This is a genomic window from Rhodococcus sp. WS1 (assembly GCF_003797745.1).
GTDB lineage: Bacteria > Actinomycetota > Actinomycetes > Mycobacteriales > Mycobacteriaceae > Rhodococcus_F > Rhodococcus_F erythropolis.
Genome location: NZ_RKLZ01000001.1, coordinates 2,073,145 through 2,186,292, shown reverse-complemented (window position 1 = coordinate 2,186,292; position 113,148 = coordinate 2,073,145). Strand labels below are relative to the sequence as shown.

108 protein-coding genes, 2 pseudogenes and 2 riboswitches (2 of these 112 cut by a window edge) are annotated in these 113,148 nt (G+C 62.4%); of the genes and pseudogenes, 45 read left to right on the top strand and 65 right to left on the bottom strand.

What is annotated here, in order from left to right; translation table 11 throughout:
- From EEB12_RS10115 to EEB12_RS10095, 5 genes are all read left to right on the top strand, one after another.
- A protein-coding gene (locus EEB12_RS10115; protein ID WP_410055700.1) for a TetR/AcrR family transcriptional regulator crosses the window boundary here: on the top strand, positions 1-178 show its final stretch. It extends 335 nt beyond the left edge of the window; the window shows 178 of its 513 coding nt (coding positions 336-513); its start codon lies off the left edge, out of view; the stop codon is at positions 176-178.
- Positions 179-194: 16 nt separating this feature from the next.
- A riboswitch (cobalamin riboswitch) is annotated at positions 195-332 on the top strand.
- Positions 333-447: 115 nt separating this feature from the next.
- Positions 448-1,455, top strand: coding sequence for a FecCD family ABC transporter permease (locus EEB12_RS10110; protein ID WP_003945625.1), 1,008 nt, complete (start codon positions 448-450; stop codon positions 1,453-1,455).
- The gene (locus EEB12_RS10105) at positions 1,452-2,270 is read left to right on the top strand and encodes an ABC transporter ATP-binding protein (protein ID WP_141487719.1); all 819 of its coding nucleotides are present in this window, start codon (positions 1,452-1,454) and stop codon (positions 2,268-2,270) included. The genes EEB12_RS10110 and EEB12_RS10105 overlap by 4 nt, the downstream gene beginning before the upstream one ends.
- Positions 2,267-3,328, top strand: a complete 1,062-nt coding sequence (locus EEB12_RS10100; RefSeq protein WP_141487718.1) for an ABC transporter substrate-binding protein — start codon at positions 2,267-2,269, stop codon at positions 3,326-3,328. Before EEB12_RS10105 ends, EEB12_RS10100 begins: the two co-directional genes overlap by 4 nt.
- Positions 3,325-4,026 carry a (2Fe-2S) ferredoxin domain-containing protein gene (locus EEB12_RS10095; protein ID WP_070387174.1) on the top strand — a complete coding sequence of 234 codons (702 nt, stop codon included), beginning with the start codon at positions 3,325-3,327 and terminating at the stop codon, positions 4,024-4,026. Before EEB12_RS10100 ends, EEB12_RS10095 begins: the two co-directional genes overlap by 4 nt.
- Before the next feature lie 1,144 nt (positions 4,027-5,170).
- On the opposite strand, the gene EEB12_RS10090 is transcribed toward EEB12_RS10095, so the two are convergent.
- The 5 genes from EEB12_RS10090 to EEB12_RS10070 form a co-directional block, all read right to left on the bottom strand.
- The gene (locus EEB12_RS10090; RefSeq protein WP_141487717.1) at positions 5,171-6,616 is read right to left on the bottom strand and encodes an aldehyde dehydrogenase; all 1,446 of its coding nucleotides are present in this window, start codon (positions 6,614-6,616) and stop codon (positions 5,171-5,173) included.
- A 4-nt stretch (positions 6,617-6,620) separates the two neighbouring features.
- Positions 6,621-7,790 carry a hypothetical protein gene (locus tag EEB12_RS10085; RefSeq protein WP_133727629.1) on the bottom strand — a complete coding sequence of 390 codons (1,170 nt, stop codon included), beginning with the start codon at positions 7,788-7,790 and terminating at the stop codon, positions 6,621-6,623.
- Between the two features lies 1 nt (position 7,791).
- The gene (locus tag EEB12_RS10080; RefSeq protein WP_029254583.1) at positions 7,792-8,979 is read right to left on the bottom strand and encodes a phosphotransferase family protein; all 1,188 of its coding nucleotides are present in this window, start codon (positions 8,977-8,979) and stop codon (positions 7,792-7,794) included.
- 139 nt (positions 8,980-9,118) lie between these two features.
- Positions 9,119-10,006, bottom strand: coding sequence for an ROK family protein (locus EEB12_RS10075; RefSeq protein WP_141487716.1), 888 nt, complete (start codon positions 10,004-10,006; stop codon positions 9,119-9,121).
- A 4-nt stretch (positions 10,007-10,010) separates the two neighbouring features.
- Positions 10,011-10,781 carry a class I SAM-dependent methyltransferase gene (locus EEB12_RS10070; RefSeq protein WP_003945692.1) on the bottom strand — a complete coding sequence of 257 codons (771 nt, stop codon included), beginning with the start codon at positions 10,779-10,781 and terminating at the stop codon, positions 10,011-10,013.
- A gap of 173 nt (positions 10,782-10,954) precedes the next feature.
- Between EEB12_RS10070 and EEB12_RS10065 the strand changes: the two genes are divergently transcribed.
- Entirely contained in the window at positions 10,955-12,169 is a 1,215-nt protein-coding gene (locus tag EEB12_RS10065) for a glycosyltransferase family 4 protein (protein WP_019747129.1), read from the top strand.
- Here the strand turns inward: EEB12_RS10065 and EEB12_RS10060 are convergent.
- A complete protein-coding gene (locus tag EEB12_RS10060; RefSeq protein WP_141487715.1) occupies positions 12,116-13,855 on the bottom strand; it encodes a hypothetical protein in 1,740 nt (579 codons plus the stop codon). The genes EEB12_RS10065 and EEB12_RS10060 overlap by 54 nt on opposite strands.
- A gap of 33 nt (positions 13,856-13,888) precedes the next feature.
- Here EEB12_RS10060 and EEB12_RS10055 point away from each other — a divergent pair, with 33 nt between their 5' ends.
- Positions 13,889-15,115 (top strand): lipopolysaccharide biosynthesis protein, encoded by a 1,227-nt coding sequence (locus EEB12_RS10055; protein ID WP_031331334.1) that lies wholly within the window; start codon positions 13,889-13,891, stop codon positions 15,113-15,115.
- On the opposite strand, the gene EEB12_RS10050 is transcribed toward EEB12_RS10055, so the two are convergent.
- The gene (locus EEB12_RS10050) at positions 15,096-16,052 is read right to left on the bottom strand and encodes an ABC transporter substrate-binding protein (RefSeq protein WP_029254588.1); all 957 of its coding nucleotides are present in this window, start codon (positions 16,050-16,052) and stop codon (positions 15,096-15,098) included. The two genes, EEB12_RS10055 and EEB12_RS10050, sit on opposite strands and share 20 nt — an antisense overlap.
- Before the next feature lie 169 nt (positions 16,053-16,221).
- A complete protein-coding gene (locus EEB12_RS10045; RefSeq protein WP_019747133.1) occupies positions 16,222-17,355 on the bottom strand; it encodes a DUF3068 domain-containing protein in 1,134 nt (377 codons plus the stop codon).
- 216 nt (positions 17,356-17,571) lie between these two features.
- Here EEB12_RS10045 and EEB12_RS10040 point away from each other — a divergent pair.
- Positions 17,572-18,621 (top strand): annotated as a pseudogene (locus EEB12_RS10040) (acyltransferase family protein); the annotation flags it as partial.
- Positions 18,622-18,644: 23 nt separating this feature from the next.
- Here EEB12_RS10040 and EEB12_RS31040 read toward each other — a convergent pair.
- The 4 genes from EEB12_RS31040 to EEB12_RS10020 all read right to left on the bottom strand — a co-directional run bounded on the left by EEB12_RS31040 (position 18,645) and on the right by EEB12_RS10020 (position 24,927).
- The gene (locus EEB12_RS31040; RefSeq protein WP_141487883.1) at positions 18,645-22,979 is read right to left on the bottom strand and encodes an alpha-(1->3)-arabinofuranosyltransferase; all 4,335 of its coding nucleotides are present in this window, start codon (positions 22,977-22,979) and stop codon (positions 18,645-18,647) included.
- Between the two features lie 43 nt (positions 22,980-23,022).
- Positions 23,023-23,196: a DUF2613 domain-containing protein gene (locus EEB12_RS10030; RefSeq protein WP_003945488.1), complete on the bottom strand. Its 174-nt coding sequence runs from the start codon at positions 23,194-23,196 to the stop codon at positions 23,023-23,025.
- Positions 23,197-23,325: 129 nt separating this feature from the next.
- Positions 23,326-24,414, bottom strand: a complete 1,089-nt coding sequence (locus EEB12_RS10025) for an isochorismate synthase MenF (RefSeq protein ID WP_141487714.1) — start codon at positions 24,412-24,414, stop codon at positions 23,326-23,328.
- 45 nt (positions 24,415-24,459) lie between these two features.
- Positions 24,460-24,927 (bottom strand): universal stress protein, encoded by a 468-nt coding sequence (locus EEB12_RS10020; RefSeq protein ID WP_003945900.1) that lies wholly within the window; start codon positions 24,925-24,927, stop codon positions 24,460-24,462.
- A gap of 101 nt (positions 24,928-25,028) precedes the next feature.
- Between EEB12_RS10020 and EEB12_RS10015 the strand changes: the two genes are divergently transcribed.
- Entirely contained in the window at positions 25,029-26,207 is a 1,179-nt protein-coding gene (locus tag EEB12_RS10015; RefSeq protein WP_019747138.1) for a glycoside hydrolase family 3 N-terminal domain-containing protein, read from the top strand.
- Between the two features lie 72 nt (positions 26,208-26,279).
- Entirely contained in the window at positions 26,280-26,879 is a 600-nt protein-coding gene (locus tag EEB12_RS10010) for a TetR/AcrR family transcriptional regulator (protein WP_003945885.1), read from the top strand.
- 101 nt (positions 26,880-26,980) lie between these two features.
- Here EEB12_RS10010 and EEB12_RS10005 read toward each other — a convergent pair whose 3' ends face one another.
- Together EEB12_RS10005 and EEB12_RS10000 are read right to left on the bottom strand one after the other, a co-directional pair.
- Positions 26,981-27,844 carry a MaoC/PaaZ C-terminal domain-containing protein gene (locus tag EEB12_RS10005; protein ID WP_141487882.1) on the bottom strand — a complete coding sequence of 288 codons (864 nt, stop codon included), beginning with the start codon at positions 27,842-27,844 and terminating at the stop codon, positions 26,981-26,983.
- Positions 27,844-29,190 (bottom strand): 3-oxoacyl-ACP reductase, encoded by a 1,347-nt coding sequence (locus tag EEB12_RS10000; protein WP_003945596.1) that lies wholly within the window; start codon positions 29,188-29,190, stop codon positions 27,844-27,846. The genes EEB12_RS10005 and EEB12_RS10000 overlap by 1 nt, the downstream gene beginning before the upstream one ends.
- Before the next feature lie 130 nt (positions 29,191-29,320).
- On the opposite strand from EEB12_RS10000, the gene EEB12_RS09995 reads away from it, so the two are divergent.
- Both EEB12_RS09995 and EEB12_RS09990 read left to right on the top strand, forming a co-directional pair.
- Positions 29,321-30,676: an acetyl-CoA C-acetyltransferase gene (locus EEB12_RS09995; RefSeq protein WP_019747140.1), complete on the top strand. Its 1,356-nt coding sequence runs from the start codon at positions 29,321-29,323 to the stop codon at positions 30,674-30,676.
- A gap of 294 nt (positions 30,677-30,970) precedes the next feature.
- Entirely contained in the window at positions 30,971-33,298 is a 2,328-nt protein-coding gene (locus EEB12_RS09990) for a VanW family protein (protein WP_141487713.1), read from the top strand.
- A gap of 4 nt (positions 33,299-33,302) precedes the next feature.
- On the opposite strand, the gene EEB12_RS09985 is transcribed toward EEB12_RS09990, so the two are convergent.
- The 3 genes from EEB12_RS09985 to EEB12_RS09975 all read right to left on the bottom strand — a co-directional run bounded on the left by EEB12_RS09985 (position 33,303) and on the right by EEB12_RS09975 (position 35,102).
- Positions 33,303-34,286 carry an LLM class F420-dependent oxidoreductase gene (locus tag EEB12_RS09985; RefSeq protein ID WP_030534635.1) on the bottom strand — a complete coding sequence of 328 codons (984 nt, stop codon included), beginning with the start codon at positions 34,284-34,286 and terminating at the stop codon, positions 33,303-33,305.
- Positions 34,287-34,371: 85 nt separating this feature from the next.
- Positions 34,372-34,860, bottom strand: a complete 489-nt coding sequence (locus EEB12_RS09980; protein ID WP_021343067.1) for a hypothetical protein — start codon at positions 34,858-34,860, stop codon at positions 34,372-34,374.
- Complete coding sequence (locus EEB12_RS09975; protein ID WP_019747144.1) at positions 34,857-35,102, bottom strand: helix-turn-helix transcriptional regulator; 246 nt, start codon at positions 35,100-35,102, stop codon at positions 34,857-34,859. Before EEB12_RS09975 ends, EEB12_RS09980 begins: the two co-directional genes overlap by 4 nt.
- A 65-nt stretch (positions 35,103-35,167) precedes the next feature.
- On the opposite strand from EEB12_RS09975, the gene EEB12_RS09970 reads away from it, so the two are divergent.
- Positions 35,168-35,746, top strand: coding sequence for a nucleotidyltransferase family protein (locus tag EEB12_RS09970; protein WP_141487712.1), 579 nt, complete (start codon positions 35,168-35,170; stop codon positions 35,744-35,746).
- On the opposite strand, the gene EEB12_RS09965 is transcribed toward EEB12_RS09970, so the two are convergent.
- Both EEB12_RS09965 and EEB12_RS09960 read right to left on the bottom strand, forming a co-directional pair.
- Positions 35,743-37,755 carry a YhgE/Pip domain-containing protein gene (locus EEB12_RS09965; RefSeq protein ID WP_021333162.1) on the bottom strand — a complete coding sequence of 671 codons (2,013 nt, stop codon included), beginning with the start codon at positions 37,753-37,755 and terminating at the stop codon, positions 35,743-35,745. The two genes, EEB12_RS09970 and EEB12_RS09965, sit on opposite strands and share 4 nt — an antisense overlap.
- Positions 37,756-37,760: 5 nt before the next feature.
- On the bottom strand, positions 37,761-38,483 hold the full coding sequence (locus EEB12_RS09960) for an ATP-binding cassette domain-containing protein (protein ID WP_019747147.1): 723 nt from the start codon (positions 38,481-38,483) through the stop codon (positions 37,761-37,763).
- A 178-nt stretch (positions 38,484-38,661) separates the two neighbouring features.
- Here EEB12_RS09960 and EEB12_RS09955 point away from each other — a divergent pair, with 178 nt between their 5' ends.
- Entirely contained in the window at positions 38,662-39,294 is a 633-nt protein-coding gene (locus tag EEB12_RS09955) for a hypothetical protein (RefSeq protein WP_230587413.1), read from the top strand.
- An 85-nt stretch (positions 39,295-39,379) separates the two neighbouring features.
- Here EEB12_RS09955 and EEB12_RS09950 read toward each other — a convergent pair whose 3' ends face one another.
- From EEB12_RS09950 to EEB12_RS09935, 4 genes are all read right to left on the bottom strand, one after another.
- Positions 39,380-41,215: an acyl-CoA dehydrogenase gene (locus EEB12_RS09950; protein ID WP_020906438.1), complete on the bottom strand. Its 1,836-nt coding sequence runs from the start codon at positions 41,213-41,215 to the stop codon at positions 39,380-39,382.
- An 89-nt stretch (positions 41,216-41,304) separates the two neighbouring features.
- Positions 41,305-41,937 (bottom strand): class I SAM-dependent methyltransferase, encoded by a 633-nt coding sequence (locus EEB12_RS09945; protein WP_141487711.1) that lies wholly within the window; start codon positions 41,935-41,937, stop codon positions 41,305-41,307.
- A 21-nt stretch (positions 41,938-41,958) separates the two neighbouring features.
- Positions 41,959-44,442 carry an FtsX-like permease family protein gene (locus EEB12_RS09940; protein ID WP_141487710.1) on the bottom strand — a complete coding sequence of 828 codons (2,484 nt, stop codon included), beginning with the start codon at positions 44,440-44,442 and terminating at the stop codon, positions 41,959-41,961.
- On the bottom strand, positions 44,442-45,224 hold the full coding sequence (locus EEB12_RS09935) for an ABC transporter ATP-binding protein (protein WP_019747152.1): 783 nt from the start codon (positions 45,222-45,224) through the stop codon (positions 44,442-44,444). The genes EEB12_RS09940 and EEB12_RS09935 overlap by 1 nt, the downstream gene beginning before the upstream one ends.
- Positions 45,225-45,333: 109 nt before the next feature.
- Between EEB12_RS09935 and EEB12_RS09930 the strand changes: the two genes are divergently transcribed.
- The 4 genes from EEB12_RS09930 (at position 45,334) to murJ (ending at position 50,105) form a co-directional block, all read left to right on the top strand.
- Positions 45,334-46,572 carry a sensor histidine kinase gene (locus EEB12_RS09930; protein ID WP_223257929.1) on the top strand — a complete coding sequence of 413 codons (1,239 nt, stop codon included), beginning with the start codon at positions 45,334-45,336 and terminating at the stop codon, positions 46,570-46,572.
- Positions 46,560-47,201, top strand: coding sequence for a response regulator transcription factor (locus EEB12_RS09925; RefSeq protein ID WP_003945784.1), 642 nt, complete (start codon positions 46,560-46,562; stop codon positions 47,199-47,201). Before EEB12_RS09930 ends, EEB12_RS09925 begins: the two co-directional genes overlap by 13 nt.
- A gap of 161 nt (positions 47,202-47,362) precedes the next feature.
- Positions 47,363-48,391 carry a beta-ketoacyl-ACP synthase III gene (locus tag EEB12_RS09920; RefSeq protein ID WP_003945837.1) on the top strand — a complete coding sequence of 343 codons (1,029 nt, stop codon included), beginning with the start codon at positions 47,363-47,365 and terminating at the stop codon, positions 48,389-48,391.
- A 97-nt stretch (positions 48,392-48,488) separates the two neighbouring features.
- The gene (gene murJ, locus EEB12_RS09915) at positions 48,489-50,105 is read left to right on the top strand and encodes a murein biosynthesis integral membrane protein MurJ (protein ID WP_021343075.1); all 1,617 of its coding nucleotides are present in this window, start codon (positions 48,489-48,491) and stop codon (positions 50,103-50,105) included.
- Here murJ and EEB12_RS09910 read toward each other — a convergent pair.
- From EEB12_RS09910 to EEB12_RS09900, 3 genes are all read right to left on the bottom strand, one after another.
- On the bottom strand, positions 50,091-51,245 hold the full coding sequence (locus EEB12_RS09910) for an alkaline phosphatase family protein (protein WP_141487709.1): 1,155 nt from the start codon (positions 51,243-51,245) through the stop codon (positions 50,091-50,093). The genes murJ and EEB12_RS09910 overlap by 15 nt on opposite strands.
- Before the next feature lie 135 nt (positions 51,246-51,380).
- The gene (locus EEB12_RS09905) at positions 51,381-52,154 is read right to left on the bottom strand and encodes a VOC family protein (protein ID WP_019747156.1); all 774 of its coding nucleotides are present in this window, start codon (positions 52,152-52,154) and stop codon (positions 51,381-51,383) included.
- Between the two features lie 261 nt (positions 52,155-52,415).
- The gene (locus EEB12_RS09900; protein ID WP_141487708.1) at positions 52,416-53,360 is read right to left on the bottom strand and encodes an alpha/beta fold hydrolase; all 945 of its coding nucleotides are present in this window, start codon (positions 53,358-53,360) and stop codon (positions 52,416-52,418) included.
- A gap of 144 nt (positions 53,361-53,504) precedes the next feature.
- On the opposite strand from EEB12_RS09900, the gene EEB12_RS09895 reads away from it, so the two are divergent.
- Positions 53,505-53,717 (top strand): hypothetical protein, encoded by a 213-nt coding sequence (locus EEB12_RS09895; protein ID WP_024487543.1) that lies wholly within the window; start codon positions 53,505-53,507, stop codon positions 53,715-53,717.
- Here the strand turns inward: EEB12_RS09895 and EEB12_RS09890 are convergent.
- Positions 53,699-54,460: an SDR family NAD(P)-dependent oxidoreductase gene (locus tag EEB12_RS09890; RefSeq protein ID WP_020723638.1), complete on the bottom strand. Its 762-nt coding sequence runs from the start codon at positions 54,458-54,460 to the stop codon at positions 53,699-53,701. The genes EEB12_RS09895 and EEB12_RS09890 overlap by 19 nt on opposite strands.
- Before the next feature lie 205 nt (positions 54,461-54,665).
- Between EEB12_RS09890 and EEB12_RS30810 the strand changes: the two genes are divergently transcribed.
- On the top strand, positions 54,666-54,794 hold the full coding sequence (locus EEB12_RS30810; protein ID WP_003945944.1) for a hypothetical protein: 129 nt from the start codon (positions 54,666-54,668) through the stop codon (positions 54,792-54,794).
- Positions 54,795-54,903: 109 nt separating this feature from the next.
- Here the strand turns inward: EEB12_RS30810 and EEB12_RS09885 are convergent, their stop codons facing one another.
- A complete protein-coding gene (locus tag EEB12_RS09885; RefSeq protein ID WP_060938326.1) occupies positions 54,904-55,749 on the bottom strand; it encodes a glycosyltransferase family 92 protein in 846 nt (281 codons plus the stop codon).
- Between the two features lie 107 nt (positions 55,750-55,856).
- Here EEB12_RS09885 and EEB12_RS09880 point away from each other — a divergent pair, with 107 nt between their 5' ends.
- The 3 genes from EEB12_RS09880 (at position 55,857) to EEB12_RS09870 (ending at position 59,665) form a co-directional block, all read left to right on the top strand.
- Positions 55,857-57,092 carry a cytochrome P450 gene (locus EEB12_RS09880; RefSeq protein ID WP_141487707.1) on the top strand — a complete coding sequence of 412 codons (1,236 nt, stop codon included), beginning with the start codon at positions 55,857-55,859 and terminating at the stop codon, positions 57,090-57,092.
- On the top strand, positions 57,089-57,652 hold the full coding sequence (locus EEB12_RS09875) for a TetR/AcrR family transcriptional regulator (RefSeq protein WP_060938324.1): 564 nt from the start codon (positions 57,089-57,091) through the stop codon (positions 57,650-57,652). The genes EEB12_RS09880 and EEB12_RS09875 overlap by 4 nt, the downstream gene beginning before the upstream one ends.
- A gap of 99 nt (positions 57,653-57,751) precedes the next feature.
- Complete coding sequence (locus EEB12_RS09870) at positions 57,752-59,665, top strand: alkyl/aryl-sulfatase (protein ID WP_141487706.1); 1,914 nt, start codon at positions 57,752-57,754, stop codon at positions 59,663-59,665.
- Between the two features lie 36 nt (positions 59,666-59,701).
- On the opposite strand, the gene EEB12_RS09865 is transcribed toward EEB12_RS09870, so the two are convergent.
- Genes EEB12_RS09865 through EEB12_RS09855 form a run of 3 tightly spaced genes read right to left on the bottom strand, consistent with a single transcriptional unit; the run spans position 59,702 to position 62,309 of the window.
- Complete coding sequence (locus EEB12_RS09865) at positions 59,702-60,322, bottom strand: L-threonylcarbamoyladenylate synthase (RefSeq protein WP_029254604.1); 621 nt, start codon at positions 60,320-60,322, stop codon at positions 59,702-59,704.
- 26 nt (positions 60,323-60,348) lie between these two features.
- Positions 60,349-60,774 carry a MerR family transcriptional regulator gene (locus tag EEB12_RS09860; protein ID WP_019747166.1) on the bottom strand — a complete coding sequence of 142 codons (426 nt, stop codon included), beginning with the start codon at positions 60,772-60,774 and terminating at the stop codon, positions 60,349-60,351.
- 35 nt (positions 60,775-60,809) lie between these two features.
- A complete protein-coding gene (locus EEB12_RS09855) occupies positions 60,810-62,309 on the bottom strand; it encodes a SulP family inorganic anion transporter (protein ID WP_181447620.1) in 1,500 nt (499 codons plus the stop codon).
- Positions 62,310-62,606: 297 nt separating this feature from the next.
- On the opposite strand from EEB12_RS09855, the gene EEB12_RS09850 reads away from it, so the two are divergent.
- From EEB12_RS09850 to EEB12_RS30465, 4 genes are all read left to right on the top strand, one after another.
- Positions 62,607-63,821 (top strand): Ig-like domain-containing protein, encoded by a 1,215-nt coding sequence (locus EEB12_RS09850; RefSeq protein ID WP_141487704.1) that lies wholly within the window; start codon positions 62,607-62,609, stop codon positions 63,819-63,821.
- Between the two features lie 55 nt (positions 63,822-63,876).
- Positions 63,877-64,995 (top strand): Ig-like domain-containing protein, encoded by a 1,119-nt coding sequence (locus tag EEB12_RS09845; RefSeq protein ID WP_047889148.1) that lies wholly within the window; start codon positions 63,877-63,879, stop codon positions 64,993-64,995.
- Between the two features lie 288 nt (positions 64,996-65,283).
- Positions 65,284-65,652, top strand: a complete 369-nt coding sequence (locus tag EEB12_RS09840) for a hypothetical protein (protein WP_029537646.1) — start codon at positions 65,284-65,286, stop codon at positions 65,650-65,652.
- Between the two features lie 354 nt (positions 65,653-66,006).
- Positions 66,007-66,177: a hypothetical protein gene (locus EEB12_RS30465; RefSeq protein ID WP_020906453.1), complete on the top strand. Its 171-nt coding sequence runs from the start codon at positions 66,007-66,009 to the stop codon at positions 66,175-66,177.
- A gap of 100 nt (positions 66,178-66,277) precedes the next feature.
- Here EEB12_RS30465 and EEB12_RS09835 read toward each other — a convergent pair.
- From EEB12_RS09835 to EEB12_RS30805, 3 genes and pseudogenes are all read right to left on the bottom strand, one after another.
- Positions 66,278-67,021: pseudogene (locus EEB12_RS09835) on the bottom strand (HNH endonuclease family protein); the annotation flags it as partial.
- Positions 67,022-67,099: 78 nt separating this feature from the next.
- On the bottom strand, positions 67,100-67,555 hold the full coding sequence (locus EEB12_RS09830) for a pyridoxamine 5'-phosphate oxidase family protein (RefSeq protein ID WP_141487703.1): 456 nt from the start codon (positions 67,553-67,555) through the stop codon (positions 67,100-67,102).
- A gap of 22 nt (positions 67,556-67,577) precedes the next feature.
- Positions 67,578-67,946, bottom strand: coding sequence for a hypothetical protein (locus tag EEB12_RS30805; protein WP_020906454.1), 369 nt, complete (start codon positions 67,944-67,946; stop codon positions 67,578-67,580).
- A 704-nt stretch (positions 67,947-68,650) separates the two neighbouring features.
- On the opposite strand from EEB12_RS30805, the gene EEB12_RS09820 reads away from it, so the two are divergent.
- Positions 68,651-69,121: a hypothetical protein gene (locus tag EEB12_RS09820; protein WP_019747175.1), complete on the top strand. Its 471-nt coding sequence runs from the start codon at positions 68,651-68,653 to the stop codon at positions 69,119-69,121.
- Between the two features lie 7 nt (positions 69,122-69,128).
- Here the strand turns inward: EEB12_RS09820 and EEB12_RS09815 are convergent, their stop codons facing one another.
- From EEB12_RS09815 to EEB12_RS09805, 3 genes are all read right to left on the bottom strand, one after another.
- Complete coding sequence (locus EEB12_RS09815; RefSeq protein WP_020968631.1) at positions 69,129-70,052, bottom strand: DUF2797 domain-containing protein; 924 nt, start codon at positions 70,050-70,052, stop codon at positions 69,129-69,131.
- Positions 70,053-70,115: 63 nt separating this feature from the next.
- Complete coding sequence (locus EEB12_RS09810) at positions 70,116-70,772, bottom strand: DUF305 domain-containing protein (RefSeq protein WP_141487702.1); 657 nt, start codon at positions 70,770-70,772, stop codon at positions 70,116-70,118.
- The gene (locus EEB12_RS09805) at positions 70,769-72,334 is read right to left on the bottom strand and encodes an LVIVD repeat-containing protein (RefSeq protein ID WP_021343092.1); all 1,566 of its coding nucleotides are present in this window, start codon (positions 72,332-72,334) and stop codon (positions 70,769-70,771) included. Before EEB12_RS09805 ends, EEB12_RS09810 begins: the two co-directional genes overlap by 4 nt.
- A 178-nt stretch (positions 72,335-72,512) precedes the next feature.
- Between EEB12_RS09805 and EEB12_RS09800 the strand changes: the two genes are divergently transcribed.
- Positions 72,513-73,100: a TetR/AcrR family transcriptional regulator gene (locus EEB12_RS09800; RefSeq protein ID WP_232816787.1), complete on the top strand. Its 588-nt coding sequence runs from the start codon at positions 72,513-72,515 to the stop codon at positions 73,098-73,100.
- A 45-nt stretch (positions 73,101-73,145) separates the two neighbouring features.
- A complete protein-coding gene (locus EEB12_RS09795) occupies positions 73,146-74,282 on the top strand; it encodes a GIY-YIG nuclease family protein (RefSeq protein ID WP_141487701.1) in 1,137 nt (378 codons plus the stop codon).
- 80 nt (positions 74,283-74,362) lie between these two features.
- Here the strand turns inward: EEB12_RS09795 and EEB12_RS09790 are convergent, their stop codons facing one another.
- From EEB12_RS09790 to EEB12_RS09775, 4 genes are all read right to left on the bottom strand, one after another.
- Positions 74,363-75,580: a Dyp-type peroxidase gene (locus EEB12_RS09790; protein ID WP_046378048.1), complete on the bottom strand. Its 1,218-nt coding sequence runs from the start codon at positions 75,578-75,580 to the stop codon at positions 74,363-74,365.
- Complete coding sequence (locus EEB12_RS09785; protein ID WP_019747182.1) at positions 75,573-76,073, bottom strand: copper chaperone PCu(A)C; 501 nt, start codon at positions 76,071-76,073, stop codon at positions 75,573-75,575. Before EEB12_RS09785 ends, EEB12_RS09790 begins: the two co-directional genes overlap by 8 nt.
- A gap of 25 nt (positions 76,074-76,098) precedes the next feature.
- The gene (locus EEB12_RS09780) at positions 76,099-77,529 is read right to left on the bottom strand and encodes a PepSY-associated TM helix domain-containing protein (RefSeq protein WP_141487700.1); all 1,431 of its coding nucleotides are present in this window, start codon (positions 77,527-77,529) and stop codon (positions 76,099-76,101) included.
- Between the two features lie 108 nt (positions 77,530-77,637).
- A complete protein-coding gene (locus EEB12_RS09775; RefSeq protein WP_020906463.1) occupies positions 77,638-78,168 on the bottom strand; it encodes a hypothetical protein in 531 nt (176 codons plus the stop codon).
- Between the two features lie 214 nt (positions 78,169-78,382).
- Between EEB12_RS09775 and EEB12_RS09770 the strand changes: the two genes are divergently transcribed.
- Together EEB12_RS09770 and EEB12_RS09765 are read left to right on the top strand one after the other, a co-directional pair.
- On the top strand, positions 78,383-78,727 hold the full coding sequence (locus EEB12_RS09770; RefSeq protein WP_141487699.1) for a hypothetical protein: 345 nt from the start codon (positions 78,383-78,385) through the stop codon (positions 78,725-78,727).
- 386 nt (positions 78,728-79,113) lie between these two features.
- Complete coding sequence (locus tag EEB12_RS09765) at positions 79,114-80,280, top strand: MinD/ParA family protein (protein ID WP_020906466.1); 1,167 nt, start codon at positions 79,114-79,116, stop codon at positions 80,278-80,280.
- 37 nt (positions 80,281-80,317) lie between these two features.
- On the opposite strand, the gene EEB12_RS09760 is transcribed toward EEB12_RS09765, so the two are convergent.
- The 3 genes from EEB12_RS09760 to EEB12_RS09750 form a co-directional block, all read right to left on the bottom strand.
- Positions 80,318-81,352 carry a hypothetical protein gene (locus EEB12_RS09760; RefSeq protein ID WP_141487698.1) on the bottom strand — a complete coding sequence of 345 codons (1,035 nt, stop codon included), beginning with the start codon at positions 81,350-81,352 and terminating at the stop codon, positions 80,318-80,320.
- A 201-nt stretch (positions 81,353-81,553) separates the two neighbouring features.
- Positions 81,554-82,636, bottom strand: a complete 1,083-nt coding sequence (locus tag EEB12_RS09755) for a M48 family metallopeptidase (RefSeq protein WP_141487697.1) — start codon at positions 82,634-82,636, stop codon at positions 81,554-81,556.
- Positions 82,637-82,713: 77 nt separating this feature from the next.
- Complete coding sequence (locus EEB12_RS09750; protein ID WP_003945456.1) at positions 82,714-82,917, bottom strand: hypothetical protein; 204 nt, start codon at positions 82,915-82,917, stop codon at positions 82,714-82,716.
- A 145-nt stretch (positions 82,918-83,062) separates the two neighbouring features.
- Between EEB12_RS09750 and EEB12_RS30460 the strand changes: the two genes are divergently transcribed.
- Complete coding sequence (locus EEB12_RS30460) at positions 83,063-83,218, top strand: DUF6131 family protein (protein WP_003945912.1); 156 nt, start codon at positions 83,063-83,065, stop codon at positions 83,216-83,218.
- On the opposite strand, the gene EEB12_RS09745 is transcribed toward EEB12_RS30460, so the two are convergent.
- The 3 genes from EEB12_RS09745 to EEB12_RS09735 form a co-directional block, all read right to left on the bottom strand.
- A complete protein-coding gene (locus EEB12_RS09745) occupies positions 83,212-84,384 on the bottom strand; it encodes a glutamate--cysteine ligase (protein WP_080909031.1) in 1,173 nt (390 codons plus the stop codon). The genes EEB12_RS30460 and EEB12_RS09745 overlap by 7 nt on opposite strands.
- Positions 84,385-85,546: 1,162 nt before the next feature.
- A complete protein-coding gene (locus EEB12_RS09740) occupies positions 85,547-86,959 on the bottom strand; it encodes a serine hydrolase (protein WP_141487696.1) in 1,413 nt (470 codons plus the stop codon).
- Between the two features lie 184 nt (positions 86,960-87,143).
- The gene (locus tag EEB12_RS09735) at positions 87,144-88,031 is read right to left on the bottom strand and encodes an SAM-dependent methyltransferase (protein WP_141487695.1); all 888 of its coding nucleotides are present in this window, start codon (positions 88,029-88,031) and stop codon (positions 87,144-87,146) included.
- Positions 88,032-88,313: 282 nt separating this feature from the next.
- On the opposite strand from EEB12_RS09735, the gene EEB12_RS09730 reads away from it, so the two are divergent.
- Positions 88,314-88,652, top strand: coding sequence for a hypothetical protein (locus tag EEB12_RS09730; RefSeq protein WP_141487694.1), 339 nt, complete (start codon positions 88,314-88,316; stop codon positions 88,650-88,652).
- 47 nt (positions 88,653-88,699) lie between these two features.
- Positions 88,700-89,185 carry an RNA polymerase subunit sigma gene (locus tag EEB12_RS09725; protein ID WP_141487693.1) on the top strand — a complete coding sequence of 162 codons (486 nt, stop codon included), beginning with the start codon at positions 88,700-88,702 and terminating at the stop codon, positions 89,183-89,185.
- Between the two features lie 44 nt (positions 89,186-89,229).
- Here EEB12_RS09725 and EEB12_RS09720 read toward each other — a convergent pair whose 3' ends face one another.
- Genes EEB12_RS09720 through EEB12_RS09705 form a run of 4 tightly spaced genes read right to left on the bottom strand, consistent with a single transcriptional unit; the run spans position 89,230 to position 92,402 of the window.
- Positions 89,230-90,000 (bottom strand): glucose 1-dehydrogenase, encoded by a 771-nt coding sequence (locus tag EEB12_RS09720; protein ID WP_003945779.1) that lies wholly within the window; start codon positions 89,998-90,000, stop codon positions 89,230-89,232.
- A gap of 8 nt (positions 90,001-90,008) precedes the next feature.
- Positions 90,009-90,584 (bottom strand): TetR/AcrR family transcriptional regulator, encoded by a 576-nt coding sequence (locus EEB12_RS09715; protein ID WP_141487692.1) that lies wholly within the window; start codon positions 90,582-90,584, stop codon positions 90,009-90,011.
- A gap of 51 nt (positions 90,585-90,635) precedes the next feature.
- Positions 90,636-91,163 (bottom strand): SRPBCC family protein, encoded by a 528-nt coding sequence (locus EEB12_RS09710; RefSeq protein WP_020968645.1) that lies wholly within the window; start codon positions 91,161-91,163, stop codon positions 90,636-90,638.
- A 51-nt stretch (positions 91,164-91,214) separates the two neighbouring features.
- Positions 91,215-92,402, bottom strand: a complete 1,188-nt coding sequence (locus tag EEB12_RS09705; RefSeq protein WP_019747201.1) for a zinc-dependent alcohol dehydrogenase — start codon at positions 92,400-92,402, stop codon at positions 91,215-91,217.
- Between the two features lie 185 nt (positions 92,403-92,587).
- Here EEB12_RS09705 and EEB12_RS30455 point away from each other — a divergent pair, with 185 nt between their 5' ends.
- Positions 92,588-92,734: a hypothetical protein gene (locus tag EEB12_RS30455; RefSeq protein WP_019747202.1), complete on the top strand. Its 147-nt coding sequence runs from the start codon at positions 92,588-92,590 to the stop codon at positions 92,732-92,734.
- 150 nt (positions 92,735-92,884) lie between these two features.
- Here the strand turns inward: EEB12_RS30455 and EEB12_RS09700 are convergent, their stop codons facing one another.
- Positions 92,885-93,523, bottom strand: a complete 639-nt coding sequence (locus EEB12_RS09700; protein WP_019747203.1) for a PAS and ANTAR domain-containing protein — start codon at positions 93,521-93,523, stop codon at positions 92,885-92,887.
- A gap of 168 nt (positions 93,524-93,691) precedes the next feature.
- A complete protein-coding gene (locus tag EEB12_RS09695) occupies positions 93,692-94,567 on the bottom strand; it encodes a haloalkane dehalogenase (protein ID WP_047889160.1) in 876 nt (291 codons plus the stop codon).
- Between the two features lie 62 nt (positions 94,568-94,629).
- Between EEB12_RS09695 and EEB12_RS09690 the strand changes: the two genes are divergently transcribed.
- Entirely contained in the window at positions 94,630-95,088 is a 459-nt protein-coding gene (locus tag EEB12_RS09690; protein WP_020906474.1) for a MarR family winged helix-turn-helix transcriptional regulator, read from the top strand.
- 12 nt (positions 95,089-95,100) lie between these two features.
- On the opposite strand, the gene EEB12_RS09685 is transcribed toward EEB12_RS09690, so the two are convergent.
- Complete coding sequence (locus EEB12_RS09685; protein WP_069147093.1) at positions 95,101-95,973, bottom strand: hypothetical protein; 873 nt, start codon at positions 95,971-95,973, stop codon at positions 95,101-95,103.
- Between the two features lie 369 nt (positions 95,974-96,342).
- Here EEB12_RS09685 and EEB12_RS09680 point away from each other — a divergent pair, with 369 nt between their 5' ends.
- Entirely contained in the window at positions 96,343-97,719 is a 1,377-nt protein-coding gene (locus EEB12_RS09680) for a WS/DGAT/MGAT family O-acyltransferase (protein WP_020906476.1), read from the top strand.
- Positions 97,720-97,737: 18 nt separating this feature from the next.
- Here EEB12_RS09680 and EEB12_RS09675 read toward each other — a convergent pair whose 3' ends face one another.
- The 3 genes from EEB12_RS09675 to EEB12_RS09665 are packed head-to-tail and all read right to left on the bottom strand — an operon-like array spanning position 97,738 to position 99,933.
- Positions 97,738-98,058, bottom strand: coding sequence for a PPOX class F420-dependent oxidoreductase (locus EEB12_RS09675; RefSeq protein WP_258537470.1), 321 nt, complete (start codon positions 98,056-98,058; stop codon positions 97,738-97,740).
- A gap of 18 nt (positions 98,059-98,076) precedes the next feature.
- Positions 98,077-98,943, bottom strand: coding sequence for a hypothetical protein (locus EEB12_RS09670; protein ID WP_019747212.1), 867 nt, complete (start codon positions 98,941-98,943; stop codon positions 98,077-98,079).
- 12 nt (positions 98,944-98,955) lie between these two features.
- On the bottom strand, positions 98,956-99,933 hold the full coding sequence (locus EEB12_RS09665; protein ID WP_046379794.1) for an HAD family hydrolase: 978 nt from the start codon (positions 99,931-99,933) through the stop codon (positions 98,956-98,958).
- Positions 99,934-100,110: 177 nt separating this feature from the next.
- Here EEB12_RS09665 and EEB12_RS09660 point away from each other — a divergent pair, with 177 nt between their 5' ends.
- Positions 100,111-102,471 carry an arylsulfatase gene (locus EEB12_RS09660; protein ID WP_141487691.1) on the top strand — a complete coding sequence of 787 codons (2,361 nt, stop codon included), beginning with the start codon at positions 100,111-100,113 and terminating at the stop codon, positions 102,469-102,471.
- A gap of 15 nt (positions 102,472-102,486) precedes the next feature.
- On the opposite strand, the gene EEB12_RS09655 is transcribed toward EEB12_RS09660, so the two are convergent.
- The 6 genes from EEB12_RS09655 to EEB12_RS09635 all read right to left on the bottom strand — a co-directional run bounded on the left by EEB12_RS09655 (position 102,487) and on the right by EEB12_RS09635 (position 107,196).
- Positions 102,487-103,260 carry an ABC transporter ATP-binding protein gene (locus EEB12_RS09655; protein WP_019747215.1) on the bottom strand — a complete coding sequence of 258 codons (774 nt, stop codon included), beginning with the start codon at positions 103,258-103,260 and terminating at the stop codon, positions 102,487-102,489.
- The gene (locus EEB12_RS09650) at positions 103,257-104,297 is read right to left on the bottom strand and encodes a FecCD family ABC transporter permease (RefSeq protein WP_020906481.1); all 1,041 of its coding nucleotides are present in this window, start codon (positions 104,295-104,297) and stop codon (positions 103,257-103,259) included. The genes EEB12_RS09655 and EEB12_RS09650 overlap by 4 nt, the downstream gene beginning before the upstream one ends.
- Complete coding sequence (locus EEB12_RS09645) at positions 104,294-105,046, bottom strand: class I SAM-dependent methyltransferase (protein WP_029254629.1); 753 nt, start codon at positions 105,044-105,046, stop codon at positions 104,294-104,296. The genes EEB12_RS09650 and EEB12_RS09645 overlap by 4 nt, the downstream gene beginning before the upstream one ends.
- A complete protein-coding gene (locus EEB12_RS09640) occupies positions 105,047-106,060 on the bottom strand; it encodes an ABC transporter substrate-binding protein (RefSeq protein ID WP_141487690.1) in 1,014 nt (337 codons plus the stop codon).
- Between the two features lie 57 nt (positions 106,061-106,117).
- A riboswitch (cobalamin riboswitch) is annotated at positions 106,118-106,299 on the bottom strand.
- Positions 106,300-106,339: 40 nt separating this feature from the next.
- Positions 106,340-106,633 carry a siderophore-interacting protein gene (locus EEB12_RS30800; protein ID WP_258537469.1) on the bottom strand — a complete coding sequence of 98 codons (294 nt, stop codon included), beginning with the start codon at positions 106,631-106,633 and terminating at the stop codon, positions 106,340-106,342.
- On the bottom strand, positions 106,630-107,196 hold the full coding sequence (locus tag EEB12_RS09635; protein WP_258537468.1) for a siderophore-interacting protein: 567 nt from the start codon (positions 107,194-107,196) through the stop codon (positions 106,630-106,632). Before EEB12_RS09635 ends, EEB12_RS30800 begins: the two co-directional genes overlap by 4 nt.
- 482 nt (positions 107,197-107,678) lie before the next feature.
- Between EEB12_RS09635 and EEB12_RS09630 the strand changes: the two genes are divergently transcribed.
- Positions 107,679-108,470 (top strand): SDR family NAD(P)-dependent oxidoreductase, encoded by a 792-nt coding sequence (locus tag EEB12_RS09630; RefSeq protein ID WP_029254632.1) that lies wholly within the window; start codon positions 107,679-107,681, stop codon positions 108,468-108,470.
- A 52-nt stretch (positions 108,471-108,522) separates the two neighbouring features.
- Here the strand turns inward: EEB12_RS09630 and EEB12_RS09625 are convergent, their stop codons facing one another.
- On the bottom strand, positions 108,523-109,863 hold the full coding sequence (locus EEB12_RS09625; RefSeq protein WP_141487689.1) for a DUF1254 domain-containing protein: 1,341 nt from the start codon (positions 109,861-109,863) through the stop codon (positions 108,523-108,525).
- 99 nt (positions 109,864-109,962) lie between these two features.
- On the opposite strand from EEB12_RS09625, the gene EEB12_RS09620 reads away from it, so the two are divergent.
- From EEB12_RS09620 to EEB12_RS09610, 4 genes are all read left to right on the top strand, one after another.
- Entirely contained in the window at positions 109,963-110,364 is a 402-nt protein-coding gene (locus EEB12_RS09620) for a nuclear transport factor 2 family protein (protein WP_141487688.1), read from the top strand.
- Between the two features lie 164 nt (positions 110,365-110,528).
- Entirely contained in the window at positions 110,529-110,684 is a 156-nt protein-coding gene (locus EEB12_RS30450; RefSeq protein WP_003945564.1) for a DUF6131 family protein, read from the top strand.
- A 136-nt stretch (positions 110,685-110,820) separates the two neighbouring features.
- Positions 110,821-111,297, top strand: coding sequence for a hypothetical protein (locus tag EEB12_RS09615; RefSeq protein WP_019747223.1), 477 nt, complete (start codon positions 110,821-110,823; stop codon positions 111,295-111,297).
- Between the two features lie 64 nt (positions 111,298-111,361).
- A complete protein-coding gene (locus EEB12_RS09610; RefSeq protein WP_141487687.1) occupies positions 111,362-112,519 on the top strand; it encodes an AI-2E family transporter in 1,158 nt (385 codons plus the stop codon).
- Positions 112,520-112,526: 7 nt separating this feature from the next.
- Here EEB12_RS09610 and EEB12_RS09605 read toward each other — a convergent pair whose 3' ends face one another.
- On the bottom strand, positions 112,527-112,742 hold the full coding sequence (locus tag EEB12_RS09605; protein WP_019747225.1) for a hypothetical protein: 216 nt from the start codon (positions 112,740-112,742) through the stop codon (positions 112,527-112,529).
- Positions 112,743-112,929: 187 nt separating this feature from the next.
- On the opposite strand from EEB12_RS09605, the gene EEB12_RS09600 reads away from it, so the two are divergent.
- Positions 112,930-113,148, top strand: the 5' portion of a protein-coding gene (locus EEB12_RS09600; RefSeq protein WP_007734706.1) for a DUF4235 domain-containing protein. 51 nt of this gene lie beyond the right edge of the window; 219 of the gene's 270 nt are visible here — the first part of the coding sequence; it begins with the start codon at positions 112,930-112,932; its stop codon lies beyond the right edge, outside the window.

Below are 113,148 nucleotides of genomic sequence, written 5' to 3'. Positions count from 1 at the left end.
CTTGCAGAGCCGCGGTTTCAGTGCGGACGATGCGTTGTTAACGTCGCGGCTGACTGTGACTGCCGTGGACAGCCAGGTGCATCGGGTTGTGCTGGAATCGGATTCACCCGAAGAACTTCGAGTGCGAACGGAAGCCGTCGTGCGGCAGGCGAGATCGATGATCGCGTCGGAATCCTGATCCGGTGTGCAGAATGGTGACCACAGTCCGTTATGGTTCTGACGTCATCATCGAGGTAATGGGAAGTCGGTGCAATTCCGGCGCGGTCCCGCCACTGTGAGGTCGTCCATGCGTCGACCGTAGCCAGATACCACCCTCGTTGACGTTGTGTCATGCCACGAGGATGGATCGGTCACACCATGAATGCTGTTGGCGGAGCTCTGTCTCCACCTACCCACCTGCCTTCGCCGAAGGCTGGTGCGCCTCGCGGACGGCTCAGTCCGGGTATCGTGCTGCCCGCTCTGCTGGTCGTCACCGTGCTCTCTGCTGTGTGCGCGTTGGCATTCGGATCCGAGATGCTCCCCGTGTCCACTGTGGTGGACGTGGTGCACTCGCGCTTCGGAGGCCCACCCGTCACGCGTTCCGAACTTGCGATCGTGTGGGGGATCAGAGCACCGCGGGTACTGCTCGGTCTGGCCGTCGGCGCTGGTCTTGCCGTCGCCGGCGCGGTGGTGCAAACCCTCGTCCGTAACGCTCTTGCCGATCCCCACCTGCTGGGAGTGTCGTCCGGCGCGAGTGTCGGTGCCACCGCCGTCATCACCACCGGACTGTTCGCCGGCGCGGGAGTGTGGGCGCTCAGTTTCGGCGCGATGATCGGGGCGTTGGGAGCTGCGATTCTCGTCTTCACCATCGCGACGCTGCAAGGCGGTATCACTCCACTGCGATTGGTTCTGACCGGCACCGTTACCGCATCCGCCCTGTCGGCGATCGCGAGTTTTCTGGTGCTGCGTACCAATGATTCCCAGGCCGCGCAGTCCGTATTGTTCTGGCTCCTGGGAAGTTTGGCCGGGGCATCCTGGGACAAGTTGTGGGCGCCGGTCATCGTTGTGTTCCTGCTGACGGCAGCGGTGTTCGCCCTGCACGGTTGGCTGGATGCGCTGGCGGCCGGACCGGACGTCGCGGCTTCGCTCGGTATTCCCATCCGAACCCTGCGAAACGTGCTGTTCGGCGTGCTGGCAGCGTTGGTCGGCACGATGGTTGCAGTGTCCGGCGCGATTGCCTTCGTAGGCTTGGTCATACCGCACGTCACACGCATGCTCGTCGGAGCCAGACATCGAGTGGTGTTGCCGGCGGCAGCGCTGATCGGCGCGTCGTTCCTGGTGTGGGTCGACGTCGTGGCGCGGACCTCGTTGCGGCCGACCGAGATCCCGCTGAGCGTGGTGACCGGGGTGATCGGTGCCCCGCTGTTTCTCCTGCTTCTCGGCCGTCGGCGCTACCGATTCGGTGGCAGTTCGTGAGCGCCCGCGCCCTGGCGGTGACCGCGTCCGGAGTCGTTGTCCGCATCGACCGCCGAACCGTCGTCAAGGGCGTCGACATCGCGGCGGACGCCGGTGCAGTAGTCGGCGTCGTCGGTCCGAACGGATCGGGCAAGTCGACTTTGTTGCGTGCGCTTGCCGGTCTCGGACCGATCGTGGACGGTGACGTACGCGTCGGCGGCGAGTCCGTGCACGCGATGTCCGCGCGTTCGCGGGCCAAAGCCATTTCTTTTGTGGCGCAGGAAGAGCAGAGTCCCGCCGATTTGTTGGTTCACGAGTACGTGACTCTGGGGCGCACGCCACATACAAAGCCCTGGAGTGTCGGCGGAAAGCACGAGAATGCCGTCGTTGATCGTGCTCTGGGCGAGGTCGGAATGATCGAGCACCGATTCTCTTCGATGGACACGCTTTCCGGCGGCGAGCGTCGGCGGGTATTTCTCGCCCGAGGTCTCGCGCAGGACGCCGGCGTGCTCATCCTCGACGAGCCGACCAATCATCTCGACATCCGGCATCAACTCGAACTGCTCGATCTGGTCCGGTCGTTGGACCGGACGGTGATCATGGCACTGCACGACCTCGATTTGGCTGCGGCAGTGTGCGATCGGGTGCTCGTGCTCGCGGATGGAGTTGCCAGGGCGTTCGGACATCCATCCGACGTACTCACCACCTCGGTGGTGGCAACTGTCTTCGGCGTCGAGACTTTCGAGCTCGTGAACCCCGCGACAGGCCGTTCACACCTCGTATTCGAATCACGAAATTCTCAACTACAACAATCATTTTCGGAGAGTGCACTTTGATACATGTCAAGACTCGAGCGTCGTTCGGTGCGGTTGTAGCCGCGACAGCGTTGTTGACAGTTGCCGGCTGCTCGGCAACTGCACCGGTGGACGAAGCTGCAGACAAGACTTCGGTGACAGTGGAGAACTGCGGGACCGAAAGCACTTTCCAGCTTCCGATCGGGAACGTCGTTGCGACAAGCAATGCGGCCAATATCGGCACCATTCTCCGAGTCGGCGGTTTGGATCGTCTCGCGGCCGTCGTGTTGAACACGAACAACGACGCGATCATGGAGTCGATGTTCGGCCCTGGAATTGCGGACGTCCCACACCTGGACGGAACGATCACGATGGAGACGATTCTGGGTAAGCAGGCGGACCTGGTGGTCGGCTCCTACAGTGGCTTGTTCAAGGGAGCCTCCGGTGTGACGCCGGAATCGCTGCAGAGCAACAACATCGATGCATATGTGATCTCCGATAGTTGTAGGCAGAGTGCCGCAGCGGATTCCGCGCTCGGCACGATGGGTCCGTGGGATGCCCTTCGTGCGGACGTGACCAATTACGGAAAGCTGTTCGGAACCGAGGACACTGCCGCCGAGGCATTGACCGAATTGGATTCACGTTTGGCACGTCTGGAGTCCGCGCCAGATGCCGCCGACAAGCCGAAGGTTTTGATCTACGACAGCGGTGAAGAAGATCTGTACACCAGCGGAGGCAACGGAGCCCCCAACGGAATCATCGACGTCGCCGGGGGAACCAACGTGTTCGCCGACGTCGACAACACCTGGTTCAAAGCGAGCTGGGAGACCGTCGCGAAGTCAGAACCCGATGTCATCGTGATCATGGACTACAAGAAGAGCGCTGACGAAGTACAGGGCAAGATCGACGCGATCAAGAGCCGAGAAGGCCTACGCGATCTCGACGCCGTCAAGCAGAACCGCTTCGTCGTACTCCCGCTCGCGATGTTCACCAGCGGATTCCCCAACGTCTACGGCGCGGAAGAGCTGCGCGCGAAGATCGAAGAGTTCGGACTTGCTCCGTCGAGCGGGATCGACTGGACAACCGCGCCGTCGGCATGAGTGTCGACAGTGGTTCGCATCGGGTGATCGTCGTACTGCGACCGACCGTCAGCGGCCTCGACGAGTCGGCCGCGCGACGGATGTTCGACGCTGTTCGGGCCGGCACCGACGCCGACGTTCGTGTTGCGTACCTCGATGTCGCGTCGCCGAGCCTTCACGAGGAACTCGATCGAGCGCATACCGATGACGTGGGCAAGGTCGTGTTGATTCCAGTTGCGGTGCCGAGGGATCGGTACCTGCTCACGTGGACCAGCAAGGCTGTTGCGAACTGGCGCGAAACCCGGATCGGTGCCGAACTGGAAGTCTCGCTCCACGAATCGGAAACGCTCGAAGGTGCTGTGGCCGCGCAGGTGATCGATGAACTCGGCGCGGCCGGAAAGCCGATCACTGCCAGTCCGGCGTCGTATCGCAGTCCGGCTTGGTCGGTGATCGAGCAGCACGATACACATCTGTTGGTGTGCAAGGGGCCCCGCTGCATGGCGTACGGAGCAGGGCCTCTCCACCGGGCCATGAGTGCGGCGGCCAAAGGCACTTCGGCAAAGGTGACGGGAACCGGTTGTCTGAGCCCGTGCAACCTGGGCCCGTTGGTGATCGCGAACCCCGGTGGCACCTGGTTCGGTCATGTGGACGCCGGTGATGCCGAGGCCTTGGTGTCCGGTCGCGAGGATCGATTGGCGGATAACGTTCTGGACCGGTAGATACCGGGTCGGTGAAAGCAAAGAACCCGCTGGGCGCGAAGTGCGCTCAGCGGGTTCTGTCCATCAGTGAGACGGTCAATTCGATTCAATTGGTCGAATATTTCTTGCGGACCCGGTCAGCCTGAATTGATTTCTCTTGAATGCAACCAGGACCCTGTGGCGATTGTCCGTCAATCAGACGACTGCCATGAGTATCGAGATTGGGTAGAAATATTCAGACCAATGCGAATTCGAGGAGTGAACCATGGGATACGACAATAGGTGCCGGGATTGCCAGCACGGCAAATGTTCGGTCTGCAACGGGGAGGGGAAGGTGTGGGGAACCTTTGGAAATTGCACGAGGTGCCACGGGCAAGGCGGTAGCCCATGCGCGCAGCACCGATGAGTCAATGCTGCTCAGGCTAGCGCAGTAGGTTCGGTGAACGTCGATGTCAACGCTATGAGAGTTGGCTGCCGAGTGCCTGAATCCGGCGAAAAATATTCGTTATCAATCGGTCGAGAGGATATTCAATGGACATGGTAGTAGTCGGATTCATTGCATTCATCTCCTATGCTGTAATCGGTCGGGCAATAGGGACGTCTTACTGGAGAAGGAAACACGGAGTGTATCGCTCCTTTTTCTCGACAGAGGCGATATTTACAGGAATGTTCGGATTTCTAGCAGTTGGTCTCACGTGGCCCGTTTCCATATTCATCCCTGCAGTTCGAGCGCCCGAGCTTTGCACGCACGGCAGTCATATCCTGGAACGGGATTCTGCGCGTCGCGAGTATGAGCAGATGGAGGATGCGCTTCGTCGGGAGCGTGGACTGGCCTGAATGGTGCCTCGATTACGTTTGAAGCCCGCCGATTGACCAATCGGCGGGCTTCAAACATTCATGTCTCAGGAACCGAAGGGAAGGGTTCCCGGCGGGATCTGGTATCCACTGCTGCCGACGGAGGCGCTGCCCCAGAGTGCGAGGAAAGCGTTGATGGCGTTGGTGAGCATATGAATGTCCTTTGTGAGATGACTGATTCGTTTTCGACGGTACCGGGTGGATCTGTGGATTCGCTGGGAGTTGGCACCCATTTCATGGGGCTGGCACCCGTTCCGGCAGGTCGGAACGGGTGCCAACTGTCAGCAAAGGGTGCCAACTCCCGGGTGGGTCAGCCCACGTAGCCGGGCGGCATGAGTACGGACTTGGTCTCGCAGAAGGCTTCGAGGCCCTCAGGTCCGTTCTCGCGCCCGATACCGGAGTTCTTGTAACCACCGAACGGTGATCCGGGATCGAAGGCGTACCAGTTGATCGCGTAGGTACCAGTGCGGATCTGCGCGGCAACTTCGAGTCCGTGATCGATGTCGGTGGTCCACACCGATCCGGCGAGGCCGTAATCCGAATCGTTGGCGATCTTGATGGCCTCGTCCTCGGAGTCGTACGGGATCACCGAGAGGACGGGTCCGAAGATCTCCTCGCGTGCGATGGTCATCGAGTTGTCCACGTCGGCGAAGATCGTCGGCTCGACGTACCAGCCCTTGTCCAGGCCGGCGGGACGTCCACCACCGAGTACGACGCGCGCGCCTTCTTCCTTGCCCTTGGCGATATAGCCCTCGACGCGCTCGCGCTGCTTCTCGGAGATCAGCGGGCCGAGTTGTGCTGCGGGATCGGACGGATCGCCGACGGTCATGAAGCCTGCCGCGGTCTTCATTCCCTCGATGACCTCGTCGTAACGCGAACGGGGAGCGAGGATTCGGGTCTGAGCGACACAGGCCTGGCCGGTGTTCATCAGGCCGGACATGACGAGCATCGGCATTCCGGCGGCGATGTCGGCGTCCTCGAGGATGATCGCGGCGGACTTGCCACCCAGTTCGAGGGAGCAGCGCTTGAGGTTCTGCGCGGCGATGGCACCGATCTTGCGGCCGACGGCACTGGATCCGGTGAACGTGATCTTGTCGATGCCCGCATGAGAGACCAGGTATTCGCCGGTCTCGGCTCCGCCGGGGAGCACGGAGATGACGCCTTCGGGAACGCCTGCCTCGGTGAAGATCTCGGCGATCACGTGGACGGAGAGAGGGGATTCGGGTGCGGGCTTGAGCAGTACGGTGCAGCCGGCGAGCAGCGCGGGGGCCAGCTTGTTGATCGCCAGGAACAGCGGGACGTTCCAGGCCAGCACGGCGGCGACGACGCCGACGGGCTCACGGGTCACCTTGGTCTGCCCGAACGCACCGGTGCGCTTCTCTTCCCACGCGAACTTGTCGGCCAGCTCGGCGTAGTAGCCCAGCGTCGCCATCGATGGGGTCTGCTGCATCATGCCGACCATGGCGGGCGGCTGGCCCATCTCGTTGGAGATGAGCTGGTTGATTTCCGCGCTGCGCTCTTCGATCAGCTTGGCGGCCTTGGCGAGGATCGCGCCGCGCTCGGCGGGGGTGGTGCGTGACCACAGTCCCTCGAACGCCGCGCGGGCTGCGGACACAGCCGCGTCGATGTCTGCCGGTGCTGCGATGGGACAGCTGCCGACGCGCTCCTCCGTTGCGGGAGAGAACACTTCGAGTACCTGGTCGGTGGCCGGGGCCACCCATGCTCCACCGATGTAGAGCTTGTCGTAGTCAGTCATCAATTCATTCCTCGGTGTTGTCGGTCGCCGCGAGGGCATACGCGTCGTCTGCCTGTGCGGTGTCGGTGAAACTGGTGAATCCGTATTTCTCGTGCGGTCCGATGGCGGCTACCTCGAAAAGACCGGTGCCGGTGTTGGTGTTCGTGCCTTCGGTGAGCGTGAAGGACGCGAGGTTGTCGACGGGGGAGAACATGCGTTGGAACGGTTCGATCTCGTGGACCTTGTGGCGGAGCCCTTGTACGACGAGTTCGCCCTGCCACATTCCGTGACGCCAGTCCTGTTCGAGCCCGTAGCCGGTGCCGATTCCGATGTAGTTGGCCAGCAGCAGTTCGCAGGCGACGGTGAGGACTTCACCGCCTGGCCGGTGGAAGGTGATGGTCGCTCCGGTGACGTCGCGGGTGTCGGGGCAGAACGTCAGTTCGTGTTCGGGTCGGCCGAGCCATTCGTTGTCCCTGGCTTCGTCCGGCCACACTCGCATGGCTTCTTCGACGATGCGCCTGCCCTGCTCGTCTTCCTGCATGATCACCGAGATCGTGAACTCGTCGAACTGCATGACCGCGTAGATCCAGAAGAAGTTCTGGATTCCGTCGACGGCGCGTCTGCCTTGCGGTTCGGCTTCACCGACCGGACGCACACCCCACGAGCGGTCGCGGTTACCTCGCCACGTCTTCGGGTCGATCGCGAAGTCCTCCCCGTCGACGGTGAGCGATCCGGTCCACGTGCCGGTCTGCAGGAAGCGTGAGGTGTCGAACGTGACTCGTTCGAGTTGACGGCGAAAGTGCTTGGGCTCGAGCGCCGCGGGGATGGTGGCATCGAAGGTGATGTCGAAGGAGAGATCGTATTCGCTGCCCGGTTCGAGTACGACGCGGAGCTTCTGCAGTCCCTCGAGCACTTCGACGCGCAAAGGTCCGACGGTGGTGTCGGTACGGTCGGCACCCAGCGCCTTCGACATGCGAGCAACGATGTGGTCGTCACCGCGGCGAAGGACAGCGAATGCGTCCATGACGCCGAGGTTGGGGTACTGGCCGAGTCCGACGATGAGGAACACGTCGGGGGATTCGGTGGGGTAGCAATTGAAGTAGTAGCGGTCGTAGAAGTTTCGATCCGAGGTGGCTACGTGACGGATCGGTTCGGCGATCTGGTGAACGGGATAGTCGTCCATCGGTGAGAGCATGTCAGGCCAACCTCTCCCAGTAGGTGCCGTCGAGCATCGCGGCGAGCGAAGCGCGGTGCATGATCATGTCGTCGGGGTCTTCGGGTCGCTGCGACTGGCCGAAAGCTATGGCGCGGGCCTGGATTCGCCACATGATGACCGCCTGACGCAGTGCGGCATAGGTAACGTAGAACTCCAGATCGTGTGGGGTGTGGCCGGTGATCTCGGCGTAGGTGTGCGCGAGATCCGGCAGTCGAAGGAAGTCGGGAAGGCCGGGTAGGTTCGCCAACCCGGCGATGTCCTCGAAGAACCTGTGCAGGAATGCCATCCAGCCCAGATCCATCTCTCGCGGGCCGAGAGTTGCCATTTCCCAGTCGAGTACGGCTACCGGCGCGAAGTCCTGGTACATGACGTTGCCGATGCGCGAGTCGCCCCAACAGAGCACCGCCGGAGAATCGTCCGCGGGATTGTTCTCCTCGATCCAGTCGAGGGCACGTTCGATGAGCGGTGATCTGATGCCGTCGGAGACCACCCACTCGTAGTACGCGCGCTGCTCGGCGATGTGCGCCGTGAATGCGTCTCGTGCAGTCGTTCCCGAATTCGGGAGTCGGAGGAAGTCGAAACGCTCGCACGGCTTGTCGATGGCGTGCAATTGAGCCAGGACGTCGACCGAGCTGCGCTGGAGGGTTTTTCGCTGCTCGGGGGACGCTTCGGTGACCCACGATCCGAAGTTGTACGGCATGACGTCTGGCGGCACGTCGCCGGAGATTCGTTCCATCACGAAGAACGGCGCACCCAACGCGTCCGGGTCGGATTCCGACCAGTACACCGCGGGTACGGGCACCGCCGAGTGCTCGCGCACCTGAGCCATGGTGCGGAACTGGGATTCGAGGTCGTAGGTCGGAAACACCGGCATGGTCGATTCCGTCGGTGCCACCCGAGCGACCAAGGGATGATGATCGCCGTCCCAGGTGGCGTCGAAGAGGATGGTTTCGCTGGACATGCCGTTGGCTGCGGGCAAGGTGACGTCGGCGACGGTCACAGTGGATCCGCTCGGCACCTTGCCGGCCATCCACCGTTCCAGGCGCTCACGGAGGTCTTCGGTGTCGCGGAGGGAATCGCTCGGTCGGGCGACCTGGGCGTGATGCTCGGTTTCATCGGTCGAAGAAGCAGTCGAGGCAACGTCAGATGAGGAAGCGTCTGGGCTCACGGTCACCTCCTTCCCGTAGGCGTCACGTGCAATGCCCGTAACGGTGTGAGTCAGAACACTAAAACACGTTACAGAAATTGGGAACAGGTGGCACCCGTTTAGTGGGACTCCCTGCGGATTTATCGGGGAAGAACGCGTGTCAGATAACGGCGGTGAGCGCGAGCAAACCCGCACCGGTCAGAGTTCCGGCGCCACCCAGCTCGGCGGGAACGATCCGGAGCCCGGCGATGAACGACAAACGGGCATGTCGGGCAGCCGCGTCGAGCATCGGTTCCCACAGCGGTGCACCCGACTGGGCGAAACCGCCGCCGATCACCGCGAGGTCCACGTCCAGGAGGGCAGCCGCCGAGGCGATGGCACCACCGAGCGCCGTCCCTGCGCGGTGAAGCGCGTCCACGGCGATCGCGTCGCCGCTGCGTGCACCCTCGGCTAGTTCACGGCCGGTGTTTCCCGACCAGCCCTGGCTACGAGCCCATCGCACCGCGGACGGTCCACTGGCCACCGTCTCGAGGCAGCCGACGCCCCCGCAGCTGCACGGTTCGGAAGATCCTGGAGCGACGAGGTGGCCGATGTGACCGGCGTTCCCCGTGCGACCCCGAGCAATCTCACCGCCGAGGACGATTCCTCCGCCGATTCCCGTCGAGACGACCAGGCTCAGGAGGTTCGGGGTTCCGCGTCCGGCGCCGTGGTGGAACTCCGCCAATGCCGCTGCGGCTCCGTCCATGGCGAGGGCGGTTCCGGCATCGGGAAAGACGCTGCGGACGCCCGCTACCAGCTCGAATCCCTGTGCCCACTCGGTGACGTTGATGGGAGCTACGACGCCGGCGACGGTGTCCACCGGCCCGGCGCACGCGATGCCCACACCGTCGACGTCGCGGCCGTCTGCGACTCGTTCGAGCAGCGCCGCACACTCTCTCCACGGGTCGGTCTGCGGCGTCGGCACACTGTCGAACACGGGAACGCGGCCGTCCTCGGACACGACGCCGGCCGCCATCTTGGTGCCACCGATGTCGAGTGCGAGGCGCATGTCGCTATCGCTTCTCGAGAACCACGACGAGGTTGCTCACCAGGAACTCCCGAAGACCGGGGACTCGGACCATCCACCACGCCCACGACGGGTGGTAGCGCGGGATCGCGGCGAGCAACGTGCCCTGGCTGGTTCCACGGGCCCAGCGTAGGCCGTCGGTGGCGCCGACTTTGAACAACGACACCCCGAATCTGTTCTTCGGTTCGCGTCCGGTCTTGCGGAGGTACCGCTTGGCTGCGTACTCGCCTCCCAGCGCGTGCCACGGTCCGGTTTCGTGGCCGCCGAACGGACCCCACCACAGGGTGTACGAGAGAACCATCAAGCCGCCGGGCTTGGTCACGCGCAGCATTTCCTCGGCCATCAGCCAGGGCTCGCTGACGTGTTCGGCCACGTTGGAGGAGAAGCAGATGTCCACGGACGAGTCCAGGAACGGCAGTGCCAAACCGGATCCACGCACCGCGCCGCCCACGGTCAGACCCGCGGCGTGCATCTCCGACGGATCGGGTTCGACGGGAATGTAGCGGGCACCTGCGGCTTGAAAGACCTCCGCGAAATAGCCCGGACCACCGCCGACGTCGAGGACAGTGAGACCGTCGAGGGATCGTCCGGTGTGACCTTCGTGCAGGTCCGAGATCAACTCGACGGAGTCGCGCGCAAGCGCGCCGTAGAAGATGTCGGGCGCGGACTGCTCGTGGCGGAAGTCGCTGAGCAGGCCGAACGAGCGTTTCAGGGTTGCCCGTCGGCCGAAAATGCGGGTCACTGCGGGCTTGGTCACGGGTAGCAACTTTAGCCACTGGGTCGCACGGTCCACGAACACCGTCAGGAGCGCGGCAATACGGACGCTCGAACAGTTAGGGTGTTCGGCAGGGTTACCGGCCGGTCAGGCGGGGCATCCCGCAGGATCGCCCGAACCGGGGTGGCCACCGACCAACTCAGGGAGTAACGCACGTGCGCGAGGTTCTGTTGCTCTGCTGGCGCGATACCGGGCATCCCCAGGGCGGTGGAAGCGAGCGTTACCTCGAGCAGGTCGGATCCCAGTTGGCCGAGCGCGGTATCAAGGTGACGCTGCGGACGGCGTCGTACCCCGGGGCGCCCGCGTCGGAGGTTCGAGACGGCATCACGATCAGCCGGGCCGGTGGACGTTTCAGCGTGTACCCCCGCGCTCTGGCCGCCATTGCCGCCGGACGTCTGGGTTTCGGATCGCTCAAGGGCATTCGCCCCGACGCGGTGATCGACACCCAGAACGGCATCCCCTTCTTCTCGAAGACCGTGGCGGGTGCGCCGGTCACGCTTCTGGTCCATCACTGCCATCGTGAACAATGGCCGGTGGCAGGCAAGCTCGTCGGCCGGATCGGCTGGTGGGTCGAATCGCGATTGTCACCGCGCACCCATCGACGTAGTCAGTATCTGACGGTGTCGCTTCCTTCGGCCGAAGAATTGGTGGACCTCGGTGTCGAGCGCGAACGAATTGCCGTGGTGCGCAACGGTGCCGATCGGCTCCCCGTCGGCGTCGACGCGGGTGGATCGATCACCAGGGCCGAGCGTCCCACCATCTCGGTTCTCTCACGGCTGGTGCCGCACAAGCAGATCGAGGACGCACTCGAGGCCGTCGCAGCCCTGCGTCCGACGCTTCCGGACATCCATCTCGACGTCATCGGTGGTGGTTGGTGGGAGCAGAACCTGCGAGATCGCGCCGCCGAGTTGGGAATCGGTGACGCCGTCTCGTTCTACGGTCACGTCGACGAGGCTCGTAAACATGAACTCCTTGCGCAGTCGTGGATTCACCTCATGCCTTCGCGGAAGGAAGGGTGGGGCCTGGCGGTCATCGAGGCTGCGCAGCACGGTGTTCCGACGATCGGTTACCGCAGTTCCAAGGGCTTGACCGATTCGATCGTCGACGGAGTGACCGGGCTGTTGGTCGGCGGTGAGCACGCCGGCGACGGCGACATCGCTGATCTGACGCAGGCGGCAGGCACCCTGCTCCGCGACCACGAACTCCGCACGGTGCTCGGTGAGAAAGCTCGGGTGTGGTCGGGCGAGTTCTCCTGGGAGCAGACCGGCACCGGAGTGCTCGAGGTGCTGACCGCGCACAAGGACGGTCGGTGGGTCTCAGGACTGGCCGCGCCTCGCGAGTCGAATTCGGTTCTGGTTCAGTCCGACTGAGATCAGCGCGATCACGCCCATCAGTATCCAGGCGAGATGCGCAGCGATGACGGCAGTTCGGGCACCGGTCGACGCTTCCTGCGCGGCAACATCTCCCGGTACCCGGTAGAGCTCGAGATCGTTGTCGGCAAAGACCTGTTCCAACCCGTCGAGTGTCGCTGCCGCCTTGCCGAGCTGGCCTGGTGTCTCACGCTCGATCAGTACCCATCCGACTCCGAGATCGGCCAACTGCGTAGGACTCCCGCCGGCAAGCAGCACATCCTCGACCTGGGTGGCCCGGGTTCCTTCACCGCCGACAGCACCACCGGCAACCACCAGTTGGCCGGTCTGCAGCACGTCGAGGGGTAGGAAGCGTGGTGCTGGATCGAGTACCGGCGCATCACCGCTGTAGGGGAAGGCGCGGAACATCCCGGCGGGAAGCACTGCAACGTCACCGGTTTCGTCTCGTAGTTGCTCGGCCACCACGGTCCAGGACCCGGGATAGTGCACGGGCTTCAACGCGCCGCCGACACCCCACACCAGATCCGGTAGCGCCACGATCGTCACCACGACGGCGGCGATCGAGAATGTCGGGCGGGGAAGGGAGAACCGATTGCCCGCCCACATCACCGCGGCGGCGGCAGCGAGTGCGTAGAACGGTACGGCCAGCGCGACCCACTTCTGGGCGTCACGCAGTAGACCGGCGCCGGTGAACACCTCGACCGACCATCGGCCGACGTCGAGCCCCCACGGGGTAGCGCCCAGGGTCGGAGCGAGCACCGCGAACAGGGCCAGCGCGCCGAGTCCACTGACAACGGGGTTACGGCGTCGGCGCCATAGAGCGGGCACACCGGCAAACACCACGACAAGCAGAAGAACTGTTCCGACCAACGCGAAGAGTGTTGTGCGCGTGGACGGTACCGCTGCCGAGTTCCAGATACCGCCGAGCCCGGCGAGGCTGCCGAGCGTCGCGAGTCCGGGTTCTGCTCGGGCGGCAAAGGCGGCGACTCCCGCTGGATCGGAACCGTCGCCTGCTGCTCCGGATACGAAGGTGGCGACCAACCACGGCGAGGCGGCGACGAGGAACAGCCCGATAGCGCCGCAGACACGCCGCATGGCCGAGGTTCGGCCTCCGGGGGTGGCTACCACCACCAGCGCGGCCGTCAGAGCGAGCAGAGCGCCGGTAGGTGTCAGGCCCGCGAATGCCAGTGACGCGGCCAACGCCCACCAGAACCCGGGCGTGGCTCGGCGAACTCCGATTCCGGCACACACGATCCACGGCAGTGCGGCATAACCGGTCAGCAGGCTCCAATGTCCTTGTAACAGGCGCTCGGCCACGTAGGGGTTCCAGAGCATCACCGTCGACGCGACCAGTTGTGGACCGAGACCGGCCGTCGGCAGCAGGACGGCGACCATGCGCGCCGCACCCCAACCGGCGAGCCAGAGCGCCACGAGCAGGATGAACTTGACCACCAGTCCGCCGTCGATCACGGTGCTCAACGCTGCGATCAGCGCGTCCTGGGGAACGGCGCGGGCCGCGGCGTCGGTGAGTCCGAGGGCGGAGTCGGTCAGGTACGAGCGCGGCGTGCTGACGGCGTCGCGCAGCAGGAGGTAGCCGGGGCCGAGCAGCGGTCCGAGGATCAACAGTGCCAGCGCCAGGCTGTACGCCGCAGGCAGGTAACGGCGGTATCCGGCTTGCACTGTCATGACGCGCACGATACGTGGTGCATCATTACTGCCATGCCTCGCCAACCACTCGATCGCGCCGCCGCGGCCGGGGTCGGCATGGTTTTGGTGGGATCGATGACGGCCAATGTCGCGTCGTACCTGTTGGCATGGTTGGCCAGCCGATGGTTGGGTCCGGTCGGCTACGGCGAGTTCGCGAGTCTGCTTGCCGCCCAGTTGGTACTTGCGGTTCCGGCTTTGGCGTTGCAGACGGTGGTCGCCCGCGAGGCGGTGCGTGGCAAGAGCACAGATGCGTTGCGGTCGTTGGGGTATCGATGCACCGCGATCGTCGCCGTCCTCGCGGTTGCGCTCGCTCCGGCGATGGCGTGGCTGCTCGACACCGGAATCGTGGCGTCGTTCTCGGCATTGGTGACCGCGCCCATGTTGGTTCTACTGGCAACGGAGCAGGGGTTGTTGCAGGGTCACGGTCGATTCGGCACTCTCAGCGCCGTGCTGGCCGGAGCCGGGGTGATGAAAGTCCTTCCGGCAGTGATCGTTCTGGCTTTCGGTGGCGGGGCAGGCGCGGCATTGGTCGCGGGCGCGGCCGGAACTGCGTTGCTGGTGGCGATAGTTCGAGTGGTCGACCGAACCGTCTCGGTGAGCGAGGACCGTGCGGTGCGTATCGGCGTCGTCTCCGTGCTCGCGGCGTCGCAGGTTCAGCTCGCGCTGATCGCGTTGTCTTCGCTGGACCTGCTGATCGTCCGCGTCGTCCTCAGCGAGTACGACGCCGGTGTCTACGCACTCGGAGCCGTCGCGACGAAGGTGGCGTTCTGGCTGCCACAGGCAGTGGGCGTAGTGCTGTACCCGAAGATGGCGAATCCGGCGCACTCGGCGCAAGCGGTTCGCTCGGCGTTGGCGGTGCTCGTCGGTATCGGCGCCGTGTTGGTTCTGGGGGCGGCGGTTGCCGGCCCGCTGGTGCCGATGCTCGTGGGCGACGCGTACGCCGCCGTGGCTCCGATGCTGTGGGCCTTCGCCCTGCACGGTGCAGCGCTGGCGGTACTCCAGGGTGCTTTGCTGTCCGCAATCGCGTCAGAACGCACGCGAGTGGCCCTTCTGGCGTGGGCAGGACTGGTTGTGGAGGCGACGGTCATGCTGGTGTGGGCGAAGACGCCGGGAGAGTTGATCGGCGTCGCCGTGGTGGTGGCGTCGACGACGGCCTTGGCGGTGTCCGTCGCCGCAGTGCGAAGTGCCGACCGCGCCCGGCCGGCACCTCACAGCGACGTCAGTTCTCCAGACGCGTGAACAAATCGTCGAAGTAGTCGAGCGTACGCATCGCGGTGTAGACGGATCCGTAGTTGATGTTCCCGCCCGTGTAGACGACGTTGTCGCCTTGTACTGCGCGGATACGGTTCCACATCGCGCGGTCGTCGGTGACGGGATCCACGCCGGGCGCGGTGGTGACGATCATTCCGTCGGCCGAGTCGAGGGAAGTCACCAGATTTTCGGTGGAGATCTCCTTCTGTCCCTCGACCGGCCACTGGAGCTGGACGCCGAGGTCTTCGGCCACCTGCGTGGAGATGCCCTTTCGGTTGACGCCGTTGACCTTCTGATTCACGTAGTTCAGCAGCACGATCTGCTTGCTCGCCAAACTCCGGGCGTGGCGTTCCTTCAATCCGGCTGCCTTGTCCTCGTACGCTCCGATGACCTGACGGACTTCGGGGTTCTCGGTGCGATCCAGCCAACTCGCCAACTGATCGATGTTCTCGCGCCACGGACGGGTGAAGTCCATCGGAAGCACAGGAGCCGTCTGGCTCAACTGCTGCAGCGGCCACATGTCGGAGGCCTCACCGATGTCGGTGCAGATGATCAGGTCCGGTTCCAGCGCGAGAATTGCCTCGACGTTGACCGGTGCCTCGAACACCTGCGCCGTGGGATCGGCTGGAACCCACGGCTCGGCGGCGTCGAAGCTGTACGCGATGACCGGCAGGCCCATCGCAACGGCTGGTTCGAGGTCGAGTCGGGAGTCGATGGCGACGACGCGCTTCGGTGTCACCGGAATGTCGTAGGTTCCGAGCGAGGTCGTGACCGTGCGCATCCCGGACGCATCGCCCTCGGTACCGGCGGACCTTGCGCAACCGGCGGCGAACAGCCCGGAGAATGCAGCACTGCCGACAACAAATCTCCGACGTGTCAGATCGCTGACACAGATGTGCGAACCCAGAACTGTTGATGCGGGCATGTGGCTCCTCGTGTTCGGCGTGGTCTGGACTTCCAGAAAACGCTAAGCCCGCGACCACCCGGAGGGAACGACCCGTTGCGCCAATCCGTACGCCGATCCGGCAACAAAGTCCCGAAATGCAGCAGAGCGCCCCTTCCGTGTGGAAGGGGCGCTCTGCTTACTGCCTGAATCAGTCCTTGCGCAGATCCGGACGCGGGATCACCTGAGTGTCGTCCGAGGTCCAGTCGTGCTCACCCGGAGCCGGCTCGGGCGAACCCTGGCCGCTGGGATTTTGGTTCGTTCCGCCGTGTGCAGCGCGGGCCGGAGTTCCGCCCTTGCCGCCGCGAAGGCCGAGGAAGATACCGGCGATCAGCGCGATGACTCCGAGGACACCTGCCACGATCGGGACGGTGCGGCCGAACAGCGAGAGCTTGTCCATGCCGTCACGCGCCTGCTGGACCTGGTACTCGATGGTCGCCTCATCGAAGGGCAGCGTGACCTTGAGAACCTCGACGTCGACGGCATCCTTGTTGCGGCCGTAGTACTGGTGCAACTGCTCCTGGCCCTTGACGACGACACCGGTCTTGGGCTCGACCCACAGGTCACGGACGTTGGTGTACCAACGCGTCATCGTGATCGGGGTTGCGCCGCCGGGAACGCCCCAGGTGTCAGCGGGAAGGCTCAGCTTGTTGGTGGGGGAGTTGACGACCTTCGACAGGTCGACGGGATCGATCGTCTGCTGGAAGTGGTACACCTTCAGACCGTTGATCTCGGTCTCTTCGACGAAGTCGATGTCCTTCGTGGCGCGAGCGTTCAGGTCGAAGTAGGGGTAGCTCTTCTGTTCCGTGTTGAACGGGAACTTGTACTGCAGACCGTCGCGGGAAACTTCTTCGGCGGGCTGGTCGCTGGACGTCTGGACGGTTCCGACCGGATCGTTGGTCGGCATCGAGCTGACGCGATCGAGCGTGACGCGGTCCAGGGTTGCGGTCAGCAGTCCGGTATCGCCCTGCTTGTCGGTACGACGGACCGTCTGGCCGGCTTCGACGGTGATGATGTCGGCGTCGGACGGGTCCTGCGTGGTGACGTAGCGCTGAGCGACGATCGGCACGTTGGTGTCGACCTGTGCCTTTCCGCCGAGGAGGGCCGCCGAGTTGAGGACGCTACCGGTGCCTGTGGCGACGGTGGTCACCTCGAGGTCGAGTGGCGTCTTCTCCAGCTTGCCTACCGTGTAGGTAGGAATGAGGATGGCGATGGCCAAAAGGAAGGCACCGAGGCCCACCAGAATGCAAGGAAGTATCCGGCTCGGCCCTGAGCGTTCCGCCATGCTGTGACTCCTAACCCGTTAAGTCTTTCGAGGTTCCCCAACCGGCACAATATGAGCTGCGCAGATCGCATGGGGCCCCCGATGGACACCATGTGTGGCAGAACACTAACAGTCCACCGGCCCGGTTTGTCGCATGAGGGCATGAATTGGCCAGGCATTTTGTTGTGAGTCCCTGGTGGTTTCCCTCAATCGGCCTGGGGTGCACACTTATCCGTGATGATCAGTTCCACGAATTCCTCTCAGACGGTCCCGCCACAGGCTCGGGGCTTCGTTCCGGCTTTGGACGGTATGCGTGGATTGGCCGCGCTCGGCGTCCTCGTCACCCATGTCGCGTTCCAGACCGGTGAAGCGCAGTCCGGTGCGATCGGGCGCGCGTTCGGTCGACTCGATCTCGCCGTAGCGGTGTTCTTTGCCTTGTCCGGATTTCTCCTGTGGCGCCCCCACGCGGCAAAGGCTCGCGGAATCGGGCAGCCGCAGTCGACCGTCCGGTACTGGATCTCCCGCGCGACGCGCATTCTGCCGGCGTACTGGGTGGCAGTGGTCCTGATCCTGCTGTTCCTGCCCGGTGCCGGCGGGGGCTACCAAGTGTGGTTGGCGAATCTCGGGTTGGCGCAGGTCTTCGTGCCGTTGACACTCACCGAGGGCCTCACGCAGATGTGGAGCCTGTCGGTCGAGGTGGCGTTCTATGTTCTGCTGCCGCTTTTCGCGTATCTGATGGTCCGACTACGAGGAAACTCGGTCCGGTTCCGGCTGCCGCTTCTGCTCGGGGTGTCGGTCTTGGCCTTGACGTGGGCATTCATTCCGATTCCGACGCCGGACGCTATCCACCACGACAACTGGTTGCCGGGCTACCTGCCGTGGTTCGGCGCCGGCATGGTGCTGGCCGAGCTGGCAGTGGGCCCGTCGACATGGGTGCATCGCCTCGCGCACCGTCGGGTACTCCTGACCCTGATTGCCTTTATCGCCTTCGTTCTCTCGTGCACTGATCTGGCCGGGCCCGAAGGTCTGGTGCGGCCTGAGCCGTGGCAGTACGCGATCAAGATTGCACTCGGTGCGATCATCAGCTTCTCGCTGATCGCGCCACTGGTTCTGCGCGATCAATCGCAGCATCGGTTCCTGGCCAGTCCTTTGGCGCTGGCAATCGGACGCTGGTCCTACGGCCTGTTCATCTGGCACCTGGCCGTACTGAACGCTGTGTTCCCCGTATTCGGCATAGTTCCGTTCTCGGGCAGCTTCTTCTACGTCCTGGCCCTCACGGTCGTCCTGAGCGTCGCTGTGGCCTCGGCCGGTTACGCCTTGGTGGAGGAACCGGCGCGCGTCGCGGTCACGCGGTGGGAGAAGCGCCGCCACATCGGTGAACCGGCGAAGGGCAACGCGGCCAACCCGGTCACGACCAAGGCCACCAACATCGAGAACTGAATCGCGAACGAGTCGCCCACATAGCCGCCCGGCGCCCGCCACGGTCCGGTCGAGAGCAGCGTGATGCCGATCATCGCGGCCACGCCGGCGGTGCCGACGAGAATGCGTGCGGTCCGAGCCGGGCCGAAGATTCGCAGCGCGGCAAGTCCGAGGATCGAGCACACAACTGCGATCGCCGCTCCCACTCCGCCGCCGATGACGGTGGCCGCCGCGAGCATGCCCACCCATCCTGCCGCGACGCTGCGCCACGGTCGGGGTGGTGTGAGGGGCTTGGGCTCTCGGCGCGTGGGGACAAGAGCCGCGAACAACAGCGGGATCAGCAACACGAGCCCGCCGAAGATGCCGAGGCGGTACCAACGGTCGCTGGGGAAGTCGATGGTGACGGTTCCCGCGGTGCCTGCCGGCACGATCCAGCCCTGCTGCCAACCGTTCACGACCACCGGCGTCAGCTCGGAACCGTCCGGCCCCGTGGCGATCCAACCGACGCTGGTGCTCTCGGGATTGACGATCAGCTGATCGGCGGACGAGCTCGTGACGGTGAGTTCGCGGTGATTCGCCGTCCACGCGGTCGATTCGAGCGGTGTATTCCGTTGCGCGGCTGAAGGACCGACCGCCGTCAGATCGAGATTGTCGACCGAGAACGCGGGGCCTGGTTCGACGACCACTTCAGGCTGTCCCGCCGGCAAAGTCGCCGAAGCGTCCAAACCGCACACACGTGCCTCGACGGGTGCGCCGGTCCGAAGTTGCGTCGCCGTCGCCGTGATCGAGGTGGGGAATTGCTGTCCGGCAACCGAAATGGTCGGGCCGTCGCCACAGGTGACGGTGACGGTGCGGTTGTCGAATGATTCTGCGCCCTGCACTCCGGAACCGGCGATCGGGGTTCCGTCGGCACCGACGACGCCGACCTCGGCGAGGCCGGTGGGCTGCGCCTGGGCGAAGCCGAGCGCCGTCTGATCGAGGACCGGTTCCCAATCGGTGATGCTCAGGACGATCTTGTCGGTGACGAAGGGGGCGAGGGTAACTCGACTGGTTCGAGGCGTGTCGTCCGAGGGTTCGGGCAGCTCTCGCACCTGCGGCCCGTTGCCGAGATTCACCGCGACACTGGTCGGCAGCGACGGCAGAGTGCCAAGTCCCCGGGTGATGTCCAGGCCGGTGACCAGGGTGGGCTCGGGAAGATTGAGAGTCAGCGTCGGTTTCGGGCCGCCCGGTTCTGTGGTGCTCTGCGGCGCCGACCACGTGGTGCGTGCGTCGCCGTCGGTGGCAGCGAAGGCAGATCCGCGTGTGTCGCCGATGTCGCTCGAACCCGAAGCCGTGATTCGGCCGGGGACGGAAAGCAGGTCTTCGAGAGCGTTGCCCTGACGCGCTCGGACAGTCAGTGTCGGTGCAACGACTGTGTTTTCGGCCACCGTGAGCGTGCGCTGGAAGCGGCTCGGCTCTTCCGGTATCGCCATGAATGCATTGCTGCACCGCACGCGGTCCGTCGAGTCGGCGCAGGCGTTGCGGCCGGGGAACTCCTGGCTCAGGTTCCACGCGTTCACAGATGTGCCCGTCGGCGTGCTCGGCAGGACTGTGTCGAAACGGATCGGTACGGTCTTCGGCGCGCTGCGATCGGAGAAGTCTTCGACGGAGAGTTCGCTGATGCCGAACTGTGTTCCAGGAGATCCGTTTTCGGTGTGAGTCGCTGTGACGCGTACCCACGGCGTGTTGCCGCCCGGGATCGAGACGGTGATGGGCTCACCGGGACGCTCCACCTTCACCGCCGTGCTGCCGTTCGGTGTCGAGACCTCGAGCCATTTGACGGGAGCTCCGATTGCCGCGGCACTGGTGGTCAGATGAAGCAACCCACTGGAAATCGGTGTGTCGAAGTCGATCTGCAACCACTGGCCCAGTGCGCGCTCGATGCCGTTGCTGAACCAGCCGGTGGCCGGATCGCCGTCGACCGTCGACGCGGGACTGCTCGACGGTGAAGTGCCGCCCAGCTGGGTGGCGTCGGAGGCGGCGCTGGAAACGGTGATCGAAGCTCCGCTCCAACGGCCTTCCACGAGAGGCGTGTTCGCAACCGGGTAGTCGGGCACCAGATTGTAGGTACGACGAGCGTCGTCAGGGGTGCGAAGGGCGGAACTGTGGTTGTCGACCTGACCGAAATCGGTTTCTCGATCGCGCGGTGTGTCGGTGACGGTGACAGAATCGACGGGCAGTCCCGCAGCTTCGGCGTCGGCGGCGAGAATCATCGGCCCGGTCCCCGGAACCAGCCCGCTTTCGTGAAGTCGTACAGACGATTCCGGCCCACCTTGTACACGCGGAACCTGGTTCAGGTCGACGGAGTACGGGCCACTGACCGCCGGGGTGCCGTCGGGCGGGGTGACCTCGAAGATTTCGATGGCCGGGTAACCGGGACGCAGATCGCTGTCCGCGACCAGCCCTTCGATCTGTTCGGGGCTGTCGTCTTCACCGAAGTGGGCGACTCGCTCGATCCCCGGCGAGCCTTCGACCGCCTGGTGCACGAGTATCGGCCTGGCCGATCGCGACGTTTCGCCGTCGAGGTCGTTGCGCATCACCAGGTAGTGGATGCCCTGCCCAAGCAAGGTCTGCGCGAGGCCGTCCGACGGCCGTCCGTCGGCGATGAGACGTTGCACCGAATCGAGCGCTCGGATGGCGCCGGGAGGGGTCAGCGGGACCGAGTCACGCACCGCCCACGGCGTACTCGCCAAAGCCTGAAGCGGTTCGTCACGCGTCAGACCCCAGACCTGGCTGCCGAAGGGCGCTCCCGGGACGACCAGGGCACGTTCGGCTTCCGATCCGGGGGAGGTGTTGTCCTCGAGCCACTGCGCTGCTTCGTTCCAGTACGAGGGAACGTCCGGATAAGCACCGCGGGGAGCGAGCTTTCCCGTCCAGGCCAAGGCAGTCGAGAGGGTGAGGGCAACGAGGATCAGGCTGGTCAGTGCGACCATCGGTTCGCGCTCGGGATGGGCGAACGCGCGGCGCCATCGGGCGAGTGGAACCGATCCCGGTAGTGGCACTTTGGCCAGCAGGTGTGCGAGTCCGAGCACCAGCGGCAGACGGACCAACGGCTCGAGCTTGTGGACGTTGCGCAGCGGAGCGCCCGCCGAGTCGAGGAACAGGCGTACCGACTCCGACACCGGTGAGCTGAGTTCACCAACGTATCCCGCGGCCAGGCCGGTGATACCGACGAACAGGATGAGCGTCAGCCGGCCGCGAGCAGGCATGGACCGCATGCAGAGCCCGGCGAGGCCGGCGGCGGCAACCAGACCGGTGGCGACAACTGCTGCGGGCTGGGTGACCAGGACGGCGCCGGCAATGCGTTCGGGGGAGACGAACGGGGTCCAACTGTCCGTGCCGCGAAGTATCTCGGCCAGCGACGCCCATTGCGTGGTGACACCGGCGGACTCGATGTAGTCGAGGAACGGTGGGCTGATCTTGCCGAGCAGAAGCAGCGGCACGATCCACCAGAGCGTGCCGAGAGCGACGAACAGCGCCCACCACGCGGTGAACGTCAGCCATGTTCGGTTGGGTTTGTGCGAGAGCCACCAGATGATCGCGACCAGGCAGGCCGCGGCGGTGGCGACGGCATTGATCGAACCCATGAGCGCGACGGCAAGCGCGGATTGTGCGGCTAACCGCCTCAACCCCCGTGAGTGGTTAGGGAGTCCAGGGACTCCTTTTCCACGCACAGGGCCGAAGGCCAAAATCACCGGCAACAACACCCACGGCGCCAACATCATCGGCAGGGTTTCCGAGGAAATCGAACCGAGCGTGGTCAGCACGCGGGGAGAAAGAACAAAGGCAACCGCTGCGATGACGCGCGAACTACGGCTGCCGATACCGAGAGCCTCGGCAACTCGGATGATGCCCCAGAATCCTGCGATCAGAAGCAGCGCCCACCAGATGCGCTGGGTGATCCACGGCGGAACGTTCGCCAACTCGCCGAGCGCGAAGAACGGCCCGTGCGGAAAGAAATATCCGTAGGCCTGGTTCTGAACCTGGCCGAGCGGGGCCTGACTACTCCACTGATGCGACGCGCGTTCGAGAAAACCGAACGGATTCTGCGTCAGGTCGTACTTGGTGTCAGCGGTGATCAGACCCGGCGATTGCAGAAAAGTGAGAAGAAACGCTACGACGGAGGCGCCGAACAGCCACCGCTTCGACAGGGGCTCTGCCGACGGGGCGGTGTCTACCGAAGACACCGCTGCGTCGGCGGAAGAACGGGAACTCGCGAGGCCTGCGCTCTCAGCGGCTGCCGTACTCAACCTGGTTCAGCACGGAAGAATCTGCGTTTCCGCTGCGGTCGATCTCGGGACGAGTGTTGTCCGACGCGGCGGCCGTGACACCGAAGATGACGCCGGCACCCAGAACGGCACCGATGACAGCGCTGGCCACACCGGGGACAAGGAACTTCGTCATCGCGGATCTCCCAATTGGTCGTTAGTCGGTCGTTCGCGGTCGGACGGACTTACCGGCCCGTACGAACTGCTCGGGTCAAGGTATCACCCGCACTCGAGAATCCGGACGATTACCCTCGTGACGTGCTGGTCAGTCGAGGGTTTCGGCACCGAGCGCGGTCAACAGAGTGCGCAGTTTCGTAGATGTCTCGTCGAGTTCGTCCTGCGGATCCGATTCGGCGACAATTCCACCACCCGCGCTGGCCCAGGCGTTGCGGCCGTCTGCACTGATCTCGGCGCAGCGGATGGCAACCACCCAATCGCCGTCACCGGCCTCGTCGCACCATCCCACGGCGCCGCCGTAGAAACGCCGAGGCTCCTCGGTCTCGCGGATGACTTTCAGTGCCGCGTCGGTGGGTGTTCCGCACAGCGCGGGCGTCGGATGCAGCGCGATGGCGAGGTCGAGCGCAGTGGTGTCGTTTCGCAGCGTGCCGCGGATCGGGCTGGCCAAGTGCCAGACCTCGTGAGTATTGGTCAGTTCGGGAGTTGCCGGTACCGACAGATCACTGCACATCGGTTGCAGGACCTCGCGGATCCACGCCGTCACGAAGGCGTGCTCGGCCAGATTCTTCGTCGAATGCAGAAGGCTTTCGCCTGCCTCGCGGTCTTGATCGGCGTGGGCGGATCGCTTGGTGGTGCCGGCCAACGGGCGACATGTCACGACGCGCCCGCGTCGACTGACCAATACTTCGGGCGTCGCGCCGACCAGGCTGTGGCCCTCGAATTCGGCTCCCGCAGCAGAGAGGTCGACGGCAAAGGTGTTGGCGACGGGATTGAGCGCCGCCATGCGTGCGGCGAGCGCGGTCGGGGAGATCGGGGTCTGCGTCCGAAGTTCCACAGTGCGAGCCGCGACAACCTTGTCGATCTCGCCGCTGCGGAGGCGTCCGATCAACTTTTCCACCCGACGAAGATGCTCCGACGACGACGGGATCTCCCGGTCAACCCGGGTCGTGGGCAGGGCCTGGGGATCGCGCGGTTGCCACGGCCGCGACTTGATCGTCGCCTCGGCAGGTTCGTACAACGCCGTTGCGGCAGCCGGGTCGAAGGGGAGCGCTCCGACGATCAGCTTTGTCGTACCTGCCGACAGAGCGTGGGTGGCCGCGTCGGAGCTGTCGAAGCTGCGTCGTACGCCGCGGGTGACCACGCTGTGATCGGGGCGCGAGAGAACAAAACCGTCCATGGTGGCTTCGACACTAGTCGGCCACGGATCAGGAATGCGCGAAGGTCACTTCCCTGGAGGGACGATCAACACCGGCCGATGACTGTGACGCAGAACATGATCCGCGACGCTGCTCTGCAGTAGCGACCGCAAACCCGTAGTGCCACGGGTGCCGGTCACGATGATGTCGACGTCCAATTCGTCTGCGGTTTCGCAGATTGCAGACCAGATCGCGGATCGGCACTCGGCGCTTCTGCCTTCGACGGTCAGGCCTGCGGCCTCGGCCAGTGCGACGCCCTCGGCGAGGGTGACTTTGGCGTCGGTGTACGCGATGTCCTCGACGTCGTCGTCGGGAACCCACTCCGGTTGCATCACCCCGGACAGGCCGGACATGCGAGCGGCCTGGCGAACCATCGGCTCCCAGGCAGTGACGAGAACAGCACGATTGGCGGAGAGGAAACGCCCCGCATAGTCGACTGCACGCTTGGCGTTGTCGGAACCGTCGTACGCGATGAGCATCAGACCTTGTGGCATCACGACCTCCTCGTCAGCGGGGGAATCGGTTCTCTTCCAGGCTACCGTCCCGATGTGCCCGTGAGGGAGTGTATGGGTACCGGGTCCGTTACGGTCGAGGTATGCGGATCAAGTTTCTGAAGGCTGCGACGACCATTGCTTTATGCGGAGGGTTGGTTGCGGGATGCTCGGGCGAGAACGGGACCGCCGATCCGGTTTCGAGCGCCCCGACCAGCACCACCTCCGAGATCACGTCGACGCCTGCGGCATCCAGCTCCGCGCCCGTCGCCGCGTCGTGCGGTAGTGACCTTCTGGCTTCACTGTCCCTGCGTCAGAAACTTGCCCAGCTGCTCAACGTCGGCGTCACCGGGACCGACGACGCGTTGTCGATAGTGCAGAACGAGGAGATCGGCGGCATCTTCGTCGGAAGTTGGACCGATCAGTCGATGCTCACCAATCGCGAAGTGCCGCAGGTTGCTTCGGCGTCGAAGTTGCCGTTGATGGTGACGATCGACGAAGAAGGTGGACGAGTTTCCCGCGTCGCGGACATCCTCGGGCCCGATCCGTCGGCCAGGGAAACAGCGCAGACCATGACAGTGGAACAGACGTACCAGATGGCGCTCGAGCGTGGACGTGGGTTGAAGGATCTCGGGATCACCGTCAACTACGCCCCCGACGTCGACGTCAGCAGCCAACCCGACGACTCCGTGATCGGGGACCGCTCGTACTCCGACGACCCCCAGACCGTGGTTGCCTACGCCGGTGCGTACGCGCAGGGTATGCGCGATGCCGGAATCTTCCCGGTGATCAAGCACTTTCCCGGACATGGCAGCGCGTCGGGTGACTCGCACCGGGGTGAGGTGACAACGCCGCCCTTGCAGGATCTGATCGCGTCGGACCTGATTCCCTTCCGGGAGCTGTCGGGAACCGGAGTCGGCGTCATGATGGGTCACCTCGAGGTTCCCGGTCTGACCGAGCCCGGTACCCCTGCCAGCATCAGCCCCGCAGCCGTTGCGTTGCTTCGCGACGGAGTGGGTTACGGCGCAGCGCCGTTCACCGGCCCGGTATTCACCGACGACCTCAGCGGAATGCAGGCGATCACCGACCGATACGATATTGCCGACGCGGTTCAGGCTGCGCTGGTGGCTGGAGTCGATCAGGCATTGTGGCTGACAACCGACGACGTTCCGCGGGTGCTCGACCATCTCGAGCAGGCCGTCGCGTCCGGTGAGCTTCCGCAGGCGCGGGTCGATCAGGCCGTGGTCACAGTTGCCACTGCCAAAGGTGCCGTGACCTGCTGAGTCGAAGTCAGGATTCGACGCACAATCTTACCGTAGAGTAAGATCGACATTTACCCTGTGGTTGGAGGAAGCATGGCCGGCGGTACCAAGCGACTGCCACGCGCAGTGCGTGAGCAGCAGATGCTCGACGCGGCTGTGGACGTGTTCTCCGACAGGGGGTTTCACGAAACTTCGATGGACACCATCGCAGCCAAAGCCGAGATCTCGAAGCCGATGCTGTACCTGTACTACGGCTCGAAGGAAGAGCTGTTCGCGGCGTGCATTCATCGTGAAGGGCTCCGCTTCCTCGAAGCGCTCGCCCCGGCCGGCGCGCCGAACCTGACTCCGCGTGAACAATTGCGCGCCGCTCTCGAGGGCTTCCTCGGGTTCGTGGGCGCAAACCGCAAGTCGTGGATGGTGCTCTACCGTCAGGCCGTCGGGCAGCAGGCTTTTGCGGGAACCGTGCAGTCCAGCCGCGATCGGTTGATCGAGTTGACTGCTCATCTGCTCGAGTCCAGCACCAAGGATCCTGATGCCGCGCACGACTACGGGATCATCGCCATCGCGCTCGTCGGCGCCGGTGAGGCGGTAGCCGACCGGGTCGCGGGTGGGGAAATCGAAGTGGATGCCGCAGCGGATCTACTCGAATCCCTCGCGTGGCGCGGTCTGTCGGGCAAGAAGAAGTCCGAATAGCCCCCCAAACCAATCTGAGCGAACGTACCTTTCAGCGCATCCAAGGCGCTGAAAGGTACGTTCGCTCAATTGGGGTGGGTCGAAACCCGACAAAACTCAGGTCAGCGCAGCGTCGCAGTGACGTGCGGGTAACCCTTCTTCGGGTGACGCAGCGACAGATCCCAGCCGTCGTTGGTGCGGTCGGCGTAGGCATTCAGCGTCGCCGGTAGCAGAATCGGCTTGCCGAAACGCACGCTGTAGGTGACCTTGTCCGCGACGGATCCCTCGACGGTCCGCAGAACTGCCGCGGCACTCCACATTCCGTGAGCAATGGTCTTCGGGAAACCGAAAGCCTTGGCGCCCAGAGACGAGACGTGAATCGGATTGCGGTCGCCGGAGACGGCGGCGTACTTGCTGATCGCGGTCTGGTCGACGCGGATGGTGCTCATCGGCATCGGCGGGACCTCGTCGACCTTGGGCTCCGGACCTGGCTGGCCGGACAGGGAGGTCTTCTGCTGGTTCAGGAAGCTCGAGGTCTGTCGCCAGACCAGTTCCCGTCCCACCCGAATTTCGGTGATCACGTCGATCAGCAGGCCCTTGCGGTGCTCACGCAGGTTCTCGGCATGCACCGAGAGGTCAAGCGGTTCGCTGACGGAGATGGGCCGCAGCGATTCGATGACGTTCTCGGCGTGAACGGAGCCGACGGCGGCGAAGGGGAAGTCCTTCGACACCATCAGCTTCATCACGGTCGGGAAGGCCAAGGTGAAGGGATACGTGATCGGCAGAGTGTCGCCGAATCGCAGTCCGGTCACGCGGCAGTACGCCGCCAGATTGTCGGTGTCGACCTTCAGTCCGGTGAGGGTGAAGGTCTGCTGTGGCACCGAGCGCGAGTTGGACTTGTTCCACGGCAACAATCCCAGTACCGCCCGGGAGTAGATGTCGATGGTCTTCGGCTGCTCGGTGAGCGCGACGGTCTTTGTTGCCATCATGCGCCCAGGAGGCTCTGGCCGCAGACGCGAACGACCTGTCCCGTAACGGCATTGGAGGCCGGGCTGGCGAAGTATGCGACGGTCTCGGCGACGTCGACGGTCTCGCCGCCCTGCAGGAGCGAGCTCATGCGGCGGCCGGCTTCGCGGGTGGCGAAGGGGATGGCTGCGGTCATGGCGGTCTCGATGAAGCCCGGTGCGACGGCGTTGATGGTGATGTTCTTCTTCGCCAGGACGGGAGCTTCGGCGTGTACGAGGCCGATGACGCCGGCCTTGGAGGTGCCGTAGTTGGTCTGGCCGCGGTTGCCCGCGATGCCGGCGATGGAGGAGACGTCGACGACGCGGCCGCCTTCCTTGAGGGCGCCCTTCTCGACGAGGTGCTCGGTGATCTTCTGCGGTGCAAGAAGATTGACGTTCATGACCATGTTCCAGCGGCCCTCGTCCATGTTGGCGAGGGTCTTGTCGCGGGTGATGCCGGCGTTGTGGACGATGATGTCGGCTCCGCCGTGACGCTCGAGGAGGTGAGCTGCGAGGACCTCGGCTGCGTCGGCCGCCGTGACATCGAGGGCGAGGGACGTGCCGCCGACCTTGTTCGCGGTCTCGGACAGTGCTTCGCCGGCGGCCGGGATGTCAGCGCAGACCACGTGTGCGCCGTCGCGGGCCAGGACCTCGGCGATGGTGGCACCGATGCCGCGGGCTGCGCCGGTGACGACGGCAACCTTGCCTTCGAGCGGCTTGTCCCAGCTTGCGGGCGCGACGGAATCTTCAGCACCGACGACGATGACCTGGCCGTCGACGAAGGCGGACTTCGCCGAAAGGAGAAAGCGCAGAGTCGATTCCACGCCGGACAGTCCGGTGGACGCCTTGGGGGAGACGTAGACCAGCTGAGCGGTGGAGCCGCGCTTGATCTCCTTGCCGACGCTGCGGGTGAAGCCTTCGAGCGCGCGCTGCGCGACATGCTCGTCGACGCTCGACGTTTCTTCCGGCGTCGTGCCGAGAACGACGACGCGAGCCGACGGTGCGAGGTTGCGGATCACGGGCTGGAAGAACTCGAACAGCTGCTCGAGCTCGCTGACCTGAGTGATTCCGGTGGCGTCGAACACGAGTCCGCCGAAGCTGCTGTCGTGTGCCTGAGCCGCGGGGTAGTCGGAGAGCAGTACGCGAAGTGGTTCTGCGAGCCGACCCTTGCCGCCGATGAGGACAGGTCCGGCGAGTGCGGGTTCCCCTGCTTTGTAGCGACGCAGGTTCTCGGGCCTGGGCAGGCCGGCCTTCGACGCGATGAATGCGCCGGGGGCGGACGAGAGGAACTGTGAATAGAGGTCGGGAGCTCCCTTGCTGGCTGCCACGGTCCTACCTTCTGTTGTGTTTCGGGTTGTCTCTCACCGGGCAATCGGAAGAATGCGGCGATAGACAAGTAACTTACTACTGAGTAAGAATAGTCTTCAACAGGTAATCGCACCATCCTTGGAGACGCAAGTGACAAGCAAAGCCCGTTCAAACGCAAAGCCCGCCGCACCGCGCACCGCACCGGCCGCAGCCGCTGCGAAGTCCGCAGGTCAGCGCCGTCCGGTTGCGATCGTCGGCGGAAATCGCATTCCGTTCGCACGCTCGGACAAGGCGTACGCACAGGCGTCCAACCAGGACATGTTCACCGCGACGCTCGACGGTCTGGTGAGCCGATTCAATCTGCAGGGCGAGAAGCTCGGCATGGTCGTCGGCGGTGCGGTGCTCAAGCACAGCCGTGATTTCAATCTCATTCGCGAGTCCGTTCTCGGCAGCGCGCTGAGCCCGTACACGTCGGCGTACGACCTTCAGCAGGCGTGTGGCACGGGACTGCAGTCGATCATCGCCGTCGGCGACGCCATTTCGGCCGGCCGCATCGATTCCGGCATCGGCGGCGGCACGGACACCACGTCCGACGCCCCGATCGGCGTCAACGATCAGGCGCGCGAGTTCCTGCTCTCCCTCAATCGCGCGAAGTCCACGGGCGACCGCATCAAGCTGCTCGGCAACGTCCGTGCGGGCATGCTCGGCCTCGAAATTCCGCGCAACGGCGAGCCTCGCACCGGCAAGTCGATGGGTGACCACGCTGCGATCACCGCCAAGGAATTCGGCATCAAGCGCGAGGATCAGGACGAACTTGCCGCTGCCAGCCACAAGAACATGGCAGCTGCCTACGACCGCGGCTTCTTCGACGACCTCGTCACCCCGTTCCTCGGCCTGACCCGCGACGACAACCTCCGTCCCGGTTCGACCGTCGAGAAGCTGTCGACGCTCAAGCCCGTCTTCGGTACCAAGCTCGGCGACGCGACGATGACGGCAGGCAACTCGACGCCGCTCACCGACGGCGCTTCTGCAGTGCTCCTCTCCACCGACGAGTGGGCAGCCGAGCGCAACCTTCCGGTTCTGGCGCACCTCGTCGATTCCGAAACCGCTGCCGTCGACTACGTCCACGGCAAAGACGGGTTGCTCATGGCTCCCACGTACGCGATTCCGCGTTTGCTGGCCCGCAACGGTCTGACCTTGCAGGACTTCGATTACTACGAGATCCACGAAGCCTTCGCTTCGGTGGTTCTGGCAACCCTGCAGGCCTTCGAGTCCGACGAGTACTGCAAGGAACGCCTCGGCCTCGACGGCGCGTTGGGATCGATCGACCGAAGCAAGCTCAATGTCAACGGATCGTCCTTGGCTGCAGGTCACCCGTTCGCGGCAACCGGCGGACGTATTGTGGCTTCCCTCGCAAAGATGCTCGCGGAGAAGGGTTCGGGCCGCGGCCTGATCTCGATCTGTGCGGCCGGCGGCCAGGGTGTCACGGCGATCATCGAGCGGTAACCGCTCCACAATCTCCCCACGTGCGTGAAAACTGCGCTCACCTGCAGTGATCGTCGCGAGGGGATGCGTAATCGGGGATCCGGCCACGAGGGGTGGCCGGATCCCCGAACTCTTTGCAAACTTTTTCGCGCAGGCGTGTAACGCTGCAGAATAGCTACCGATATTCATGACAGCCCCGTGTTGCTGCCTGACCCCCGACCTGGCAGCAGCGCGGGGCTCTCGTATGTCCGGATATCCTGTATTGAGTTGTCGGTGAGCGCCGCAGCGACGGTTGATGCAGCGAGGAGCCAACAGGTGAGTGACGAAGAGGGTCCGTCCGTCGAGAAGACGAACAGCGAGGACTCGTCCCTCCCGGAACAGGAACTCGAGTCGGTCGGGGAACCTCAGGCGGTCGAGGAACCTCAGGCGGTCGAAGAGACCGAGTCGGTCGAGGAACCCAAGACCCCTGAGGACACCGAGGCAGTTGTCGAGGCTGAATCAGTAGGACCTGAACCAGCCGAAGCACCAAGGCCAGTCGACGAAGACGCAATCGATTCCACAGAAGCGACAGTCGACGAAGCAGTAATCGAGCCGACCGACGTCGAGACAACATTCGACGAGCCGACAATCGACGAGCCGACAATCGTCGAGCCCACAATCGACGAACCGGCCATCGACGAATCGGCAAACGAGGTCACCACCGTCATCCCCGTCGTCCCAGCGGAGGATGCGCCGCCGACGGAAGTAGTCGACTCGGCTCCGGCGACAGAAACCATCGACGAGCAGACAGAGCAGTTCGAGCCCCCGGCAGTGGTGGTTCCCCCGAAGCCGCCGCGTCCCGAGTTCGTGCAGCAGTACGACACCCAGCAATTCGAACCCATCCAGCAGCAGTACGAGCCTGTTGTCCGCGAACCAGAGGCAGTTGCACCACCAGCACCGCAACAACAGCCAGAAGCGCCCGCTCCGGAGTCTTCCCGTAAGTGGGTCAAACCGGCGATAGCAGTCGGCGCCATCTTTGCGGTCGCAGTGATTGCCTACGGAGTGGACATCTTCACGTCGTCGGGGAAGACACCACGCGGCACCCAGGTCGCCGGGGTGGACATCGGTGATCTCACGCCTGCCGACGCAGAGGCCACGCTGCGCGCCGAACTCGGCCCAAGGCTCGTCGAACCGGTAGCGGTACATGCCGGCGGCGTCGATTCCGAGATCGTTCCCGCATCTGCGGGTGTGGACGTCGACTGGTCGGCGACGCTCTCGGGCGTGAACGCTCAGCCGATCAACCCGATCACCCGCATCACGTCGTTCTTCGGCTCCCGCGAGGTGCCCGTGGTATCGACGGTCGACCAGGGTGCGTTGGATGCCTCGATGTCGCAACTTGCGGCGAACAGCGATCGTGCGCCCGTCGAAGGCGCAGTCGTGTTCGAGAGTGGGAAGGCGACGGGTGTTTCACCTGCCGCCGGCCAGGCTCTCGAAACGCAGCAGGCGGGCGCAACGTTCGCCGCGGAGTGGTCTGACGGTGGCGTCGTCGATCTTCCGGTCGACGAGGTGCCGGTGACGGTCACTCAGGCCGGTGTCGATCGCGCACTGCAGGAGATTGCCATTCCGGCTGCCTCGGGTGATGTCGTGGTCAACGGCCGTGACGGCAAGGTTGCGACGCTCGGCGTCGACCAGATCGGTGAGGTTCTGACCTTCACACCTGACGGCTCGGGTGGGCTGACTCCGCAGTACAACACGGATGCTGCGATCAAGATTCTGACTCCGCAGTTGGTATCGACTGAAGTACAACCCAAGGACGCGTCGTTCACCTTCGCCGGTGGTAAGCCGTCGGTTGTGCCGGGTGTTGTCGGTGATCTGATCAACTGGCCGGACACGGTCAAGGAACTTCCGGTTCTGCTGGGCAGCACGGCTTCTCGGGCAACGCCCGCCGTGTACGGACCGGTCCCGCCGGCGTTGACCACCGAAGCCGCGGATGCCCTCGGCATCAACGAGGTGATCGGCGAATTCACCACCGGTGGTTTCGAATACGCGTCTGGTGTGAATATCGGCCTGGCCGCATCGGAGATCGACGGGGCCGTGATCAAGCCAGGGGATACGTTCTCGCTCAACGAGTACACGGGTCCGCGCGGTGCGGCTCAGGGATACGTCGAGTCGGGGATCATCAACAATGGTCGCCCGGACAAGGCTGTCGGCGGCGGTATCAGCCAGCTCGCGACGACGCTCTACAACGCGACGTATTTCGCAGGCATGGACGACGTCGCGCACACCGAGCACAGTTACTACATCTCGCGGTATCCCGAAGCGCGTGAGGCGACCATCTTCGATGGTGCGATCGACTTGCAGTTCCGTAATCCGGCGAAGACCGGCGTGATGATCGAGACGATTGCGACGTCGTCGAACATCACCGTTCGGATCTGGGGAACCAAAACCGTCGATGTCGCTTCGACGACCGGCCCGCGTACGTCGCCGACGTCGCCGAACACCGTGACGTTGCCGGAGGGGCCTGGTTGTGTGGCTTCGAGCGGTGCGCCCGGATTCACGGTCAGCGACACCCGCGTCATCACCGACCACGCGAGTGGCGCCGAGATTTCCTCGAACACCCGGACCGTCAAGTACGACCCGGTGCCGATCGTGAAGTGCGAGTAGGGAACTACTTGCCGACGAGTGGGCCGAGGGTGCGGCCCGCGAGGTCGACGATGCCTGGCTCTTCGCCGTTGGTGATCAGGTTGATCACGACGCCGTCGATGCCGTGGTCGAGGATGCGCGTCTGAACCTGCTCGGCGACGTCGTCCGGGCTGCCGACGAAATGGCGTTCGGTGGCCTTGGCGACCACGTCTTGCGGCGCCGTGGTGATGTCGAGGCCACGCTCCGCGAGAAATGTTCGCTGATGCGCGCGAGCCTTGTCGCCGTCCTCGTCGATCATCATGAACGTGAGGAAGCTGGTCTCGAGGGTTGCGGGATCGCGACCGGCTTCGTCGCAGCGTGCCGCAAGTGCTTCCATCTTGCGCGGCAGTTCCGAGGGGTCGCAGATGATGTTGAGGTGATCCGCGAAGCGAGCGGCGAGGCCGAACGTCTTCTTCTCACCGCCACCGCCGAGCAGGATCGGTAGGTCGTCGCGGACTCGAGGCTCGTTGATGGCGTCCTTGACGTGGTACCACTTGCCGTCGAAGGTGGGGCGCTCACCGCGGAGCATCGGCGCGATGATCTGCAGTGCTTCGTCGAGCTTCTGGAAGCGCTCGGTGAACGTTCCGAACTCGTATCCGAACGAATTGTGTTCGAGCTCGAACCAACCGGCGCCGATGCCCAGGATGGCCCGACCGCCGCTCACCACGTCGAGGGTGGTGACGGTCTTGGCGAGCATGGGCGGATTGCGGTAGGTGTTTCCCGTGACCAGTGCAGACAACTGGATGGTCTCGGTGGCCGTCGCCAGCGCGGAGAGCGCCGAGTAGGCCTCGAGCATCGGGGCGTCCGGCGCTCCGATTCCGGGGAGTTGGTAGAAGTGATCCATCACGAATGCAGTGTCGAAGCCTGCGGCTTCGGCTTCGCGGGCCTGCGCTATGACGGTGGGGAAGAGGTCCTTGACCGGACCGCCGTAGCTGAAGTTGGGCATCTGGTATCCGAGGCGAGTGCTCACCGTTTCGACGTTACTCGCGATCGGTTGACCTGGCACGATTTTACCAACTCTATGGATTCCGTTGTGCTGGGCAGACTTCCGGAATTCAGAGAAGTTCTTCGGCCGCTTCGCGTCGCTTGGCGCGCTGCTGGTGGCGCTTTACGCCCAGGACGGCGGCTGTGACGCCGACGAGTGCACCGACTCCAGCGCCGGCCCAAGTCGAGATTCCGTCGCCCGGTCGAGCTACGAGTTGGGCGACGACGCCGATCAATGCGATCAGATAGACGGACCCAGCCATGAGTACTCGGGGCGGCAGACCCTTCATGCTTGTGTAGGCGTCGACGTCGTGAGCCTGCGCATACCGCAGTACCACCATCGAGCAGATAAACCATCCGATGATCAGTCCCACTGAAATCCATGCGCCGGTTCGTCCGGCAACCCACGGCAAAATTGCCGCTGCGATCAACGTGATCCAATAGGCGAATTGGAATCCCACCGCCGAGGCTTCGTTCCAGACGTCGCGCTGACGCTCGTCCTTGTAGAAGTCGTCGTCCAGATCTCCGACGAACCGCATTGCCTTCATCATGGTGCTCATGCCGTCTCCTCTGGAATTTCTGCGGTGAGTGCCGATTCGGGTAAGGGAAAGAGCGCTTCGACGGTGGTCCCCAGTGCCAGTGCCAGGCGGAGTGCCAGGTAGACACTCGGTGCGTAGTCGCCGCGTTCGACGGAGACGATGCTCTGTCTGCTCACCTGACCTGCCGTGGCCAGTTGCGCCTGGGTGAGGCCGGCGAGGCGTCGGTGCTCCCGCACGTTGTTGTCGCCGGCCTTTCCAGTCATAGGAAAAGTAAAGAATACTTGTCACATGATGTCAAGTTTACTTGTCATATGAGAGGCTGAAGAGCATGCGTGAACGATTTCTCGAGATCGCCCTGGCCAATCCAGTGGTCGCAACGATCGTGGATCGGGCGCCGAAGCTGGGATTGTCGGAGTGGTACCTGACGGCGGGTGGGCTCTTCCAAACCGTCTGGAATCACATCGACGGCCGTGACCTCGGCGCCGGAATCAAGGACTACGACCTCTTCTATTTCGACGCCGGCGATCTGAGCTACGACGCGGAGGACCGTGTGATTCGTTCGGCGGCAGAACTGTTCGCCGATGTGGATGCCGATGTCGAAGTACGCAACGAAGCCCGCGTGCACCTGTGGTACGAGCAGCATTTCGGGATTCCCGGCGTTCCGTTCACCAGTTGCCGCGACGCTATCGACCACTTCGCTTCCACAACTTGCTGTTTCGGGATCACCAAGGCCGCGGGCGGCACTGTGGACGTGTATGCCCCGCATGGATACGACGATCTTTTCGACATGATCGTCCGCCCCAACCCGGTGCTGGCGCCGAGAGAGGTTTACGAGGCCAAGGCGGCACGGTGGCGCAGGGAATGGCCTGCGCTGACCGTGGAGCCTTGGCCGGAGACCCTGACCTAGACTTCGATCGGCGGATGCAGCCTGTCCATGGTCCATTGCCGATTTCGGCGTGCAGCAAGTGAACTGGCCCCGAGTGAGGCGACGAGAAGGCCGCCGAGGACGGCGATCGAGACCCACAGTCTCGAGTCGATACCGCCGACGGTGAGTTGTCGTAGCCCGTTCACCGCGTAGGTCATCGGGTCGAAGGGGTGGATGATCTGGAACGGTTTCGCGGTGGTTTCGACGGGATAGATGCCGCCGGCCGAAACCAGTTGCAGCATCAGGAACGCCAGGGTGATGACGCGTCCGACGGATACTCCGAAGATGGCGTTGAATGCCTGGATCAACGCCATATACGTGGCAGTGATGAGCATCAGGAATCCGACGGTGCCGAGGGCGTGTGTGGGATGCAGGCCGACGGCGAAGTGCACGACCAGGTACATCACGATCACCTGGCAGATGCCGATGAGCAATGCCGGCCAGTACGAGGCGAGGACCACTCGCAGCGCGCCGAGTCCGTTTGCGATGGGCCGGTTCTGGAGCGGCTTGAGCAGCATCCAGGTGATGATGCCGCCCACGAACAGCGCGAGGGGCAGGAAGAACGGAGCAAAACCGGTACCGAAGGTACTTGCCCGGTTTTCGTAGGTCTCCTGTAGTTCGACCGGGCTGGAGAGGGTTTGAGCGGTTGCGGTTCGCTGCTGATCGGTCCAACTGGGAACCTGACCGGCGCCCTCGGTGAGTTTGGTCGCGAGTTCGGCAGACCCGGCACGGAGTTGCTCGGTGCCGTCGGCGAGTTTGGCTGCACCATCGGAGAGTTGGACGCTGCCGTCGGTGAGTTGAACCAGTCCACTGCTGAGGGTTTGAGCGCCGTCGTTGACTTGCTGACCGCCGTCACGCAGCTGCACCAGGCCGTTGCGGAGTTCACCGCCGCCGTTGGCCGCGGCATTCAGCCCGGCTCGGAAGGTGCTCGACGGATCGTCGAGTTGGTAAGCGAGTTGTTGTGCACCGCTCTTGAGTTCGCCTAGTTGGCCCATGGTCGCTTCACCGAAACCCTGAGTGCGCAGCATGTCCTGGGCAGGCGCGAGGGCATTGGCGATCTGTTGGCTGACAGGATCCGGGTTCAGCCGAAGGCTGGCCACTGCCTGCCCGACCAGCTGTGCGACGTCTGCTTGTGTGTTCCCGAGGACGCTCAGTTGGTCGACGACCTGAGTGACGCCACCGCTGAGTTGGCTTGCGCCGTCGCCCAGTTGGACGGCTCCGAGATCGAGTTGCCCCAAACCGTCGGTCAGTGCGAGGACACCGTCCGTGGCGGTGTTGATTCCGGTCGAGAGTTGCGCTGTACCGCCGGCAAGAGTGGCTGCACCGTCACGTGCGGTAACCATGTTGTCTGCCAGAGTTTTCGAGCCCGACGCCAATTCGCCGGCTCCGGCGTTGGCAGTGTTCACTCCGGCCGAGAGCTGGAGTGCTCCGTCGGCGGCCTGCTTCAAACCTGCACCCGCGTCGGTCAATCCGACCAGGACCGTCTCGACGGACTGCGCGCCGATCTTGTCGCTGACTTGACTGAGAACCTGCTGGGCGGCATTTTGGCCGATGATGGTGCCGAGGTAGTTGTTGACGTCGTTGAAGGTGAACTGCAACTGAGCTTTGTGGGGGTCCTTGGACGTCGGGGAGGCAACGGCCTCGCTGAAATTCTCGGGCAGAGTGAGAGAGAAGTAGTACGTCCCGTCCGAGACTCCCTGTTCGGCTTCCTGCTGTGAGACCAGGTGGAGATCGAGCTCACCGGAATCGAGAAGTGCTTGGCTTACTTCGTCGCCAGCCTTGAGCTCTTGACCCTGCACCATTGCACCGCGGTCGGTGTTGACCAGTGCGACGGGGACCTTGTTGACCTCACCGAACGGATTCCAGAAGGCCCACAGGTACATTGCGCCGTACAGCAGTGGCATCAAGATGATGGTGACGAGTGCGATCCTGGGCATCGCGCCGCGGGAGAACCGCTTGAGTTCGGTTCCGAGAGACATTCCAGCGAGCATCGCGGTTACCTCGCCCCTTCTTGGTCGGGATTGGTGACTTCTTGGAGCAGGGCGACGGCATCGATGGGTGATCCGTCGGGCAGCGGGTTGACGGTCGACGCGATGATGGTCTGGTAGCTCCCCATCTCGACGAGTCGCTCGACGAGGTACGCGCGTTCGGAGTCGCGCCGCACCTGTTCGAGATCGTCGACGACGAGCAGGGCCGGCTTCTTCGTGTTCGCGACGGCGATACGCAGCAGGGTCGCCTCGAGTTCCCCGAGATCGCTGACGTACCGGCCGAGCGCAGGTAACGGATGATCGCCGAAGACGGGAGCGCACACCGCTTCGAGTTCGCGGTCTCCGGCACGTCCGATGAGCTTGTACCAGGGCGCATCCCAGCGAATTTGTTCGGTGATCAGATCTCGGACGGTGACGGACTCGGCAAGCTCGTCGATGTCCTCGAACCCGGCGACCCCGGCGATCTCGAAGATCTCTCGGGGACGCGTTCGACCGAAGACGGACAGTGATCCGGAACTGGCTTTCATTCGTCCGCTGAGTGTCAGAAGTAAGGACGTACGTCCTGAACCGGCGGAGCCTTCGAGGATGGTCACACCGCCCGCACGAATCTCGAGATTGACGGGTCCGAACACCGGCCCCCATGGGCCGTCGAGCGCCAAGTCCGTGGCGGTCAATGCCAGTTCAGGGGCGTAATCGAGTTGTGCGTGCTCTGGTGCGACCACGATGATCACCTGTCTGTTGATCTACTCGGCCTCGAAAGAACCGAGTGCTGGTTCAGTGGACGTTCGTGCTCACCCAATCACATCGGTAGCGGGCGAGCTGTCCCATGAATGGGATGTGTCGGACACGTCCGGCAACTTGGAGACCGAACGGTATGTATTCTGTTGGAAACGGAACGGGGGAGTCGAGGTGCCGGTTCGTAGACGCGGTATGTGCGCGGTACTGGTCATGGCCACCCTGTCGGTTGTCTCCTGTGCCGGCGAGCGCGAGTCGCCCCCGTTCGTGTCGAGCGAAAGGCTTTTCGAGTTCACCGGTCGCAATGTCGGACCCTTGACGGTTCCGCCCTTACCCTCCGATCGGCACGAGTCCGAAGCAGCGCCATACGGTGCCATCACCCTGTCCGGTGGGTGGAGCGGCGCAGCCAGTGTCTCGCTGCCTGGATCCGTCACGTGTTTCGAGCACAACTGGGCGGATTCGCTGCCCGCCGGTCACCGTCAGTGGGCCTACGAGGTGCACACCAGTTCCTTCTACGAGTACGACGGCGGCGGCGAATATCCGGGACGTGATTTCCAGTTGCAGGTCTACGTGAACGAGAAACCCGAACCAGGTCAGCACGGGTCCGCGATCATGAAGTTCTCGGATCAGAGTGGACAGTTCGTGTCCTTCGGCGGCGGCGACGACAAGTCCGTCGAAATAGTCAGTTCTCCCGACCGCAGGCGCGTGGCGCTTTCCCTGGCGGGTACGGCGGCACGACCGGGCGAGCAACCGACGACGTCCGTACTGTCCGCACAGATCAGTTGCCCGACCGTCGAGCGCAGATGACCACAGATTGCATTGACTGCCGAGCATGAAAATGCCGGTCCCGAAACATTCTCGGGACCGGCACTTTTCATGAATCAGGAACGAATCAGAATGCTGCTTCGTCGATCTCCATGATGTCGTTCTCGGTGTTCGCGATGATCTCGCGTGAAGCGGTGAGCTCGGGCAGGACGTTCTTGGTGAAGAAGGACGCGATGGCGACCTTGCCCTCGTAGAAGCCCTTGTCCTTGTCGGAAGCGCCGTTGTCGAGTGCTGCGAGAGCGATCTCGGACTGGCGGAGGAGCTGCCAGCCGATGAGCAGGTCGCCGACGGACATCAGGAAGCGGACGGAGCCGAGGCCGACCTTGTACAGCTCGGTGGGCTGCTCCTGAGCTCCCATGAGGAAGCCGGTGAGCGTGGCAGCCATGGCCTGGACGTCTTCGAGTGCGGTGGCGAGCAGTGCGCGCTCCGCCTTCAGGCGACCGTTGCCGGCTTCGCTGTCGATGAAGGTCTTGATCTGTCCGGCAACGTGAGCGAGCGCGACGCCGCGGTCACGAGCGATCTTGCGGAAGAAGAAGTCCTGAGCCTGGATGGCCGTGGTGCCTTCGTACAGCGAGTCGATCTTGGAGTCGCGGATGTACTGCTCGATCGGGTAGTCCTGCAGGAAGCCGGAGCCACCGAGGGTCTGCAGGCTGTCCGTCAGGTACTGGTACGCACGCTCGGAGCCGACGCCCTTGACGATCGGGAGCAGCAGGTCGTTGACGCGGAACGCGGTGTCCTTGTCTGCGCCCGAGACGAGCTGGGCGACAACCTCGTCCTGGTGTGCTGCGGTGTAGAGGTACACCGCGCGCAGGCCTTCGGCGTATGCCTTCTGCATTGCCAGGCTGCGACGCACGTCGGGGTGGTGCGTGATGGTCACGCGCGGTGCTGCCTTGTTGGTCATCTGGGTCAGGTCAGCACCCTGAACGCGCTGCTTGGCGTAATCGAGAGCGTTGAGGTAACCGGTGGAGAGGGTGGCGATTGCCTTGGTGCCGACCATCATTCGAGCGTGCTCGATGACGTCGAACATCTGGGCGATGCCGTTGTGGACCTCGCCGACCAGCCAGCCCTGTGCGGGGATGCCGTGGCCACCGAAGGTGACCTCACATGTGGCGGAGACCTTCAGGCCCATCTTGTGTTCGACGTTGGTGACGAAGACGCCGTTACGCTCGCCGAACTCTTCGGTCTCGAAGTTGAAGTGTGTCTTCGGGACGAAGAACAGGCTCAGGCCCTTGGTGCCGGGTCCGGCGCCTTCGGGGCGAGCGAGAACGAGGTGGAAGATGTTCTCGAACAGGTCGTCCGAGTCGGCCGAGGTGATGAAGCGCTTGACGCCCTCGATGTGCCAGGAGCCGTCGTCCTGCTTGATCGCCTTGGTGCGTCCGGCACCGACGTCGGAGCCGGCGTCGGGCTCGGTGAGGACCATCGTGGCGCCCCATCCGCGTTCGACGATGGTGGCTGCCCACTTCTTCTGCTCTTCGGTGCCGTTGTTGAACAGCACGTCCGCGAAGGCGGGTCCGGCCTGGTACATGTGCGCTGCAGGCTGTGCGCCCAGGATCAGCTCACCGATGGCCCACACGACGGAGCGGGGAACCGGCACGCCGCCGACCTCTTCGCTCAGTCCCATGCGGTACCACTCGGCATCCCACAGAGCCTTGAACGACTTCTTGAAGGATTCCGGAAGTGCAACGGTGTGCGTCTCGGGATCGAAGACAGGGGGGTTGCGGTCCGCGTCGGCGAAAGATTCGCCAAGCGGTCCCTCGGCCAGGCGTGCGACCTCTGCCAGCATGTTGCGGACAGTGTCGGCATCCAGGTCGCCCCAAGCGCCTTCGCTCAGTGGCTTCTCCAGTCCGAGAACCTCGAAGAGGTTGAACTCCAGGTCCCGAACGTTGCTCTTGTAATGGCCCATGTCTTCTGCTTCTCCCAGTGAGGTGGTGCGGTCCAGCACTCCTAGTACCGCCCGAAGTTTATTACTCGTCGGTAACTTAATACATGTTACTAGCCGTTCTTTGCATTGCCAACACCGGATTTGCGTCCGATGACAAGCGCGTCGACCGCGATTCCCGTTTCGGTGTGTCTGTGCGGATTTCCGGCGATCTCGAACTCGAGCCTTCCTTCGAACTCCTGCATCAATTCTTCTGGTGTGTAAAGGATTTCGGGATCTTTCGGTCCGCCGACGCCGTAGTCGATGTTGCTTCGGTCGTGACCCAAAATCATGAGGATTCCATCAGGTTTCAGAGAATTTATGGCACGGTTCACAACCAGGGTGCGTTGTGGTGCGGGCAGATGAAGGTAAAGAAGCAGGGCCAAGTCGTATCCCTGCCCGTTCCTTGAGGCGAAATCCGCGACGGTGACGTCGCCGCATCGGTAGTCGAGCCGGTCGAGAACCGATCGGGGTGAGCGGGCCGCGATCGTGCGGGCTTTCTCGATCGCGACGGCCGAGTAGTCGATGCCGGTGACCTCCCAACCGCGGGTCGCGAGCCACAACGCGTTACGGCCCTCGCCGCACGCCAGGTCGAGTGCCTGGCCGTGGGGGAGGGCCGTCGCGTATTCCACCAGCAGTTCGTTGGGAGGAGCGCCCCAGACGAGCTCGGTTTCTTCGTACTTCTTGTCCCAGGCCGCCGCATCCATAGATGACGACGGTAGTGCCACTCAGTGGTTACGCACTCCGTCCATCGGGTTCTTGCGTAGGGCGGCGCGCGTCGGGATCGCGATGGAGACAAATCCCAGAACAGCGGTCACCGCGACGATGGAACCGTAGATCGCCGGTGAAATCGCCGGGATCGGCTGCCCGGACACCGCTACGGCGATACCCATCAGAGGCGGCAGGGCGATCAGCGATCCGACCACGACGGCGATTCCCACCACCATCAACGACTCGATGCGCATCATCGCTCGGACCTGCCTCGTCCGCGAGCCCACCAGTTGAAGGAGCGCGAACTCGCGGGAACGCTCGGCAGTGGCGGCGACCAGGGTGTTCACGACGGCGACTGCGAGATAGCCGAGCAGGACGAGGACGGCGAGGATGCTGACCCAGGACTGCATACGACGCTGATCTTCGCCCGCGGCCCCGAACTGGTCCTGGTTCATCGCGGCGATCGAGGGGAACGAGCGCAACGACTGCTGGACTTCGGCCGACCGTCCGGGTTCGGCAGCAACCAGAACGGTGTCGATCAGAGCGTCGGTGGAGTGCTGACGCAAAGTCTCGATCGGCATGGTCACGTCCCCGAATCCGAGGCCGCGACCATATTTTGCGACGACCATCGGATGCACCAGTGTGCCGTCCCCTAGATAGAGGTCGACGCGCTGACCTACCTTGGCTCCGAGTGTGAAGGCGCCGTCTTCGCTCACGGCAACGGTATCGCCGGTTAGAGCGCTCAGGTCGCCCTCGGTCACCGCGAGATCGAGGGTCGCGTCGGCGCCGGCGGCGTCGATGCCCTGGGCAGCGATCGCGCTGTCGGCTGAGCCGCCTTCCTCACCGCTGGGTACCGGCAGGACTTGACTGCGGACCACCGGGTTTGCCGCACTCACTCCGGGCACCGATGCGATCGAGTCGAGGAGCGAGGGAGCGATACCGGCCGGCGCGCCGACGATCAGGTCGGCGGTGACGCCCTTGATCGACTGGTTGGTCGCCTCGGCGGCGACGGTGCTCTGGCTGAAGAACTGCACCGAGCCCAGTGCGATTGCGAGAGCCAAGGGAACAACCGCCGACGAGAGCCGTCTCGAATTGGATTCGGCGTTGGCGGCAGCGAGAACTTTGGACGCCGACCCACTACGGCGCAGTGGACCGCCGATCACCTTGATGATGCCGCGCACCAACAAGGGGCCGAGTAGCGCGACCGAGAAGATCAACAACAGTGCACTCGAACCGGCTCCAGCGGCTGCCACGCTGCCGGGCAGGAAAGCGGGGAGGATGCACGCGCTGAGACCGGCGGCACCGAAGATCAGCCCGGTGACGATGCGTCCGCGGCTCAGTTTCGCCGGGCCGCTTTCGGATTCGCGAAGCGCTTCGACGGGGTCGAGCTTCGCCGGTCGTCGTGCCGCGATCGCCGCTGCCGCGCGGGCAGTGAGTACGCAGATCAGGAAAGCCGCGATCGCCGGAAGCGGGCTGTACGCCAACGCGAAATCGGTGGGCATGACCCCGGCGTCGGCAAACTGTGCACCCAGGAATCGGGCGAGCAGGTATCCGGGCACCGCGCCGAGAGCCGCCGCAGCCGCCGCGACGAGCAGCACTTCACGTCCGATCATGACGTGGACTTGTCGCGTGGTGGCCCCGATTGCCCGCAACAGAGCGAACTCTCGGCGTCTTGCGTTGATCGAGAGCGACAGCGTGCTGGAAACGACGAACATACTGACCATCAACGCGAGACCGGCAAACGACGCGCAGAGCACGATCAACTGGGTCCGCGCAGCACCGGCGTCGAGGAATTCGATGCCTCCGCGCGCAGTGCCGGTCGAGACCTCCGCGCCGGTTCCGGCGAGTGCATCGCGGGCGAGAGCGGCAGCATCCACGCCTGCGGGAGTGATCAATCCGACTGCGGTGACAGCGTTCTGGTGCGGCCACAACCGTTCGGCCTCTGCGTCGTCGAGGAAGACGAGTGCCGGACGGTCGGGTGACGGCACCGAAGCCGAATCAGCTGTGCCGACGACGGTGTACTCGTCGGCTATCGCGCCGTGAGCCAGCGTGATTTGCTCGCCGAGAGCGGCGCCCGTGGTCGAGACCACCTCGTCTCGGCTCTGCGGAGCGCGACCTTCGGTGAGCGAGTACGGCGCCAATTGTGCTGTGTTCCAAGGATGTGCGTCGAGTACGACGCCCTCGGCGGTGCTGACGGGGACGGAGATGTCGGGAACCACGGTGACATCGAGTGCGTCGAGCTTGCGGACCGTATCGCTGTCGAGGAGAACTCGCTCGGCAAAAGGCTGATCGGCGTCTTCCTTGACCTCGAGCGCCTGTGGTGCACTCACGACGGCGTCGGCACCGGCGTAGAGATGTGGTGAGACGCCGCCTCGCACTCCCGATTCCAGCAGCACACCCAGACCGCAGGTGAGGAGCGCTGCGCAGAATACGGAGACGAACACGGCGACGAAACCGGAGCGATGCGCTTTCAGGTGCGCAAAGGTGTGCGCTTTCATCATCACCAGTCCCCGAGGTGTGTCATGCGCTCGGCGATCTGCTGCGGCGTCGGGCGGTCGATGTGCCCGACAAGTTTCCCGTCGGCGAGGAACAGCACACGATCGGCGTACGACGCGGCCACCGGGTCGTGCGTGACCATGACGATGGTCTGATCGAACTCGGCGGCTGTCCGGCGCAACAACTCCAGAACCTGCTTGGCGCTGCGGGAGTCGAGGGCGCCGGTCGGCTCGTCGGCAAAGAGTGCGTCGGGGTGAGTGACGAGGGCGCGCGCGATGGCGACGCGTTGCTGCTGACCGCCGGACAGTTCGGAGGGTTTGCGCTTGCGGTGCGATCCGAGTCCGACGGATTCGAGGACGAAGGTCAGGTACTGCTTGTCGGCTCGTCGTCCGGCGAGGAGTAGGGGGAGCGTGACGTTCTGCTCGACGTCGAGAGCGCCGAGCAGGTTGTAGGCCTGGAAGACGAAACCGATGTGATCGCGACGGAAGATGCTGCGGGCCTTCGGCTTCAGCTGTGAGATCTCGGTGTCGCCCAGCCACACCGATCCGCTGCTCGGTCGATCGAGCCCTGCGGCGCAGTGCAGGAAAGTGCTCTTGCCCGATCCGGACGGGCCCATCACGGCGGTGAAGGTGCTGCGCGGCAAGGTGAGGCTGATGTTGTCGAGGGCGGTCACGGCGCCGCGGCCGTTGCCGTAGATCTTGCTGACGCCTTCGAGTCGCACGGCGGATGTTCGGGCGGCCGTGGCACCAGGGGCCGGCGGGGCGAGGACCGAGTGTCGATTCTTCATGGGATGAACGCTATGGAGATTCGGCATTCGTCGACATCCAGCAGGGTCCCGAATCAATGGTGTAGCCAGCTGTAGTGGATCGCGGCATCAGGTGCGGCATGCTGGGGCAGTGAAGAAGAGAACCAGGGCTGCGGTGTACGTGCTCGTCGAGGGTGCGGCAGCCGTGGTCTCCCTGTTCTTGCTGATGGTCGGTCTCATTCTGCTGTCGCTCTCGATTCTGATCGTCGGATGGTTGCTGTTGCCGTCGTACGTGCGGGTGCTCCGGTGGTGGGCGGGTCTGGCCCGCAAGAGAACGGCTGCGTACACCGGACGCCCTGTTCTGCAGCGATACCCACCGATGCCAAGCAATCCGACCTTCGGGGATTGGCGCCGGTTCCTCACCGATCAGTCGACCAGGCGCGACGCGGCCTGGCTGTCGATTCATGGTCTGGGGGCTTTCGTCGCGGCGATGCTGACCATTGCTCTGCCACTCGGTGCACTCAATTCGATTGCCGTCCCGCTGTACTGGCAGCAGATGCCCGCCGGTGAACCCGTCAACAATCCGTACCCCGTGACGTCGTGGTTGGGCGCTGCCGGAATGCCGTTGATCGGCATCCTGTACCTCCTGATCGCGTGGTGGTTGGTCCCCGCGATGGCGAAGTGGATCAGCTGGTCGACCACGACTTTGCTTGCGCCGGACACGCGTTCGGACCTCTCGAAGCGCGTCACCGCCCTGACGGCCAGCCGCGCTGCGGCGCTCGACGCACATTCGGCCGAACTCAAGCGCATCGAGCGGGATCTGCACGACGGCGCGCAGAACCGTCTGGTCGCGGTGGTGATGATGTTGGGGATGGCCGAGCGGTCGTTGCAGAACAATCCGGACCAGGCTCTGCCACAACTGCATCGGGCCCAGGATGCGGCCACCGAGGCGTTGAGCGAACTCCGGACGTTGGTGCACGACATCTACCCGCCGATCCTCGACGAGTTGGGTCTGGAGGGCGCGATCTCCGCGCTCGCCGGGCGCTCCGCCGTGCCCTGCGTACTCGAGATCGACGAACTCCGCCGTGCCCCGGCTGCCGTCGAGGCTGCTGCGTACTTCGTCGTCGCCGAGGCCTTGACCAACGTCGCAAAACACAGCGGAGCGCGCAGTGTCACCGTCACGGCACGGACGGAGGCGTCGGACGACTCGTTGGGTGAGACGATGCTCATCGACGTGATCGACGATGGTCAGGGCGGCGCGAACGAACGCCCGGGCGGCGGCGTGGCGGGTATCCGACGCCGGGTCGAGGCTTTCGAAGGAACCGCAGTATTGGAGAGCCCGGAGGGTGGACCGACAACGATGAGGGTGGAACTACCATGCGGATTCTGATTGCCGAGGACGACGCTCTCCTGCGAGAGGGGCTGGCACTGCTGCTCCGCGGAGAGGGCTTCGAGGTGTCTGCCGTCTCCGACGCCGCACAGTTCCTCACGGTGTTCGAGGAGACCGCCCCCGACGCCGCGGTGCTCGACGTCCGGATGCCTCCTACTTTCACCAACGAGGGGCTTCGAGCGGCGATCGAGGTGCGCAAGCTTCGCCCGGGCTTTCCCGTCCTGGTCCTTTCCGCGTACGTCGAGGATCGCTACGCCGGTGAATTGTTGGCAGGAGGCGCCGGCGGGGTCGGGTACCTGCTCAAGGAACGGGTCGGCAAGGTAGCCGAGTTCGTCGACGCATTGAACCGGGTCGTCGACGGCGGAACCGTGATGGATCCCGAGGTCGTATCCCAACTGATGAGCCGTCGACGCGCCGACGATCCGATCAGATCACTGACCCCACGCGAGTCCGAGGTTCTCGGACTGATGGCGGAGGGGCTGGGAAATCAGGAAATCGCCAGGAAACTGGTCGTCAGCGACACTGCTGTGAGCAAGCACATAGGAAATATCTTCGCAAAACTCGGCCTGTCGGCTTCCGAAAGCGGGCATCGTCGTGTTTTGGCAGTTCTAGCTCATTTACGCGCCTGATCGTGGATCTGGACTACATACCTGACCGAAGCGTAATGTGAGCCAGCCTCATGTTGTTGCCGTGATCGAACGGTGACCTGAGAGGCAGGGGCTTATGTCCTGTACGTAACGTGTGATGTCGAATGCGCGTCATCACCAGAAACCAACGAGGAGATCGATCAATGGGTAAGCCGATTGCCAGTGTGGCCGGAGGTCGGCAGTCCGTCCTTCTCGGGCTCGGCGTTCACCGCCCGGAGCGAGTCGTGACCAACGACGAGATCTGCGAGCTGATCGATTCCACCGACGAGTGGATCCAGACGCGATCGGGTATCAAGTCGCGCCGGTTCTCCGGCGAAGGTGAAGGCATCCTCGCGATGTCGATCAGCGCGGCCCGTAAAGCACTGGACGTCAGCGGCATTGCCCCTGAGCAGATCGGCGCCGTGATCATCGCGACGTCGACGTGGGACCTGCAGACTCCTCAGGCTGCGTCCATCGTCGCCCACGAGCTCGGCATCAAGGGTCCGGCTGCATTCGACGTCGCGGCAGGCTGCGCCGGTTTCTGTACCGCCCTTGCAGTGGCCAGCGACCTCGTTCGCGGCGGCACGGTTGATCACGTACTCGTGGTCGGCGTCGAGTTGATGAGCGAGGCCACCGAGCCCACCGATCGCAGCGTTCGCTTCATCTTCGGTGACGGCGCAGGCGCAGTTGTCGTCGGCCCGAGCGATACCGTCGGAATCGGCCCGGTCGAGTGGGGTTCGGACGGCAGCCAGTCCGACGCCATCGTTCAGGAGCCGAGCTGGCTCGACTACACCAAGAACCCGACCGGACCTCGTCCGTGGATCAAGATGGCCGGTACCGCGGTGTTCCGCTGGGCTGCCTTCGAGATGGGCAAGGTCGCCACCCGCACCCTGGAGAAGTCGGGGCTGGGTATCGAGGACATCGACGCTTTTGTGCCGCACCAGGCAAACCAGCGCATCAACGAGGTCATCGCTCGCAGCATGAAGCTGCCCGAGGGCTTCCCCGTCTCCAACGACATCGCCGAGACGGGCAACACGTCCGCGGCCTCGATCCCGCTCGCCATGGAGCAGATGCTGCGCGACGGCCAGTGCAAGCCGGGCGACAAGGCATTGCTTCTCGCCTTCGGTGCGGGTCTGTCCTTCGCCGGCCAGGTTGTCGTCATGCCGCCGTTGGCTGGAGCGGAATCAGCCTGATCTTCTCTCGTGACGAGCGCCTCGAACCCCACGGTTCGGGGCGCTCTTCCGTTTCCGTCCAGACCGTCGTACCTCTGCGATGTGGCACTCTGGCGAGATGGTCGAGAGTATGGGGGAGTCCGAACGTACGGGTGTGACGGGCGGCAGCTTGGCGAAGATGGGCGGGCAAGTGGCGCTCGCCAGCACGGTCAGTCGGATCACCGGCTTCGTCCGCACCCTTGCCCTTGCCGCGGTCCTCGGCATCGCCCTGGTCAGTGATGCGTACAACGCGGCCAACAGCTTCCCGAACATGGTCTATCAGCTCCTCCTCGGCGGAATTCTCGCCAGCGTTCTGCTTCCGTATCTGACACGGCAGCGAAGTCGTGGGCGGACGCTCGAACGAGAGCAGACGCAGCGCGTTCTCACCGTCGGAGCGCTTGCTCTTGCGCTCGTGACGGTAGTGGCGGTGGTGTGCGCGCCGCCTCTGGTCTCGGCTGTGATCGATGATCCGGCTCAACGAGAGTTGACGACGCTCTTCGCGTACTTGCTTCTGCCGGAGATCTTCTTCTACGGCGTCACGGCGATGATGACGGCAGTACTCAGTGTTCGATCAGTGTTCGGCGCGCCGGCCTGGGCGCCGGTGATCAACAACGTCGTCCTTCTGGTGACGGTCGCGGTCTTCCTGTGCATCCCGGGGCCGGTTACTCTGACTCCCGAGTCGATGACCACCGCGCAGGTTCTGGTGATCGGTATCGGCACTCTGCTCGGGATCGTGGCGCAAACCGCCGTCGTTGCTCGAGCGCTGCACCGCAACGGGTTTCGGTGGCGCCTTCGCGTGCGGGTCGTACCGCACACCTGGCGCCCGGTGCGCGTCGGGGCGCCGTTGCTCGGTTGGGTACTTGTGTACGTCGTTGCCGGTCAGATCGGTGTGTGGGTGACGATGAAGGTCACTCTCTCCCGTCACGTCTACTCGATGTACACGCACGCGGATCTGCTGTTTCAAGTGGCGTACGGCATTCTCGGTGTGTCGTTGTTGACGGTGCTGATGCCGCGGATCGCCAGGTCGGTTGCTGCGGGTGACGACGTCGGCGTCGTATCCGATCTCGGCCGGGGAGCCCGGTATTCAGTGGTGGCGCTGATTCCGGTCACGGTGGCGCTCATGGTCTTCGGCCCCTCGTTGACCACCCTGATCTTCTTCGGCCGGGTCGACGGCAGCAGTGCCCGGTTGATCGGGACGGCCGTTGCGGTCAGTGCATTCGGGCTGGTGCCCTTTGCGATGGTCATGCTTCAGCTTCGAGTGTTCTACGCCGACAACAACACCCGAACTCCCGCGGTGATCGCGCTGGTGATGGTGGTAGCCAAGACGGCGCTCGTTCTTCTTGCGTCTCTGTCGGCGAGTGACGAAACGCTGGTCCTGGCCGTCTGTGCGGCGGGCTCGTTCTCCTACGTGTGCGGAGCGGCGCTCGGCCACATCCTGCTTCGAAAGCGATACGGGCTGTTGGGATTCCGTCGCGTGCAGGCTACCGTCGGAAGGATTTCGGCGGCGGCAATTCTGGCAGGTGGTTGTGCGCTCGCTTTGGTGGTGGCGGTTCAGAACCGAGTTCCCGAGCCCAGGCTTGCTGCTGTTATTTCATTGTCGGCGGGTGCGGCCGTCGGAGCAGTCGTCCTGTTGGGCGCATGCAAGGTCGTCGGTGTTCCCGAGATTCGCCGGGCTCGGGCCCTACTGTTGTCCTGAGGACAAGAGCGGTACCAGCAGTTCGTCCGGAGTGAGGGCGCCGTGCTGTCCACGGAGGCCGGACAGTCCCGATTCGACAGATCGACGTACGACGGCCACGTCCCCGGACGCAATGGCGATGACATCACCGATCCGGCCGTGATACTCGGAATGCACTGCAGGCCCGAACAATCCTGCGACTATGCCCTCGGGTCTCGTCCCGATCCACATGCGGTCACCCAGTTCGGCGCGCCAGCGGTCCGCAACATCTTGTGCAGCGCCTTCTCGGGTGTGGATGTGACGACATCTAGGTTCACCGGCAAGAGCGAGTACATCTTTGGACAGAATCGGAGTGTTGTCGAAGTCGATCTTGTTCTCGTCCAACACGTCGACCATTCCGTGGTCTGCCGTCACCAGCAATCTCACGTCCGGACCGAGAGCGGCGGCGAGTTGCTCGACCAGTCGATCGACAAGCATCAGTTGGAAAATCCACGGCTCGGACTCGGGGCCGTAGACGTGGCCGAGTGCATCGATCTCGCTGATGTAGCAGTACGTGAACGTACGGTCGGCAGATTTCGACGCGGCCACGGTGCGAGCGAGGAGGTCTCCGTATGCCTGGATTCCGGCGAATTGGGCGCCGCGCATTCCCGCCCGGGTGAGGCCGCTGCCGTCGAATTTGGACGGAACGACGGTAGTGACGGTGATGCCGGCGGCCGCGGCACGATCGAAGGTCGTGGCCTGCGGCTGCAGGGTCTCCGGGACGATGGAGTCGGTCTGAGATTCCTTCTTGCCCGCGCTGTGCCAACCCAGCCAGTTGAACACCGAATCGGCTTCTTCGACGTAAGACTGGTAACCGGTGATTCCGTGCGCCCCCGAGGGCAGCCCGGTCCCCAACGAGACGATGCTGGTGGCCGTCGTCGTGGGGAATCCTGCCCGTATGGGCGTTCCGATCAGTGAGTTCAGGAATGGTGCGTGTTCGGCGTTGCGGGCGAGCAAGTTCGCGCCCATCCCGTCTACCAGCAGAATTACAGTCTTCTGGCTGGGCTGTAGATCGAGTCGGTTCGCTTCGCCGCTCACTCCGAGAGAAGCGAGTACCGACGGCGCAAGCGTCGACAGAGTCGGCTGCGAGTACACATCGAGGAGAGGGGCGGGGGCGGGCATCCCATGAGATTAGGCGTTGGACGCAGAAAACTGCATACCTTCTGGGCGAGTGTTCAAATCCGTGCGGTCAAATCGGGACTTTCCAGATGATCAGCGCGCAGAGACCGCGGGCCGGTGCGGCCTCTGCGCGGAGATTCACTCCATGATCGTGGAGATCTGGAACTTGGCGCCGAGTGGATCGGCCACCGACGCGAGACGGCCGAAGGGCGTGTCCTCGGGATCGCGCAAGACGCTGCCGCCGAATTCGACGACCTTGGCGACGGCCGCGTCGGTGTCGTCCGCCCCGAAGTACACCTGCCAGAACGACGGCACCTCTGCAGGGAGGAACGAGCTGGCATCCATCAAACCGGCGACGACGGTGTCGCCCTGCTTGGCCTGTGAGTACCGGAACTCGTCGCTGTCGCCGATGGACTCGTAAGTCCAGCCGAACACGTCGGTGTAGAACGGCAGGACCGCGGCGTAGTTCTTGGACAAAGTCTCGTGCCACACCGGCGCTCCGGCCTCGCCGACCAGACCGAAGCCGTGGTGCTGATCTGCCTGCCAGATACCGACGACTGCACCGGCAGGATCGCCCACGATCGCCATGCTGCCCTGGGGACCGACCTGCATCGACGGCATCATGATCATTCCGCCCGCGGCTTCGGCCTTGGACGCCGACGTTGCCGCATCAGTCGAGGAGATGTAGGTGGTCCAGACGTTGCCGTACGGGTTTCCCTCCTGCTGAGGTCCGAGCCCGGCGATGGGCTGCCCGTCTTTGCTGAAGATCGCGTAGCCGCCGTACTGCGGGTCGTCGTTTGTGTCAGTCTGCCAACCGAACACGTTGGTGTAGAAGGATTTGGCGACCTCGGTATCGGAGCTGGTGAGGTCGATCCAACAGGGTGTTCCGTCGAGCGCTGTGCGTGCGGGCATCTGAAACTCTCCTTTACCGAAACGGATACACAAGTACGGGTCGCGCAAATGCTTGGCCGAGGAAGGCGCGAATCTCACGCTACGCGCGTACCCCGACACATTCCCAGGGCTCGAGAGCTTTGGAGTATTTGACCGTTCGCGCTTACCGGTGGGCCGGACCTGCCGACGTAGTCGATCGCCGAATCGTCCTTGATACGCCGAAGTTGATGGGGCACTTGCTCGATCGGCGAGGCCGTTCCGCGGGTGTAGTGCCGGTACGTGTCAGCTCGTGATCAGCCCCGTGCGATCGAGCCATGCGAGCGCGTGACGTGAAAACTCGTCCGGAATCTCCAACTGAGGGGTGTGACCGGTGTCGCCGAGAATGATGGTGGTCCAGTGTGGATGTGCGGCGGCGGCTGCCCGGGCGGCCTCGACCGGGACAAGCCGATCGCGATCGCCATGTATCAGGAGCGTCGGAGTCGTGATCTCTCGCAGTGTCTTTCGATAAGAGGCCGGACGGGCGAGGGTCATCAACAGTGACCGTGCTGCCTGCAGGAACTCGGCATCCTGAGTGGGTTCGTTGCGACGAATCGCCGTCAAGGCAGCGCCCGCGTCGAGGACGGCGGGGTCTGCTCGCGTCGGATCGGCAAAACACAATCTGGTCATCTGAGCGGCCAACTGCCGGTCTGACATCTTTCGGCGTCCGAAGCCGAGAACCTGCTCACCGACGTACGGCATCGAGTAGAGCGCGAATTGGGCGGCTACGGTCAGGTCGGGAAGTTGGACGGGGAGGGGGAGCGCCGGATCCACCAGGACCAGGCCGGCGACTGATTCGGGACTGGCATGGGTCGACATTGCCGAGACCATTCCGCCCATGGAATTGCCGAACAGGACGGCAGGTTCACCAACTACTGTCTCGAGAAAGCGATTCAGGAGTGCTGCGTTGGCGTCGACGCCGGTGTGTCGCCCACGGGCAGAGGTGAGTCCGAATCCGGCGAGGTCAAGTGCGTACACGCGCGTGCGCTCCGCCAGCGTCGGTGCCACCCGCACCCAGTTCAGGTGCGAGCCGCCCAGACCGTGAACGAGCACGATGGGCGGCGCTCCGCTGGGACCGCCGAAGTCGATCCAGTGAACATCACCGCCGAGGTCGGTGATGTTGCTTGTCCCGCCCCACGGGTGTGTGAGGGTGCTTCCGTCGGCGGGTTCGGCCGAAACAGCGGATTCCATACCTGACAGGATGCACCGAGGCGCGGTTCCAGTCACGCTCTCGCCCCGGTTCGGTATCCGAAACTGTGTCCTCGATCACGGATTATCGGGAAGCTCGGGAAACGGGCAAAACGGAATTTGACTGGTGTCAAGCACTTTTCGCGGTTGTCGCCGCTTTCCGACAGCCGTGGCGCGCGTCCGGCGGAGGTCGGTTCGGGCATACTGAAAACCATGTGGTGGATGGTCGGGCTCATTGTTCTGGCCGCGCTGGTTTTGGCATCCGTTCTGGTCGGTTTCGTTTTCCGCCGCCCGATCGCCGAAGCCAAGTCGGCGGTGCTTGCCTTCGACGACGCCAGCTCTCAGCCCCAGCGCGACTGACCACCGTCGAGCGGAATTGTTGCTCCAGTCAGATACGCGGCATCCGGGCCGACCAGGAAAGCCACCGCGGTGCCGATGTCCGTTTCGCAGTCCCCGATCCTCCGTAGCGGAATCCCGGCAACAAAAGCGGCAGCCTCTTCCGGACGCGCATCTGCCCAACGCTGTAGCCCGGGCGAGGATGCATGAGGAGCAACCGCGTTGACTCGGATCCCGTCGACGCCCCATTCGCACGCTGCTGCGCGACTGAGGGCTCGGACGGATTCCTTCACGGCCGCGTATCCGCCGTAGCCGGCGGCGTCCCAACGGACGGCCACGGAACTGACCATGTTGATGATCGCCCCGCCGCCGCGCTCCTTCATGAACGGGTAGCAGGCTTGCATTGTTCGCAGCGTCGCGACGGGACCGGAAGTCAATCCGTCGGCAAGGCGCTCCGGAGTGAGGTCGAGGACGTTGCCGAGCGGGTTGAGGCTGGCGTTGTTGATCAGGATGTCGACGCCGCCGAACAGTTCCACGGTTCGCGCCACGGCAGCGGTGATGGAACCCGCGTCGGCGATATCCACGAGCACCGGTTCGGCACGGCCTCCGCGTTCGGTGATCTCGTTACATGTGACGACGAGTTTCGACTCAGTGCGGCCCGCCACCGCGACGGAAGCACCTTCCTTGGCAAGCGCAAACGCAACACCCTGGCCGACGCCTTGCCCTGCGCCAGTGATCAGGGCCACTTTTCCATCCAACTTGCCCACTGCTGTTCTCCTGCTCGTCATTTAGCGGTTGTCGAATAGTTGTCCGCTCCGTGCAATATTTGTCTCGGCGTCCTGCTGGGCGAGATGTGATCTACATCCCACTTAGTGGTACGACTTTTAAAATCGGGCGTCTTACAGATAATGTGAGCGCCGTTACACACCTGGCGCGAGGCACGCGCACACATTCCATGATGAGGAGATAGACATGGGTTCCACAGCAGACGACCTCAAGGCTTGGGAAGCAATCGGCAAGGGCATCGGCGGAGTTGCCGGTCTCTTCGCTGGTGTTATCGCAATCATTTCTGCAGTCACCGCTGCACAGTCGCTTTCCTGATCCGTTTTTCGGATAGGTAGCACTCCGGCCCGCGACCTGAAGGCATTGCCTTCGTGGACGCGGGCCGGAGGTTTATCTGTACCTGAATACCTGTGTCTTGCAGGCACATTCAATTCTGTGATACGTCAATTGCCGCCGGAACATCCACACCTTCTTCGTGGACTTGGGGTCCGAAGTTCGGCAGCGGAGTGAAGTCGAGTGCCGCCTCCGAACCGCGGTAATGGCGGAAGTAGAAGAGGGATCGGTCGGGCCGCACCAGGCTGTCCGGTTCGCTTGTCTTCCATCCCCAGTGGACGTCCGCTCGCAGAATCTCCGACAGCCTCACGATGTTCTTGCAGCCGTGGCTCTGTAGCCCAAGGCATTTCAATTCCTCGACGTCTCGCAGTTGCCCGTCGCGCGTCCACCTGGATTCGTAAACCAGAGCATCGAGAACGACGCGGTGCGAACCCGCTTGAGTAACTCCGGCAAGTAGAACCTCCCAGTCCAATCCTGGTGCGTGCTCGAGGTATTCGTCGGCGTCGACGAATGCTGCCCATGCGACGGTGTCGCGGTATCGACTCACGTAATCGACGTACGCCTCTACCTGACCGTGCACGATCCGACCGTCCGCGTCGCGCGGTTGCCAGTCGACGATCGTCACCGGAAGGTCGTGCAGTTCTTTGCGGAATGCGACCTGAACTTCACTGTCCGACATCGATCGGGTGAAGGCGCCGTAAGAGTTGCCTCTCTTGTCCTCGCTGCGGCCGTGCCAACGGTTGAGGCTGAATGCGCTTGTCTTGCGGGTGGACCCGACGGAACCGGTGTTGTCGTAGAGAACAACCTCCCAGCCTTGCTCGATGTGGTGCAGGCACCAGTCTCTGATGAAGGGGAGATGTTCGCGGGGGAGCAGGACCGCAACCACGGCGCGGCGTCCGGTGTCAGAGCTGTTCGGGTGGTTCTTCGGATCCGTGATCACCCGACACACGATAGTGCTCTGCGTGGAAGCGGGTTACTCGATATTGATCGCAGAAATATTGGTCGTCAAACATTGACACATCTATCAATTTGTCTCATAGTCGAGTCATGACAACATCTGTGTCACATTCGCCACGGTTTGTTCCTTCCACCGGGGAGTCCTGGCGTTCGCCCTGGGCCATGTACGACGCATTGCGAGAGAACGACCCGGTGCACAACGTGGTGCCGGAAGCCTCGCCGCAGGACGACTACTGGGTGCTCACCCGTCACGAAGACGTCTACAACGCCGCTCGTGATTACGAGACGTACTCGTCGGCAAAGGGATTGACCACCGTCGATGGTGAGCTCGAGCAGATCGGGATGCAGGACAATCCGCCGTTCGTGATGCAGGACCCGCCCGTGCAGTCGGAGTTCCGGCGCATGGTGTCGAAGGGATTCACTCCGCGTCAGGTATCGGCGGTCGAGCCGATGGTCCGCGAATTCGTCGTCGAGCGTATCGAAGCGTTGAAAGCGCGTGGCAGTGGCGATATCGTCGTCGAGCTCTTCAAACCGTTGCCGTCGATGGTTGTCGCACACTATCTGGGTGTGCCGGAATCGGACCGTGACCAGTTCGACGGCTGGACCGAAGCCATTGTCGCTGCCAATTCGGCAGGTGGTGTGGCCGCGGCAGCGACGACGGCACAGGCCGCCACCGGTGAGCTGATGATGTACTTCGCGTCGCTGATCGACCGCCGCAAGGTCGAACCGGGTGACGACACGATTTCGCACCTACTCGCCGCTGGACTCGGTGAAGACGGCGACATGTCCGGCCTGCTGTCGATTCTGGGCTTCGCCTTCACCATGGTGGCCGGTGGAAACGACACCACGACAGGAATGCTGGGTGGTTCGGTGGCGATGCTGACCGAACGCCTCGACCAGCGTCAGATCCTGCTGGACGATCCCGCATTGATCACCGACGCGGTCGACGAGTTGCTTCGACTCACCTCGCCGGTCCAAGGACTGGCACGCACCACGACGCGAGATGTGGCCTTGGGTGGCAAAGTGATTCCGGCAGGACGTAAGGTTCTGCTGATGTACGGTGCGGCCAATCGTGATCCCGAAAAGTACGGACCCGACGCGGCGGAGTTGGACGTCTTGCGTCGACCGCAGAAGATTCTCACCTTCAGTCATGGCGCCCACCACTGTCTGGGGGCGTCGGCAGCTCGGATGCAGGCTCGAGTTGCGTTGGAAGAGTTACTCTCCCGGATTCCAGATTTCCATATCGACATCGACGCGATGCAATACGCGCCGGGCAACTACGTGCGCCGTCCACTCACAGCGCCGATGTCGGTGACCCGGCCGTGAGCAACGACTGGCTCGGTGAGGGGCGCGCCTTGGCGGCAGCCGAGAAGATCCTCGACAGTGCGGCGCAACTGTTCGTCGAGAAAGGTGTCAACGCCGTCGGTATGGCGGAGATAGCCTCTGCTGCAGGATGTTCCCGGGCCACCCTGTATCGGTACTTCGAGAATCGGCAGGCCCTTCACATTGCATTCGTTCACCGCGAAGCGCGCAGGCTGGGAACTGCGATCGCGGAATCGGTAGCGACCATCGATGATCCGAGCGAGCGTCTCGAAACGGCGATGCTCACCGCAGTCTCCGCGGTGCGCAGCACTCCGACGTTGGCTGCATGGTTCACTCCGGGTGATGCGAGTCTTGCAGGTGAACTTGCCAATTCATCCGACGTCATCAACGGACTGGGCGTCGCGATGCTCGGTGAAAACGGAGCAGGCACAGCGTCACGAGCCCGCTGGATCGTGCGAGTGATCCTCTCGCTGCTCATGGTGCCGGGTGCGGACGAGAACGACGAGCGGACGTTGGTGCGTGAGTTCGTTGCTGCGCTGTTGAACGCTGGACGAACCACGTGATCATCCCTTCCGGGTGATGCGCGAGGACTACGTGGCGATCGAGGATGAACCGGTATCCAGACACAGGACACCGCGAGTTCCCGAGGAGCGTAAGAGAAGATGACTACACCATCCGAACTCGACCCCAAGCCCGCTACCGAAGCGACTCGCCTTGCGAACGCCCAGGTCCTCCGTGATCTTCCGTTCGATGACACATTCGACTTCGAACTGATTTCTCGCGGTCTGGTGGCGCCGCTCATCGACGGCGGGTTGGTCAAGGGTGACAAAGGACAGTTCATCTTCTCCTACGACGCCTATGGGTTCGCCGACGGCGAAGCGCCGGACACCGTCAACCCGAGTCTCTGGCGCCAAGCCACTTTGATGGGAAAGGGCGGCGGGCTCTTCAAGCTTGCCGATCGCCTCTACCAGGTGATCGGCCAGGACTTGTCGAACACGACGATCATCGAGGGCGATACCGGGTTGATCATCGGTGACACCCTGATGTCCGCGGAAACAGCCGCTCTTGCGCTGGAGTTGTACTACCAGCACCGCCCCAAGGTCCCGGTCAAGGCGATCATCTTCACACACTCCCACGGCGATCACTTCGGCGGAGTCAAAGGATTTGTCACCGACGAAGAGATCGAGTCCGGTGCCGTAAAAGTCTATGCACCAGACAGTTTCACGGAGGAGGCGATCTCCGAGAACGTGCTCGCCGGAACGGCGATGACGCGTCGCGGAATGTACATGTACGGATCATTCCTGCGTCCAGGCCCGCAGGGGCAGGTTTCCGGTGGTCTCGGACTGTCCACGTCGCACGGCACGTCGACGTTCGCGGTGCCGACCGACGTCATCACCGAACCGGTACACGAAGAAGTCATCGACGGTGTGCGCGTGACGTTCATGCTCGCGCCGGGCACCGAAGCGCCGTCCGAAATGTTGTTCTATCTACCCGATTTCAAGGCGTTCGGGTCAGCGGAGGACGTCACGCACACGATGCACAACCTGTACACGTTGCGCGGCGCCAAAACTCGCGACGCCAAGGCCTGGTCGCACTACGTTCGTCTGGCGATGGAACTTTTCCCCGACGTCGAAATCATTTTTGCGCAGCATCATTGGCCCACGTGGGGCAACGACAAGATCTTGAAGCTGATGTCGGATCAGGCAGACCTGTACAAGTATCTGCACGATCAGACGTTGCGTCTTGCCAACAAGGGACTGACACCGGTGGAGATTGCCGACCAGATCGAGGTACCCGACGCCATCGGAAAGCAGTGGTACAACCGCGGGTACTACGGCTCGCTCAGTCACAACGTCAAAGCGATCTACACCTTCTATCTCGGTTGGTTCGACGGCGTTCCCGCTCACCTCAATCCTCATCCGCCGGTGGAGAACGGCAAGCGCTACGTCGAAGCCGTCGGCGGACCCGATGCGCTTCTGACCAAGGGCAAGCAGGCGTTCGACGACGGCGACTATCGCTGGGCAGCGGAGCTGGTGAACCATCTGGTGTTCGCCGATCCGAGTAACCAGAAAGCGCGAGAGTTGTTGGCGGACACGTACGAACAACTCGGCTACCAAGCCGAGAACGGTACGTGGCGCAACTTCTACCTGGTCGGAGCGATGGAATTGCGGCATCCGCTGGCACCGATGCCGTCCAACAACCCCACCGGCCCGGCCGTTGTCGCCGTGATGCCTCTCGAGCAGATGCTGGACTTCTGGGCAGTTCGCCTCGACGGTCCCAAAGCTGCCGACGTCGACCTGTCGTTGCGATTCGTGTTGTCGGACACTGCGGACAACGTCCTGGTCACAGTGCGCAACGGCGTGCTGAATTACGACACGGACAAGGCAGATGCTTCGGCGGCGCTGACTCTGACCTTGACCCGTGCCGTGTTCAACGAGGTGTATCTGGGAACGACTTCGCTCACCGAATCCATCAAGGCCGGAACGGCAAAAGCTGTGGGAGATCAGTCTGAACTGGAGACGTTCATCTCGCTGCTGGAGGACTTCGATCTGTGGTTCGACATCGTGACGCCGTGACACGTTGCCATCCGTGATGTGGCACGGGCGGGGGGATCATTCGAAACGGGAAGGATCTCCCGCGCCGATGCGCACGATCTCGGGGGCACCGGACGAATAGTCGACCACCGTGGTGGGCTCGGTTCCGCAGTCACCCGAGTCGATGACGGCGTCGAGTTGGTGGTCGAGTTCTTCCTTGATCTGCCAGCCGTCCGTCATCGGCTCCTCGGCGCCGGGCAGGAGAAGGGTGCTGGAGAGGATCGGTTCACCCAACTCTTGCAAGAGCGCCCGCACTACCGGGTGGCTGGGGATACGCACTCCGACGGTCTTCTTCTTGGCGTGTGCCAGTCGACGCGGAACTTCCTTCGTGGCGGGAAGGATGAACGTGTACTGCCCAGGCGTAGCGGCTTTCACCGCGCGGAACGCCGAGTTGGTGACGTGGACGAAGTGCCCGAGCTGCGCGAAGTCGGCACAGACCAGCGTGAAGTGGTGATCCGACCGCAGGTGACGGATCTCGCGGATCCGATCGGTGCCCGAGTGATTGTCCATTCGGGCACCCAGGGCGTAGCAGGAGTCGGTGGGGTAGGCGATGACCGCGTCGTTGCGCAGCATTTCGACGATCTGGCTGATCGCGCGCGGCTGCGGGTTTTCCGGGTGAACGTCGAAATATCGGGCCATCAACCCAGCTTAGTTCAGCTTGCAGATCACGAATGCCGTTCACCGTTCAGACTGTGGTCGGCGAGCAATCCCGTCAGCTCTTCGGCGTAGGCGAGTTGCTTACGTAAGTGTGTGCAGCTTTCTTCCGCCCGGGTATGGCAGGCGGTGACGAATTCGGTTGCGGCGGTTCGTGTTGACGCGTCCGAAGCTTCGTCGCCGAGCACTGCCAGGGAATTGAGGAGTTGTTTCATTTCTTCGAGACTGAATCCGAGCGGCTTCATTCGTCGGATTACCAGTAGCCGTTGGACGTCCGCCTCGGTGTACAAGCGGAATCCTCCGGCGGTCCGCTCCGATGGAGTGACCAGACCGACCTCGTCGTAATGACGGATCGTCTTGATCGACAGTTCGGTGCGTTCGGCAACCTGCCCGATCTGCATGTTCTGTCCCTGGACCGCATGTTCCGGCTCAGACATCACTCCTACTTTCGTCGCGCTGGGCTTCCATACTCTCAGTGACCGTCACCCAGGCGTCCGGACAGGCGCAGATGGCGCTCGGCCGATGCGTCGTCGAGCCCCACGATCTCGACATTCTTGCCTCTGGCCGCGTACTTGGTGGTGATCGCGTCCAGTGTCGCCACGGTCGACGCATCCCAGACATGCGACTCGGACAGATCGATGACAATGTTCTTCGGGTCGTCGGCATAGTCGAACTGGTAGATCAGATCGTTGCTGGATGCGAAGAACAGCTCGCCTCGAACCGCATAGACACGGATGTCCTCGTCCGGATGAGCGACGTCGATCACTTCGGTGAGATGCGCGACGCGGCGGGCGAAGATGACCATCGCGGTGATCACTCCGACGATCACGCCGTAGGCAAGATTGTGGGTCGCGACGGTGACCGCCACGGTGACCAGCATGACCACTGTCTCGCCGATCGGCATGCGGCGCAGGGTCTTCGGATTGATGCTGTGCCAGTCGAAAGTGCCGACCGAGACCATGATCATGACGGCTACCAATGCGGCCATGGGAATCAACGCCACGACATCGCCGAGGCCGACCACGAGTATCAGCAAGAACACGCCCGCCAGGAAGGTCGAGATTCGAGTGCGAGCGCCGGAGACCTTGACGTTGATCATGGTCTGGCCGATCATCGCGCACCCTCCCATGCCTCCGAAGAAGCCGGTGACGATGTTCGCGACGCCTTGGCCCCACCCTTCTCGGGTCTTGTTCGAGTGAGTATCCGTGACGTCGTCGACGAGCTTGGCCGTCATCAACGATTCGAGGAGGCCGACGAGCGCCATGGCCAATGCATACGGAGCAATGATCGACAGTGTGTGCATGTCCAGAGGGACGTCGGGGAACAGTAGCGTCGGCAGGCTCGACGGAAGCTCGCCCTCGTCGCCGACATTGGGGACGTTGAACGCGAAAACGACTGTGGCGGTGGTCAGTAGCACGATCGCCACCAGTGGAGCCGGGACCGCGCTGGTCAGTTTCGGCAGGAATACGAGTATCAGGAGGGCGACGGCCAGAAGTGGGTAGACGAGCCACGGAACATCGATCAGGTGGGGGAGTTGGGCAATGAAGATCAAGATGGCCAGTGCATTGACGAATCCCACCATGACGCTGCGCGGGATGAAGCGCATCAGCTTGGCGACGCCGAGGAGGCTCAACACGATCTGGAGCAGGCCGGCCAGAAGGACTGTCGCAATCAGGTAGTCGATTCCGTACTCGCGCGTCAGTGGAGCGACGACCAGTGCGACGGCGCCGGTAGCTGCGGAGATCATTGCGGGTCGTCCGCCGACGACGGCGATGGTCACTGCCATCGTGAACGACGCGAACAGTCCTACCCGCGGATCGACGCCGGCGATGATCGAGAACGAGATCGCCTCGGGAATCAGTGCCAACGCCACGACCAGTCCGGCCAAAACTTCCGTTTTGAGACGGCGAGGTGACCGGAGCGCGGCCCGAACCGAATTGTCGTTGGTGGATGAAGCGATGGTTACTGCCATGAGATTCCGTCCTGACGAGGTTCTCATACTCTACCCTCCCGTAAGGGTAGAGTATGAACGGAGTTCTCACTACGGCGCGAATTCCTGTCGAATTATGTTTCCCCGCAGTGAATCTCGAACCGCGAGATTGATCGAGAGAGGCAAGGCTCGCGGTGGCGGTCAGATGTGACGACCAGTAACCCTTACCAATTATTTACCTACTGTGTGGTTTTTGTTTATTGAAAACGGGTCAACTCGGGCGTTGGCTCCGTTACAGTTCGGCGGCAAACGTCAATCAGGTTGTTCCGAGAGGACATCATGTCAAAACGCCTACTGAATGCTGCGCTCCTTACCGGTCTCCTTGCCGGTGGAACCGCTGTGGCCGTGATTCCGGCGACCGCGGCGCCCGTTGCAGAAACCACGTCGACAACGTTTCAGGTCACGTGCCGCGCAGTTCCGAGTGCGTTCTCCGGTCCTTCGTCAGACGGAAAGCCTGCTACGGTGCGAGTTTCGGCTCCTTCGGTCGTGGCGCCAGGTCAAGTCTTCGACATCGAGGTGGATCCGGGTAGCGTCCAGATCCCGAACGATGTGAGCGGCGCAAGTGTCAAGAAGATTTCGCGTCTGAAGATCGATCTGCCGATTCCGACCAACGCGGAGTTCGTTTCGGCGACGGTCACCGATCCGGGCAATGTTGTTGCCGGGAAACCTGCTTCGGTGATTCGTGTCAACGAAGACGGCACTCCCGCAGCGGACGGTCCGATACTCCGGTTGTCCGGCGCAAACGAAGCGATCGGCAACAGTCCGTCATCGTCGTCGGGTGCGCACGGCGGGCTTGCGATCAACGCCCAGTCCGGAGCCGAGACCAACATCGTCTTTCCGAAGATCAGAATCACCGTAAAGGCCGGGCCGTCCGGCGCAGTCGAGACCAATGTCCGGACTTCGGGTGCTGCAGGTACTTTCGGCGGGCCGGAGTCATTTTTGACCTTCCTCCCTCAGGTAAGTCACTGGCTCGCGGGAACCATCTGGGCGCCCACATCCTGTTCTCCTCGCGACGGTGAGACGGGTCCCCTCAACGCCGGTGCCGGCGCATTGGCCTCCACGAAAATCGACGGAGACCTCGGACCTGTTGATCCCGAGCCTGGAGCAGACATCGTGACGACGCTCGAAGGGCCGACGACAGCCGCTACCGGCACCAAAGTGTCTTTTGCTTCTCACGTCGATCCGGAAAACGCAACGGGAACAGTACAGTTCATGGTCGACGGCAAGCCCGTCGGTGACCCGCGGCCGGTGGTTCGCGGTATTGCCCGCCTGGATCTGACCTTCGGTAAGGCGGGTACCAAGTCCGTGACCGCAGTCTTCACAGCTACCGACGACGAGGCGAAGTACACGTCGGCGGCACACATGCTCACGGTGACCGGGGATTCAACAGGCCCGGTCGATCCCGACCCGACCGATCCGGGCACTCCGGGTGGTCTCGGCAGCCTCGAGTCCGTTCTGCCGCAGCTGCCCACGGGTTCGCTCGGTGGCAAGTGATCACGGTCCTAATTCACCGAACACTCGATGACCGAGTCTTTTTGAAAGGCAACATATGAACTCCCGTTCTCTGGCTGTTTGCGCAGTCGTACCAGCTGTTGCGGCCGGACTCCTCGCTGTGTCCGCTCCGGCAGCAGCGGCTTCCGATACCGTGACTCGAACAGTTTCCTTCGAACACAAGTGCCGGGTCGACGGCGCCACCGATTGGGATTCGTCGTTCTCCGACAACCTGGAGGTCACGGCGCCCACGTCCGTGCGTCCCGGCGAACAGTTCACAGTGAAACTGCATCCGGGCACCATGCGTAGTTCGGATTCGGACACCGGTCGTATCAAGTACGACATCGCACTACCGCAAGGGGCAACCCTGGTTTCGTACTCCCTCGTCGGTGATTCGTCGTCCAACTTGACCGGCGAGACTGCGGTGCTGCTCCGGGTGGGCGCAGACGGAAACGCGAACCCGGCGGGTGAGTACCTGCGAATTACCGGTACCGGCAACAAGACAGTCAACGACGGTCCGAGCGCGAACGACAACAAGCCAAAGGAAGGGCTGCAAGTCAAGGCCAACACGGACTTTCGTTTACCGGCAGTCGAATTGAAACTCGAAGCTCGGTCCGACGAGGGAAATGCGACGACGCACCTGCGCGCCGGGGCGACGAGCCCGAGTATCAAGATCAAAGACACGAGCATGAGTTTCGGTGAGTCCCGGTGGGTCAATGCCGCTGGGTATTGTGTTGCTTCGGGCGAGGGACGCAGCGCCCTCTCGACTACCGAGGTATTCGCGACCAACCAGACCGAGACGACGGTCGCTGTCGCACTGGAGGCACTGACGGGCGAAGACGTCAAGATTGCGGCGAGTATCGACCCGAACCCGGGTGAGGGCACGGTCGAGTTCTTCGACGGCGATACGAAGATCGGTAGCGCCACAGTCGATTCCAATGGCCATGCAGAACTGGTCTGGCCGTTCCGCGACCAGGGCGAGCATCGCATCACCGCAAAGTTCTTGGGTACCAAGAAGTTCAGTTCTTCGGAATCTGCGGACAAGACCGTGACCGTCACCGTGCCCGGCGTCATCGTCGTCGAGCCGGTGGATCCGACGGAACCGGAAACTCCTGGTGGAACCGGAAGCCTCGGGGACATCTTCTCGAAGCTGCCGACGGGCTCACTCGGAGGCTGAGTCACCCAAACGGCAGGGGAGCGTCGACGTTTCGGCTCGAATACGGTTGTGTGATCGAATACTGGAATGACAGGTTCGAATCATGCCGAGAGCCGCAACGCCGGCGTTCCCTATTTTTCTCAATGGGAGTCTCCGTCACGGAAATCGGGCCAGAACCACAAAAGGTAGCTCACCAAAACTCGTGCCCTTTTACTACCGTTAGTTGAAGAACTGCGCGAACCGCGGGTTCTTACATCAACAAGCCTTCGAACTCGCCGCTGCGGTTCAGGTATGAACAAGGTAGGGAAAATGCGCAAGGTTAGTTTGCTCGCGTCCGCTGCAGCAGTAGCTGTCGGTGTGGCAATGATCGGGACGTCTGCGGCCTCAGCAGCGCCGGGAACGATTCCCGGTCATGGGCTGTTCGACGTGCCGTGGGAGGTGTTGCCGGGAACCTACACGACGTCTGGGCCCGTATCAGCTGATATGCCGTGCATATACGGTCGGGCAAAAGTCGACGGCGACGGTGAATTGAATGTCCTCGAGTTCGAAAGCACCCTCGAACCGGCGACAGTCACCATTCTCTTGACGGATTCTCGCTTCACCACCGCGTATTGCGCTGATTGGAAGAGAGTGTCGTCAGTCGGATCGTTGGATCTCGGATCGCTTTTCGGGTCCTAGACGTCTCCACTCTATGTCGAGATGGACCTCTGGAGGTGACCACGGCCCTCTGCCATCTCGATTGAACGCTCGGCTCGCGGATGCGCTCGTTCGTCTCGAGTTTTCGACCACTCGTCGCATGAGTCCATGACCAGGGACTTTAGCCCTCAGTAATTACCTACCAATCGGTATATTCTGCGAAGGTACGGACTTCGTGAACCGATGTGAGTTGGCTCCGGGGGACGTGCCGGCCTCGCAGGACCGCCCGCAAAGTCAGCCCGGTGAGGCCACCAGAGTTCGCGCATTTCGACAGATTGCCGCTGGGTCCGTCCGCTACGAGGGGAGCGGACGGACCTGACAGCACGAGAGAGTGCCATGCCTGAACGTGGTCAAAGCAGAGTGGACGCGGGGATCATTGCCGTCGTCGCAGTCATAACCGGTGTGTTCGTCGCACTGACCGGCCACGGTCTGGTTGCAGCGCTGGCCACCGTGTTGGGCCTCGCGCTCGGGATGGCGATTGTGCGGTATCTGATCAAAGGTCGCTGATCAGAGTCCTCTGATCAAAGGTCGCTGATCAGAGTCCTCTGATCAAATGTCGCTGATCAGAGCCCTCTGATCAAATGTCGCTGATCACCGCAAGAGTTCAGCAGGTCGCGAGAATGTCTGCGATGGTGTCGTGTTCGGCTTGGGTAACCCACAAACCGTATGCCGCTTTCACTTCCACTTGAGCAGTCACGTACTGGCAGCGGTATGCCTTGTTGGGCGGCAGCCACGACGCCGCGTCGGAATCCGACTTCTTCTGGTTGGTGGGCCCGTCGACAGCGCGTAGGTTTCGAGGGTCGTTGGCGAGATTGGTTCGCGTTTGCGTGTCGAGCTGCTGCGCGCCCTTCTGCCAGGCGTCCGAGAGTGCGACAACATGGTCGATCTGGACTGCAGAAGACGTGTCCTGGCCGCGGGTGAAGGCGATGGTCTTGTTCGTGTACGGGTCACGGAGCGTACCGGTTTGGACCGAGCAGCTTTTGGAGCCGTCTTTGAATGTCAGGTCGGTGAGGTCACGCCGCAGGATGTCGTTTCGGGTATCGCAGCCGTTGTGGCCGAACTCGACGGTGACGTCGTCGGTCCAGGCGGTACCGAACAGTGCACGGTCGTATCCGGTCTTGGGTGCGCGTCCCTTGATGGGGATCTGTGCCAGCAGTTCAATTGCGGCGGACGAGGGAGCCGAAGTTCCGGCCGTAACCGTCGTCGTGACGCCGGATCCGATTCCCGAACCGAGAGAAGATGTTTCGGGTGCGTCGGCGTTGGAACTGGCGCAACCTCCCAGCACGATCACGGCAGCAATGCCGATGGTGACGCCGGTGATGCCGCGCCTGTGATGTGCCGTGCGTGCCATGTGTGAGAGTCCATTTCTGCGAGAGATGAACTACAAGTATGTCATTCACGACATTTCGGGCTGAACCGGCACTGTCTGTCAGTCCGGTCGAAGTAGCCATCGCGTCACCGGAACCGACACGAGAACTCGCGGACCTTCACGAGTTTCGTCTGCGGCATCCCAGCCGTCGTACTTCTCGCCGAAAAGTTTCAGGAGATAGCCGAACTCGCCGACGTTGTGATGAATTGTCCCGAACCCCTGTGCGACCCACGGGTCGTGAGAGGATCCGTCGACTGCCAACGAGACCCGCGGATCGTCCAGCAGGTTCCGGACCTTCCGATTCTGCTCGGCGCTCGGTATCCAGAATGTGTTCTGACGCAGTAAGAACCAGACCGGAGTCGTGTGCGGCGAGCCGTCGCTTCGAAGGGTGGTCAACCACACGCAAGGAGTATCCGCGATAGTCACTGTCTCAGTATCGGTGCCGGCGCGACGTTCACCAATCGACGATGCGGAACGAACAATGCCCGGTCCTCGCCGTTGGCGAGGACCGGGCATTGTCGGGAAGGGAGTGGAAGCGTCAGATCTCGATCTTGGGTGTCTGTTCGCCCAGCTTGTGGCGGGCCAGTGCCAGGTTCGCACGCGCGCGGTCCAAAACCAGGTACACGAACAGCGTTGACAGTCCGGGCGTCTCGAGGACGCGAATGAGGTGGTACTGGTTACTCAGGGTGATCAGAATGTCTTCGAGGGTGTCGGTAATTCCCAAGTTACTCATCGTGCGGAGCTTTGCTCGCACAACCTCGGAGTTGCCGGCGCCGGCGTACTCGAGGCTGAATGACGGGTTGCCGCTCATACCGAGAACCATCCCGCTGTCGGCGTCGACTACGGCTGCACCGCTGGCACCGTCGATGCGCATCAGTTCGCCGAGGATCTTGTCGATGTTGCTCATTGCTTCTCCTTGGTAGGGCAGAGTCGCGCGGGGCGACTCCAGGTGATGCTTCGGTGATGAAGTCATCGGTACATTTCGAGGTGGAATCGTTGGTTGCGGTGTCGGGAGTGGGCTGGGCGGCAACTGTTCAGCTTGTGAGATTTGTGGGCTCGTTCCGTTCGGTGCAGATGAGCGGCCATTCGACGACTCGAATTCGTCGATGCGGTCTGCGGGCAGCCAGCCGTCCCCGGGGGGTGCGCTGAGCGGCCATCTCGTATCCGTCTCGAAGTCCGGCACCGGCGTCTGAAGTTGCGGATACACCGGCGCGGTAAGCGGCCGCTTGTACGGAACCGGCTGACCGCCCGCGTCGGAGACGTTCGCGAACCAGGCGGCATACCCGGGGTCGCTGCGATCGAGGTTTTGCCCGCGATCGTCGTCTTCCTCCCGGGAGCCTCGTCGACGAAAAAGTCCCACTCGTTCCAGCCCCTTAAAGACGAACTATTTCCGATCAGAGCGTTCCGGATGAACGCGGCAGACCGGACAATCCCACCCATAGTTACTTTGCAGTTAAGTCACCGTAGCATGGGTTCGCAGACGGGGCATATGGTCCAATCCTGTAGGCGGGCCGACGAGGCAGTCGGATTCGACAGGCTGCCCGGACGATTCTCGCCGGTCGACGATGCCGGTCCGTTCGAGCGCCAGACGCCCTCTGGCATCCTTGAAGGATGAAGAAAACGATCACCGGGTTCATCGGTGCCTGCTCGCTGGTGGCGCTGGTTGCCTGCGGTTCTGACGGAGACAAGCCGACCGAGGTCGGAACACTCACTTCCTCCGTTTCGGCGACCACCACTGCGTCACCGACGACGTCATCCGAGGCTCCGGCGACATCGTCGGAATCGACTACCGAGGCACCGTCGGTCGACGCGAGCGTCCCGGCTGAGGTCCCGTCGGACCCGAATGTGAGTTCGGCACTGCCACGGACCTACGCGCAGGCGTGCTCCGATGTTCTCCGGTACCTCGACGCATACCAGCCGGCAATTGACGAGTCGGGCGAGGAAATGGGCATGACGCGTGAATCATTGGCAAACGACATGCTGACCTCCATCCAGGCTTATCCCGAATGGTCGAGCTTGTCTGCCGACGAGCAGGCTGAGGTCACTCGCGGATTCGCCGCAGCGACCGCGGGAAGTTGCTGACCTACTTTCAGAACAACGATTCCTGAATCGCCACGCCAGGGGACTCGAACTCGCCGACGGTGATGGTTCGACCGACCAGTCCGGACACATCCGCGACGAAGCGTGGCGATTCAGGATCGGGGTCGATCCGCAGCGAGGCGATCGAACCGGCAAGGCCCTCCAAGTACAAGGAATGTTCCCCGGACTCGAAAGTGTGCGGATACGCGATCAACGGTGCCGCATCGAAGACAACGTCGGCGCACGCCGGCGCCGTCCATTCTTCGGGAGCCTCCAGGATCTCGATTCCGTCGATGTCCGATCCGATGTCATTCAGCTCGTCTTTGATCGACGATACGAAGTGGTGCAACGACTTTCGCAGTTTCTCGCGATCCAAGGGTCCTGTCAGCGCTTCGATCTTTCGAGACGTACGTATGGCCTGGCTCAAGTGGAAGTGCTCCGAAACTCGGGCTTCGAGGGAACGAATGCTGTAACCGTCCGTCGACCGCGCTACGAACAATGCGCAGACCGCACCCTGTTCGGCGACTCGCGGATGCTTGCGGAACTCGGCCGCCGTCCCCACCTTCATCTGACCGCCGGCGAAGATGTCGATGTAGAGCCATTGTGGTTGCGTGAGATAGGTGCGCACGTTCGGATGAATGTGCGCGCCGCTGACATGTGCCTGATGAACGGTGGTGAATCCCTCACGATTTCGGCACCGATCGCACTGGCGCCCGGTAACGACCGTGGCCCCGCGGTCACACGGCGAGTGTCCTCGACCTTCTGCGGTGAGATCTCGCCAGCCGAGGCAGCGGCGGCCCTTCTTCTCGTCGACGGAGAATCGCAGAACCGAGTCGTGAGTGTAGAAGGTCGTAGCGGAAGTGGTGTCGTCGACGCATCGGATCCGCGGTGCTGTCGGGTTCGACCATTCGATTCCGCGAACGAGCAGGGTCATTGAAGTGTCGATTCCTTCTGTAGTTCACAGGTCGACACCCATGCTAGTCAGTGCAGATGCGGTTCAGTGCAGTGGTTGCGCCCCACGTTGTCCGAGCATCAGTGTCATCAGCCCGGATTCCTGACTCTGGGAATTGATCATGTCGCGGGCCGACTGTTTCACCGGTTCGCGCTCGAGCAGAGCATCGGCGGCCTGCGCCATAGCGATCCCGCCACGGTGGTGGCGTTCCATCAGTTGAAGGAACACAACCTCGGCGTCGAACCCGCGAGCGCTACTCAGTTTCTCGAGTTCTTCGGTCGTAGCCATACCCGGCATGGAGGCGGCCTCGGTGTCCAGCGTTGCCGGGTGATGATGAGAGTCGCCAGCGCCGCTCGGTGACGCCTCCATCCACGCCATCGGCGTTCTACTGTTCGGCGGGACACCGGCCAACCTCAGCCAACCGAGCGTGACACCGATTTCCGTTCTCTGAACATCGTCGATCTGCTGGGCCAGTCTCGTAACCGCCGGGTCCACATCGGGACTCAGACGCGCGAGAATGAAGAGGGCCTGTTGATGGTGGGCCGCCATGTCATGCACGAATCCGATTTCGGTTTCGCTCAGAACAGCTGTCTGCGTGTGGTTCTCGGGTGCGAACAGCGGACGTAATGCTGCGCCGAGTACGAGCAGCATCAGTGCCGCAGCCACGAGTGCGACGGCTTTGACCGATCGCGGCGCCGTCATGATCCCACGGTCGTCTTCTGGTCAGCGGGTGGTGTGTAGACACCGTTTTCGAGTTGCATGGCAACAAAGCCGTTGTCGGCGCACGTCGCCCACAACGTGGTACCGCGCCATTCGGGTGGGGAGAAGCACCAATCGGTCGAGATGTCGCCGAGAGCGAGCATGCCCGATCGCGAACTCAGCGCTTGGCCGGGGTCGAACTGGCCCTGCGCGATCGACTGCGCGATTGCCGGCGTGCTGAGAATGGGTACCCCGATGAGCGAGGCGAGAGCGTGCGGCGAGTTGGCGAGTTCGACATTGTCGCCGGTCCGAGCGGGTGGGTTGAAGTACGCAATTTCGTGGACGTCGAAGGGATCTCGAACATCGAAGACCCGAATCCCGCTCGAGATCCATCCGCATGCCAGCGCCGTCGGGTCGACCGGGCGATCGGCCGAACAGTAGTGAGATTCGTACGCGAACAGCGATCCGCCGGCAGCAGACGCCAGCGCAGCATCTTGATTCTCCGGCAGATTGATCTCGAGCTTCACCGAATTGACGACCGCCGGTTCGTCGTCATTGGAGACGTCGATCAATTTCACTCCGCCGGAACCACCTTCGTCGACGGTGAACAGGTACGGCGAACCGTCGTAGGTGACCGGAATGCTGTGTTGGGTGGCCCAACCGTCGGTCCACGAGAGCTGGGACAGTTGGCGCACCCGAGGATTCGGGACGCGGCGCTGAACCTCACTGATGTCGAGAACATGTATTCCGCCGAGATTATTCGACAAGTACATGCGATTTCCGTCTGGAGTGATTCCGAAGCCGTGGGTCGACAACCCGATGAGGTCCTGCCAGACGACACGCGGGTTGGCGGGATCGGTGAGATCGACGGCGCTCACCACGCCGGGAGCGGTGCCGGAAGACCAGTAGGTGTTCCCGTCCGGTGAAAATCCACCCTCGTGATTGGTGATGGGCAGCAGCATCCCCAGATCGGTTCCTGGTCCGGGGTTGAGCAGTTTCGGGTGCGCGCAATCGGAGATGTCGTAGACCGACATCAGGCCGACGCCGGTCAAGAGCGGAACGCCCGTGCCCACCAGCAGCTTTCGCGCGGTGTTGACCTTGAGACTCTCCCACGTTCCGGCCAGCATCGCAGGTTCGGTCAGCGTGGCGGTGAGAGCAGGATTGGCAGGATCCGACACGTCGAGAACTTGCACGCCCTGCGCGGGGCCCAGGAGGTTCCCGGGGAAGAAGCTGCCGACGTACGAGCAGTGTTCGAAGTTGGTGGACGTGATCCCGCCGCCGCGACCCGAGTAACCGCCGATCTGAGACATGTTGCAGCTGTACCCGTCTCGGCTGCGTCCGCTGTTTCGGTCCTCGGCCGGAACATCGCCCTGCAACCCGGTCTCGGGCATCGAGCCCGGGCCGCATTCGGCGCGGCTTGCAGCGTTGGAAGCGACACCCGGGTTCTCGTGGATCGAGCCCGGGGCAGTGGCGGGCTCAGCAGAAGCGACGCACACCGGAAGGACGGTGATCAAGGTGACGAGCGCGATGGCAGATCTGGTTCTGATGGTCGTGAACGATTTCATCGAGTCCAACTCCCGGTGCGGGATTGCCTTTCGTATCTCACGGGCAGACGTACCTCAAGGACAGGCAGCACGGAGGGCAGGCGCGTGTTCGAGCGCTCACGACGATCGGGTCGGGGTGTGAACCGGTGTCGGGCCGCAACCAACCGGACAATGCTGTCCGGTTGGTATCGTAGTGTGCGTGACATCGTCTGGCCGCGTCAATAGCGGATCTCTCAACAGAGGGCCGAGAGATGCGGCGCGCAATCGTGCTGCACTCATTGCAGCAGCTCGCGAGGTGTTCGCCACCCAGGGATTTGCTGCTCCGCTCAGCCTGATCGCCCGCACGGCCGGCGTCGGCCAGGGCAGCCTCTACCGGCACTTTCCCACTCGTGAAAGTCTCGCACTCGCGGTGTTCGACGAGAACATCGTCGAGCTGCACGATCTGGCGGCTGATCCGGATTCGACTCTCGACGATCTTTTTCGTTTGTTGGTCGACCAGATCACTACCTCCATCGTGTTCGTGGAGGTCATCAAGCCGGTCTCCTTCGGCGACTCGCGACTGAATTCGGCTGGCGCCCGTTTGACCGATCTCCTCGAAGGGCGCCTCGACGAGGCGCGTCGAACTGGGAAGATACGAGAGTCCGTGACTGCTGAGGACGTGATCCTGGCGATCGCCATGTTCGCCGCGATCATGGAACGGACTGCCGAGAGCTCGCGGAAAGAAGTCGCGCACTCGGCCTGGAACCTTCTTGTGCAGGGACTGGCCGGGCCGGCAGCGGCGGGCTGAGTCGCGTTCGCCTCGCGTCTCGAGGTGATCGCCTAGGCTCGTGGCATGGCTATTGTCTGGACAGTTCCTCGCGCTATCGGCTCCACCCTGCTCGTTGCTCCGTTGATCAAGGAGTTCCTTGTCGAGGGTGACGGCACCCTCGATGCAAAACTGACTGCGGTCGGTACGGTCTCTGCATCTCTCGAGAAGCAAGTCGGCCGCACGTTCACCTCGATCAGCGCTGCTTCGGCGGCAATCTTTTCCGGTGCTGCCGGTTCCACCAGCGTGCCCGACGCACTCCGTCTGGCCGTGATGCGCACTCTGTCCACCGAGGTCGTCGTCAGGAAGCCGGCTCCGCAGCCGTTCACCGAAAAGGTTGGGAAGAGATTGGGGCAGTACGTCTTTGCCCTGCGTGACCCGCGCAACGATCAGGTGTTCCATGTCGGGCACGGCACGGGAAATCAAGTGTTCGCGCCGGTATTCGAAGCGCTCGGTGAACTTGCGAATCTCGAAGGAGCGGACGGCCCAGCCGAGTCGAATGCTGCTGTGACAGCAGCCAAGATCGCCCGCATCCGTGAAATCTACGACGCGGGTTCGGCGGTGGAGCACTTCGTTCTTCTCCGCTCGGTCGCTGCCGCCACGGATTCGGCCGCCACTACCGACGAGGTCGTCCGCGGCATCGTGGAAGCCTTGCGAATCACCGACGCGGGCGAGGGCCTGACCAACCTCGCGGGCGATACATCGGACAAGGAAGCCCGTGCGACCCGCGTCGAGGAACTCGCGTTGCGCTACTCGGCCGATCCCGCGCCGGAACTCCCGACGCCGAGCATCGTCCTCCACGTGCCGGCCTCCGCTCGTCCGGGAGCAACGCCGGAAGAGATCTACGAACTCGCGCGCGCCGAGTGGTCTGCCGGTGCAGCTGTTCGTGCCGAGATCGGAATCCCCGTTCTGGTGTTTGCCGACAGCATCATTCGTGGTGCATTCCGCGCTCAGTCATGGGAGGTGTCCACTCGCAATGCCGACGGAAGCCAACTGTGGCGGTTCAACGGAACCGTCGACGACGAGCTCGCTACCAAGTACGTCGGAACCGAGGTGACCCCGCACAACGTCGGCCTGAAGAAGTGGCCCGTCAGCGGTTGGGTCACGAGGTTGACTACCGCTCGTCCGGGGGCGGTTTTGCCGGGACCTCGTAAGTCCAAGTAACGCAACAACTTCAGGTAGAAGACATTGTGGGGGCGGGATCCGAACGGATCCCGCCCCCACAATGTCGTTACCCGGGGTTGTCAGCCGAGCAATCCGCTTCCCACATAGTCGTTCTCGGTGCATCCCGGCGGAATGAGATACACCGCAGAACCGATCGGCGTCGTCCACTCGTTGAGTGCGTCGAAGTCACTCAATCGCTGTTGGACCGGTAGATATTGCTCGGCGATGTCCCGTTGGAATGCTGCGAAGATCAATCCCGAGTTCGAGGTCTGCCCGCCCTCGGGTGCGTCGTCGTAGTTGTATGCCCGACGGAAGAACTGCTCCTTCTCATGCGTCTGGTGGGCTCGCGCGATGTGTGATCCTGGCGGGATCACCGGAATGCCGAACTTGTCCGTGAGTGTGAAATCCGCTTCGTCGAATTCGTTGGTTCCGTTGAGCGGAGCGCCATTGGACAACGTGCGCCCCATGGTGAGTTCACGCCCCGAGCGATCGAGTTCGTCCCAGGTATCCATTTCCATGCGAATGCGTCTTAGTACCAACGAGGTTCCGCCCGCCAGCCACGGTTGACCGGCGCCGTCGTGCCAGATCAGTGAATCGAAATCCACTGTTCCCGGAGCCGGATTGACCGTCCCGTCCACTTGGCCCATGAGATTGCGCATCGTGGTTCCCTCGGGCGTGGTGCCGCGAGCGTTGCGGAATCCCTTTTGTGTCCACCGGATTGTCGTCAGTGATCGGACGTTCTTGGTCAGAACTCGCACAGCATGAGCAATGGTCACCGGATCGTCGCCGCAGATCTGCAGCAACAGGTCCGATCCGCCCCATCGATCGTCAAGTCGGTCGATCTCGTAGCTCGGCAACGGCTCGAACCAGTCCGGTTGACGTGCTTGCAATCCCAGCTTGGTGAACAGGCCAGGGCCGTAGCCGACGGTCACCGTCAAGCGGGCCGGATCCACGGCCAGTTCCCGTTCGGTATCGGCCAACGCCGGGTTACCGGCGGTCAGCCGTGACGCATCCTCGGACCACATCTTCATGATCCCGACCACGATTGCTCGATCGGCTCCAGGCAAGAGGTCGAACCCGATGAACGTGCCGTGCGCTTGCGGAGTGGTGGCGATCCCAGCTTGGTGGACGCCGTAGAACGGTTCCACCAGCTTGCCTGCTTGCTGCTCGTGTTCGCTGCGCTCGACCACTGTGGTTGCGCCCCAGGTTATTCCCGCGACGCCGAGCGCGGCGGCACCTCCTCCGAGAAGGCGCCGCCGGCTGAGTGCTCGGCTGGGCGGGTTCGTGTTCTCAGCCACCGTGATTCGGGTCGTAGTTCTCCTGATTACCGGAGAAGTCGCGAATCTGGGCTGTGAACGTGGTGCTGGAACCGTCGTCGTAGATCAATGTGAGGTCGGTTTCGGCGCCAGGGAGCAGCGGCGCGGACAGGTCCATGAACATCAGGTGGTCACCGCCCGGGGTGAGGCTGGCTGACCCGTTGGCAGGGACCAGGAACCCACCGTCCTTGGGGCGCATCGTCATCGTGCCGCCGTCCCCGGTCACGACCTCGTGCAGTTCCAGTCGCGATGACGCGGGACTGGTTGCCGAGACCACCCGTACGTCCTTGTCGCTGGAGTTGACGAGTTCGGCGAACGCCGCACTCATTCCCTCGGGTGCTGCCTTGACCCATTGATCCTGAACTGTGATGGATTGTGCGGCTTCGGTTTCCTTGTCGGAGTTTGAAGAACAGCCGGTCAAGGCGAGAGCTGCGGTCAGTGCAACAGCTGCGAATATCTTTGTTCGAACAGTCATGTGTGTCTCCGTGATTCGTGAGGTGTCAGGTGGTGGTGCGGCGTTTGAACGCCGCAATGCAAACGTCGATCAGCAGGAATGCGAGAAGACTGATGCCGAGTAGCGGAACAAACCAGCCCACCAGTGCGGTTACCGCAACCAGCGCAACAATGCTGAGCGGGGAGAGGTTGCGAATTCCGCCGCGGGCAGGGGCCCGGCCGACTGCCCAGTCAGAGCCACGGGTGGGGCGTCGGCGCCACCACATGATGTAGCCACGAATGACCACGCTGACCAACGCGAGTGCCAGTGCGGTGAGTGCGATCTGGTTGGCAAGGCCGAACATCAGGCCCATGTGGAGCTGGATTCCCCAAGCCGAAAGTTTGGCTGCGAGTGGCCAATCCGAGAACCACAACTCGTCGGTGACCTTCTGCGTCGCTCCGTCGATTGCGATGGTGTTGTTGCTGTACACCCAGGGCTGACGCGTCTGGGCGACGGTGAAGGCTGTCTCGGCGTTGGCGGGTATCGATACTTCGACCGGACCGGTGATCCCGTTGTACCTGGCGATACCGAGGACGGTGTCGACACGTCCGACGTTGGTGTCTGTCAGCGTGCCGGCGGCGGCGGGGGCCATGTCGTGACCCTCGTGCCCGCCCGTTGCCGGTGGTGGAGCGTCGCCGAGAGTTTTCACGACCGAGGGCGTCGTCCAACTCAATGCGGTTCTCAGATTGCTGACGTTCTCTCCGGCGTACGTCGACCACGTGAGTCCGGTCGCCGAGAGAAACACCAACGCAACTGCTATCCAGATGCCGACGACACCGTGCCAGTTCAGGGTCCGGCTTCGTCCGGTGGACGCTCGGTCGATCGTAAGTAGACGAGCGTTCCGAGCGGTGCGGTATCGACGGAACCACAGGTAGACGCCACCGAGTGCGACCACCCACATCCACGACGCGGCCAATTCGCTGTAGAGGCGGCCAGGTTCACCGAGATGAAGGTGGCGATGCAGCTGAGAGATCCAGGTGCGCAGTGGCAACGAACCACTGCTTCCGTAGACCGCCAGCTCGCCGACCGGCTGTGCAAGCACCGGATCGACGAAGACTGCGAGCCTCTCCGATTCGCCCAACGACGGATCGGTGAACAGGACCCGCGTGGTTTCTCCGGCCGCAGGGGACGGACGTACTGCCGAGACGGTCAGGTCAGGGCGGTACTGCTGGGCGGAACGGATCTGGTCGTTCAGCGACGCGATTTGTCCGGTGGTGTCGGTCTGGAGGTAGTCGCTGTAGACGAATTTCTCGATGGTGGGCGCCATCGCGTAGAGACCACCGCTCAGGGCGGCGATGAGGATGAACGGCCCGATGAGGATTCCGGCATAGAAGTGCAGGCGCAGAATCAGCGGCCTGGCGCCGCCGACCTGCTTCTTCGGGGGAGAGCTGTCGTTAGAAGCGCGTGTCTGTGCGCGCTCCAATTCGGGTGCGGACATGCGTGTACTCGATCCCGCCGTGCGCCTTTGTTAACCGCCCGCGGTTAATAAAGGCGCACAGCAAAGTGGCGCACGTATTCACGTGCGTGAGAGGAAAGGGAAGGTGAGTTACACGAATGCCGGTGGGCCGCGAGTGCCCAAGCCTGAGGTGAGAAGTTGACGCAGAACAACTTTGGCGCGGTATCGAGTGCGCGCAGTGAACGGCGAGGGTTCAGGTGCCCACGGGCGCAATAGGACGGCGACGATTGCCGCCACCGTCGATGCCGCCACGACGTACCCGTGTTCTGCGCCGCGGATCAGAACTGCGCACACTCCGACGGCAGCGATGTGCGCTGCGAGCATCGGAAGCGACAGGAGTAGGCCGTGTTGATGATCCGAAGCGATGGTCAATGTCGCGTGACCGATGGCCTGACCCGCAGCGAGCATAAGGGCGAGCAAGAGGGCAGGGGATCGGCGAGTGTCGATGGACGTGACCACCGCGCCGACGCTCGCGCACGCGAGGATCAACAACACCACCGCGCTCTCGGACGGGGCCATGCCGCCGCCACCGAGTGCGTGGGCTGCGACGGAAACCGCGCCGGAGGTACCGCCCACGAAAGCGCCGCGCAGCTGCGCGACATCTTTCGGACCCGGCGTCATACGCGAAAGGATACAGGCAGCTACTACGAGGGCTAGTAGTCGAGCCCGGCCGAGTCGGTTTGACGCCGTCGACGGCAGTCAGGTCGCGCCACTCACATTCTTGCAATCCCTGTATACGAATGGTGCACGGTCATCGTTCAACGCTGTCGGTCATCATCCGTACTCGTATCCGGCGCTGCCTACAGATGAACATGATTGGAACTCGTGGTCTCAGATGAGTGTCGAGTCGTTCGCGGGCGGCGGGATCGTTCGGCCGAGCCTTCGCGGAATCATGACTGCCAACGGAGATTCTGCAAAAAAGATTTGGATTACCGAGTTCGGGGCGCCTACAAGTGGGACTCCGGACAGCGTCAGCGAAGCGCGTCAACTCGAGATCTATCAGGCAGCGATGGCAGACAAGCAATCCAAGCCTTGGTTGGGGCCGCTCATCTTTTACCGTCTCAACGACTACGCACCTTACGGAGCGACGACGGATCGAGAGTCGTATTTCGGCGCAGTGAGGTCGGACGGCACCGTCAAGCCGAGTGCTGCATACGTGAAGAGTGTGCTCTGCCCGTGATGACGGTCGAATGGTACGAGTGATCGGTAGGGCTGGGAGGCACTTCGTTCGAGAGTGCGGAATTCTGCAGCAGCTGAACACTTGTCCATGAAGGGAGGGTGATCACCCAGGTGATCACCCTCCCTTTTTTCGTTTGTTACCAAGGGATTTGCCCTGACATTGCGGAAGGCTGTTTTCAGCGGCAGATGAAGATATCTGTGCCGCATATCGTTACGACGTTCGTATTTGCTGAGACCGGCACAGGCGTGGGGACCAAAGTCATCGAAGTGCGGGTGTAACGGTCTGTTGTGCCGTGACGGTATTGAGCAGAGAACGGCAAGCCCGCCAGAGTGATAGCGTCCGAGAGGCTATGTCCGAAATGATTCCGAACTCGACCTAGGAAAACGGTGCGCAGCGATAACAACGGTTCGAATAACGGAGTCCTGGGGAACAACTCCGGAACGACTCAGGGCGACGGCCTTTTCGACGCGTCCGACGACGGTTACGCAACGTCGATTCGAACCGTCACCTTCACGCCGCAATTCGACGAACCCGCGGCAAAACCGTTGCCCAGTCAGCGGATGCGCCAGCAACGTCGTGAAGAGCCGACCGATTTTCGAACCTCGACGCCCAGAGCTATGACGTCCGTCGACGATCTGGACATCATCAAGCGGGCGAAGCGTCCACCCGAACGCGGTTTGGGCAGTGTGTTGTTCAAACTCACCGGGGGTCGGATCAACACCGGGCAGTCGGCCGCCGAACTCGAACATCAAGCTCTGGTGCGCCGTGCCAACCGAACAGTGCGCGGCGTGTACAAGATTGCTTTCATCTCACTCAAGGGTGGTGTGGGAAAAACCACGGCGGCCAAGACCGTCGGTTCGACGTTCGCGTCGATCCGTGGGGATCGAATCGTAGCCATCGACGCCAATCCCGACCTGGGGACTCTGGCTGATCGTGAACGACGTGAACATCACCTGACCGTTCGTGATCTGTTGGCCGACGGTGACATTCGTACGTACAGCGATGTTCGCTACTACACGTCGCAAGGCGACAGCCGACTCGAAATCCTTGCGAGTGAGGCAGATCCGGAAACTTCGGAGTCTTTCAACGAGCAGGACTATCTCGATACTCTGCGAATTCTCGAGGTGCATTACAACATCGTCATCACCGACTGTGGCACCGGAATCATGCACTCGGCCATGTACGGAATTCTCGACGAAGCAGACGCTTTGGTTGTCGTCAGCCCGACGGCGCAGGACGGTGCCCGTAGTGCTGCAGCAACGCTCAGTTGGCTGACCAAGCACGGATACGCAGATCTGGTGAGCAGGTCGGTCGTGGCGATCAATGCGACGCGCCCGGGTTCGTCTTCGCTCGACCTCGACCAACTCGAGGACGTTTTCGCTCAGCGTGGAGTGCGAGCGGTCAAGACGTTGCCATATGACGATCACCTCGGTGAGGGTGGTCCGATCGACTTGAAATTGTTGAACAAGCGCACTGCACGGGCATATCTGGAACTCGTCGCAGCGATTGCCGATGGTTTCCCGGACTCGGTGGGCAAGCACGCTTCTCGCTGAACGTGCTCGCCCCCGAATCTGGTCATCGGGCCGGTGTTCAGGGGTGCCGAAGTATCGCGCCGTATCCGTCGGCGAGAACGAGGCGTTCGTCGATCTGTACCAGCTCGGTGCCGGTCCCGATTGCGATGTAGGGGAGTACGCGATCGGCGGGCCCGATCAGCTTTCCACTGGTGACTTCCTTGTCGTCGGGATCGGTGAGCAGCAGTGTCTCGACCTTGCCCTGCTCGAGGGCGTCGAGGACGCGTGCGGTCCCGTCGATGGAGAGGCCGGAGTCCCGGCCCTGCTCTGCGACGTAGCGTTCGGTTTCCGCATCCATTCTGCGTAGTCGCTGCGTGTCGATCAGTTCACGAATCGACTTCGACACCTCGGCGGGTGTCGAACCGACTGAACGCGAACCCTTTTCGACGTCCACCACTCGTAGCGTCGACGGTAGGAGCTGTGCAAAAGCTTTGCGGGACTGTATTTCTCCGATTACGACCACCAGTGCGACCTTGTGTTCGCGGGCGAGCGCCGCCGCGCGCTCCACGGCCTGTGTTAGGTTCTTTCGGATGTTCTCCTCCACGAGGCTTTGGCTGTCGGTGTACCGCTCCTGGCCGCCCACGTGTGCCTTGTGGACCGGGAAGCCGTCGCCGTCTACCGTTTCGCCGTACACGTCACGCCCGCGAGCATCGCGCACGCACAGGTCCGCGCCGGTGTGGTCGACCTTTGCGATGAGGAACGGTTCGGTGTCGTATCCGTGTGCGATCAGTGGAATCAAGTAGGGCAGTTCGCCCAAGGTCGCGATGGTGGAGCCGGCAGGTTCGAGCAGAATATCGTCGATCAGCACTGCCTCGGATGTGGCGACGATCGCGCGTCCGGCGCGACCTGAGATGCCGTGATGGTTGTCCTTCACCTCGTCCAGTCGCGCGATCAGCGATTCCGATGCTCCCTGTTTCGTGAGTTGATTGCGCATCGAGCGCCATTCGAGTTCGAAGCGCTCGCGTGCATCTTCCCGGTTGCGGACGTCTTCGAAGTACACGGAGGCAAACGGGCCGTCACTCGAACCGACCTTCTTCAGCCGCCCAGCATGCATGTCGGCTCCCTTCTGTAGTGGTCCTATGCCGCGTACCCGACAACTGGTGATTCGACACGACCGCTTTCAGTTCGCACGTTTGTTCGACTGCTGGTACTGTCTGTGAACGTGAGGGTGGTGCAGAGGGAAGCCTGCATCACCTTCACGCCAAGAACCCGGGACCTGCCGCCGACTGCCTTCGGTGGCAGGTCCCGATTCTGCTTAATCGGCGTCGTCAGTGCCCTTCGACCTGTCGGAACTCTTGCGCCAGTGAGTGAATCGTTCCTTGATGTCCGTCGCTACGTCGCCGACGCCGTTCCCGACGGCGCCCACGGCACCGCCCAATCCGCTACCGATGTCGCGCACCATCCGGACCAAGGGGTCTTCCGACTCGTCGAAGTTCTGCTTGTAGGTCTTGGCTGCATTCTTGAACTCGTCGCTGATCTTCGCTCCGTCGTCATCTCCGCGGCGGGGGTAGTTTCCGCGCAGAATCGCGGCGTAGTCTCCGCTGTCCACCCACTTTTTGAGTTCGGCGGCGCGAAGCACCGAGAACGGGTGAGAGAGCAGTTCGATGTTGAGGAGCTTGAGTACACCGTCGCGGAGGTCGCCGCTGGCGTCGTACTCGGCGGCCTGGGCAAGAAACGCGTCGATGTTGATTTCACTGACTCGGGATCCGCCGGCCAATTTCATCTGCACGCGAATCGCTGTGTGTACGTCCTGGCCGCACAGTAGTCCTGCACGATCGCCGGACAGTTCGGACTTGCGTTGCCATTCCATCAGGGCGGCGATGATCGCGCGCAGTGCCCATCCGCCGACCGGCAGCCATCCGATGGTTCCGGCCAGTCGCATCAAATGCATCAAGATGGTGCGATACACGGCATGGCCGGACAGTGCGTGGCCTAGTTCGTGGCCGATGATGAACCGTTGCTCCTCGTAGTTCATCACGTCCAGCAGACCAGTAGTGACCACCATGAACGGCTTGTCCATGCCGATGGTGAAGGCGTTGACCATCGGGGTCTGGAGTACGAACAGCTCTGGTGTCTCGTCGGCCTGCAGGATCTCGACGCAGTCACGGCGCAGATCGTTCAGGTCACTGAACTGGCGTTCGTCGACTCGCACTGACGTGGCGAGGTACATGAGGCGGTGCTGACGTTCTTGGAGCAGTCCGGACAGCGTCCGCAGAACAGTGTCGAACCCCCGAAGCGTCCGGAGCGTCACCAATGCGGCCCGATCGGCTGGGTGTTCCCACGCACGCGAGCTGATGTCCGGGAACTCGATTCGGGTGCGATCTGGTGCAGTGGTCATGGTGGCCCCTCACTTCGATGTGTGTCGACTCACCTCCAGGGTAACGACTAGTCGGTTTAGCGCGGATGTCCGGCAGCTCACTCGGTGGGCTGGGGGAGCGTGCAATCGGTGACTTTGGGGTTGACGCCGAAGTAGTTCAGCGGGCCGGCGATGACCGTGAGTGCGATGGTCCCGACGCCGGCGCAGTTGGTCGGCGAACTGCTGTAGTAGCCGCGTTGGCCGGCCGCGACGGCCCCGACTATCAGCCAGATCAGAACGATCAGAGTCACAATTCTCATCATGGCGGGCTCGATTCTTCAAATATTATGGTGCCCAGCGAAATACCCGGTCAGAGTGGGTATGAAACGCTCAGCCGACGGGTATCCCTGATGTGTGCGGCTCGAGGCGGGCGTATCCGCCCGAGTGAACGCACTGAAGGAGCTTGTGATGATCATCCTCGGCGTAATCCTGCTGATTATCGGTTTCGTGGTGAACATTCCGATCCTCTGGACGATCGGTGTCGTCTTGTTGGTGATCGGAATCATCCTGTACGCGCTGGGCGCGGCCGGGCACGCTATCGGTGGTCGGAGGCATTACTACTGATCAGGGGTCGACCCGTCATGCGTATCCGTGCCAGTCGGGACGGTGCGCTCAACCGCACGTGCGATCAGTTTCCGCAGGCAGACCTGGCGAAGCGTTCGCTGTTGCCAGTCGCTGCCGCCGCCGGTCACGCATTTGTCGCGCAGTGCTGATTCCACGCTCGTGTACTCGCCTGTCTCGTCGAGGGAGTCACGGACATGGATCAGGAGTCGGTGCAACTGTTCCGCGGCCGAAATTCTTTGTGTGGTAACCGGATCGATCGACGCGCCCAGGACGCCCTCCTTCGCGGACACCCAGGTTGCGAGGCGGAGGTTCTCGAGGGAAGTGCGCGGAGCGACGACTCCTCGTTCGACGGCGCGCAGTGCAGTGGCGACCAGCGCGCGCACAAGTGCTGCAAGCAATACGGTGTCGTCGACCGTCGGCTGAACGTCGCAGACCCGGATCTCGACGGTCGGTAGGTGGCAGGAAGGCCGGATATCCCAGTAGGCCATCCGCTTGTCGAGCATCACGCCGCAATCCACCATCTTCGCGACCGCGGTGTCGAAGTCCCCGGCGGTCTCGAAGTACGGCGGCGGCCCGGCGACGGGCCACCGGGACCATTGGATCGCCCGCCAACTCGCGAAGTCGGTGTCGACTCCTTGGTGGATACGGGAGTTGGCGCTCAGTGCCAGCAGGGCAGGCAACCAGATGCGCACGTGATTGCAGACCTGCACGGCCTCGACTTGATCAGCGACGCCCACATGGATGTGGCAACCGCAGATACTTTGTTCGGCGGCGAGGGCGCCGAAGTGTTCGCCCATCTGGCGGTAGCGAGGGGAGTCGCTAATCTCGAAACGTGAAGGCCCCGAAAGCGGTGCGCCGACGGCCAACAGCCTGCAGCCGTTCAACTCGGCCGCTTTCGCCGCGAGCCGACGCATGTCGATCAAGTGGGTTCGGAGTTCGTCGATGCTCTGGCACACGGGAGAGTTGGTCTCGACTTGGCAGCGGGACAACTCGAGCTGAAGATCCAAACCGAGTGTCGACGCGGTTTCCGCAACCGCGGCATTGTCGGTGGACGGCAGCCAGGATGTCGGGTCGACGAGGATGAATTCTTCTTCGACGCCGACGGTCGGGGTCGTCGATTCATAGCGGCCAGCGGTGGATCCGGTCGAGCAGGTGGCGGCGCCCATGCTCGCGTCTACCCGGTCGGTCGAAGGCGGAAACCGACCCGAGGAAGCCCCGTTCTCGTCGGGAGAACGGGGCCTGTGGTCGGTCTTGCCAACATCTCGGAAGCGTCAACGAGCCCTTGCACACCGTATGAATCTGGGGACTGGCGTGCCTGGGAAAACGTACTGTGTCGGGCTCGACAAGACGAGACCTCCAGGCATGTTTCACCCCCGATTTCACCCTCGTGCGAGGGTGCCTGCGCGCCCTTCGTCGAGGCGCGGATCGTGACCTGGCGGCCTGCGGCGGTGCAGTCGCGGTTTATCCGTGGGGCCGCCTTTATCGGGAAGATTGCGAGAAATGCGAACCCATCTAAACTAACGTCCAGCATTCGGATGTGAAGTTCTGGCGAAGTGTGGGGACTCGGTGAGTCAACAGACATTTGATCAGTTAATCGCGTGCACAGTATCCACTGAAGATATGAAATTTTCGAACTGGTATTGCGTTTCATCTGCGAGAATATCCAGTGGTCATGGGTGAAAGTCAGAAGGCGGGAGAATGCGCCTGGGATTGTGTTGCTAATGGTTCGTTATCGCCGCCGAATGTCCACCATGTATGTGGATGGCGCTTCTTGGAACCGGGAAAAACTGCGTCTCATCCGTGTCGAAGCTTCCTCTGCCTTGTGGTCTTGGATTGGAAGTTTCACTAGGAGGATCTTTCGTAATCGACGCGTCCGGAAATTTTTCTCAAGATTTACCCACTTGCGAATTGGGGAATTTAGTGGGTTGTGGAAAGTGGAAATATTGCGGGTGGGAGCTGTTATTTGCGGTGATTTGCTCATATCTTGCTGAGTGAGGTATTTACAACCGAAGTGCCGCGTGGTCGAGAAATAATGCTTTTCATGCTTTACATTGGAAATTGCAAGATGCACGTTTCATCCTCCAGTGTTAAACGAAAGGACGAACGCAATGGGTAGCTTGGAAGATTTCGACATCGCGACACTTCTTCAGAAGGTCATCGCATTCTTCGACGGATTCTCGTCGGACGAGACCGAGCCCCCCACGGGCTAAGACTTGGCGAAGCCGCTGTGCATCCGGATGACACTGGAAGCACAGCGGCTTCTCTGTATCCGGACCTCATCTGTCAACCCAGTCGGAGACTGTCGCGAAATCTCAACCTTCTATCGTTCTAGCTGGTCGCATCCTTCTGGATCAGGAGCATCGCGTCGTCGACCGGATCGAAGTACAGAGCCGGATCGGCAACCAGCGCAGCGTCGTCACCGTGAGTTTGCATGGTGACGACCCAGGCGCGATCGTCGTGTTCCACGTAGTAGGCACCCGCAAGGACCCCGATGGAGCTGCCGCCCTTGAATCCGCCGTAGGTGAACCATTTCGCGGAATCGTCACCGAGCGCCGGATCTTCGGCCAGTATGTCTCGAACCGGTGCACCGCTCTCGGTCTTCGCCATCTCTTGCAACGAAACCAACGCGGCACGCAGGTCGGCGGGCGAGGCGAACCAGTCGATGTCGAAAGGCCATGCGGGGGTGGTGAATGCTGACGCCGGGATGTCCACCAGGCGGCCAGGTAGTGCCGCCAGTATTGCTCGACGCTCGTCCGGGGTTCCGTCGCGCCAGGCGATACGTTGTGCGCCATCGTTGCCCCAGCCGAGTTGGAACAGTGCGCGGGTCGGCTTCAGTGGAATGTTGAGCGAAGGATCCGCCATGCCCATCGGGGCGAACTCGGCCTCGACCTGCTCGCGCCCGACAGCAGCGATCAGAATGTCGGTGGCGGTGTTGTCGCTGATCGAGATCATCTTGCCGGCGGTCTCTCGGACCGTGACTTCGGTTCCCGACGGCAGGTCCTGCATTGTCCCGCCGGGCATCGACTTGAGGTCGTCGGTGATGGTGAGCTTCTGATCCCACGAGAGTGTCCCGTTCTGGACAGCCGTCGCGACCGCGCCGAGAACGTACAGCTTGATCGTTGACCCTGTGGGCTGTGGTGAGGTGTCGCCGACACCGAAGACTTCGGCGTTCTTTCCGCCGGTGACCTCGGTGACGGTCAAGTTCGTCGGCGCGGGAAGTGCTTTGACAGCTGCCTCGAGCTCTTGCCACGATGCGGCAGGCACATGATCGTCTTTGGTCGGTGTTATCGCCATTCCAAGGACCAACCCGTCGCCGTCGCCGTCGACGACGACGTTCATGTCGAACGCGCCGCCGGTGGTACTGGTGATGGAAACGGTGCCGTCGGTATCGCCTCCCTTGTAATTCACTGTTGCCCACGGCTGTCCGGCTCGGATGGAGTCGAAGTCCGGAGGCGTCAGGACAACTGGTGCGGTGGGTCCGAAGTGCTCGGCGATTTCTTCCTGGGGCAATGGCGCGCTCGTGTTGAACGCACTGAGAAGCCAGCTGATCTGCTTGCCGACGGGGCTGTCGGGGATCGTGACTGTCGTGGGTGTCTCGGTGGCGGAGACCTTTGTGCTGTTGTCCGAGGTCTGTGCAGAATCCGGCCCGGAAGTACATGCGGCGAGGGCGAATACCGCTGCGGAGGCAAGTGCCACCAGCGTGAGCGGGCGACTCTTCCTGCGTGCGTGTTCGAGTTTCATGGACTCATTTCATCAGCGTTCTCTTCGGCGCGCGTCCGTCTGAGGTGTAGACGTACTCAGCCTGAAGTACTGAATCGGTTCATCCTCGAGTACCGTCAACTACTTGTCGTGGTGACACGCATAGTGAAGCTGGACAAAACGGAGAAATGCTGCACCCGAGTAACTTTCGTGAGGACTGCCCGAGTTAGTTCTTGGTCGCGGCCAGGAAAGAAGGCTGCGTCGACAGTGCGGCGATCTCTTCGGGGAGATCAGGAATCCGGCGATCGTACAGATCTGCCAACCCCACCGAGCTGAAGCGTCGGACGGTCCAATTGTGTTCAGTGAGCCACCGGCCGGGATCGGATCGTTTGTCGCTGTAGAACAGTTGCGAAATGTCCAGGTCTCCGAACGGGTTCTCGGCAAAGTACTTGGATCTGATGGTCGCCAGCTTCTTCGGGTCCGTGCCGGCCGGAAAGTCGTTCACTGCCAACCGACTACCAGTGGCCGAGAGTTCGTCGATCCGCTCGAACAGGGCGTCGTGGGCCGGGCCGGGGAGATAAGCGAGCAGGCCTTCTGCGGACCATGCAGTAGGTTCCTTCGGATCGAAACCCGCCTCCGCGAGCGCAGCCGGCCAGTCGTTGCGCAGATCCGTAGGCACAGTGCGTCGATCAGTTTTCGGCTGGGCGTCGCGCGCCGCGAGCACTTCGGCTTTGAACTCCAGTACCTTTGGTTGATCTACTTCGAACACTGTGGATTCTGAGTTCCAATCCAGCCGGTACGCACGCGAATCCAACCCCGCCGCAACGATTACCGCCTGCTTTACTCCGGATTCGGTTGACGACAAGAAGAATTCGTCGAAGAACCTGGTTCGCAATCCCATGAAACCGCCGAAGGGTGTGTCGTCGAGGAGTGCCGGATCGTTCAGAAGAGCTGTGAAATGCGGCTCCGCTGCAGCTTCTACGAACCACGATGCGAACTTGTCTTCGATGATCGCGTCCGAGCGGGCGCTTTCCAATGCGCGGAAGGTCGCCACTGCAAGCGCGGTGAGTCCGACGCTACTGACGATGTCCCACGTATCTCCATCGCTCCGCATTTTCTGGGTGTCCTTCCGCTCTGGACGACTGAGCCGAACCCTCTCGACTTTACGCCCGAGCGACCCCTTGCCGCCTGGAACGGAACGGTCGGAACGGGGCGCGAACAACAACGAGCCGGCATCGGAACATTGTGTAGTGCAAGGCGTTCGGTTTGAATTCAGCCCTGCCAGGAATCTGCCAGGGTTGTGCCAGTGGACGGCCAGGATGCAGGACTTCACTGGTGTGTGCCCCGTTCGGGACAGCCAGAGAGTCTGGAGAAATCTTCGGAGAAGGGATCGATCATGACACGACTATCCGCACCGGAACAACGTAGGAAGTGCTTCTGGACCAAGCTCGCGGTGACGGGTGCGGTATTGACCGTACCCATTGCCGTGCTCGCCGCACCGGCCTCGGCAGATACTGTGAATCATGATGTAACACAGGCCGATAACAGTTGGTATGGAGATCAGGGGGGCGATCACTCGCACGATTGGGACCGTGGTGGAAACGGCGGCTGGAACCAGGGTGGTAACTGGAATCAGGGCAACGACTGGGGCAATCAGAACCAATGGCAAGGCGGGCAAGATCAGGCACCCGCGCCGACAGTGAACCCCTTCGCCGGACTGTTCGGATCCAGCTGATCCCCCGGCTACACGACGAATTTCGGGTCGAGAGAGATTGTAAGCCCATGTTGCAGGAAGGCTCGCTCGAGATGTTGGCCGCCGCGGCACGGAGCGGTAGCCATGAAGCCATGACCGATTTGTACGCAGTGTTTCGCCCGATGGTTGTGCTGCGGTGCCGCGCCGAGCTTGATCGGGCCGTCTCCGACTCCGCCGCGGATGCTGCATGCATCTCTGTTCTCACGGCAGTTTGTGACGGATCGGCGGCGAATCAGCCTTTCCTGCGCCTGCTGTACGCGAGTACAAGTGTCGCGATTGCTCGGGCGGCATCCGACCGGTTCAGCAGTGGGCCGCTCCCGCCTCCAGCAGCGCTCCCGGTTGTCGAACGCGATGTCCTGGTGTTGCGGTTGATCGTCGGCCTCGACAGTGAGGCGACGGCAACATCGCTCGCCCGTACGACCGACCAGGTGTCACTCGACCTGCATCGCGCGCTGCAGCGCCTGCGAAAGTTGAGTTCTCCGAATGCAATCAGGGAGACGTTGGTATCTACCTGAGGACGTTCGGAATGCGCAGGTTCAGGCAGGAACGGATCCCTGCCTTACTGGCCGGCGATGTATTCGATCGACGGTCCGGCGGTCCAACCACCGTCGACGGCGATCTCGGAACCTGTTGTGTACGAGGCATCGTCGGAAAGAAGGTAGGTGACCGCACCGACCAACTCCTCCGGGCGACCGACACGGCGATACGGATTGTTGGGGAATGCGCCCTCTTCGAGGCTGATGCCCGTCGGCGCAGTCATGGGGGTGAGGACCATGCCGGGGTGCACGGAGTTGACCCGAATCTTGTCGCGACCGAGTTCGACGGCGGCGATCTTGCTCAGCCCACGCACGCCCCACTTGGCTGCGCCGTAACCGCTGGTCAGGGCCATGCCCATCAGGCCGGCGGCCGAGGAGATGTTCACGATGGATCCGCCGCCTGCTGCCTTCATGAACGGCACCACCGTGTGGATACCGGTGTGTACGGACACCAGGTTGATCTGGATGATGCGTTGGAACGTCTCGAGCGGTTCTTCGGCGACCGTCTGGCCAGACGCCGAGATTCCGGCATTGTTGACCAAACCGTTGATCGCGCCGAATTCGGATACCGCGTACTCGGCGGCGGACTTCCAAGACGCCGGATCCGTGACGTCGAGGTGAACGTAACGTGCTGCGTCGCCCAGAGATTCGGCCACTGCTCGACCGTCGTCGTCGAGTAGATCGCCGATGACGACGCGGCCGTTACCCGCGACGATGCCGCGCGCAAACGCTTCGCCCAGGCCGCGTGCGCCGCCAGTGACGAGAACGATTTTTCCGGAGAGATCCTGAGTCATGATTGTTCCTAACCTGTTGGTGTTGCGAGATATGGCTTCGAGAACGCGCCGAGCGCGCGGGTGATGGCCTTGGGTGCGGGGGTCCGGAGGTCTGCCATCTCGCGCAGTGCGGCCACTACCGCCAGTGTTGCCTGGCCCGAAGCCGCTGTCGTGTCGAGCAAGCCTTCTGGCCGATCGATCAGACGTGCAACTTCTGGGCGGATCAGTTCCATCGTCTCGAAAGTTGCTGATTCCCACACTCTCCGGAGCGCCGCGTCGCCGAAGATGATGGGCATCAGTGACCGAGTCATCGGCTCGAAGGACTCGCCGACCGATGCGATAAAGGCCGTCTTCACTGCCGCTGAGAGTCCGTATTCGCGGGATTGCGCGCTGAGGGCGGTGGCAAGACTGCGGTTTCCCTCGTCGAGCATCGGCCAGATGCTCTCTTCCTTGGTGGCAAAGCAACGATAGAAGGTGCGCTCGGAGATTTCTGCCCGTTCGGCGAGCTCCGCGATGGTCGTCGAAGTGTCGCCGCGTTCGACGAAAGCGGCAGCGCAACTCTGCGAGACGCGGAGAAGTAGTGCAGTGCGGCGGGCTGTTGCCATATCCGCACTGTACCAAAAGTGGCAGAAACTGCCACAAGCTGTGCCGGTCGGTCAGCCGGTGCTGCCTTCGATGCCGGATACCTCCTGCTCAACGGCGCTCTTGATGTTCAGCAGCGTCTTGCGGATGTTGCCGCGCTGAAAGTCGGCGAACGTCATTCCGCCGGTGGCAACCTTGTCGAATATGTCGGCCGCAAAATCCGGCCAGCCCCGTCTGTCGTCGATCCACGTTTCGGTAACTCGGGTTCCACCGGGGACGGGCTGAAATCGGTACCGCCAGGTTGCAATAGCGGCAGAGATTCGTGGCGTGGCAAGGCCGATCTTGTGAACACGGAATTCGAACAGTTTCCCGGTGTCGGCAGCGGTGACGGTGCATCTTGTGGTCCACTGCGCGCGCCCACGTTTGTTGTGCCCGTCGAACTCCATACCCAGGAAAGCGCTTTCGCGGTCTCCCCGCAAGGTAGCTCCCAGGTTTTCGGGACTCCAGTCGCCCATGCGAGTGGGATCGCTGATGAGCTCATAGAGAGAAAGCGCGTCGACATTGACGACGACGCTGTCGGAGACGGTGAGTTCGCGAGCCATTTCGGTTTCAGTTTCTTTTCTGTCGAACGTGGATGGAATCGGTGCTGATTATTACCCGTGCGGTTTCAGTTGGATCTTGACCGCGCCTTCCTGCTTTTTCTGAAAGATCTCGTAGGCGTGTGGCGCCTGATCGAGCGGCAGCTGATGAGTGGAAAAGGTGTCGACGCCGAGTGGGTCGTCATCAGTGAGCAAAGGCATGATGTCGTCTACCCACTTCTTGACGTTCGCCTGACCCATCCTGAGCTGAATCTGCTTGTCGAACATAGTCATCAGCGGCAGTGGATCAACCATGCCGCCGTATACACCGATCAGAGAAATCGTCCCCCCGCGCCGAACGATGTCGATGGCCGAATAGACCGCACCGAGTCGATCGATTCCTGCGTTACGCATCGCAGGCGCGGCAAGAGCATCGGGAAGGAGTCCGACGAACTGCTGCGCGAGCTTTCCGATCGGAGACCCGTGCGCTTCCATACCGACAGCATCGATCACCGAATCGGTTCCACGGCCGTTCGTCGCATCTCGGACTGCGTCACCGATCTTGCTGCCGTAGTCGTCGAGATTGAGGGTTTCGATCCCGCGTTCGGCAAGGCGTGCAAGGCGTTCGGGTACACGGTCCACGCCGATTACTCGAAATCCCTTGTGGTGAGCGATGCGGGCCGCCATGTCACCGATCGGTCCGAGACCGAGGATGGTCACGGACCCACCCGGCGGGATGTCGGCGTATTCAACCGACTGCCAGGCTGTGGGAAGCACGTCGGAGAGGTAGACGAATCGCGAATCCGCGGGACCTTCGGGAACTTTGATGTGTGTGAAATGTGCTTGCGGTACTCGAAGGTACTCGGCCTGCCCGCCTGGCACCGAGCCGTACAGCTCGGAGAAGCCGAACAACGCTGCGCCCGTTCCCTGATCGCGGACCTGAGTCGTCTCGCACTGTGTGTAGAGGCTCGAATCACACATGAAACAGTTGCCACACGAGATCTGGAACGGGATCACGACGCGGTCGCCTATCTCGAGATTCGTGACTTCCGAGCCGACTTCTTCGACGATGCCCATCGGTTCATGACCGAGAATGTCGCCGGCATTCATGAACGCACCCAGAGTCTCGTACAGGTGCAGATCGGATCCGCAGATATTCGTCGTGGTGACCTTGATGATCGCGTCACTGGGTTCGACGATCTTCGGGTCCGGAACCGTATCGACGCTTACTTTTCGTTTGCCTTGCCAAGTCACTGCGCGCACTGGGATCGACCTCTCATCGTGGAAATGCTGTTCGCAGTCACCTGCCCGAAAGCGCTGAAATGCAAACAAAACCGGTGAGGGTTGCGGGAAGTGCTGAGAGCGTTAGATTGAGAGGGAGGCGGGCCGAGGCTCCTGAAAGGCGGCACGCCGTATGACTGACAGGACCAAATGACGGGGATGACCGCATGACCGAGAAAGACAACAACGACCAGTCGCCCAAGGGTGGGCACCCAGGGCCCGTGGACAAGGGCGGCGACGGCGGAATGGCAACTCGAGAACAGGCGCCTGAACTGGTCGAGGAGACCTCCGAGAAGAAGTCCGACGACAAGTAGTTTCCTTTTACTCCGCGTTGGGTAACAACGGGGATAGGCCGCATCGGACCGTCCCGGAATCAATGCGGGCGAGGTTCCTCGAGGTTGAGCAGCCAGCCACGGGAACCGCCTTAAGCATCTCCCAGTTCGTGGTTCAGCCGGGTGAGAAGTTCAACCCTGTAACAGCAAGTGATCGAACCGGGTCCGCAGAAGTGTCGGGACCCGGAAATCGTCCAGCGTGCGAACTATCAACTGCTCGGCAACATCCCTGAGTTTCACGTTGGTCTCCTGCGAACGCCACACGAGGATGTCGAAAGCTCGATCGGCAGAGATTCCGTAGATCACCATGAGCATGCCTTTGGCTTGCTCGATCACCCCGCGAGAAGCAGTGATTTCGTTGACCAGCACGTCGACAGATGCTTTCACCGTGCTGTCCAGGGTTTCGGTGACGTCGATGTAGAAGCCTGAGCTGCCGACCACAGCACCCGACTCGTCCACGACGCTGTCGCCGACGACGATTACCGAGTGAGTGTCCCCTGCGGTGTCGATGATGCGGTGGCGGCTGCTGAACGGACCGCCTGAAGTGCGGATGGCGTGCAGTGTCTGGGCAACGTGTCTTCGGTCGTCGGGATGCTTGTGGGCGAGCATCAATTCCGTCGTCGGAGCTACTTGGTCGGGTTCGTATCCGTGAATCCGTGCGACTTCGTCCGACCACTCCCACCGGTCGCCGTTGCGGTGATAAAGAAAGCCGCCCACCCGGTGTGGAGCCCCCGATCCCGACGTTCGCCCCAACCCGTCCTCGTTCACCACACACGCCCCCTCGTTCTCGACCTCGTCCCAACCGGCGTACTCGCCAGTTAGTTATATCGGACAAATCCGGCGGAGGTGGTGTCGGTCCCATATTTCGGAGCACCGTCTGGATCGCTACCGCATGGGTCGGGGAAACCGGCGCTCAGAGAACGTGGCGACGGTCCCACTTCAGTCGCGGCTGAAGCAGTGTTGCCGCTGTGTCCATTCGGTGATCGCCGCCGCGATGGCCGCAGGCTGATCCTCGGGGGCGAGATGTCCTGCGGGACCGCACTGTTTCACCTCGAGGTTTGCGATATTCGATCGGCTCCACGCGACTTCGTCAGGTCCGATCATGAGAAGTTCGGCGGGGCCGCTGAAGGTGAGAAGGAGTTTGGGTACCTCGCTGCTTTCTGCGAGCCAATCGCTGTACGCCGCCACTCGTGCATTCACGTCGCCGGGACTTCCTTCGACGGGGAAGGACCGTGGCCACTCGAGAAGGGGCCGGCGACTCTCCGGCGAGGGGTAAGGGGCGCGATAGGTTTCAGCATCGGTCTCGGACAGCTCTCCGAGAACTGTTCTGTGAAGCGCAATTTCGAGGAAGAAGTTTTCGTCGAGTACCTTGGTCTCGCCGATACCGGGAGCTCTCAGGGCCTCGACCCGCGCTCGTGCGTCTCCCGGGAAGTGCTCGTCCCAGGTCATCGGACGGAGGATCGTTTCGAAGAAGGCAACACCTCGAACGCGTTCGGGATGGCGGGCAGCCCAGTCCAGTGCAAGTGCCCCGCCCCAGTCGTGTCCGACGAGTACGACGTCGTCGAGCTCCATCTGGTCGAACCATGCGTCGAGGTAACGGGCGGTGTCGAGAAAACCGTAGTCGATTGGCGGTTTGCCCGACGCGCCCATTCCGATGAGGTCAGGGGCAAGCGCTTGGCCGAGATTTCCTATCTGCGGGAGGATGTTTCGCCACAGGTAGGAGGATGTGGGGTTCCCGTGGATAAGTACGAAGGGTATTCCGTCTCCGCACGAGCGGTAGGCCACAGTCGAGTCGAGCACGGGAATTGTGGGCATTGCGACTCCTCAAATAGTTTCCATGTACCCTAATTTAGATAGTAGCCATGTATTCTATTTGAATGCAAGATCGAGAAATATGGACGACGGGGTCGCTGGTGTGGCACCTTGGCTTGCGCTGGCGGGCGGGGGTTGACCGAGCGATCGCGCACCTCGGGTTGACCCACGCCCAGTATTCGGTGCTCGCGTCTCTCCATGGTCTGGTGAGTGCGGGGGAGAGGCCTAGTCAGCGAGAACTCGCCGCGCACACGGGGTTGCAGCGAATTTACATATCCAAGCTCGTGCGAGCGTTGGAGAAGAGCGGGTTTGTTGTCAGCGAACGAGACAGTCGCGATGCGCGAGCCGTTTGCCTCGATCTCAGTGACGAGGGGAAACGAGTCATAGAACTCGCTAAAGACATTGTCCGCCAATTGGATGCAAAGAATACGGAAGTGCTGACGAAAACCGGTGGGCGGGAACTGGCCGAGCTCCACCGCGCCCTCGGTGCGTTACTCGACGCCACCGAAGCCGGCGATGAATGAAGTCCGACCTACTTACTTGGCGCTACGTTCGGCGGCGACGGCAGCAGGTTCGGGTGAGCCGGCCGGCTGGGGCCTGAGGCTGTCGGCACCGATGTTGTAGACGTCGCTCGTCGTGGTGAGGGAGTTGGACGTGGTGGACGAGGGAAGCCCGGCGCGCCAGTTGACGATTGGATTCAGAACGCCGAACGGGCCACATCCGGAAGCTGTCGGGACGGCGAAGGGCTGTCCGGTGTGTCCGGTGTTTCGAACGACGGCAGTATCCGGGAAACCTGGAACCTCTTCGAGGACGCCGTATTCGGTCACATCCAAGTTGAGTTGAACGGGGTTGCTGTCCGAGCCCAGGTAGCATTTGCCGCCGAGGAGAGGGTTCGCGATCTTCAATTTGACGGGTAGCTTCACGCCAAGCTGAAATGCATCCACGGTGGGGAGTGCAGACGTCGACTCGACGGTGGCCGAGGCCTTGTTCAGTCCGAAGAGATTGTTGAATGGTAGGTCGATTCCGAGTGCGCCCCCGGGGATGTCGATAGGTTCGGCGTAGATCCCCCGACTGTTGTCGTTCGGTGGGATGAAGACTTGGTCGAATCCGAATTCAGCCTCTGGATTCTCGCGGTAGGCAACTCCGCCTGCGATGCGCATCGCTCCGGCGGGAATTCCGACGGAAAGCTTGCCGATCTTCATGTTTCCGCCGGTAACCGTGACGTCCATACAGGTGCTGGTCTCGGGATTGTCGATCGGACATGAATCCCAACCTCCGAAGGGGATCTCCGCTGCCGGGGCGGCTCCTGCAATACCTGCTGACAAGCTTCCCACCGCTGTGACGGTGGCGAACACAGTTGCGGTGGCGAGTGCGCCGAAAAGCCCACGCGACGTCGAACGTCGGGACATGTATTTCTCCTTTGGTTACAACCGACCAGTCGGGATTGTGATGATGAGTGACGGTAGTCACGTGTGACTTGGATGTACAGACAATTTGAAACAATTCCGACAAAAGTATTACTGCGATCGCCTTCGCTACTACTTGTGGCTGTGAGGATTGAAATTTGTTGCAGTGCTCTGTGTCTCGTCATTCACCCACGAATCTCTGTGAGGTGCTACGACCCGAAAAGGCGTTCGTCGACGGGAATGTCGGACTCCTGTCGAAATCGAGGGGGCAATGTTTTGTCGGAGTCGCCAATGAGGGAAGTCAGGGCGAGTAACTTTGTCGAACAGCGGCTGATCGGTACTCCGGGCAGCTGCCCGAGAGAACGGATCGCCATGACGCTGATGCTGCCGCTCGACTCGATGTTCCTGCTGATGGAGTCACGAGAGCATCCCATGCACGTCGGTGGACTGTCGCTTTTCGTTCCGCCGGAAGGAGACGACGGCGAATTCGCCAGGTCGCTCTACCGTTCGCTCACCGACGTCGACTCGATTCGCCCCCTCTTCCGCCGCAAGCCGGTGCAGTTCTTGTCGAACTTCGCGCCGGTGCGTTGGACGGAGGACACGGATGTCGATCTCGAGTATCACGTCCGGTTGCTCGCGCTGCCCAAGCCGGGACGAGTCCGCGAATTGCTCGAGCTGACCTCCATGCTCCACGGCACGCTGCTCGATCGGCATCGGCCGCTGTGGGAGGCGTATGTGATCGAAGGTCTCGCCGACGGCCGAGTTGCCGTGTACATGAAGACGCACCATGCACTCATGGATGGTGTGTCTGCTGTTCAGGCGTGGTACCGCAGCCTCTCGTCGGACCCGCTCGATCGAGAATCGATGCCTCCGTGGGCGCAGCGACCTTCTTCGGGGCGGGTTCGAGCCAGTCGCGGGCTGGACCTGCAGAGGCGGGTGGGCTCCGTGATCGAGACCGTGCAAGATGTGGTCGGGGTGGGCCCTGCGATTGTGAACGCCGCTGCCTCGGCGGTGAAGGACCACGTCGCACCGTTACCGTTTGCTGCTCCGAAATCGATCTTCAACGTCCCGATCACCGGCGCGAGGCGTGTCGCCGCGCAGTCGTGGCCGATCGAGCGCCTGCGCAAGGTCAGTTGCGTCGCAGACGTGACGCTCAACGATGCGGTGTTGGCTATGTGCGCGGGCGCGCTGCGGCGTTACCTGATCGAACTGGACGAGTTGCCGGACAAACCGTTGATCGCGATGGTGCCGGTATCACTTCGTAAAGGCGATGAGGGTGAGGCTTCCGGCAATGCTGTTGGTGCGGTGTTGTGTGATCTGGCAACCGAATTGGCGGATCCGGCGGCCAGACTTCAGAGAGTTCACGACTCGATGAGTAGCGCCAAGTCCCTGATGTCGGGCCTGACGCCCCTTCAGATCACGGCGCTCAGTGCATTGAATGTTGCCGGCCTCGGGTTGCCGCTGATCCCTGGTTCATCCCGACTGATCACCGGGCGCCCAGTCTTCAATCTGGTGATTTCCAACGTCCCCGGCCCGACGACGACGCGATACTGGAACGGCGCGAAGCTCGAGAGCTGCTATCCGGCATCGATTCCGTTGGACGGGCAGGCAATGAACATCACCGTCATCGGCTATGCGGACACCATGCAGTTCGGTCTCGTCGGTTGCCGCCGCAATGTTCCGCACCTGCAGCGGCTTCTCGGTCACCTCGAGGAATCACTGAGTGAACTAGAAGCCGCCGCAGGCTGATCAATTCGATTTGGGCATTCAGACGTCACGTCCGTTCACGACCAACTGGTGGACGTCCAGTTCTTTGTCGTCGAGGCCGAAGCTGATGATGCGTTCGGGGTGGATACGGATGATCGGTGCGTCGAGACCATGCGCACCAACACCCGCAACATCCAAAGCCTCTGCCCGTCCACGGATTTCGACCCACCTGACCCGCCATGGATCTACAGATGCGATGTCGTCCACGACAAACGCGACCCGCCCGTTCTCCGCGACATTGTGAAACTTACGGCTGCCCGTCATGTTGTAACCGCTGATGTCGATCGTGGCTGTATCCGGGGGAACTGCTGTAGAGGTCAAGATCTCCGAACGTGCAACTCATTCCGTCTCGTCAAGGCCCTCTTCTGCTTCGTCGACCCGGCGCTCGGCTTCGCGAAGCTCATCCTCGGACTCTCGAACCGCGACGCCGGCAGCCTTCTCGGTGTTCTTGGCGAACTGTCGTTCCTGTTCTGCGTGTTCGAGATCGGCGCGGAGTTCTTCGATGCGGCGGTCGAGGTCGGACAGCTTTGACCTGGCATCCTCGAACTGGGCGGTCTCGGCCTTGACCCGTCGTCGGATTTTCTCGAGGTCTGCCCTGGCTTCCGTCAATTCTGCTTTCGCCTTGGCTTGTTCGGCCTTGTGATCCGGAGCAGTGGATTTGGCCGGAGCGCTGTCTTCGGTGTGGATCGCAGGGGCATCGTGTACGGAATCCTCCTCCACTACAGCAAGTCCCGCCGGCCCGAAACCGCTGTAACTGGCAGCGGTCACAACTCGTCCGAGTCGGACCTGCGCGGCAGTCTCCTCGTCGGACAGGGCGGCATTGAGGGTCTGCGCGACATCACGTAACGCATCCTCACCGGCATTCTTTCCACGCGAAGCCGCGATCTCACCGGATTTGTGGGCGAGACTTCGCACCACCTGCTGCCTCTGTGTCGTCAGCCGTCGCAAGTCCTGACCTGAGAGATGGCGTTGGGCGTCGCGTAGCGATTCGCCAAGCGCGAGAAGTGCATCCAGATCTTCGGATAGATTGCGCGAAATGAGATTGACCAACCATCCCACGGTGGTTGGCTTCCGAAGTTTTCCGATCTCCGCGGCCAGTGTGCGGTCGTTGTCCTCCCGGGCAGCCTTCACATGCTTTGTACGCGCCTCGACGAACTCGCCGGGGTCGAGGCCGTAGAGTTCGTCGGCGACATCATCGAGGGTCACACGTCCATACTGTCATTCGGCGAGTGGTTCGAAGACTGTCTTCCAGTCGTTTTTGATGCTCACCACTGTCCACCCGTTTGCGCGCGAGGCGTCGAGTGCGTGCTCGGCTCCGTCCACGTAGTCGAACTCGCGTTCCGGATCGTCATGGAGCACCAGAAGACGAAGTGCCGGAATGTTCGGGTGTTCGGCGAACTGCAACATCGGTAGGTCACCGTTGCTGTTTCCGGCCGCGATGACAGGTCGTCGGCCGATTCGGTTCCATATCTGTACGGGCTTGGCCGGCCCGTCGTCGACGACATCGGTTTGGGGCTGACGAAGGATCGTGCCGCTGTGGCCGTCGTCCTTCCACGTCAATGCCACGCCGCTGCCGATGACGCGATCTCGGGGGATACCGTAGACCTCCTGACTGATCGGCCGCATGAAATCACGTCCGCCGCCAGAGACTATGTAGTTGGAGAAGCCTTTGGCCGCAAGGTAATCGAGCAACTCCACCATGGGTGAATAACTGCAGTGCAAATATTTGCGATCGAGAGTGGGATGCGAAGCAGTGCGCAGGTAGGTATCGGCGTGGGTTTCGAATTCGTCGACTGTGACTTCGGCGAATGCCGCCAGGACACCGGCCGCGAGCACCTTCAGTGCGCTGTCGTCGCCGCGATAGTGCTTCGAGATCACATCGTTCAACCAGGCGTAGTCCTGCTCGAAGGCCGCCTGCCACGGTTGACGGTTGCGAAGAGTCGGATCCTGGTTGGTCATCTCGACGAGGCGGCGCAAGATGAAGTCGAGTTGGATCGGCATCGGCTTCTCACACCACAGAGTTCCGTCGTTGTCGAAGACTGCGATCCGGTCTTCCGGTGCGATTTCGTCCGGACTTCCCTCAGTCGTCGCGCGTTCGACGAATTGCCTGATGGCCTGTTTCGGCGTGCCGTCCTGCCAGCTCGGAAGCGGGTCAGGGTTATCGGAGGTGGAGGCTTCAACGAATTGACTGCTCATGTGGTCCCTGGCTTCCAGTGAGGCGATGACAGACCCGGCACTTTCATACTCGGACCTCCTGCCGAAGATGGCATCGCCCATTTCGGGCGACAGCGCTTCGGTGAGCACAATCGGGGTATGCGATTGACCATGCAGCCGTAGAGGCTGGCATTCAGATCACCTACAAGGAGCCAGGTCATGGCCAACGCATTCAAAGGCGTCGTCAACCTCGATATTCGCGATTCGATTCCCGACTGGAGCCCGTACGAGCAGCCGAAGGCTGCCGCCGGCACGCCTAACATTCTCTACATCGTTCTCGACGACGTCGGATTCGGCGCCTTGGGTTGCTACGGGGGACCGATCGAGACGCCGAACATCGACCGCATCGCGGGCAACGGATTGCGGTACGGGCAGTGGCACACCACAGCGCTGTGCTCACCGACGCGATCGTGTCTGCTCACCGGCCGGAACCACACGACCAACGGAATGGCTTGCATCAGTGAGTGCGCGGTCGGGTTTCCCGGCGGGAACGGTCACATCCCTCCCGAATGTGCCACGCTCGCCGAGGTTCTGGTCGAGCAGGGGTTCAGTACCGCGATGGTCGGGAAATGGCACCTCTGCGCCGAAGACGAGATGAATCTTGCTTCCACGAAACGGAATTGGCCGGTCGGTCGCGGATTCGAGCGGTTCTACGGCTTTCTCGGTGCCGAGACCAATCAGTGGTATCCCGACCTCGTCCACGACAACCACCCCGTCGAACAGCCGTCGACGCCGGAAGAGGGGTATCACTTCAGCGTCGACATCACCGACAGAGCGCTCGAATACATCGGCGACGTGAAGTCGATAGCTCCGGACCGGCCTGTATTTCTCTACTACGCACCCGGGTGCGCACACGCTCCACATCACGCGCCCCGCGAATGGGCCGACCGCTACGCGGGCAGGTTCGACGCAGGGTACGAAGCCATGCGGGATGAGATTCTGGCGAGGCAGAAGGACATGGGACTTGTCCCGAACGACACGACTCTGCCCTCACTCAACCCGATAGGCACTCCTGACACCCGCACCGGACCTGACGGCGAACCGTTCCCGCCGCTGGATTTCACCCGCCCCTGGGACACCCTGTCCGCTGACGAGCAGCGACTGTTCTCACGGATGGCGGAGGTGTACGCGGGCTTCCTCTCGCACTGCGACGATCAGATCGGACGCCTGCTCGAATACCTCGAAGAAATCGAGCAGCTGGACAACACGATCATCGTGGTGGTTTCCGACAACGGTGCCAGCGGTGAGGGCGGACCCGACGGTTCAGTCAACGAGAACAAAATCGCGAACGGGGTACCCGACGACCTCGCCGAGAACCTGGCAAAGCTGGACGAGTTGGGCAGCACCGAGACGTACAACCACTATCCCAACGGGTGGGCGATGGCGTTCAACACGCCCTTCAAGATGTGGAAGCGGTACTCGTTCAACGGCGGAACCTGCGACCCCTGCATCATCTCGTGGCCGGAGGGCATCGACGCCCGAGGCGAGATTCGAGATCAGTACCACCATGCCATCGACGTCGTCCCGACTCTGCTCGACTGCGTCGGTGTCGACTTGCCCGACACGGTGAAGGGATACACCCAGCACCCGATCCAAGGCGTGAGCATGCGGTACAGCTTCGACGCCGGCAACATCCCCACCGCCAAGCACACCCAGTTCTATTCGATGCTCGGAGGACGAGGGATTTGGCATGACGGGTGGAAGGCCGTCACCACGCACCCGACTCTGAGCGGGTGGGGTCATTTCTCCGAAGACACCTGGGAGCTCTACCACACGGAGGTGGACCGAGCCGAGCTCCGGAACCTTTCCGGCGAAGAACCCGGCAGGCTCGCCGAGCTCGTGGGGTTGTGGTTCCACGAGGCCGGCGCCAATCAAGCTCTGCCACTGGATGATCGGTCAGGTGTCGAACTCCTCACCACACCTCGCCCCCAGCTGGCTCCGCCGCGCAACCGGTACGTCTACCGTCCAGGGGGAGCCGAGGTACCGGAAGCCGTCGCTGTCAACCTTCGTAATCGTTCATACTCGATCGGGGCAGTTGTCGACTTGGCCGAACCGGGTGCGGCCGGCGTGCTCTTCTCTCATGGTGGCAGGTTCGGTGGTCATTCGCTGTACGTCAAGGACAACCGACTGCATTACGTGTACAACTTCCTCGGCAGTGAACAGCAGAAGATCGATGCCACCGAAGACCTTCCCATCGGCGAAAATGTAATCTTGGCAGCAACTTTCGACAAGGAAGGTGAGGATCCGCCGGGCACTGCGCACGGGGTGCTCGGCCTCTACTACGGCGATCGTAAAGTCGGTGAGGGCAGAATCCGCACTCAGCCAGGCAAGTTCAGCATCGGCGGCGGCGAAGGGCTCAATGCTGGCCGTGACAGCGGGGAGCCTGTGACCGACGACTACCCGGGTACCTCACCATGGGCGTTTACCGGTGGAACGCTCAGCCGGGTGGCGATCGACGTCAGTGGGGAACCGTACGTCGACCTCGAACGCGAAGCAGTGGCGATGCTCTCGCGTGAATGACAGATCTGCGTGCGTCTAATCCGAGCTGGGTGGAAGGTATCTCACGGTGGGTACTCCGCCGGGACCGTCCAGGCGGACTTCGGCATCGACCTGGTAGACCTCGGCTATCAGGTCGGCGGTGAGGACCTCGGTCGGGCTTCCGTGGGCAACGATGGAGCCACGGTTCAGCATCACTATCGAATCGCAGAACATGGCGGCCAGATTCAGATCGTGCAATGCCATGATCGTGGTGGTGGGCAGGCGACGCACGAGCGCGAGCAATTCGAGTTGATGGTTGATGTCCAGGTGATTGGTCGGTTCGTCGAGCAGCAACTCGTGAGGTTCCTGAGCGAGGGCGCGCGCGATCTGCACGCGTTGGCGCTCCCCGCCGGACAGGGTGTGCCACGACCGGTCGAGCATCCCGGAGAGGTTGGTGTGTTCGATCGCCGCGCGGACGGCGTCGCGGTCGGAACCTGAATGCCCGCCCCACAATCCGCGGTGCGGGGTGCGTCCCAATTCGACGACCTCGGCTACCGTCAGGTCGATCTCCGTGTTGCTGTGCTGATCGACGGTGGCAATCCGACGCGCGACATCTCGGCGTTTCCAATCAGGCAACGGAGTTCGGTCCAGAGTCACCTCCCCGATTGTCGGACGGTTCTGCCCGGCAAGCAGTTTCAGCAGTGTCGATTTTCCCGAACCGTTGGGGCCGAGAAGCCCCACCGTACTTCCGACGGTGGGGGACACGTCGAGGGCGTCGACTATGAGCGCCCCGCCGACCCGCCAGCTGACGCCGGCCGCTTCGAGTGTCATGGCCTGGCCTTTCGTCTCCAGAGGATGACGGCAAACGCAGGCACGCCGACCAACGCGGTTACCACACCGGCCGGGAGTTCCTGCGGCGCAATGGCTGTACGTGCCACAGCGTCGACCCAGACCAGGAAGATCGAGCCGATCAGTGCGGACGCGGGCAGCAGTCGCCGATGGCTCGGACCGACGAGAGCCCGTGCCGCATGCGGGAGGACGAGGCCCACAAAGCCAATGGCGCCTGCGACGCTCACGATCACCGCCGTCATCAAAGCTGTTGCCAACAACAGGGTCACGCGCACTCGCCACACGTTCACCCCCAGCGACGACGCCGCGTCCTCGCCGAAGGCAAAGGCGTCGAGTGCGCGGGAGTGAGTCAGACAGACCACGAGGCCGACGGCGACCACCGCAGCGCAGAGCGCGACGTCGAGCCAGTCGGCGCCGCCGAGTGAGCCCAGGAGCCAGAACATCACGCCGCGAGTCTGCTCGGGATCGGCCGAGGTGATCACGATGAACGAGGTGAGCGCCGAGAACAGTTGGGTCGCGGCGACTCCGGCCAGGATCACCCGATCCGGCGTGCCGCCGGCCGCATGGGCGAGCAGCAACACAAGGGCGAAGGAGATCACCGCGCCGATGAAGGCGCCGCTCGACAAGCCGATCACCCCCGACCCGACTCCGAGGATCACGATCAGTACGGCACCGGTCGAGGCGCCGGACGAGATACCGAGGACAAATGGATCAGCCAGTGGATTGCGAAGCAGAGACTGCATGATCGCCCCGCACAGCCCGAGGCCCGCACCGCAGAGCGCGGCGAGCAGAGTACGGGGCAGACGAAGATCCCACACGATGCCGTCGCGGATAGGGGTGACGTCCGCCGCGGTACCGCCGAGATGGCCGACGACGATCGAGGCCACCTCACCGACCGACAGACCGGCCGGCCCCAACGTGATCGCCACGGCGGCCGACCCGGCCAGCGTGACAACACCGATCACCCACAGCAGGGTGACGGTCGTCGGGTTGTCACGCAGGCGAACTCTTGTCGTCATCTCACGCCGTAGACCACGTAGTCGTCGAACAGTTGCCAGACCGTTCCCGACTCTCGAAAACCTGCTTGCGCGAGCGCCGCCAACTGGAAGTCGACGGCAGTGGGCGCGGTAGCGTCGCGTCCGGCGAATCTGCGCTCACGCTCGTCGGTCAGTGGTCCGATGCCGGGAGTTGCCCGCAACTCCTCCCACCAGCTGTCCCACGCGGGAGCGCCGGCAGCAAAGGCGGAGCGTTGCGTCTGCTCGTCGTGAGCCTTCGCCCATCGACCGATGACGGGGGAGCGGCTGTCGAAGCGGAAGTGATCACCGTTGAGCAGGACTCCGTCAGGGCTCAGCAGTTCGCGGCACTGCCGGTACACCTCGACGAGCTGTTGCGGTTGTAACCAGTGCAGCGCGGTTGTCGACACTATCGCCTGCACCGGTGCAGTCACCGAAGTCGGCCAATCGGTGCTCAGCAGGTCTGCGTCGACCAGCTGCAGTCGGTCACCGAAACGAGTCGACGACTGACGGGCGACTTCCAGCAGCATCGGGTCGTAATCGATCCCCACAACGCTCGCGTGCTTGAACTTCTCGAGGATCCGGGCGCTCAGTGAGCCCGGTCCGCAGGCCAGGTCGACAACCGTGAACGGGGTGTGCGCGTACTGCAATTCGAGAACGTCGAGAATCGCGTCGAATCGCTTTTCGCGGTCGGCGATGTATGCCGCCTGCTGGTCGTCCCACTGACGCACCAGTTCACTGATCTCCGCGGACATCTAGACCACACCCAACTGGCGCAGCCCGTCGGAGAGCTGTTCGATGCCACCGACATTGCGGATCGAGGGATCCATCGTCGTTCCCTCGAGGATGATGTAACGCTTGTTCTTCACTGCGGTGAGCTTGCTGGCGACCGGGTCCGATTCGAGGAACGCGATCTTGTCTGCGGCACTGTCGCCGTCTCCGCCGCGGTCGAGATCTGCGAGCACCAGCACGGTCGGGTCTCGATCGAGCACACTCTCCCAACCGATTTCGGGCCAGTACTGTTTGTTGTCGTCGAAGGCGTTCTTCGCGCCCACCGCGTCGGTCATGATTCCCGGTGCACCGCAGCACCCGGCGAAGTACGGAGTCTTCGTGGCTGCGTACCACCACGCCAGCGTCACGTTTTCGGCTCCCAGCGACGCCGTGGCGGTGGCCGCGCGATCCTTCAAACTCTCGGTCAGCTCGACACCTTTGTCCTTGACGTCGAACAGTGTTGCCACGTCGCCGATTTCGGCGTACAAGTCGTCGAGTGTGAGGGCCTTGCTCTGCTCGGCATCCTGACCGGTGCACTCGCTGGGCGACTGGTACGTCGCGACCCCGAGGTCGGTGAACTTGGTCCGGTCGGCGATGCCTTCCGAGGTGAACGTGTAATTGAAGGTCGTGTAGACCATGTCCGGTTCGCGTTCGAGGACACTCTCGAAGGACGGGAACTCGGTGTCGAAAGCTTGAACCTGACTGCGTGCCTCACGTAATTCGGGGAGTACGTCGTCGTCGCTCATGGCGTAGCCGGCCATCCGGTCCTGCACTCCCAGTGCGAACAGCATTTCGGCCGCAGGCTGATTTACCGCGATCGCCCGTTCGATCGGTCGCTCCACCGTGACGTCTCGGCCACAGTTCTGGACTGTCACGCGCGATTGTTCGGAAGAGTTGGATTGTCGGGCAGCACTGTCGTCGGAGGAGCAGGCAACCAACGACGCGCTCAACAAGGCCGCGACGGCAGCGGCGGGTAGGCGAAGTCTGGACAGACGCATGGAATCTCGTTCTCGCAGGGGCTCGTTCGCGGAGCCCGTTACCGTGTGAACAGGCGCCTGTTGACCCCTGCTGCCAGCCGGTATTCGGACTCGAGATCGCCCCACCCGAGCGCCTTCCCAGATTTTCATCCAGTGGCGTAAGCCCGGGCGGTCACCCTCACCGCTGCGCGTCAGTTCCGGATTCACACCGGATTCCCTGACCCCCTGTGTGGAGGTCCGCTGGCACAGAGGAACTTATCACCGCAGTGCACGGCCGGTCAGGTCGGCCGGTGTACGCGATCAGATCTCGATGGCCAGGTCGTCGATGTCGGTGAGGGTTCCACCGCCGGCGAGGATGCGCTCGTAGTTCTCGCGCCGACGGAGGTCGATTTCGGTGTTGCTGATGCCGCGCTTCCAGTATCCGAATATCGCGACGTCGTCTTTGTCGAGTCCGACGGTCGACCGAAAGTGCTTACGGATTGCGCGCATCTCGTTGCGTTCACCGGCTCCCCACACGACGTAGCTCGCGGGATCGGCGAGCTCGCGTGCTCGTACCGCCAGTGGGCCGTCGGGCTCGGCGAGATCTGCGCTCACGCGGTGAAGCTCCAGGCCGGGGGGGCGGGCAGTTCGGCGAAAGCGACCTCGTCATCTGTTGTGAACCAGCCGATTCCGGCCACGCCGGTGGGTAGCTGCTCGATGATCGAGTACAGCGCAGGTATTGCGGTGCCGTCCAGAAAAAGTGCGATCCGTCGACCGGGAACGTCGGGGACCAAGAAGTGTGGTCGCGGACCGGTGAGACCGAAGGTGTCACCGATGGCCAACGCCGCTGCCCACCTCATCATCGGGCTGGTCTGTCCGTGCAGGACCACGTCGATGACGATCGATCCGGTGGCGGAATCGTAGGAACGCACCGTGTACACACGCGAAGCGTCGTCGAAATTGGGCCCGAGATTCATACGTACGGTGACGTTCGGGCGTGACCAGGTCGGATCGTCGGTCGACTCCGTCAAACGAGCCGTGATCCGCAGCAGGTGGTCGCTCGGTCGCTCCATTGCTTCGACGACGGCGAGAACGTCGATGAGTCCGCGATTGTGGTCAGCGGTTCGTAGGACGCTCGCCCGGGGAGTTGTTGTGCTCGTGGCGTCTGCATGTGTCATCGACTGTGCTCCTGGATCGGGTTTTCGAGATGCCATCAGGTTAGTGCTGCCTAAGTCGGCACAGTTGTCCAGAAGTGACATCTGATTACCTGAATCAAACCTGCGTCGCGAACAACGCGTTTGAGCGACTTGTACTCGCGCTGCTACGGTGCCTGTGATGTCCATACGCCGCTGTACTCTCGATTCCGGCCGTGCACTGCGCACGGCCCGATTCGGCGTAGCGACATTCCGCCGGGGGCGTAAGGCGATCGACCGCCGCCCCTCTGGTCTTGTCTGGATCGAAAGAGCCTTGGCCGCACCGGCCGGATCCGTCTGACATTCGCCACTTCGGCGAGCATTACCTCGCTGAGATTTCGCAGTGCCACACCTGTTGCAGTGCTGCGTATTTCCCGTACCTGAAGTTTCTCGCGGGTGAGTTGTGAGTGTCGGCGCAGCCGAGCCCGGATTACCAGCCAACTCGTTTTCGTGAAAGGTACACAGCAATGAATCGTTTCGAAGGTCGTCGTATTCTCGTCACCGGCGCAGGATCTGGAATCGGGCAGGCCACCGCGCTGCGGTTGCTCGCCGAAGGTGGCCGCGTGGTCGCTGCCGACATCTCCGAGAAGGGTCTGGCAGACACCCGGAAGTCGGCTGAACATGCCTCGACGGAGGGTCGTCTCGACACCGTCGTCGTCGATATCGGTGACGAGAGTTCCGTCATCACGGTTGTGGGTCAGGCAATTTCGGCTCTCGGGGGATTGGACGTACTGGTCAACGCCGCCGGGATATTGCGAGGCGGGCACACCCACGAGACCTCACTGGACTTGTGGAATCAGGTGATCTCCGTGAACTTGACCGGCACCTTCCTCGTCACTCGTCAGGCACTGCCAGCTCTCCTGTCCACCGGCAACGCAGTGGTGGTGAATTTCAGCTCCACCTCCGCAGCCTTCGCCCACCCGTACATGGCCGCATATGCGGCGAGTAAGGGAGGAATCCAGTCCTTCACTCACGCACTGGCTCTCGAATACGGCAAGCAGGGTCTGCGCGCCGTCGCGGTAGCTCCGGGCAGTGTGAAGAGCGGGATCACCGACACCACGGCGTCGTACCTGCCGGAAGACACCGACTGGTCGCTCTTCGGCAAGCTGTCGCCAATTCTGAGCACTGATCTGGAGTCCGGTGGTGCTCCCATGGCCGGGCCGGAAAGTGTTGCGGGAGTTATCGCGATGCTGGCATCCGACGATGGTGCCTTCATCACCGGCACGGAGATCCGTGTCGACGGCGGCACGCACGCCTGATTCTGTGTCCGTCTGACGGCCTGGCCTGGGGCAGGCCGTCGGACGTGAGCCGTCATTCTCGCGAGCGAGTGATAGCGGGGACGACGTAGGACTGATCGAGTACGGCGGGCGAAGGTTCGTACATTCTCAGGACCGGTCGGAAGTCTCCGCGCGGGCAGGGGAGCCAGTTCGCCTTCGCCGTGGCATCTTTCGGCTCCTCGTGACTGATTGTGATCGTCAACGCACCGTCGGCGTCGTGGACGATGCCGGGAGTGCGGTCGCCGATCGAGTATCGGTCGATGGGGTTCGCCACGAGGAAGAAGTCCGGCACCGAGTACATCGTCAGCGACCAGAAGGCGCTCACCGGCGGAGTGGGGTCGAGTCTGATCGTGTAGGTGCGGTTTCCGTTCAATTGCGTTCCCTGATCGTCGACGTAGGTCATGATGTACGCCGCTTCGTAGGGGTGGTTGCCCCACAGCCCGCCCTTGGCCGCCGCCGCTCGTTCGATGATTCGCAACCTGGGATCGGCGATCTTGAATTGTGGATCGTCGATTGCGCCGACCTCGAAGTAGTCGAGGTTGTAGTCGAAGGCGTGGAAAGTCAGCTTCCAGCCGTTGGCCTCGGGGCTGGAGCCGTGCGTGAGTGCTTCGTGCAGATTCTTCTCTCCGGCGGTCAACCCGTCTGCGAGCGCCGCAGCGTCGTCGGCAGACAGCGATACATAGGGAGAGGCCCCGTGCTCGGTGACTCCGATCGGTGAGAACGAATCCTGGAGTTCTCGATCGCGCGGGGCCGGCGGAAAGGCCTGCGACCAGATGCGGAGTTTCTCGAGGAAGAGGAGGTCCTGGCTGACCTCGGAGTCGGGGACCGGTAGACCGGCCGGAGCCCGGGCGGAGTCGACGACGGTCAGGGTGGTGGCGTCCTGCAAGGCGTGCACGGCGGGGAGGTCGTCGTCGCCGCCGCACGCCCACCGACCGACGATCGATGCAACGGTCGTGGGAAATCTGATCACTGTGGTCTGGGTGGTCGGGGTTCCGGTCCAGGTGGGTGGGACGAGAAGGAAGTCTCCGCTCTTGGTGCCGGTGGCACGGTGCCCGACGTAAGCGAAATTGTTTGTCCAGGCGTCGACGAACTGGAGGACGTAGTAACGGCCATCGGTATCGGGGACGTGCAGCGCAACGGGGCCGACAGAAAGGTCGATCTGCGCCATGGAATACACGGTGTCGTTGTTGATCGTGACAAAAGTATCTGCCGGGCCGGCGAGTGTGCGGGCGTGACTGAAGGTGTTGAAAGGTGCGGCGGGGTTCGCTCCGACACCGTCGTGAACGTACCGATGGACCTGGTCGAGATTGAAAACGAGGGGAAATCCGTAGATGTACGCCTGAGCTGCAAGCTCGGTGCGACTGGTGTCTGTCATCTCTGCCCTCTCGTAGTTCGTCGGTTCGACGTCCACCTTGCGGGAACCCTGCCGTCGAGACATCACCCGCCGAGGGTGACGACGGTAGAGGGAGAGGCCATGTCGGATCAGGAAACAGCGGTGCTGACTGCAACTGCAGACGAGTGGAACGTCGCGATGTGCTCGAACGACGCCGAACGGATCGGCGACTTCATGGCCGACGACTGGGTGATCGTCTCGGAATCCGGGATATCCACCAAGGCGGAGTTTCTGGGTTTCGTGGCCTCTGGCGACCTGACTCATTCGGCGATGGATCGCGTCGGGCGCGCTCGCGTGCGTTTCTTCGGTGACGTTGCGCTTTTCACCACGCGGATCACCAATACTGCGCACTACGACGGAAGGCAGTACGACGCCGAGGAGTGGACCACCGACGTGTTCGCCCGGCGAGACGGTCGTTGGCGCTGCGTGTTGAGCCACATCACGCCGGCCGTCGAGGCCAAGATCGAAGGCATCGAACCGTGAGGGATAAGAAAAAGAAAGGCCAATGTTTTAACGCCGACATTATTGGGTATTAATACGAGTTTCGTATTGATGATGTCGATTATCGGATTTCTTGATTGTGAAGTTTTTGTAGTAGCGTCAGTTGAGTAGATCATTTCTATACGCATACCGGATGAGGTTCTCACATGATTGTTCTCGGCATTATTCTGGCGTTGATCGGCTTTTTCACGGGGTTGAGCATTCTGACCACCGTCGGCATCATTTTGGTCGTCGTAGGTGCAGTTTTGTCCATCCTCGGTGCTACCGGGCGTGCAGTGGGCGGACGAAAAGTCTGGTATTGATCGATACTGCGCGAGTAGCTGAGAAGGCGGTACCTGATCTCTTCGGAGATCGAGTACCGCTTTTTCGTTCTCCAATTGATTTTCGGTGTCTCTACCCGAAATTATCGCTCTGAGCTGCGTCGGGTAAACATGAAGGATGCTTTCTCGAGATCATGCGGAAGAGAAACCTGTGGAGAGATTCAGGTTTCCTCGCAGATGGAATCAAGTTGACGAGTCACGCCGCGGTTTGGTGTTGGCGTGGGTGGCCTTCACACTGACGTTCGGTGGAGCACGTCTGGTGACCTGGTTGATCCAGATCGACACCAGGGACGTCGGCGACATCAGTGCCGGTGGGACGCACCTTCACCATTACCTGTGGGGAATTCTCCTGTTGGCCGGGGTGGCGATCTTCGGCCTCGTAGACCGAAGCCCTCGCGCACGAACATGGATGGGCATCGCGTTGGGTATTGCACTCGGGCTCATCGTCGACGAGGCCGCGTTGCTGATCACTCTCGACGACGTCTACTGGCAGAGCGACGGTTGGCCCAGTATCGCCATCGCAGTGTCGATCATCGGAGTTGTGGGAACCGGGCTGGCACTGACCCGAAGCGGAGCGGAGAGGCCTCGAGGTTGATCCGACTACGGCACGGGTACTCACTCCCGTGCCGGGAAGTCGCGCGGATCGTGAGGTGGCTTGAATGGATCCCAGTTCCGCAGACCGTTCACCGGACTCCGAAAGTGAAGTCCAAGCCGTAGATCCGATGGTGGAAGCGGAACGCGAAGCCGCAGCATTGGCGACGCCTGTCCGGCCGCTGGGTGAGCCCGGACCGAGATTCGACCGTCGGTCACCGTTCTTCATCGGTCTGAGCGCCGCGGCCGGAGTTGCCGTGACTTATGCGGTGATCGAAGTGCTGCTTGCGGCGCGAGGCATGCTGATCCTGATCGTGGTCGCGCTGTTTCTCGCGGTGGGCATCGAACCGATGATCGTCTGGCTGGAGCGGAGACATTTCCGGCGCTGGGTCGCAGTCACCGTGGTACTCCTCGGAATTGCAGTGATGTTGGCGCTGTTTCTCGTTGCTGCGATCACCCCGCTGGTCGAGCAGGGACGTCAGTTTGCATCACACGCTCCCGAACTCCTGACACACATTCGTGACCGGTACCCGATCGTCAACGACCTCGACGAGAAGTATCACCTCGAGCAGCACCTCACCACGCAACTGGATGGTTCGGGTTCTGCGCTCGCGACGGGTTTGCTCGGTGCGGGGCGGGCGGTGTTCAGCGCAGTCGCCGACGCCGGAATCGTTGCTGTACTGACGACGTACTTCTTGATCGACTATCCACGAATCCGCACGAATCTGTATCGGCTGGTGCCACATTCGCGGCGGCCCCGAGCAATCGCCATCGGTGATCAGATACTGGCAGGTGTGGGTGGGTACGTCCTCGGCAATGTTCTGATCTCCGTGATCACCGCAGTGTGCACCTTCGCGTGGTTGTTGATCTTCGACGTGCCGTACCCGTTGATCCTGGCGCTGCTGGTCGCTCTGCTCGATCTGATCCCGATAGTCGGTTCCACGATCGCAGGGGTTATCGTCGCCCTGGTCTCCCTGACAGTCTCTGTCCCAACGGCATTGGCGACAGTTGCATTCTTCATCGCGTTACGTCTGCTCGAGGACTACCTGCTCGTTCCGAAGATCATCGGGAAGACGGTAGCGGTCCCGGCGTTGGTGACCGTGGTCGCGGTCCTGTTGGGCGGAGCGTTGCTCGGTATTGTCGGTGCGTTGCTGGCGATTCCGGTCGCTGCGGCCTTGCTGTTGCTCGCAAGAGAAACGCTCTTCCCTCGCCTCGACGCTTCTTGACCGGTTTCTATCGGACGCTTCGCGCGCGACGCCGCGAACCAGGATTCGGCTTGGGGCACATCCGAGTCGGGATGGTTTCCCCTTCGTCGGTGATACGGAATACCGATACTTTCTCGCTACACCCGTGATTCAGATCGACCGCGTATGCGATGGCGGCGCGATCCGAGACGAAATCTTCCATCACCGTAGTACCGTCCGGTAGTTCGATTCTGTAGTTTTCCATGACTTACACAACCTTCTTTCGCTAAGACGATCCTACCCGGCCCGCGAAATGGCAAACCGTGGAACATAACGTGCGACAGTCAACTTCGCGCCGCGCCGGTGCAATGTTTCGACAGTTCGCCTGTGGGGTAGTGAGAGTCGGTCAGCCCGCTCAGGCGGTACGAATCGAACCATGGAGGATCCGCGCAATGAGCGCAGTATCGAAAGCGATGTACAAGCCACTCTCACTGGCGACGAGCGTCCTCGGCGGCATTTTGGCCGGTGCCGTCTTCCAGCAGGTGTGGAAGCGCATCGGTGACGACAAGAATGCGCCCGAGCCAAAAGATTTGAGCAGGTCGAGTAAGGAAGTCCTGATCGCCGCCGCCCTGCAGGGAGCCATCTTTGCTGTTGTGCGAGCCGCTGTGGAT

Excerpts from the sequence above, each read along its gene's own strand:
- EEB12_RS09850 (WP_141487704.1), top strand. The coding sequence starts at position 62,607 with ATGTCAAAACGCCTACTGAATGCTGCGCTCCTTACCGGTCTCCTTGCC.
- EEB12_RS10050 (WP_029254588.1), bottom strand. The coding sequence starts at position 16,052 with ATGCCCGCATCAACAGTTCTGGGTTCGCACATCTGTGTCAGCGATCTG.
- EEB12_RS10045 (WP_019747133.1), bottom strand. The coding sequence starts at position 17,355 with ATGGCGGAACGCTCAGGGCCGAGCCGGATACTTCCTTGCATTCTGGTG.
- EEB12_RS09605 (WP_019747225.1), bottom strand. The coding sequence starts at position 112,742 with ATGGAAAACTACAGAATCGAACTACCGGACGGTACTACGGTGATGGAA.
- EEB12_RS09815 (WP_020968631.1), bottom strand. The coding sequence starts at position 70,052 with ATGACCCTGCTCGTTCGCGGAATCGAATGGTCGAACCCGACAGCACCG.
- EEB12_RS09625 (WP_141487689.1), bottom strand. The coding sequence starts at position 109,863 with ATGACAGACACCAGTCGCACCGAGCTTGCAGCTCAGGCGTACATCTAC.
- EEB12_RS09755 (WP_141487697.1), bottom strand. The coding sequence starts at position 82,636 with ATGACCACTGCACCAGATCGCACCCGAATCGAGTTCCCGGACATCAGC.
- EEB12_RS09655 (WP_019747215.1), bottom strand. The coding sequence starts at position 103,260 with ATGACACTCGAAGCGGCCGGCGTCAGCTGGCGGGTCGGCGGGGCGCTC.
- EEB12_RS10090 (WP_141487717.1), bottom strand. The coding sequence starts at position 6,616 with ATGACTGACTACGACAAGCTCTACATCGGTGGAGCATGGGTGGCCCCG.
- EEB12_RS10055 (WP_031331334.1), top strand. The coding sequence starts at position 13,889 with ATGCCTCGCCAACCACTCGATCGCGCCGCCGCGGCCGGGGTCGGCATG.
- EEB12_RS09785 (WP_019747182.1), bottom strand. The coding sequence starts at position 76,073 with ATGACTGTTCGAACAAAGATATTCGCAGCTGTTGCACTGACCGCAGCT.
- EEB12_RS09855 (WP_181447620.1), bottom strand. The coding sequence starts at position 62,309 with ATGGCAGTAACCATCGCTTCATCCACCAACGACAATTCGGTTCGGGCC.
- EEB12_RS09680 (WP_020906476.1), top strand. The coding sequence starts at position 96,343 with ATGACGCTGATGCTGCCGCTCGACTCGATGTTCCTGCTGATGGAGTCA.
- EEB12_RS09665 (WP_046379794.1), bottom strand. The coding sequence starts at position 99,933 with ATGAGCAGTCAATTCGTTGAAGCCTCCACCTCCGATAACCCTGACCCG.
- EEB12_RS30460 (WP_003945912.1), top strand. The coding sequence starts at position 83,063 with ATGATCATCCTCGGCGTAATCCTGCTGATTATCGGTTTCGTGGTGAAC.
- EEB12_RS09795 (WP_141487701.1), top strand. The coding sequence starts at position 73,146 with ATGGCTATTGTCTGGACAGTTCCTCGCGCTATCGGCTCCACCCTGCTC.
- murJ (WP_021343075.1), top strand. The coding sequence starts at position 48,489 with ATGGTCGAGAGTATGGGGGAGTCCGAACGTACGGGTGTGACGGGCGGC.
- EEB12_RS09780 (WP_141487700.1), bottom strand. The coding sequence starts at position 77,529 with ATGTCCGCACCCGAATTGGAGCGCGCACAGACACGCGCTTCTAACGAC.
- EEB12_RS09745 (WP_080909031.1), bottom strand. The coding sequence starts at position 84,384 with ATGGGCGCCGCCACCTGCTCGACCGGATCCACCGCTGGCCGCTATGAA.
- EEB12_RS09970 (WP_141487712.1), top strand. The coding sequence starts at position 35,168 with ATGCGTGAACGATTTCTCGAGATCGCCCTGGCCAATCCAGTGGTCGCA.
- EEB12_RS09720 (WP_003945779.1), bottom strand. The coding sequence starts at position 90,000 with ATGACTCAGGATCTCTCCGGAAAAATCGTTCTCGTCACTGGCGGCGCA.
- EEB12_RS09740 (WP_141487696.1), bottom strand. The coding sequence starts at position 86,959 with ATGAAACTCGAACACGCACGCAGGAAGAGTCGCCCGCTCACGCTGGTG.
- EEB12_RS09725 (WP_141487693.1), top strand. The coding sequence starts at position 88,700 with ATGTTGCAGGAAGGCTCGCTCGAGATGTTGGCCGCCGCGGCACGGAGC.
- EEB12_RS09695 (WP_047889160.1), bottom strand. The coding sequence starts at position 94,567 with ATGCCCACAATTCCCGTGCTCGACTCGACTGTGGCCTACCGCTCGTGC.
- EEB12_RS30810 (WP_003945944.1), top strand. The coding sequence starts at position 54,666 with ATGGGTTCCACAGCAGACGACCTCAAGGCTTGGGAAGCAATCGGCAAG.
- EEB12_RS09870 (WP_141487706.1), top strand. The coding sequence starts at position 57,752 with ATGACTACACCATCCGAACTCGACCCCAAGCCCGCTACCGAAGCGACT.
- EEB12_RS09750 (WP_003945456.1), bottom strand. The coding sequence starts at position 82,917 with ATGATGAGAATTGTGACTCTGATCGTTCTGATCTGGCTGATAGTCGGG.
- EEB12_RS30455 (WP_019747202.1), top strand. The coding sequence starts at position 92,588 with ATGACCGAGAAAGACAACAACGACCAGTCGCCCAAGGGTGGGCACCCA.
- EEB12_RS10030 (WP_003945488.1), bottom strand. The coding sequence starts at position 23,196 with ATGACGAAGTTCCTTGTCCCCGGTGTGGCCAGCGCTGTCATCGGTGCC.
- EEB12_RS09940 (WP_141487710.1), bottom strand. The coding sequence starts at position 44,442 with ATGATGAAAGCGCACACCTTTGCGCACCTGAAAGCGCATCGCTCCGGT.
- EEB12_RS09860 (WP_019747166.1), bottom strand. The coding sequence starts at position 60,774 with ATGTCTGAGCCGGAACATGCGGTCCAGGGACAGAACATGCAGATCGGG.
- EEB12_RS09710 (WP_020968645.1), bottom strand. The coding sequence starts at position 91,163 with ATGGCTCGCGAACTCACCGTCTCCGACAGCGTCGTCGTCAATGTCGAC.
- EEB12_RS10085 (WP_133727629.1), bottom strand. The coding sequence starts at position 7,790 with ATGCTCTCACCGATGGACGACTATCCCGTTCACCAGATCGCCGAACCG.
- EEB12_RS09945 (WP_141487711.1), bottom strand. The coding sequence starts at position 41,937 with ATGGATGCGGCGGCCTGGGACAAGAAGTACGAAGAAACCGAGCTCGTC.
- EEB12_RS10075 (WP_141487716.1), bottom strand. The coding sequence starts at position 10,006 with ATGCGCCTCGCACTCGACATCGGTGGCACCAAGATGGCGGCCGGCGTC.
- EEB12_RS09615 (WP_019747223.1), top strand. The coding sequence starts at position 110,821 with ATGCTTTCTCGAGATCATGCGGAAGAGAAACCTGTGGAGAGATTCAGG.
- EEB12_RS09610 (WP_141487687.1), top strand. The coding sequence starts at position 111,362 with ATGGATCCCAGTTCCGCAGACCGTTCACCGGACTCCGAAAGTGAAGTC.
- EEB12_RS09805 (WP_021343092.1), bottom strand. The coding sequence starts at position 72,334 with ATGAAATCGTTCACGACCATCAGAACCAGATCTGCCATCGCGCTCGTC.
- EEB12_RS09900 (WP_141487708.1), bottom strand. The coding sequence starts at position 53,360 with ATGGAATCCGCTGTTTCGGCCGAACCCGCCGACGGAAGCACCCTCACA.
- EEB12_RS10060 (WP_141487715.1), bottom strand. The coding sequence starts at position 13,855 with ATGACAGTGCAAGCCGGATACCGCCGTTACCTGCCTGCGGCGTACAGC.
- EEB12_RS09650 (WP_020906481.1), bottom strand. The coding sequence starts at position 104,297 with ATGACGACAAGAGTTCGCCTGCGTGACAACCCGACGACCGTCACCCTG.
- EEB12_RS09775 (WP_020906463.1), bottom strand. The coding sequence starts at position 78,168 with ATGACGCCGGGTCCGAAAGATGTCGCGCAGCTGCGCGGCGCTTTCGTG.
- EEB12_RS09760 (WP_141487698.1), bottom strand. The coding sequence starts at position 81,352 with ATGCATGCTGGGCGGCTGAAGAAGGTCGGTTCGAGTGACGGCCCGTTT.
- EEB12_RS09880 (WP_141487707.1), top strand. The coding sequence starts at position 55,857 with ATGACAACATCTGTGTCACATTCGCCACGGTTTGTTCCTTCCACCGGG.
- EEB12_RS30805 (WP_020906454.1), bottom strand. The coding sequence starts at position 67,946 with ATGAGCAACATCGACAAGATCCTCGGCGAACTGATGCGCATCGACGGT.
- EEB12_RS09735 (WP_141487695.1), bottom strand. The coding sequence starts at position 88,031 with ATGCGGAGCGATGGAGATACGTGGGACATCGTCAGTAGCGTCGGACTC.
- EEB12_RS10015 (WP_019747138.1), top strand. The coding sequence starts at position 25,029 with ATGCGGATCAAGTTTCTGAAGGCTGCGACGACCATTGCTTTATGCGGA.
- EEB12_RS30465 (WP_020906453.1), top strand. The coding sequence starts at position 66,007 with ATGCCTGAACGTGGTCAAAGCAGAGTGGACGCGGGGATCATTGCCGTC.
- EEB12_RS09690 (WP_020906474.1), top strand. The coding sequence starts at position 94,630 with ATGCAAGATCGAGAAATATGGACGACGGGGTCGCTGGTGTGGCACCTT.
- EEB12_RS10020 (WP_003945900.1), bottom strand. The coding sequence starts at position 24,927 with ATGCCACAAGGTCTGATGCTCATCGCGTACGACGGTTCCGACAACGCC.
- EEB12_RS30450 (WP_003945564.1), top strand. The coding sequence starts at position 110,529 with ATGATTGTTCTCGGCATTATTCTGGCGTTGATCGGCTTTTTCACGGGG.
- EEB12_RS09630 (WP_029254632.1), top strand. The coding sequence starts at position 107,679 with ATGAATCGTTTCGAAGGTCGTCGTATTCTCGTCACCGGCGCAGGATCT.
- EEB12_RS09905 (WP_019747156.1), bottom strand. The coding sequence starts at position 52,154 with ATGCCCGCACGCACAGCGCTCGACGGAACACCCTGTTGGATCGACCTC.
- EEB12_RS09660 (WP_141487691.1), top strand. The coding sequence starts at position 100,111 with ATGGCCAACGCATTCAAAGGCGTCGTCAACCTCGATATTCGCGATTCG.
- EEB12_RS09770 (WP_141487699.1), top strand. The coding sequence starts at position 78,383 with ATGAGTGTCGAGTCGTTCGCGGGCGGCGGGATCGTTCGGCCGAGCCTT.
- EEB12_RS10005 (WP_141487882.1), bottom strand. The coding sequence starts at position 27,844 with ATGGCAACAAAGACCGTCGCGCTCACCGAGCAGCCGAAGACCATCGAC.
- EEB12_RS09845 (WP_047889148.1), top strand. The coding sequence starts at position 63,877 with ATGAACTCCCGTTCTCTGGCTGTTTGCGCAGTCGTACCAGCTGTTGCG.
- EEB12_RS09950 (WP_020906438.1), bottom strand. The coding sequence starts at position 41,215 with ATGGGCCATTACAAGAGCAACGTTCGGGACCTGGAGTTCAACCTCTTC.
- EEB12_RS10095 (WP_070387174.1), top strand. The coding sequence starts at position 3,325 with ATGAGTGTCGACAGTGGTTCGCATCGGGTGATCGTCGTACTGCGACCG.
- EEB12_RS09830 (WP_141487703.1), bottom strand. The coding sequence starts at position 67,555 with ATGCCCGGTCCTCGCCAACGGCGAGGACCGGGCATTGTTCGTTCCGCA.
- EEB12_RS10025 (WP_141487714.1), bottom strand. The coding sequence starts at position 24,414 with ATGGACGGTTTTGTTCTCTCGCGCCCCGATCACAGCGTGGTCACCCGC.
- EEB12_RS09635 (WP_258537468.1), bottom strand. The coding sequence starts at position 107,196 with ATGACACATGCAGACGCCACGAGCACAACAACTCCCCGGGCGAGCGTC.
- EEB12_RS09810 (WP_141487702.1), bottom strand. The coding sequence starts at position 70,772 with ATGACGGCGCCGCGATCGGTCAAAGCCGTCGCACTCGTGGCTGCGGCA.
- EEB12_RS09925 (WP_003945784.1), top strand. The coding sequence starts at position 46,560 with ATGCGGATTCTGATTGCCGAGGACGACGCTCTCCTGCGAGAGGGGCTG.
- EEB12_RS09645 (WP_029254629.1), bottom strand. The coding sequence starts at position 105,046 with ATGTCCGCGGAGATCAGTGAACTGGTGCGTCAGTGGGACGACCAGCAG.
- EEB12_RS09935 (WP_019747152.1), bottom strand. The coding sequence starts at position 45,224 with ATGAAGAATCGACACTCGGTCCTCGCCCCGCCGGCCCCTGGTGCCACG.
- EEB12_RS09840 (WP_029537646.1), top strand. The coding sequence starts at position 65,284 with ATGCGCAAGGTTAGTTTGCTCGCGTCCGCTGCAGCAGTAGCTGTCGGT.
- EEB12_RS09865 (WP_029254604.1), bottom strand. The coding sequence starts at position 60,322 with ATGGCCCGATATTTCGACGTTCACCCGGAAAACCCGCAGCCGCGCGCG.
- EEB12_RS10010 (WP_003945885.1), top strand. The coding sequence starts at position 26,280 with ATGGCCGGCGGTACCAAGCGACTGCCACGCGCAGTGCGTGAGCAGCAG.
- EEB12_RS09980 (WP_021343067.1), bottom strand. The coding sequence starts at position 34,860 with ATGAGCACCATGATGAAGGCAATGCGGTTCGTCGGAGATCTGGACGAC.
- EEB12_RS09820 (WP_019747175.1), top strand. The coding sequence starts at position 68,651 with ATGAAGAAAACGATCACCGGGTTCATCGGTGCCTGCTCGCTGGTGGCG.
- EEB12_RS09730 (WP_141487694.1), top strand. The coding sequence starts at position 88,314 with ATGACACGACTATCCGCACCGGAACAACGTAGGAAGTGCTTCTGGACC.
- EEB12_RS09975 (WP_019747144.1), bottom strand. The coding sequence starts at position 35,102 with ATGACTGGAAAGGCCGGCGACAACAACGTGCGGGAGCACCGACGCCTC.
- EEB12_RS09965 (WP_021333162.1), bottom strand. The coding sequence starts at position 37,755 with ATGCTCGCTGGAATGTCTCTCGGAACCGAACTCAAGCGGTTCTCCCGC.
- EEB12_RS09910 (WP_141487709.1), bottom strand. The coding sequence starts at position 51,245 with ATGCCCGCCCCCGCCCCTCTCCTCGATGTGTACTCGCAGCCGACTCTG.
- EEB12_RS09715 (WP_141487692.1), bottom strand. The coding sequence starts at position 90,584 with ATGGCAACAGCCCGCCGCACTGCACTACTTCTCCGCGTCTCGCAGAGT.
- EEB12_RS09920 (WP_003945837.1), top strand. The coding sequence starts at position 47,363 with ATGGGTAAGCCGATTGCCAGTGTGGCCGGAGGTCGGCAGTCCGTCCTT.
- EEB12_RS09685 (WP_069147093.1), bottom strand. The coding sequence starts at position 95,973 with ATGTCCCGACGTTCGACGTCGCGTGGGCTTTTCGGCGCACTCGCCACC.
- EEB12_RS09640 (WP_141487690.1), bottom strand. The coding sequence starts at position 106,060 with ATGCGTCTGTCCAGACTTCGCCTACCCGCCGCTGCCGTCGCGGCCTTG.
- EEB12_RS09620 (WP_141487688.1), top strand. The coding sequence starts at position 109,963 with ATGTCGGATCAGGAAACAGCGGTGCTGACTGCAACTGCAGACGAGTGG.